105 protein-coding genes and 3 pseudogenes (1 of these 108 running past the window's edge) are annotated in these 113,399 nt (G+C 70.5%); 42 read left to right on the top strand and 66 right to left on the bottom strand.

Translation table 11 applies throughout. The features are described from left to right. Both pcaDC and ABD932_RS14550 read right to left on the bottom strand, forming a co-directional pair. Positions 1–268, bottom strand: the beginning of a protein-coding gene (gene pcaDC, locus ABD932_RS14555) for a bifunctional 3-oxoadipate enol-lactonase/4-carboxymuconolactone decarboxylase PcaDC (RefSeq protein ID WP_345012580.1). 1,034 nt of this gene lie to the left of the window's left edge; 268 of the gene's 1,302 nt are visible here — the first part of the coding sequence; it begins with the start codon at positions 266–268; its stop codon lies beyond the left edge, outside the window. 241 nt (positions 269–509) lie between these two features. Beyond that, the gene (locus tag ABD932_RS14550) at positions 510–971 is read right to left on the bottom strand and encodes a hypothetical protein (RefSeq protein WP_345012578.1); all 462 of its coding nucleotides are present in this window, start codon (positions 969–971) and stop codon (positions 510–512) included. 594 nt (positions 972–1,565) lie between these two features. Here ABD932_RS14550 and ABD932_RS14545 point away from each other — a divergent pair. Then, positions 1,566–1,985 (top strand): hypothetical protein, encoded by a 420-nt coding sequence (locus ABD932_RS14545; protein ID WP_345012576.1) that lies wholly within the window; start codon positions 1,566–1,568, stop codon positions 1,983–1,985. Here ABD932_RS14545 and ABD932_RS14540 read toward each other — a convergent pair. Then, positions 1,976–2,227 carry a hypothetical protein gene (locus ABD932_RS14540; protein ID WP_345012574.1) on the bottom strand — a complete coding sequence of 84 codons (252 nt, stop codon included), beginning with the start codon at positions 2,225–2,227 and terminating at the stop codon, positions 1,976–1,978. The genes ABD932_RS14545 and ABD932_RS14540 overlap by 10 nt on opposite strands. Positions 2,228–2,404: 177 nt before the next feature. Here ABD932_RS14540 and ABD932_RS14535 point away from each other — a divergent pair, with 177 nt between their 5' ends. Beyond that, the gene (locus tag ABD932_RS14535) at positions 2,405–3,421 is read left to right on the top strand and encodes a DNA-directed RNA polymerase subunit alpha (protein WP_345012572.1); all 1,017 of its coding nucleotides are present in this window, start codon (positions 2,405–2,407) and stop codon (positions 3,419–3,421) included. Positions 3,422–3,843: 422 nt separating this feature from the next. Here the strand turns inward: ABD932_RS14535 and ABD932_RS14530 are convergent, their stop codons facing one another. Continuing rightward, the gene (locus ABD932_RS14530; protein ID WP_345012570.1) at positions 3,844–5,097 is read right to left on the bottom strand and encodes a protein kinase domain-containing protein; all 1,254 of its coding nucleotides are present in this window, start codon (positions 5,095–5,097) and stop codon (positions 3,844–3,846) included. 886 nt (positions 5,098–5,983) lie between these two features. Here ABD932_RS14530 and ABD932_RS14525 point away from each other — a divergent pair. Continuing rightward, positions 5,984–6,337, top strand: coding sequence for a hypothetical protein (locus tag ABD932_RS14525; protein WP_345012568.1), 354 nt, complete (start codon positions 5,984–5,986; stop codon positions 6,335–6,337). Between the two features lie 841 nt (positions 6,338–7,178). Here ABD932_RS14525 and ABD932_RS14520 read toward each other — a convergent pair. Continuing rightward, the gene (locus ABD932_RS14520; protein WP_345014397.1) at positions 7,179–9,431 is read right to left on the bottom strand and encodes a peptidoglycan recognition protein family protein; all 2,253 of its coding nucleotides are present in this window, start codon (positions 9,429–9,431) and stop codon (positions 7,179–7,181) included. 463 nt (positions 9,432–9,894) lie between these two features. Further along, positions 9,895–10,104, bottom strand: a complete 210-nt coding sequence (locus tag ABD932_RS14515) for a hypothetical protein (RefSeq protein WP_345012566.1) — start codon at positions 10,102–10,104, stop codon at positions 9,895–9,897. Positions 10,105–10,853: 749 nt separating this feature from the next. On the opposite strand from ABD932_RS14515, the gene ABD932_RS14510 reads away from it, so the two are divergent. From ABD932_RS14510 to ABD932_RS14495, 4 genes are all read left to right on the top strand, one after another. Beyond that, the gene (locus ABD932_RS14510) at positions 10,854–12,968 is read left to right on the top strand and encodes a SpoIIE family protein phosphatase (RefSeq protein ID WP_345012564.1); all 2,115 of its coding nucleotides are present in this window, start codon (positions 10,854–10,856) and stop codon (positions 12,966–12,968) included. A 683-nt stretch (positions 12,969–13,651) separates the two neighbouring features. After that, positions 13,652–14,209: a hypothetical protein gene (locus ABD932_RS14505; RefSeq protein ID WP_345012562.1), complete on the top strand. Its 558-nt coding sequence runs from the start codon at positions 13,652–13,654 to the stop codon at positions 14,207–14,209. 74 nt (positions 14,210–14,283) lie between these two features. After that, on the top strand, positions 14,284–14,757 hold the full coding sequence (locus ABD932_RS14500; protein ID WP_345014395.1) for a hypothetical protein: 474 nt from the start codon (positions 14,284–14,286) through the stop codon (positions 14,755–14,757). 124 nt (positions 14,758–14,881) lie between these two features. Then, positions 14,882–15,037, top strand: a complete 156-nt coding sequence (locus ABD932_RS14495; RefSeq protein ID WP_199830112.1) for a DUF6131 family protein — start codon at positions 14,882–14,884, stop codon at positions 15,035–15,037. Between the two features lie 101 nt (positions 15,038–15,138). Here the strand turns inward: ABD932_RS14495 and ABD932_RS14490 are convergent. From ABD932_RS14490 to ABD932_RS14475, 4 genes and pseudogenes are all read right to left on the bottom strand, one after another. Further along, positions 15,139–15,225 (bottom strand): annotated as a pseudogene (locus ABD932_RS14490) (cold-shock protein); the annotation flags it as partial. 159 nt (positions 15,226–15,384) lie between these two features. Then, positions 15,385–15,912 (bottom strand): HAD family hydrolase, encoded by a 528-nt coding sequence (locus ABD932_RS14485; protein ID WP_345012559.1) that lies wholly within the window; start codon positions 15,910–15,912, stop codon positions 15,385–15,387. Between the two features lie 61 nt (positions 15,913–15,973). Further along, entirely contained in the window at positions 15,974–16,795 is an 822-nt protein-coding gene (locus ABD932_RS14480) for a DeoR/GlpR family DNA-binding transcription regulator (protein WP_345012557.1), read from the bottom strand. Positions 16,796–16,876: 81 nt separating this feature from the next. Then, entirely contained in the window at positions 16,877–17,101 is a 225-nt protein-coding gene (locus ABD932_RS14475) for an MDR/zinc-dependent alcohol dehydrogenase-like family protein (protein ID WP_345012555.1), read from the bottom strand. A gap of 161 nt (positions 17,102–17,262) precedes the next feature. Between ABD932_RS14475 and ABD932_RS14470 the strand changes: the two genes are divergently transcribed. Next, positions 17,263–18,126, top strand: a complete 864-nt coding sequence (locus ABD932_RS14470; protein WP_345012553.1) for a hypothetical protein — start codon at positions 17,263–17,265, stop codon at positions 18,124–18,126. A gap of 293 nt (positions 18,127–18,419) precedes the next feature. Here the strand turns inward: ABD932_RS14470 and ABD932_RS14465 are convergent, their stop codons facing one another. From ABD932_RS14465 to ABD932_RS14445, 5 genes are all read right to left on the bottom strand, one after another. Beyond that, positions 18,420–20,750, bottom strand: a complete 2,331-nt coding sequence (locus ABD932_RS14465) for an SWIM zinc finger family protein (RefSeq protein ID WP_345012551.1) — start codon at positions 20,748–20,750, stop codon at positions 18,420–18,422. After that, positions 20,747–23,587: an SNF2-related protein gene (locus ABD932_RS14460; RefSeq protein WP_345012549.1), complete on the bottom strand. Its 2,841-nt coding sequence runs from the start codon at positions 23,585–23,587 to the stop codon at positions 20,747–20,749. Before ABD932_RS14460 ends, ABD932_RS14465 begins: the two co-directional genes overlap by 4 nt. 110 nt (positions 23,588–23,697) lie before the next feature. After that, positions 23,698–24,279: a sugar kinase gene (locus ABD932_RS14455; protein WP_345014393.1), complete on the bottom strand. Its 582-nt coding sequence runs from the start codon at positions 24,277–24,279 to the stop codon at positions 23,698–23,700. Continuing rightward, entirely contained in the window at positions 24,276–25,424 is a 1,149-nt protein-coding gene (locus tag ABD932_RS14450) for an ROK family glucokinase (protein WP_345012547.1), read from the bottom strand. The genes ABD932_RS14455 and ABD932_RS14450 overlap by 4 nt, the downstream gene beginning before the upstream one ends. Before the next feature lie 141 nt (positions 25,425–25,565). After that, on the bottom strand, positions 25,566–26,303 hold the full coding sequence (locus ABD932_RS14445; protein ID WP_345014391.1) for a GntR family transcriptional regulator: 738 nt from the start codon (positions 26,301–26,303) through the stop codon (positions 25,566–25,568). Between the two features lie 129 nt (positions 26,304–26,432). Here ABD932_RS14445 and ABD932_RS14440 point away from each other — a divergent pair, with 129 nt between their 5' ends. After that, positions 26,433–27,455 carry a Gfo/Idh/MocA family protein gene (locus tag ABD932_RS14440; RefSeq protein WP_345012545.1) on the top strand — a complete coding sequence of 341 codons (1,023 nt, stop codon included), beginning with the start codon at positions 26,433–26,435 and terminating at the stop codon, positions 27,453–27,455. 33 nt (positions 27,456–27,488) lie between these two features. Here ABD932_RS14440 and ABD932_RS14435 read toward each other — a convergent pair whose 3' ends face one another. The 3 genes from ABD932_RS14435 to ABD932_RS14425 all read right to left on the bottom strand — a co-directional run bounded on the left by ABD932_RS14435 (position 27,489) and on the right by ABD932_RS14425 (position 30,821). Continuing rightward, positions 27,489–28,667 carry a cytochrome P450 family protein gene (locus tag ABD932_RS14435; RefSeq protein WP_345012543.1) on the bottom strand — a complete coding sequence of 393 codons (1,179 nt, stop codon included), beginning with the start codon at positions 28,665–28,667 and terminating at the stop codon, positions 27,489–27,491. A 44-nt stretch (positions 28,668–28,711) separates the two neighbouring features. Further along, positions 28,712–29,392: a response regulator transcription factor gene (locus ABD932_RS14430; protein ID WP_345012541.1), complete on the bottom strand. Its 681-nt coding sequence runs from the start codon at positions 29,390–29,392 to the stop codon at positions 28,712–28,714. A gap of 175 nt (positions 29,393–29,567) precedes the next feature. Further along, positions 29,568–30,821: a sensor histidine kinase gene (locus tag ABD932_RS14425; protein WP_425587462.1), complete on the bottom strand. Its 1,254-nt coding sequence runs from the start codon at positions 30,819–30,821 to the stop codon at positions 29,568–29,570. A gap of 169 nt (positions 30,822–30,990) precedes the next feature. Here ABD932_RS14425 and ABD932_RS14420 point away from each other — a divergent pair, with 169 nt between their 5' ends. Next, entirely contained in the window at positions 30,991–31,191 is a 201-nt protein-coding gene (locus ABD932_RS14420) for a hypothetical protein (RefSeq protein WP_345012537.1), read from the top strand. A gap of 62 nt (positions 31,192–31,253) precedes the next feature. On the opposite strand, the gene ABD932_RS14415 is transcribed toward ABD932_RS14420, so the two are convergent. Both ABD932_RS14415 and ABD932_RS14410 read right to left on the bottom strand, forming a co-directional pair. Then, positions 31,254–31,640 (bottom strand): guanyl-specific ribonuclease, encoded by a 387-nt coding sequence (locus ABD932_RS14415; RefSeq protein WP_345012535.1) that lies wholly within the window; start codon positions 31,638–31,640, stop codon positions 31,254–31,256. Between the two features lie 156 nt (positions 31,641–31,796). After that, positions 31,797–32,423: a dihydrofolate reductase family protein gene (locus tag ABD932_RS14410; protein WP_345012533.1), complete on the bottom strand. Its 627-nt coding sequence runs from the start codon at positions 32,421–32,423 to the stop codon at positions 31,797–31,799. A 168-nt stretch (positions 32,424–32,591) separates the two neighbouring features. On the opposite strand from ABD932_RS14410, the gene ABD932_RS14405 reads away from it, so the two are divergent. Beyond that, a complete protein-coding gene (locus ABD932_RS14405; RefSeq protein ID WP_345012531.1) occupies positions 32,592–33,359 on the top strand; it encodes an SDR family oxidoreductase in 768 nt (255 codons plus the stop codon). A gap of 166 nt (positions 33,360–33,525) precedes the next feature. On the opposite strand, the gene alc is transcribed toward ABD932_RS14405, so the two are convergent. Both alc and allB read right to left on the bottom strand, forming a co-directional pair. Continuing rightward, entirely contained in the window at positions 33,526–34,650 is a 1,125-nt protein-coding gene (alc, locus tag ABD932_RS14400; protein WP_345012529.1) for an allantoicase, read from the bottom strand. A 48-nt stretch (positions 34,651–34,698) separates the two neighbouring features. Next, positions 34,699–36,039 (bottom strand): allantoinase AllB, encoded by a 1,341-nt coding sequence (gene allB, locus ABD932_RS14395; protein ID WP_345012527.1) that lies wholly within the window; start codon positions 36,037–36,039, stop codon positions 34,699–34,701. Positions 36,040–36,288: 249 nt separating this feature from the next. Between allB and ABD932_RS14390 the strand changes: the two genes are divergently transcribed. After that, the gene (locus ABD932_RS14390; RefSeq protein WP_345012525.1) at positions 36,289–37,089 is read left to right on the top strand and encodes an IclR family transcriptional regulator; all 801 of its coding nucleotides are present in this window, start codon (positions 36,289–36,291) and stop codon (positions 37,087–37,089) included. A gap of 58 nt (positions 37,090–37,147) precedes the next feature. After that, the gene (locus tag ABD932_RS14385; protein ID WP_345012523.1) at positions 37,148–37,456 is read left to right on the top strand and encodes an antibiotic biosynthesis monooxygenase family protein; all 309 of its coding nucleotides are present in this window, start codon (positions 37,148–37,150) and stop codon (positions 37,454–37,456) included. 14 nt (positions 37,457–37,470) lie between these two features. Here the strand turns inward: ABD932_RS14385 and ABD932_RS14380 are convergent, their stop codons facing one another. After that, on the bottom strand, positions 37,471–37,758 hold the full coding sequence (locus ABD932_RS14380; protein WP_425587480.1) for a DUF5955 family protein: 288 nt from the start codon (positions 37,756–37,758) through the stop codon (positions 37,471–37,473). A gap of 213 nt (positions 37,759–37,971) precedes the next feature. Between ABD932_RS14380 and ABD932_RS14375 the strand changes: the two genes are divergently transcribed. Both ABD932_RS14375 and aceB read left to right on the top strand, forming a co-directional pair. Next, entirely contained in the window at positions 37,972–38,574 is a 603-nt protein-coding gene (locus tag ABD932_RS14375) for a nucleotidyltransferase family protein (protein ID WP_345012519.1), read from the top strand. A 209-nt stretch (positions 38,575–38,783) separates the two neighbouring features. Then, positions 38,784–40,406: a malate synthase A gene (gene aceB, locus ABD932_RS14370; RefSeq protein WP_345012517.1), complete on the top strand. Its 1,623-nt coding sequence runs from the start codon at positions 38,784–38,786 to the stop codon at positions 40,404–40,406. A 15-nt stretch (positions 40,407–40,421) separates the two neighbouring features. On the opposite strand, the gene ABD932_RS14365 is transcribed toward aceB, so the two are convergent. The 3 genes from ABD932_RS14365 to ABD932_RS14355 are packed head-to-tail and all read right to left on the bottom strand — an operon-like array spanning position 40,422 to position 43,104. After that, positions 40,422–40,700 (bottom strand): Rdx family protein, encoded by a 279-nt coding sequence (locus ABD932_RS14365; RefSeq protein ID WP_345012515.1) that lies wholly within the window; start codon positions 40,698–40,700, stop codon positions 40,422–40,424. After that, positions 40,697–41,611 carry a HipA family kinase gene (locus ABD932_RS14360; protein ID WP_345012513.1) on the bottom strand — a complete coding sequence of 305 codons (915 nt, stop codon included), beginning with the start codon at positions 41,609–41,611 and terminating at the stop codon, positions 40,697–40,699. Before ABD932_RS14360 ends, ABD932_RS14365 begins: the two co-directional genes overlap by 4 nt. 20 nt (positions 41,612–41,631) lie before the next feature. Further along, positions 41,632–43,104: an IucA/IucC family protein gene (locus ABD932_RS14355; RefSeq protein WP_425587461.1), complete on the bottom strand. Its 1,473-nt coding sequence runs from the start codon at positions 43,102–43,104 to the stop codon at positions 41,632–41,634. A 149-nt stretch (positions 43,105–43,253) separates the two neighbouring features. On the opposite strand from ABD932_RS14355, the gene ABD932_RS14350 reads away from it, so the two are divergent. From ABD932_RS14350 to ABD932_RS14340, 3 genes are read left to right on the top strand one after another with little or no spacing between them, the layout of a single operon-like run. After that, on the top strand, positions 43,254–44,768 hold the full coding sequence (locus ABD932_RS14350) for an IucA/IucC family protein (protein WP_345012509.1): 1,515 nt from the start codon (positions 43,254–43,256) through the stop codon (positions 44,766–44,768). A 43-nt stretch (positions 44,769–44,811) separates the two neighbouring features. Next, complete coding sequence (locus ABD932_RS14345; RefSeq protein WP_345012507.1) at positions 44,812–46,080, top strand: VWA domain-containing protein; 1,269 nt, start codon at positions 44,812–44,814, stop codon at positions 46,078–46,080. After that, positions 46,080–46,883 carry a hypothetical protein gene (locus ABD932_RS14340; RefSeq protein WP_345012505.1) on the top strand — a complete coding sequence of 268 codons (804 nt, stop codon included), beginning with the start codon at positions 46,080–46,082 and terminating at the stop codon, positions 46,881–46,883. The genes ABD932_RS14345 and ABD932_RS14340 overlap by 1 nt, the downstream gene beginning before the upstream one ends. Positions 46,884–46,943: 60 nt before the next feature. Here the strand turns inward: ABD932_RS14340 and ABD932_RS14335 are convergent, their stop codons facing one another. Continuing rightward, entirely contained in the window at positions 46,944–47,582 is a 639-nt protein-coding gene (locus tag ABD932_RS14335; protein WP_345012503.1) for a winged helix-turn-helix transcriptional regulator, read from the bottom strand. Positions 47,583–47,669: 87 nt separating this feature from the next. Between ABD932_RS14335 and ABD932_RS14330 the strand changes: the two genes are divergently transcribed. Then, a complete protein-coding gene (locus tag ABD932_RS14330; RefSeq protein ID WP_345012501.1) occupies positions 47,670–48,878 on the top strand; it encodes a pyridoxal phosphate-dependent aminotransferase in 1,209 nt (402 codons plus the stop codon). 40 nt (positions 48,879–48,918) lie between these two features. On the opposite strand, the gene ABD932_RS14325 is transcribed toward ABD932_RS14330, so the two are convergent. Beyond that, positions 48,919–53,517: a type I polyketide synthase gene (locus tag ABD932_RS14325; protein WP_345012499.1), complete on the bottom strand. Its 4,599-nt coding sequence runs from the start codon at positions 53,515–53,517 to the stop codon at positions 48,919–48,921. Beyond that, positions 53,510–55,795 (bottom strand): MMPL family transporter, encoded by a 2,286-nt coding sequence (locus ABD932_RS14320; protein ID WP_345012497.1) that lies wholly within the window; start codon positions 55,793–55,795, stop codon positions 53,510–53,512. The genes ABD932_RS14325 and ABD932_RS14320 overlap by 8 nt, the downstream gene beginning before the upstream one ends. A gap of 225 nt (positions 55,796–56,020) precedes the next feature. Here ABD932_RS14320 and ABD932_RS14315 point away from each other — a divergent pair, with 225 nt between their 5' ends. From ABD932_RS14315 to ABD932_RS14305, 3 genes are all read left to right on the top strand, one after another. Continuing rightward, positions 56,021–56,620, top strand: a complete 600-nt coding sequence (locus ABD932_RS14315; RefSeq protein WP_345012495.1) for a histidine phosphatase family protein — start codon at positions 56,021–56,023, stop codon at positions 56,618–56,620. Between the two features lie 74 nt (positions 56,621–56,694). Further along, on the top strand, positions 56,695–57,324 hold the full coding sequence (locus ABD932_RS14310; protein ID WP_345012493.1) for a hypothetical protein: 630 nt from the start codon (positions 56,695–56,697) through the stop codon (positions 57,322–57,324). Positions 57,325–57,375: 51 nt separating this feature from the next. After that, entirely contained in the window at positions 57,376–57,798 is a 423-nt protein-coding gene (locus ABD932_RS14305; protein ID WP_345012491.1) for an acyl-CoA thioesterase, read from the top strand. Between the two features lie 64 nt (positions 57,799–57,862). Here ABD932_RS14305 and ABD932_RS14300 read toward each other — a convergent pair whose 3' ends face one another. Continuing rightward, a complete protein-coding gene (locus ABD932_RS14300) occupies positions 57,863–58,258 on the bottom strand; it encodes a winged helix-turn-helix transcriptional regulator (RefSeq protein ID WP_345012489.1) in 396 nt (131 codons plus the stop codon). Positions 58,259–58,350: 92 nt separating this feature from the next. On the opposite strand from ABD932_RS14300, the gene ABD932_RS14295 reads away from it, so the two are divergent. The 3 genes from ABD932_RS14295 to ABD932_RS14285 all read left to right on the top strand — a co-directional run bounded on the left by ABD932_RS14295 (position 58,351) and on the right by ABD932_RS14285 (position 61,047). After that, a complete protein-coding gene (locus tag ABD932_RS14295; protein WP_345012487.1) occupies positions 58,351–59,787 on the top strand; it encodes an MFS transporter in 1,437 nt (478 codons plus the stop codon). A 73-nt stretch (positions 59,788–59,860) separates the two neighbouring features. Then, a complete protein-coding gene (locus tag ABD932_RS14290; RefSeq protein WP_345012485.1) occupies positions 59,861–60,310 on the top strand; it encodes a spore-associated protein in 450 nt (149 codons plus the stop codon). 134 nt (positions 60,311–60,444) lie between these two features. Then, complete coding sequence (locus ABD932_RS14285; protein WP_345012483.1) at positions 60,445–61,047, top strand: 3'-5' exoribonuclease domain-containing protein; 603 nt, start codon at positions 60,445–60,447, stop codon at positions 61,045–61,047. On the opposite strand, the gene ABD932_RS14280 is transcribed toward ABD932_RS14285, so the two are convergent. The 24 genes from ABD932_RS14280 to ABD932_RS14170 form a co-directional block, all read right to left on the bottom strand. Next, entirely contained in the window at positions 61,013–62,566 is a 1,554-nt protein-coding gene (locus ABD932_RS14280) for a nucleobase:cation symporter-2 family protein (protein WP_345012481.1), read from the bottom strand. The genes ABD932_RS14285 and ABD932_RS14280 overlap by 35 nt on opposite strands. A gap of 136 nt (positions 62,567–62,702) precedes the next feature. Continuing rightward, positions 62,703–64,079 (bottom strand): 8-oxoguanine deaminase, encoded by a 1,377-nt coding sequence (locus tag ABD932_RS14275; protein WP_345012479.1) that lies wholly within the window; start codon positions 64,077–64,079, stop codon positions 62,703–62,705. Positions 64,080–64,212: 133 nt separating this feature from the next. Next, positions 64,213–65,136: a factor-independent urate hydroxylase gene (gene pucL / locus ABD932_RS14270; RefSeq protein ID WP_345012477.1), complete on the bottom strand. Its 924-nt coding sequence runs from the start codon at positions 65,134–65,136 to the stop codon at positions 64,213–64,215. A 5-nt stretch (positions 65,137–65,141) separates the two neighbouring features. Next, positions 65,142–65,543: a hydroxyisourate hydrolase gene (gene uraH, locus ABD932_RS14265; RefSeq protein ID WP_345012475.1), complete on the bottom strand. Its 402-nt coding sequence runs from the start codon at positions 65,541–65,543 to the stop codon at positions 65,142–65,144. A 15-nt stretch (positions 65,544–65,558) separates the two neighbouring features. Further along, positions 65,559–66,068, bottom strand: coding sequence for a 2-oxo-4-hydroxy-4-carboxy-5-ureidoimidazoline decarboxylase (gene uraD, locus ABD932_RS14260; RefSeq protein WP_345012473.1), 510 nt, complete (start codon positions 66,066–66,068; stop codon positions 65,559–65,561). A gap of 149 nt (positions 66,069–66,217) precedes the next feature. Further along, the gene (locus ABD932_RS14255; protein ID WP_126396116.1) at positions 66,218–66,586 is read right to left on the bottom strand and encodes a helix-turn-helix domain-containing protein; all 369 of its coding nucleotides are present in this window, start codon (positions 66,584–66,586) and stop codon (positions 66,218–66,220) included. Then, complete coding sequence (locus tag ABD932_RS14250) at positions 66,583–66,834, bottom strand: YkoF family thiamine-binding protein (protein ID WP_126396115.1); 252 nt, start codon at positions 66,832–66,834, stop codon at positions 66,583–66,585. The genes ABD932_RS14255 and ABD932_RS14250 overlap by 4 nt, the downstream gene beginning before the upstream one ends. A gap of 474 nt (positions 66,835–67,308) precedes the next feature. Continuing rightward, positions 67,309–68,388 (bottom strand): hydrogenase expression/formation protein HypE, encoded by a 1,080-nt coding sequence (gene hypE / locus ABD932_RS14245; RefSeq protein WP_345012470.1) that lies wholly within the window; start codon positions 68,386–68,388, stop codon positions 67,309–67,311. Then, a complete protein-coding gene (gene hypD / locus ABD932_RS14240) occupies positions 68,381–69,511 on the bottom strand; it encodes a hydrogenase formation protein HypD (RefSeq protein ID WP_345012468.1) in 1,131 nt (376 codons plus the stop codon). The genes hypE and hypD overlap by 8 nt, the downstream gene beginning before the upstream one ends. After that, positions 69,508–69,858, bottom strand: a complete 351-nt coding sequence (locus ABD932_RS14235) for a HypC/HybG/HupF family hydrogenase formation chaperone (protein ID WP_345012466.1) — start codon at positions 69,856–69,858, stop codon at positions 69,508–69,510. The genes hypD and ABD932_RS14235 overlap by 4 nt, the downstream gene beginning before the upstream one ends. Before the next feature lie 32 nt (positions 69,859–69,890). Then, on the bottom strand, positions 69,891–72,251 hold the full coding sequence (gene hypF, locus ABD932_RS14230) for a carbamoyltransferase HypF (RefSeq protein WP_345012464.1): 2,361 nt from the start codon (positions 72,249–72,251) through the stop codon (positions 69,891–69,893). Then, positions 72,248–73,042 (bottom strand): hydrogenase nickel incorporation protein HypB, encoded by a 795-nt coding sequence (hypB, locus tag ABD932_RS14225; protein ID WP_345012462.1) that lies wholly within the window; start codon positions 73,040–73,042, stop codon positions 72,248–72,250. The genes hypF and hypB overlap by 4 nt, the downstream gene beginning before the upstream one ends. Before the next feature lie 3 nt (positions 73,043–73,045). Next, the gene (gene hypA / locus ABD932_RS14220; protein ID WP_345012460.1) at positions 73,046–73,444 is read right to left on the bottom strand and encodes a hydrogenase maturation nickel metallochaperone HypA; all 399 of its coding nucleotides are present in this window, start codon (positions 73,442–73,444) and stop codon (positions 73,046–73,048) included. Positions 73,445–73,598: 154 nt separating this feature from the next. Then, entirely contained in the window at positions 73,599–73,712 is a 114-nt protein-coding gene (locus tag ABD932_RS43980; protein ID WP_425587460.1) for a DUF6893 family small protein, read from the bottom strand. Positions 73,713–73,723: 11 nt separating this feature from the next. Continuing rightward, positions 73,724–74,251 carry a hydrogenase maturation protease gene (locus tag ABD932_RS14215; RefSeq protein WP_345012458.1) on the bottom strand — a complete coding sequence of 176 codons (528 nt, stop codon included), beginning with the start codon at positions 74,249–74,251 and terminating at the stop codon, positions 73,724–73,726. Beyond that, positions 74,248–75,663: a hypothetical protein gene (locus tag ABD932_RS14210; RefSeq protein WP_345012456.1), complete on the bottom strand. Its 1,416-nt coding sequence runs from the start codon at positions 75,661–75,663 to the stop codon at positions 74,248–74,250. The genes ABD932_RS14215 and ABD932_RS14210 overlap by 4 nt, the downstream gene beginning before the upstream one ends. Then, the gene (locus ABD932_RS14205; protein WP_345012454.1) at positions 75,660–76,343 is read right to left on the bottom strand and encodes a DUF6084 family protein; all 684 of its coding nucleotides are present in this window, start codon (positions 76,341–76,343) and stop codon (positions 75,660–75,662) included. The genes ABD932_RS14210 and ABD932_RS14205 overlap by 4 nt, the downstream gene beginning before the upstream one ends. Continuing rightward, the gene (locus tag ABD932_RS14200; RefSeq protein WP_345012452.1) at positions 76,340–76,969 is read right to left on the bottom strand and encodes a DUF5947 family protein; all 630 of its coding nucleotides are present in this window, start codon (positions 76,967–76,969) and stop codon (positions 76,340–76,342) included. The genes ABD932_RS14205 and ABD932_RS14200 overlap by 4 nt, the downstream gene beginning before the upstream one ends. Further along, positions 76,966–77,484, bottom strand: coding sequence for a hypothetical protein (locus ABD932_RS14195; RefSeq protein ID WP_345012450.1), 519 nt, complete (start codon positions 77,482–77,484; stop codon positions 76,966–76,968). The genes ABD932_RS14200 and ABD932_RS14195 overlap by 4 nt, the downstream gene beginning before the upstream one ends. Further along, a complete protein-coding gene (locus tag ABD932_RS14190; RefSeq protein WP_345012448.1) occupies positions 77,481–79,265 on the bottom strand; it encodes a nickel-dependent hydrogenase large subunit in 1,785 nt (594 codons plus the stop codon). The genes ABD932_RS14195 and ABD932_RS14190 overlap by 4 nt, the downstream gene beginning before the upstream one ends. 89 nt (positions 79,266–79,354) lie before the next feature. Next, positions 79,355–80,443, bottom strand: coding sequence for an NADH-quinone oxidoreductase subunit B family protein (locus ABD932_RS14185; protein ID WP_345012446.1), 1,089 nt, complete (start codon positions 80,441–80,443; stop codon positions 79,355–79,357). A 138-nt stretch (positions 80,444–80,581) separates the two neighbouring features. Next, positions 80,582–82,321 carry a hydrogenase maturation protein gene (locus ABD932_RS14180; RefSeq protein ID WP_345012444.1) on the bottom strand — a complete coding sequence of 580 codons (1,740 nt, stop codon included), beginning with the start codon at positions 82,319–82,321 and terminating at the stop codon, positions 80,582–80,584. 131 nt (positions 82,322–82,452) lie between these two features. Continuing rightward, on the bottom strand, positions 82,453–82,701 hold the full coding sequence (locus ABD932_RS14175; RefSeq protein WP_345012442.1) for a hypothetical protein: 249 nt from the start codon (positions 82,699–82,701) through the stop codon (positions 82,453–82,455). Further along, complete coding sequence (locus tag ABD932_RS14170; RefSeq protein WP_250086147.1) at positions 82,688–82,933, bottom strand: DUF6400 family protein; 246 nt, start codon at positions 82,931–82,933, stop codon at positions 82,688–82,690. Before ABD932_RS14170 ends, ABD932_RS14175 begins: the two co-directional genes overlap by 14 nt. A gap of 201 nt (positions 82,934–83,134) precedes the next feature. Here ABD932_RS14170 and ABD932_RS14165 point away from each other — a divergent pair, with 201 nt between their 5' ends. The 4 genes and pseudogenes from ABD932_RS14165 to ABD932_RS14150 form a co-directional block, all read left to right on the top strand. Beyond that, positions 83,135–83,992 (top strand): TIM barrel protein, encoded by an 858-nt coding sequence (locus ABD932_RS14165; protein WP_425587459.1) that lies wholly within the window; start codon positions 83,135–83,137, stop codon positions 83,990–83,992. Positions 83,993–84,136: 144 nt separating this feature from the next. Beyond that, positions 84,137–85,027: a 2-hydroxy-3-oxopropionate reductase gene (locus ABD932_RS14160; protein WP_345012437.1), complete on the top strand. Its 891-nt coding sequence runs from the start codon at positions 84,137–84,139 to the stop codon at positions 85,025–85,027. Positions 85,028–85,225: 198 nt separating this feature from the next. Beyond that, positions 85,226–86,683, top strand: coding sequence for a catalase (locus tag ABD932_RS14155; RefSeq protein WP_345012435.1), 1,458 nt, complete (start codon positions 85,226–85,228; stop codon positions 86,681–86,683). 379 nt (positions 86,684–87,062) lie between these two features. Further along, positions 87,063–87,329, top strand: a pseudogene (locus ABD932_RS14150) (hypothetical protein); the annotation flags it as partial. Between the two features lie 231 nt (positions 87,330–87,560). Here the strand turns inward: ABD932_RS14150 and gcl are convergent. Further along, a complete protein-coding gene (gene gcl / locus ABD932_RS14145) occupies positions 87,561–89,345 on the bottom strand; it encodes a glyoxylate carboligase (RefSeq protein WP_345012433.1) in 1,785 nt (594 codons plus the stop codon). A gap of 229 nt (positions 89,346–89,574) precedes the next feature. Between gcl and ABD932_RS14140 the strand changes: the two genes are divergently transcribed. Next, positions 89,575–90,258, top strand: coding sequence for a hypothetical protein (locus ABD932_RS14140; protein ID WP_345012431.1), 684 nt, complete (start codon positions 89,575–89,577; stop codon positions 90,256–90,258). Positions 90,259–90,299: 41 nt separating this feature from the next. Then, the gene (locus ABD932_RS14135) at positions 90,300–90,827 is read left to right on the top strand and encodes a GNAT family N-acetyltransferase (RefSeq protein ID WP_345012429.1); all 528 of its coding nucleotides are present in this window, start codon (positions 90,300–90,302) and stop codon (positions 90,825–90,827) included. On the opposite strand, the gene ABD932_RS14130 is transcribed toward ABD932_RS14135, so the two are convergent. Both ABD932_RS14130 and ABD932_RS14125 read right to left on the bottom strand, forming a co-directional pair. Next, on the bottom strand, positions 90,824–92,419 hold the full coding sequence (locus tag ABD932_RS14130) for an AMP-binding protein (protein WP_345012427.1): 1,596 nt from the start codon (positions 92,417–92,419) through the stop codon (positions 90,824–90,826). The two genes, ABD932_RS14135 and ABD932_RS14130, sit on opposite strands and share 4 nt — an antisense overlap. Further along, a complete protein-coding gene (locus tag ABD932_RS14125) occupies positions 92,416–94,086 on the bottom strand; it encodes an AMP-binding protein (RefSeq protein WP_345012425.1) in 1,671 nt (556 codons plus the stop codon). The genes ABD932_RS14130 and ABD932_RS14125 overlap by 4 nt, the downstream gene beginning before the upstream one ends. Positions 94,087–94,208: 122 nt before the next feature. On the opposite strand from ABD932_RS14125, the gene ABD932_RS14120 reads away from it, so the two are divergent. From ABD932_RS14120 to ABD932_RS14105, 4 genes are all read left to right on the top strand, one after another. Then, positions 94,209–95,042, top strand: a complete 834-nt coding sequence (locus ABD932_RS14120; RefSeq protein WP_345012423.1) for a helix-turn-helix transcriptional regulator — start codon at positions 94,209–94,211, stop codon at positions 95,040–95,042. Positions 95,043–95,279: 237 nt separating this feature from the next. Beyond that, on the top strand, positions 95,280–98,099 hold the full coding sequence (locus ABD932_RS14115; protein ID WP_345012421.1) for a helix-turn-helix transcriptional regulator: 2,820 nt from the start codon (positions 95,280–95,282) through the stop codon (positions 98,097–98,099). Positions 98,100–98,482: 383 nt separating this feature from the next. Next, positions 98,483–99,271: a S1 family peptidase gene (locus ABD932_RS14110; protein ID WP_126396089.1), complete on the top strand. Its 789-nt coding sequence runs from the start codon at positions 98,483–98,485 to the stop codon at positions 99,269–99,271. Positions 99,272–99,453: 182 nt separating this feature from the next. Further along, positions 99,454–100,101, top strand: coding sequence for a LysE family translocator (locus tag ABD932_RS14105; protein ID WP_345012418.1), 648 nt, complete (start codon positions 99,454–99,456; stop codon positions 100,099–100,101). 90 nt (positions 100,102–100,191) lie between these two features. Here the strand turns inward: ABD932_RS14105 and ABD932_RS14100 are convergent, their stop codons facing one another. Then, complete coding sequence (locus tag ABD932_RS14100) at positions 100,192–101,313, bottom strand: winged helix DNA-binding domain-containing protein (RefSeq protein ID WP_345012416.1); 1,122 nt, start codon at positions 101,311–101,313, stop codon at positions 100,192–100,194. Between the two features lie 159 nt (positions 101,314–101,472). On the opposite strand from ABD932_RS14100, the gene ABD932_RS14095 reads away from it, so the two are divergent. After that, entirely contained in the window at positions 101,473–102,630 is a 1,158-nt protein-coding gene (locus tag ABD932_RS14095; protein ID WP_345012414.1) for a magnesium and cobalt transport protein CorA, read from the top strand. Positions 102,631–103,096: 466 nt separating this feature from the next. On the opposite strand, the gene ABD932_RS14090 is transcribed toward ABD932_RS14095, so the two are convergent. The 4 genes from ABD932_RS14090 to ABD932_RS14075 form a co-directional block, all read right to left on the bottom strand. Next, positions 103,097–103,531, bottom strand: coding sequence for a hypothetical protein (locus ABD932_RS14090; RefSeq protein WP_345012413.1), 435 nt, complete (start codon positions 103,529–103,531; stop codon positions 103,097–103,099). Further along, positions 103,531–104,148, bottom strand: coding sequence for a hypothetical protein (locus ABD932_RS14085; RefSeq protein ID WP_345012411.1), 618 nt, complete (start codon positions 104,146–104,148; stop codon positions 103,531–103,533). The genes ABD932_RS14090 and ABD932_RS14085 overlap by 1 nt, the downstream gene beginning before the upstream one ends. A gap of 130 nt (positions 104,149–104,278) precedes the next feature. Next, positions 104,279–104,452, bottom strand: coding sequence for a CsbD family protein (locus ABD932_RS14080; RefSeq protein ID WP_345012409.1), 174 nt, complete (start codon positions 104,450–104,452; stop codon positions 104,279–104,281). Positions 104,453–104,532: 80 nt separating this feature from the next. Beyond that, positions 104,533–104,697 carry a hydrophobic protein gene (locus tag ABD932_RS14075; RefSeq protein WP_345012407.1) on the bottom strand — a complete coding sequence of 55 codons (165 nt, stop codon included), beginning with the start codon at positions 104,695–104,697 and terminating at the stop codon, positions 104,533–104,535. 709 nt (positions 104,698–105,406) lie between these two features. Here ABD932_RS14075 and ABD932_RS14070 point away from each other — a divergent pair. The 4 genes and pseudogenes from ABD932_RS14070 to ABD932_RS14055 all read left to right on the top strand — a co-directional run bounded on the left by ABD932_RS14070 (position 105,407) and on the right by ABD932_RS14055 (position 108,559). Continuing rightward, entirely contained in the window at positions 105,407–105,685 is a 279-nt protein-coding gene (locus ABD932_RS14070) for a hypothetical protein (RefSeq protein WP_345012405.1), read from the top strand. 84 nt (positions 105,686–105,769) lie between these two features. After that, a pseudogene (locus ABD932_RS14065) lies at positions 105,770–106,084 on the top strand (transposase); the annotation flags it as partial. Between the two features lie 74 nt (positions 106,085–106,158). Next, a complete protein-coding gene (locus ABD932_RS14060; protein ID WP_345012403.1) occupies positions 106,159–106,614 on the top strand; it encodes a hypothetical protein in 456 nt (151 codons plus the stop codon). A gap of 370 nt (positions 106,615–106,984) precedes the next feature. Then, entirely contained in the window at positions 106,985–108,559 is a 1,575-nt protein-coding gene (locus tag ABD932_RS14055) for an SIR2 family protein (RefSeq protein WP_345012401.1), read from the top strand. A gap of 302 nt (positions 108,560–108,861) precedes the next feature. Here the strand turns inward: ABD932_RS14055 and ABD932_RS14050 are convergent, their stop codons facing one another. Then, complete coding sequence (locus ABD932_RS14050) at positions 108,862–109,110, bottom strand: hypothetical protein (protein WP_345012399.1); 249 nt, start codon at positions 109,108–109,110, stop codon at positions 108,862–108,864. A 36-nt stretch (positions 109,111–109,146) separates the two neighbouring features. Then, the gene (locus tag ABD932_RS14045) at positions 109,147–109,389 is read right to left on the bottom strand and encodes a hypothetical protein (RefSeq protein ID WP_345012397.1); all 243 of its coding nucleotides are present in this window, start codon (positions 109,387–109,389) and stop codon (positions 109,147–109,149) included. 401 nt (positions 109,390–109,790) lie between these two features. Here ABD932_RS14045 and ABD932_RS14040 point away from each other — a divergent pair, with 401 nt between their 5' ends. Both ABD932_RS14040 and ABD932_RS14035 read left to right on the top strand, forming a co-directional pair. Further along, positions 109,791–110,471 carry a DUF488 family protein, N3 subclade gene (locus ABD932_RS14040; protein WP_345012395.1) on the top strand — a complete coding sequence of 227 codons (681 nt, stop codon included), beginning with the start codon at positions 109,791–109,793 and terminating at the stop codon, positions 110,469–110,471. Positions 110,472–110,558: 87 nt separating this feature from the next. Beyond that, complete coding sequence (locus ABD932_RS14035; protein WP_345012393.1) at positions 110,559–111,377, top strand: hypothetical protein; 819 nt, start codon at positions 110,559–110,561, stop codon at positions 111,375–111,377. 364 nt (positions 111,378–111,741) lie between these two features. Here ABD932_RS14035 and ABD932_RS14030 read toward each other — a convergent pair whose 3' ends face one another. After that, positions 111,742–112,776 (bottom strand): hypothetical protein, encoded by a 1,035-nt coding sequence (locus tag ABD932_RS14030; protein ID WP_345012391.1) that lies wholly within the window; start codon positions 112,774–112,776, stop codon positions 111,742–111,744. A gap of 295 nt (positions 112,777–113,071) precedes the next feature. Then, a partial coding sequence (locus ABD932_RS14025; protein WP_345012388.1) for a transposase family protein occupies positions 113,072–113,399 on the bottom strand: 328 nt, incomplete at its 5' end.

The following is a 113,399-nucleotide window of genomic DNA, read 5'->3' as shown; positions in this document are numbered from 1 at the left end:
CCGCGTAGCCGAAGCGCTGTACGCCGAGGCCGTCGAGGGTGGCGAGCAGCCGCTCGGCGAGATCGCCGACCGAACCCGCCGGATACGCGGGCGCGCCACCGTGTCCCGGCAGGTCGAACCGGAAGATGCGCCACTGCTGGGCCAGCTCCGGCACCTGCCGGTCCCACATGTGCCATGTGGTACCCAGGGAGGGACCCAAGATCAGGACTGGAGCTTCTTCTGGCCCGTCAAAGCGGTATTGCAGGGTGTTGGACGTACTCTCACTCACCCGACTCACGCTCCCACATCTCACGACTGCCCCTATGACCGGGGGTGTGAGGATCTACGACGAGAGGTGTGAGGATGTGGGCCGGATCAGGTGAAAGACCTCTCGGGGGACATAGCGTTTGCGGCACTGGAACGATCTCGCGCCGGGTTTCGCCCTCGGCGACACGACGCTCGTAGTACTCCCTGGTCCGGGGGTCGAAGCGTACCGGGGTCCGCACGATCCGGGTTGTCCCCGATCGTGATCAGCAGGGTGACGGCCGTGTCCGGGCCAATGCCACCACGGTCAGCAGCTGCGGGGCGTGGCGTTTCACGAGCCGGGCCCGCCGGCCTTCCAAGTCCTGGATCTGCTCGGTGAGCTGCCCGATCCGGTGGGCCGGCAGACACAGGGTGACGCGGGTGGCCTGCAGCACCGCGCCTGCTCCGTCCTCTTCGTCCTGGCTGTCGTCGCCGAGTCGTGCGCAGGTGCGCAAGAGTTCCGAATCGCGCCGGCGCCGGTCGGGCCGGTTCGCGTCGAACACTTCCACACCCTGGGTCAGCCGGTGGGGGGACAAGGCCGCCCCGAAGGAGCCCATCCCCTCCACCCCAGCACGCCGCACTGCGCCCAACCCCCGTGCCCACCGCAGTAGTTCGTGATATCCGGTCGCAGTGGCCGGGAACTCGTCGATACCGGTCACCGCCCCCTGCAAAGAGAGCACGGCAGCCACATGAGCGTCCCGGTGCGTGTCCACTCCGAGGACCACCTCCCCGGCAGGCCGGCGCCGACGGGTACCCGCGGTGGGGGACGTACTGCTCGGCGCGGTCGGCCGGGTGGCGGGTGTCCTGATTTCCGTCGCCGGGAGTGACCAGGCGCAGCAGGATCCGGCGTACCGCTTCGGCCTGCTCAGGTGTCAGGGCGTGCGTAGAGGTCTTCCGCGGTTCGGGCGAGCCGCAGCTGCTTACAGCGGCCGGCTCCGTCGCGCCGTTGTCGGCCACGGCCGACCTCGCCGAGGCGGGCGGTGGCAACTTGGACAGTCTCGGTGCTGTCGGCCTCGACACCGAGGTGGTCGAAGGGCGCGACGGAAGCGTCGAGATCTGGGGCAGGGAAGGCGAGTTGTACGCGGGACATCGCGTAGGGAGGTGGAACTTGGTGTGTGCGGCGATCAGGATCCAGATCCAGCGGTCCCCAGCCTCGGGGTGTGCAGTCGGGATGGTCCAGGGTGCACAGCCCGTGCGTGCAGACTTCTGACCTGCACTAGATCGATAAGGTGATGCGGCCCGCCGGGGCCGGCGCGGCCGCGTCTCTATCCAAGGAAGGCACGATGGATCCTCGCTTGAGGCTTCAAGACCTGGGTGCAGCAGCCATCACGCCGGCTCCCACCACTCCATCGGATCTTCTCGCCACCCTCGAAGTCAGCAACCCGCAGCCACTCGAGGACGCGACAGCGGCCTTGCGTGAGCACTACGACGACGTTGCGAAGATCTTCCTGTGCGACCAGAGCGGCGACATCGCACAGATCGACGCGACAACGGGAAATCGGATCGGCACGATCAACGCCGACACCGAGGCACGGTTGGCCCAGGCAGGCTTCCCGCCGGGTGGCCTCCCCGCCATGTCCCCTGAGATGCAAGAGCTGTCCTACGTCGGTCGCCTCAATGCCGCATTTGCCGCGGTTGCTCAGTACACCCTTGAGGACTGTCTCGCCGGTAGTTCATGGATCGGCGGCCTCGCTCAGCGGTGACGAGACACGCGAACGGCGAGGCCCCGCAGGCTGGTCGACCTCGGGGCCGCACAGGGCTTGCGGCCGATGAAGGCGAGCAGGCGAGTCTGGACGTCGGCGTCCAGTGGGATCTCCCCGATGCGCGGGTTCGACAGCAGCTTGTGTGCGGTGGCCGGATCGTCGAGGAGGGCCTGCACTCCATCGCCCAGGCGGCCCAACGGGTCATCGTCCACCGCCCCGCGCACGGCGCCGGACTCAGGCAAAGCAGAAACGGCCGTGGGGCGGCGGGCGGGACGGAGGGAGGCACGAAGCCTCCTCGCAGGGTTGGGGAGACCGGCGATTCCGCCGCCTGCGGAAACCGAATCGCCCGTATCGCCCGTATCCTTCGTGGTGTCAACGGCGTCACATAGCAGGCGCCAAACCACTGGAGGCAATACCTCGTGCTGATCGCTCAGCGTCCGTCACTGACCGAAGAGGTCGTCGACGAGTTCCGCTCCCGGTTCGTGATCGAGCCGCTGGAGCCAGGCTTCGGCTACACCCTCGGCAACTCTCTCCGCCGGACCCTCCTGTCCTCGATCCCGGGTGCGGCGGTCACGTCCATCCGCGTCGACGGCGTGCTGCACGAGTTCACCACCGTGCCGGGCGTCAAGGAGGACGTCACCGACCTGATCCTCAACATCAAGCAGCTGGTCGTGAGCAGCGAGCAGGACGAGCCGGTCGTGATGTACCTGCGCAAGCAGGGCCCGGGTCTGGTCACCGCCGCCGACATCGCGCCCCCTGCCGGTGTCGAGGTGCACAACCCCGACCTCGTCCTCGCCACGCTCAACGGCAAGGGCAAGCTGGAGATGGAGCTGACCGTCGAGCGCGGTCGCGGTTACGTCTCCGCCGTGCAGAACAAGCAGGTGGGCCAGGAGATCGGCCGTATCCCGGTCGACTCCATCTACTCGCCGGTTCTCAAGGTCACGTACAAGGTCGAGGCGACCCGTGTCGAGCAGCGCACCGACTTCGACAAACTGATCGTCGACATCGAGACCAAGCAGGCCATGCGCCCCCGTGACGCCATGGCCTCCGCAGGCAAGACGCTGGTCGAGCTGTTCGGCCTCGCCCGCGAGCTGAACATCGACGCCGAGGGCATCGACATGGGCCCGTCCCCCACGGACGCCGCCCTCGCCGCCGACCTCGCGCTGCCGATCGAGGAGCTGGAGCTCACGGTCCGCTCCTACAACTGCCTCAAGCGTGAGGGCGTCCACTCCGTGGGGGAGCTCCTGGCGCGTTCCGAGGCCGACCTCCTCGACATTCGCAACTTCGGTGCGAAGTCCATCGACGAGGTCAAGGCGAAGCTCGCCGGCATGGGCCTGGGCCTCAAGGACAGCCCGCCCGGATTCGACCCGACCGCCGCTGCCCTCGGCGCGGACGACAACGGGGACGCGGGTTTCGTGGAGACCGAGCAGTACTGAACGCTGCACTACGGCCGGGCACGGGGAGCCGGTGATGCGGAGACGGCATCACAGACGACCGCCCCCTCTTCTCTGAGAGGGGTGTTCGGCAGGCGTGCCGCGACGAACCCCGAATCACTCGATGTCACTCCGGTGTCACGCGCGCGGGCACGGTCAGCCAAGTCCCGGAGTCGGTTGCACGGTCGCGGTGCCGACGCCGCGACCGAGCGAGTCTGCGGCCGGGCGGGGAGGTTCTGACCTTCCAGTACAGCATTGTCCGGCCGCGGCCTCCTCCCTTCTCCTGGGGCGCGGTGGCGCCCGTGGTGTGCCGAGGTGGACCCGGGCCGGGTGCTGTGCTGTTTCCTGTGCAGTGTCGGTGGACCGCCGGAGCCGCCAGCCGAGGGCCGGTCGACCGGGTCTGCTTCGCGCGCCCCCGGCAGGGCTCAGTCGTCGTCGGAGTACCGTCCCTCGTCCTTCCCTCTGCCGTCCCTGCCTCTGCCGTCCATGCCCGGGCGCTCGTCGTGCTCTTCGTCATCATCCCCCCGCGCAGGCGGCGTCGTGGTGGGCGGAGCGGCAGACGGCGAGGTCGGGGTCGAAGCCCGGCCTGTGGGTGCTGCTGTGAGGGATACGGGGGTGGGGGGTGAGGGCGACGCCGGGGTGTCGTCGCCGGAATTCAGCGATGCTCCGAGAGCCGCAGCCGCAGTGAACACGGCGAGGCCGGTGCCGTAAAGAGCCGCCTTCGAGGCCGGCTTGCGGCGGCCGGGGGGACGGGAGTGCGCGGCGGTACGGGTCTCATGGGTGCGCGGGCGGGGGGCTGGAGGGGTGAGGACGGCGGGCATGGCGGCGGTGCCGTCCGCCACGGCCGGCCCCGGTGTCCCCTGCGGCGTGGCGAGCCAGTCGGCTGCCTGCTCGGCGGTGGGCCGGTCGGCTGGGTCCTTGGCGAGCAGGTGCAGGACGTGGTCGGAGAGCGGCTGCGGTATCTCGGGGCGCAGTCGGATCGGCGGCGGTGGAGTGGCGCTGACGTGCTGCTTCACCACGGTCAGCGAGGTGGCTCCCGTGAACGGAGGGCGTCCGGTGAGCAGTTCGTACAGCACGCAGCCGAGGGAGTAGAGGTCGGAGGCGGGCTGGGCGGAGCGGCCCAGAGCCCGTTCGGGAGCGAGGTAGTCGGCGGTGCCGAGGATCTTGCCCGTGACGGTCAGGGTGCTGGCGGCGTCGTCGGCGAAGCGCGCGATCCCGAAGTCGGCGATCTTCACCGTGCGGTCGGCGGCCAGCATCAGATTGGCGGGCTTGATGTCCCGGTGGATCACGCCCTGCTGGTGCGCCGCCGCGAGGCCGGCGGCCGCCTGGGCGGCGATGGCTACCGCCTCCGCCGGGGGCAAGGCGCCGCGCAGAGAGCGTTCCTGGGCCAGGCTCCAGCCGTCGACGAGTTCCATGACCAGGTAGAGCTGGTCATGATGCGAGCCGAAGTCGTACATACCTACGACGTTGGGGTGGTTCAACCGGGCCGCGGTCTGCGCCTCAAGGCGGAAGCGCTCGGCGTCCGCCGCCTCTTCGGCGCGCAGCAGTTTGACCGCGACCGGGCGCCCGAGGACCTGGTCGGAGGCCCGCCACACCTCGCCCATCGCGCCGCGTCCCAGCAGCTCCTGCAATTGATAGCGGTCCGCCAGCAGCCCCTGCACACCCACCCCGATCACCATGATCCTCTTTCGCTCACACGACCCGTTTGACACGGTTTGCGGTCATTCGGATTGCGGGCGCCCAGACTACTGCGCATTCACTCCCGGAACGGGTGTTGCATCCCAAGAGGTACGCATGGGGCAGGCAGACGCCGGGGGACGCACCTGCCTGCCCCTCATGCGCGACCACCCACTCGAAAAAAAGGGGGGCGAGTGGGCACCGCGGGACCCCTGGGTCCTGGGTCCACCCTCTACAGCGCACCGGAACATGAGGCCGTCACACCATCGTGTCGCCGGCTGCGCGATCGGCAGGGAGGGCCGGCGAGAGCACGGAGCGCCAGGAGCAGAGGCAAGCCCAGTCACGGGGGGAACCGGGCCTGCCTCTGCACATCGGCGCCTGCATACCTCCCCCCTGGAGGATGGGCGCCGTGACCCCGCCCGGGGTCACTCTCAACAGCGCACCGTGCGTCAGAGGCGTCACGGGTGGACGGAGATGACCACGAGATCAACACCCTCATGAAGGTGCACACTCGTCGCCGCCATGATTGGGTCACCACTCGTCCGCAGCCGAGCCGGGACCGCGGTGGTGCCGATCTCTCACGTCGGCTGCCGATGCCTGCGCGCCTGACGCCAGTCAGCCCCGGCGCGGGCGGACTTGAGCACCCTCAAGCTGAGGCGCCATCCGTGTCGACGGCGGGCTCCCGTTCCATCAGCAAATATGCCATTGCGCGCGAACATTTGGGCAAGTGCCTGAACAGGAAGCCATATTTGGGTCATCGGGAATGAGGGTGTAACACGGCAGCGCTTGCAGGGCGCAGGGGTAGGCAGAAGCGGGGCGACGAACCGGCTGCATTTCAGCGCCCGGGGCGAGCGTGCCGACACGACAACGCGTCAGATCGGATTTCTTGTGAGCAACATCGACCCGGCTCCCGGATACCAGCCGTACAACCAGCCCTCGGGCCCGGAGCGCTCCGTACGTCAGCAGGCCACCGCACGCCGCACGGCCCTGACGGTCTGCACGATCGCCGACATCGCGGCTGGCTTGCTCGGCCTGTGGATCCTTCTTTTCCTACTCGACGCGAACCGGGCGAATGTATTCGTCGAATTCGTGCACGGAACGGCGGACTTGCTGGCCTGGTGGTCGCAGGACATTTTCACGATGGACACGGAGGGGCTGCGCGTTCTCCTTAACTATGGCCTCCCGGCCGTCATCTATTTGCTGATCGGTCACGGCATCGCCGCAAGGCTCAACCGCGCCTGACAGCACGGCCGGCCTTCACAAAAGCCCGCCGTGAACAGCTGCAACCAGCACCTTCGCGCACACGGCCCCCGCCAGCGGATACGAACCCCATGCGGTGCCCTGCTGCGGCGCCTACGCCCCGGACATCGCTCCGCCCGGGCAGCCGACAGCCGCATTCGTGCGAACCCGGCGACCACGGACACCACACCGGCCGCAGTGGCCGCAGTGGCCGCAGTGGCCGCCCGGGAATCCTCGGCCTCCGACACATGGGATGACGGCCCCCTGCGAGAGGAGGAAGGCAACGCCGACTGGGACACGGCCGTTTGCGGCGCCTCCTCGCCCGACGTCGAGGGGGCACCCCTCGCACGCGAGGGGCGGGCGGCACGGCGTCGCCAACTGGTCCGCTGGAGGAAGAACAAGCGACGAGCGGCCCTCGCGATGGGCCCTGCGTACCCGGCGCCGGGACGACTGGCACCCGAAGACCCCGAAGCAGCGCTGGGCGCGCGGCGCAGCAGTCACCCTCGCGACGAGCACGCTGCTGGGCGGCATCGCCTTCGCCTCCATCGGCGTGGTGGACGACGGACGGCACAGCGCTCCCGAGGCCGGCAGCAGCCACAGCACCCGTCCCTCTGCACCACCGACGCCTGGGAAACAGGGCTCTCCCACCGCCGGGCCCCGTACGGCACCCACCACACCCTCCGCGGGCAAGGACAACGCCAAGCCGAGCGTCGAAGCCAAGCCGTCGAAGGGGCCCTCCACCTGGCCCTAGGGCGGCGCGCTGCTTCCTGGGCGGAGCGCGTGGCAGCCGCCGCGGTGGCTACGACCGGTTTGTGAAGGCCGCTGCCACCGCGTGCGGTTGGGGTTACTTGATGTAGACGAGACCGTCGGTGGTGATGGTGGGACGGCCGCTGGTGCCGACCACGACGATCTTGACGGTGTGCTTGGCGCTGCTGGACCAGGTCTTCGTCCAGATCGCCTGCCGGTAGAGGGTGGTGGAGGACTTCAGGTCGACGGTGCTGACCTTGACGCCGTCGACGTAGACGTATGCCTGGCCGGATGTGGTGGCACGGGAGACCACCCAGGCGGCGGAGCGGCCGGTGAAGGTCCAGGTGAGGCCGGCGCCCTTGGAGCCGCTGGAGTAGGACTTGCCGCCGAGGTAGCTGCTGGAGGAACGGGTGGTCCAGCTGCCGGACTTGGTGGCCGAGGTCTCCTGCAGGATCACCGGCGTGTAGGAGGCGGAGGCGGTGCGGTAGTTGCCGGCGTAGTCGTCGGCCCGCATCGACCAGGTCGTGGCGGTGCCGGACGTGGCGGTGCGGCTGGAGCTGGTGGTGGCCGGGCCGAAGGTGGCCGTGGTGGGGGCCAGCAGCTTCACGGAGCTCAGCGCGGTGTTGTCGGTGGCCTTCCAGCCGAGCGTGACCGGGACGGCGGTGGTGTTGACCGTGCCGGTGCGCAAGGTGAGCTTCGGGGTGGTGGTGAAGGTCGGTGCGGTCGTCTCCGCCACCACGTTCAACGCGGCGGTGGTCGTGGTCCTGCCCGATTGGTGTACGGCCCGTACGGCGATGGTGTGGCTGCCCAGGGCGAGGGTGGTCGCGGCGGAGGTGGCGGTGCCGGAGGTGGTGGCGACGGTCTTGCCGTCGACCAGCAGCTCGTACCTGGAGATGAGCGAGGCCGGCGTGGTGGCCGTCCAGCGCGCCGTGATGGCGCCCTTGGTGTAGTAGGTCGAGCCCGACACGGCCGTGCCGGCGACCGAGGTGACCTTCAGGCCCTGCACCGGGCCGGACGCCCACGTGCGGATGGTCGGCAGCTGGGCGTAGAGGGAGCCGCCGGGGCACTCGGTGTTGTAGCCGTCGCGGTGGCCGGAGATCCGCTGGAACGTGTACTTGCTGCCCGCGGTGAAACTGGTGCCGGCGTAGTTCTTCTGAGTCGCTCCCGCGGTGAGCTGGACGGTTCCCGCCGGGTCGGCACCGTACTGGCCGAGCTTCCAGGCCGCCACGCGAGCGACCGAGGCCAAAGCGGCGTCGGAGGCGGCGGTGGAGGTGTACTCACCCAGCACGGCTATGCCGGTGGACTCCCGGTTGAAGCCGTACGTGTGGGCGCCGAGCACCGGCAGGTCGACGCCGCCCTTGCGGCCCTCGAAGATCGTGCCGCACTTGTCGACCAGGAAGTTGTAGCCGATGTCGTTCCAGCCGTTGGTCTTCACGTGGTAGGCGTAGATGCCCCGCACGACCGACGCCGACTCGGCGCAGGAATAGTCGTTGCTCCCGGTGGTGTGGTGGACGAACACGGCCTTCACATCGGCGTTGTACTCCGACGGGTCGGGGCTGAGCGACTCGTCGGCGCCCCAATCCGCGCGCGAGGTGATCGGCGGTTCGGGAACGGTGGACGGCGGCGCGGAAGGCCCGGTGGCCGACGGGCTCGGCGAGATCGAGGGGGACGCGGACGCCGAGGCGGTGGGCGTGGCCGTGGTGTTGGTCGGTGCCGGAGATGTGGTGGTCGGAAGGTCCGTCGGAGGCGCGGTCGTGCCGTCGGTGGGTGTAGTGGAGTCGGTGGGTGTCGCGGAGTCGGTGGATGTGGCCGCCGGGCTGTTCTCCTCGGCGACGAACGCCGCGGGTTCGGTCGCCTTGGTCTCGGCGTCGGTCACCACGCCCGGGTCGACCAGGTTGACCTCGAGCCCCTTGGGCAGCGAGCCGGTGGTGCCGTCCTCGTGCACGACCTGGACCTGGACGCCGTCGGAGGGACCGACCCACAGCGGCTCGGACGCGCCGCGCATCCCGGCCTCCGGGTCCTCCGGCGGATCGATGTCCACTTCGAGATCCCGCCAGGCGCTCCACGCGTCGCTCTCCAGGCCACGGGTACGCACCTGCGCCGTGCCGTCGAGCCGCTTGACGGCCCCTGTCCAGGAGACGCCGACCAGCGAGAACTGCTCGGTGTCCGTACGCGGCAGTTCCCGCTTGCCGCCCGTGGTCCCCTTCAGCGCGAGGTCGTAGACCTTCACCGGCCGCTTGGCCCGGCCCGCCGCACCGGAGTCACCGGACGGGCTGGCGACCGCGTACGTCACCACGCCCCCTCCCCCCAGGACCACGGCGCCGAGCGTCAGCCACGCCCGTCGCTTCAGGCTCAGCGGTCTGTACGCATGCGACGTACGACGACTCACGACGTATCCACCCCACAGAAGGCCCACGAAGGCCGCAGAAGAAAGTCACGTGAGGCACACCCGTCACAGGGGTGGCCCACACGTTCAGCGCACCCCGGCCGACGAACATCACGGGCAAGCAGACTTCAGTGACACAGCTCACTGTGATGACCGCAGGCTTCACAGGGGGAAGTGCGGCAGTCGCGGTCCTGACGCCGAGCCGACGGGCGAGGGGTTTCAGTCCGGCGCCCGGCGGGGCGCACCGCACGTGGATGCTTGCAGAGGAAACGGGCACGCACGCGAAGCTCCCGGCAGAGACGGGTGATCTCGATCAAGATCCCGTTGCCGCCAGGAGCTTCACCTTTCCGTACCGCCTGCTTCCTGCAACTTCCCAACCACACCGTCCGGTTGGAAGGGAGTCACCGACCGGCGGTCGGGCTGTAGGTCAGAGGGAGGCGCTGACGCCGACGTGGTTGTACTGGCCGGCGGAGCCCAGGACCTCGTTCTTGACGGCGTCGAGCTGGGCCAGGACATCCGCGCTGCTGACCGCGGTGGGGCCGACGACGAGGCCGGCGTGCGGGTTCAGGCCGCCGGAGACGTCGGCGAGCTCGGCGTCGGACATCTCAACGGTCTCAACCTGGTGAGCGGAGTTCATGATGAAACTTCCCTTCGTATGGAGGATCCACAAGGGGGGCGGCCCCGCTGGGGACAGAGAGCGGGCCTCGGCCGCAGGTGTGCTACGCACCGTCCAGGGACTTTGCGCTGCTCCCGCGGTGCAGAGGATCAAAGCACGGAGCTCGCCGAGCAACCAATCAACCGAAGCACGCATCCAGGAAGTTGAACGAAAAGGCGACGCATCCGTGCAGCCCCGCATACGGTTTGGGGACAGCTTCTCCACAAGCCGCGCGGCACCCGGACCCGACCGGTGGTGCGACCACGCTTTCGAAACGGGACACTCCGCACCAACAGAGCCTCACGCGTCAGGCGCCCGTGCCGATCCCTCGCGCACCGTGACGCAGTTACGCAGTCGATGTGCAGGTTCGCTGAAGCCGGACTACCAGTCCACCTCGGACACCGACCGCTGTCGAGCGAGTGCAGACCGCATGCGTAGCTCAGGACGGCGTACGAAGAGCGCGACGACGTGCCCTGCGGCGGCGTGGCCGACAGCCGATTCGCCTTGCGATCAGCCGTCTTGCTGCGCGACGCAAAAGCCTGTCGGATGCTGTTGTATGCCCGGAAATCGACCCTTCTGTCCGGGCGGCGCGGTGGGGCATGGGGGGGGATGTGTTGTCCGGTGGTCCGGGGGACCATGGAAGCGAAGCGCCTGCAGACGAAGACAGGTCCCGCTCCAGCCTGGCCGGCAGATGGTCCATGTGACGTCGGCCGGCGAAAGGAGTGCCTGCCATGAGCGATGAACGGCCCCCCGCGGACCTCGGCCGGGCGGACGACCGCCGGCCGGAGGGCGAGCCGTCGCAGCCGAGCGGGTTGATGGATCTACTCGGCGTTGCGGCGGTGCTGCTGGACGCCGAGGGACGGGTGGCTCTGTGGAGCCCGCAGGCCGAGGAGCTCTACGGCTACACCGCTGAGGAGGCCCTCGGGCAGTACGGTGCACGGCTGCTCGTCCATGAAGAGCACTGGGACTGGGTGATCAAGACATTCGCCGACGTCATGGCGACCGGCCAGAGTTGGGCCGGCACGTTCCCCATCCGGTGCAAGGACGGCACCACACGGCTGGTGGAGCTGCGCAACATGCGGCTGCTGAACGACCGCGGCGACTTCTTCGCCCTGGGGCTGGGCACCGACTCCTCCACGCTGCGCGAGCTGGAGCGGGATGTCGCCCTGTCCACCCGGCTGATTGCCCAGTCCCCGATCGGGATCGCCTTCCTCGACACCGATCTGCGGTACGTCGCCGTCAACCCCGCTCTCGAGCGGATGCACGGCATTCCCGCGAAGGAGCACATCGGCCGCCACTACCGCGAGATCATGAAGGCCACGAAGTTCGAGGTACCAGAGGCCGCGATGCGGCAGGTCCTCACGACCGGGATACCCCTGGTCGACCAGTCCACCATCGTCGGCCGCACCCCGGCGGACCCGGGTCACCAGCACGCCTGGTCGATCTCGTTGTACCGGCTGGAGGACCCCCAGGGCCGCGTTCTCGGGGTGGCCGACATCGTGGTGAAGGTCACCGAGCGGTACCAGGCGGCCCTGGAGGCCACCGAGACGCGGCGCCGCCTGGCCCTGATCGCCGACGGCTCCGCCCGCATCGGCACCACACTGGAGATCGACCAGACCGCCCGGGAACTGGCCGACGTCACCGTTCCCGACTTCGCCGACCTGGTCGCCGTCGACGTACTCGATTCCGTCGTCGACCAGCACCGCCCCGCCACCGAAGACGGCCCGACGCTCTTCCGCGCCCTCGCGGTGAAGGCCGCCTACCCCACCGACGCCGTCCACGCCGCCGATCCGCCCGGCCACAGCACCGCCTACGACGCCGACCGCCTCGCCGCCCGGTGCGTGCGCACCGGGCAGCCCTTCCTGATCAGCCACGCCGACGGCAACGACCTGTCGCGCATCGCCCGCGACGAGCACGCCGCCACGCTGCTGGCCCGCGCCGGAGTGCACTCCTACATGGCGGTTCCGCTCATCGCACGCGGCACCGTCCTCGGCTTCCTGGGGCTGAGCCGGGCCCGTGATCCGCGGCCTTTCGACGAGGACGACCTCGCCATCGCCACTGAACTGGCCTTCCGCGCCGCGGTGTGCATCGACAACGCACGCACGCACCAGAGCGTGCGCAACGCCGCCGAGACCCTGCAGCGCAGCCTTCTCCCCGAGCACCCGCCCCGCCTGCCCGGCCTGCAGGTCGCCTCCCGCTACCTGCCCGCACAGGCCGCCTACGAGATCGGCGGCGACTGGTACGACGTCCTCCCGCTCGGCAGTGACAAGACCGCGCTCGTCGTGGGCGACGTCATGGGCAGCGGTATCGACGCCGCCGCCACCATGGGCCGCCTGCGCACCGCCACCACCGCCTTCGCCCGCCTGGACCTCGACCCCGCCCAGGTCCTGGAGCACCTCGACGCGATCACCTCCGGGCTGGAGCAGTACATCGCCACCTGCATCTACGCCGCCTACGATCCCCACCGCGGCGAGTGCCGCATCGCCAACGCAGGCCACCTGCCTCCCGTCCTCATCCGCCACGGCAGGCACCCCCGACTGCTCGAGCTGCCCACCGGCACTCCCCTCGGCGTCGGCGGTATCCCCTTCGAAACCACCACCGTGCGCTTCGCCGCCGGCGACCGGTTGGTCCTGTACACCGACGGGCTGGTCGAGACCCGCCACCAGCCCATAGACGAACGCATCGATGCCCTCCTCCGCCTCCTCGACGCACCCGACTCCCCATTGGAAGAGACCTGCGACCGGCTCCTTCATGACCTCCGGCACCCCGACAACCACGACGACGTGGCCCTGCTGATCGCCCGCGCACGGCGCAGCACGCCAGATCGGGCACACCGCCGCCGCTAGCCGCCCGGATGGGGGCGCCGTCTCCAGCAGTGCCCCGTTCGTCCGTTCACGTGGATGGCGGCGAAGTGGCCGCCCGAGCAGCAGGTGGCCGGGGTCTCGCGGGATCGTCACGATCGGCGCCTGTCAGGCGCGTGAGCGGGGGCGGCCGCCCGTCGGACTCCGGGAGGATGGGAATCCGCGCGCCCGCAGGCCGGCCGGCCCGTCCCCTGCAATGGTGCATGAGCCTTTCCCGGCGCACCGAGGGCCTGGCTCATGTCGTCACGCCAGGCCCTCCCGGCGCGCTGCGCGGTGCACAAGCGGTGCGGTGAATCGATGACGTGTCGACCACCCAACCGGAGTTGGCCTCGTCGACCGGGCATGAAGGTCTTCGGCAGGGGAGGAGAAACGTTCGCCCGCACCGTGGATGGTGCAACGAGGGCTGAAACGCGCGTCCGGCCGAGGCCGGCCTGTGATGGCAGCGAGGACGGTGACGGTCGCGCTGGCTACCCGCGCCTGGAGCGACACATGGCTCAACGAGGGCCACGCCGTCTCCTACCAGCCCCGTAAGGATCCGGCGGTACGCGTCACTCCTCACGCGTCCCCGATGCCCCGCTCCCGGCACCGGAAGGCGCCGTCTCCCTGGAGCACGACGAATAAACTAGACTAAATATGACATAACCGGCGCATATGAGGTGGTCGGAGCGATGTCAACTGGGACCCTACTAGCGATCATCATCCCCGTCGCGGTGGTGCTAGTGGTGCTTGCGGCGGGAGCCGTTCTCGTTCAGCGTCGCCGACACCTACGCGAGCGTTTTGGCCCGGAGTACGAACGCACGGTCGAAGACGCGGGCGGCCGGCTCAAGGCCGAGCGGGATCTGAGTGCACGCGAGAGGCGTCACGACGCGCTGGAGATCAGGCCACTACCGGGGAGCGTCCGGGACCGGTACACCCGGGACTGGGAGAACGTGCAGGGCGAATTCGTGGACCGCCCGGAGGATGCCGTGCAGGACGCGGACATTCTGGTGGCGTCCCTGATGCGCGAGCGCGGCTATCCGACCGAGGGCCTGGAGCAGCGGCTCAAGGACCTCTCGGTCGAGCATGGGCGCACCCTGGAGCACTACCGCGCCGCTCACGATGTCAACCAGCTCAGCATGAAGCACGAAGCGACCACCGAGCAGCTGCGGGGCGCCATGGTGCACTACCGCGCCCTGTTCGACGAGCTGCTCTCCGACGGCGGTCAGGCCCGGCACGCCCGGGCCTGACCCGTTTCGCACATGACCGCCCGGCCGCCACCGCAGGCCCCCGGCCTGGGGCAGTCCAGGTGTACGGAGTGAAGATGCGACGCGAATACATACCAGAGTCGGACGAGAGCGGTCTGTCCACCGAAGACATCGCCCAGCCCAGCAGCGGCCGGGACCTGGGTGAAAGTACCGAAGCCCGCCCCGAGACCCCAGCCTTCCCCGGCGAGGCCACCGCGACGGCGGGTGGTGGCGAAGCCGCAGCCCCTGCTGAGAAGGCCGCCACTCCGGCGGAGGAAGAGCCGCCCCAGCTCCTCACGACGGAGGACGAAGAAAGCTTCCGTGAGCGCTGGCAGAACATTCAGAACGAGTTCGTCGACGACCCCCGTGAAGCCGTGCACAAGGCCGACACACTCGTCGCGGACGTCATGCAGACACTGGCCGCGACGTTCGCCGACCACAAGAAGAACCTGGAAGAACAGTGGAACCAGGGCGAGGAGGTGAACACGGAAGATCTGCGCATGGCTCTGCGCAAGTACCGGTCGTTCTTCAACCGCCTGCTGACCACCTGAGCAACCGGCTCAGGCACCCGCAGCCGGAGGGATGCCAGCTCCTGCAGCAGTGAGAGCAAGAGCCGGGCGACGAAATGAGCAGCAAAAGCAGCGCACAGAGCGCAGGGAGGCTCAGGAGGCCACCATGATCATCCTCGGTATCATCCTGCTCGTCATCGGTCTCGTGGCGGGGATCGGCATCCTCTGGACGATCGGGATCATCCTGCTCGTCATCGGCGCGGTTCTGTTCCTCCTCGGGTCCGTCGGCCGCGCCGTCGGTGGCAGGCGGCACTACTGGTAGTCCCCGACCAGCGTCCATGAACGTGCTCCACAGCCTCGTACCGACGGAGCGCGCGACGCTACACGCCATCTCGCTGCGCGTGTTGGGGCTGACGATGGCTCCTTGAAGCCGGTGGCCTGAATGGCGGAGAAGTGGACGAACACGTCCGAGCCGCCGTCGTCTTGCGCGATGAAGCCGAAGCCACCCAGTTGTTTCTCGGCGCGCTTTTGCTGAAGGGGTACCGCGCCATCACGCGCCTGCGCAGATCAGGAAAAGGTGCGGTGCGCGAGTTACTCCGCCACAACCTCGGCCTCTGCGGCCTCGACTTCGTCGCGGAAGACGTCCGTCTGCGCACACCGCTGCCGCTGTCAGGCCACGAGCCGCAGCACGTCCGTCAGGCCGCGCTCGCCGGTGCGGTGTTCCGACGGGAGGATGTAGGTGCGCAGGCCGCAGGCGGCCGCGCCGCCGTCGCGGATCGGATTGTCGCCGACCATGAGCGTGGCGCGGGGGTCGGCGCCGAGGTCGGCGCAGGCTTTGAGGAACAGCTGCGGGTCGGGCTTTTCGTGGCCCTGCTCGTAGGAGATGACGCAGGTGTCGATCAAGGCGTCCAGCCCGTGGTGGGCGAGGTGGGTGCGCAGGTCCCAGGCGAAGTCGCTGACGATGCCGACGCGCAGGCCGCGTTCGCACAGGGCGCGCAGGACCGGTTCCGTGTCGGGGTAGGGGACCCAGGCGTCCGGTGCGGTGAGTTCCCGGTAGGCCGCCTCCTCCGCGCCGGGCTCGTCCAGCACGGCGAGACGGCCGCAGGCGGCGCCGACACGGCGCAGCCACGTTTCCAGGTCGAGCATCTGGAAGATCGTGTTGCTGAAGTCGAACAGCACGGCCTGGACCGGAGGCACGGGCGCGGCCGTCTCGGCGTCGCTGGGGCGGTAGACGCTCGGTGTTTCGAAAAGGGTGCGATCACTGGGAGGGCTCTTCGGGTTCGATCGTCGCAACCTCGACCGTCTCGACGGGGACTCCGAGGTCGCGTATCGCCGCGACCTCGGAGTTGGGGGTGGCGGTGTCGGTGACGACGGTGTGGTAGTCGGCCACGGTGCCGTAGGCGTACGTGGCGGTCTTGCCGAACTTCGAGTGGTCCACCAGCAGCAGCGCCTGCCCGGCGGAGGCGAGCATGGCCAGCTTCACCTCGACGTAGTCGCTCACCGGGTGGAAGAGGCGGCCCTCCAGGACCGCCGTGGCAGACATCAGGGCGAGGTCGGCCCGGATCCGGGACAGGGCGCGGGTGACAGTGGGGCCGGTGCAGGAGTTGAAGTCCGCGCGGTAGTGACCGCCCAGGAGGGTGACGGTCACCGCGGGCGCGGACCCGAGGCGCTGTGCGAGGCCGACGGAGTTGGTGACCACGTGGAGCTGCTCCAGCCGGGCCAGCGCGGGCACCAGGGGGAACAGAGTGGTCGAGTCCTCCATGAGCACCGTGCTGCCCGGCCTGATCCGGTCGGCGACGGCCGCACACAGCGCGTTCTTGGCCGCGAGGGCACTGTTCTCACGGAAGCGGGCGGCCGTCTCCATGGTGAGCGCGGGGAAGGCGACGGCCCGCCCGCGCTCCTTGCGCAGCAGATGTCGCCCTGCGAGGTCGTCGAGGTCCCGATGCATGGTCATCAGGCTGACGTCGAAGTGCCGGGCGAGGTCGTCGATGCGGGTCTCGCCGTGTTCGGCGACATACCGCAGCACGGCCTGACGCCGCTCCTCGACGGCCGCCTGTGACAGGCGCGTACGGGCGGGCACGGCGCCCCTCCTTCCCGGTCGCTCCGGTCTCGAAGTTTCCCACACGGGCCGGTGAAAGCCCGGCCCGTCCGACCCCCGGACCTATGGACTTTCCACCGTGACCAGCACCTTGACCTGCTGGGGATCGACGGATGCAGCGAACCAGCTCGATGGCCTGGGCCAGGACCGCTCACGCGCCATGCAGCCGAAGACCACGTCGACCGGACCGCCGAGCGCCGTGTGGGCCCGCTCGACAAGGTCGCCGGCGTCGGCGGGCAGGGCCGCGTCGGCGCCGAGACTCAGGGCGCGGTCCCGTTTGCCCTCCAACAGGTCGGTGACGGCATCTGCACATCACGTTCGACAGTGACGCCTGGGGAAACATCCGGTGACGATGTGGCGGGGCGCCACAACTGGCGAATGATCACAAGGGTCACACGGGTACCAATGGTCCCTGCGTCCCGAGGCGGAACATGAGGCACCGTCAGGCTTTGCTGGCCGCCGCAGCGTTGCTTCCGGCGACGCTGCTGACCGGCACCACCGCGTACGCCGTCGAGTCGCCGACGCCCTCGCTCACAGCCACGGCGACGCCCGCCTCCGGCTCGCCTTCCGCGTCCGCGTCGGAGCCCGCTCCGGAGTCCACGTCTCCGACCCAGTCCCCGTCCGTGGCCGTATCGGCGTCCGCGCCGCCGTCATTCGTTTGGGACGAGTGTGACGGCGACAATGAGGACCGGAGCCTGCGCCCCACGCTGTTCCTGCCCGAGGGCATCACGGCGGGCAGCGGCTGGCACGACTTCACCTTCAGGGTCGAGAACCTCACGGACACGGCCTTCGAGGACCTCGACATCTTCCTCGACAAGATCGCGTACTCCAGCGCGATCCTCGAGGGCTCGATGGACGACTCGCCCGAGGAGACCAGCGCCCACCTCGACGTTCAGCTCCAGAATCCCAAGACGCATGTCTGGGAGGGCGTCCCCTTCCTGGACTCGGACATATACGGGCGGATTGCCTGGACCGGAATCGCCCCACGAGAGACGCTGACGTTCGAACTCCGCCTGCGCATCGACGAGTCCATCCCCCTCTGGAGCAAGATCGATCCGGACGACCACACCGGGATCGGCCACTTCGTCGTGTTCGTCAAGCGCCCGGACGAGAACGGCGAGTGCACATGGTCTCGTGTCTCCGACTCGTACCTCATCCACGAGGCCGGCACGGACACCGGAGACGGAAACGCCTCCACACCGCCGAGCGACGCGCTCCCGCTGCTCGCCCTCGCGGGCGGCGTGGCCGTCGCGGTGTGCGGGGGCACGGTGTACGCGGTACGGCGCCGCAGGGCGGGTGAAGGCCGGCTCTGAAGGACCCGGCTCCACGACCGGCCTTGGCGGGACGGGCGACGCGCCGGGACCACAGGGAGCTGACCTGCATGTAACTCCCCGACGTGGACCACCTGGACCGTACGAGACGCGATCTACAACCTGTGCCACGTCGTCCCGAGCGAGGGGCCGAGGCCCACGCCGAGACCGCCGTCACCGACAGCGGTCCGCCCAGCCGGGAGCAGAACTGGGGCATCCGTGGGCCCGCCTGCATGCCGCCGGCAGTGGAGTGGCCCGCCGAGCGGCTCAAGTGGCGGCTTGCGCCACGGTCGTCGTCAGCCTTCCGGCGAGGTGCCCAGGCCCGTCAGGGCGCCGACCGGGTCGAGGTCGGGGGTGCCGTGGGGCCACCAGTCGTCGTGGCCCGGTTCCGACTCGTACGGGTACCAGAGGCCGTCGCGGCCCAGACGGAGTTGGACATGACCGCGGGGGTGGGTGAGGCGGTTGCGCCACGGTCGGAAGGCGGGGAGGTCTGCGGCGAGAAGGAGGGGGCGGGCCCGGTCGAAGCGGCCCGCGGGCGGGTCCCAGGGCTCTTCGAGTACGGCGAGACCCTCCAGGCCGCCCTGGCGCCACGCGGCGACCGCGCGGGCCAGCTCGGCCGGGGTGCGGTCGGCGGCGGAGGCGAGCGAGGAGTACAGGGCGCGGGTGGTGGCGGTGAGGCCGGAACCGGGCCGGGCGGCGGCGAGCCGCACCGCGTCCTGCCACAGGGTCAGTTCGGCGACCGGGTCCCGGCCGGTGCTCAGCAGGGCGTGGGCGCGGGCTGCGGCGTCGGTCGCCAACTGGTCCAGCGCGAAGGGGTCCGGGCCACCGGGTGCCGCCGGGTAGACCGGGGGCTGCTCCGGGTGCGCGGGGGCGGGCAACGGCGCCGGCAGGGGTGGGAGCCGGCGGTCCGGCGCGAGGGCGTCGGTGGCCCGCACGCCCGGGAGGGGCTCCGGTGCCCGCTCCTGTGCGGCGCGGGCGGCACGGGTGGCGTTGCGACGGGACAGGGCGTCGAGCAGCTCGCGTTCGCCTCGCCCGCGCAGCAGGAGCAGGACGAAGGGGTCGGCGTCCAGGAGGCGTGCGGTCTGGTAGCAGAGGGCGGCGGCGTGCTTGCAGGGATGGCCGCGGTCGGGGCAACTGCAGTGGGGGTCAAGGTCGCCGGGGCCCGGCAGCAGCGGCACGCCGCACTCGGCGAGGGAGTGGGGCATCTCCTTGTCGAGCAACGCGGCGATGTGTCCCGGCCTGTCGGCCGCCGCGTCAAGGAACCGCGCCCAGTCGTCGTCACCGAGCGTCCGCAGCCGCACCTGCACGCGGTACGGCCGCGGCCGGCTGCCCTGCACGTACGCCAGCACAAGCCCCGGCGTCACGGTGATGGCGTCGACATGCCCCTGCTCCGCGTAACCGCGTCCGCGGGCCAGGCGCTTGGGATCGAGGGCGCCCTCTTCCAGAGCGCTCACCCAGGCGTTGCCCCACCAGGTCGCGGCGAAGCGGGCATCGCCCTTGTCGGAGGCGCGGGGCGCGAAGGCGGGGAACGTACGGCGGAGTTCACCGTCGCGGCCGGGGGCGGCCATGGTGCGGGGGACCTGGGGAGCGGCAGGAGGGGGGAGTCCGGGGGACGTGCGGAAGACGGGGTGGTGTGCGGTGGTTCCTGTGGGGAGTTCTCCCTTGGGTGGGCCTGGATCGGTCCGCGGCAGGGACGTGGTGGGCTCCGAGGAAGGTGTGGCGGGCGCCGGAGTCGAGGGTGAGGGCGAGGCCGCGGTGGGGTCCGTCGGCTGGTTCGGCCGCTGTGCGGACGGTTCGGGCGCCGCCCCGTCCTCGCCGGAGGGCGAGTCCCAGGACGGCATCTGGAAGGCACCGGCGAGCAAACTCCGTACATCCCGGGCACGTCGGACCTCGGCACCCTCGCCCGCACCCCGGTCACCCCCGGAACCGGTCGGTGCGGTTCGGCGCGACCGTCGCGTGTCCTCGGCTCCCCTGTCAGCCGCCTCCGCCTGAGCCCGCCGCCTCTCCCCCAGGGCGGCGCGCAGCGCCTCACGGGCGACGTCCGCGGGACGCGCCCCTGGTCGGCCGGACGCGGGGTCGGCCCCCTCCGTCGGGGTCCCCTCGGTGGCACCGCCCCGTTCCGGATCGGGACCGGAGGCAGGGGCTACCGCACGCCGCAGCGCCGCACGGGCCGCATCACCCGGCCGGGCCGCGGGGTGGTCGTGCCTCTCCCGTACCGACTCCCCGCCGGCGGACGGCCTCTCTCCCGATTCCAAGCCCTCGAAGGCCGCGGACGCCTCGCGCTGCCCTGCGGAACTCACCGCCTCCGACGGCGAACTCTGACCCGCGGAGTCGTCGGACACGGGCCCATGCCCCCCGTTCCTCCCCGGCATCCCCTCCCGGCCCTCCCGCGCAGCCCGCAGCGCCCGGCGTGCCGCATCGGCCGGTCGGGGCTCGGCGTCCCCCTGTCCGCTCGGCTCGTCCGCGATCGGCTCGGAGTCCGTGGGCCGCTCGTCGGCGGACATCTGCGCCTCCCGCAGCTCAGCCTCTCCCGACTCCACCTCCCGCGACTCCACCTCCCGCAACTCCACCTCCCCCGTCCCCGACTCCCGGTCGCCCGAACTCCCCCACTCCCCCGCCCCGTTCATGACTCCCTCCGCAGCGACACGAGGTCGGACAGCTCACGGTCCGTCAGTTCAGTGAGGGCGGACTCGCCGGAGCCGAGGATGGCGTCGGCCAGCGCGCGCTTGGCCTCGAGCATCTCCGCGATACGGTCCTCGACCGTGCCCTCGGTGATGAGGCGGTGGACCTGGACGGGCTGGGTCTGGCCGATGCGGTAGGCGCGGTCGGTGGCCTGTTCCTCCACGGCCGGGTTCCACCAGCGGTCGAAGTGGACGACATGGCCCGCGCGGGTCAGGTTCAGGCCGGTGCCCGCCGCCTTCAGGGACAGGACAAGGACCGGTGTCGCGCCGCTCTGGAAGCGGTCCACCATCCGTTCGCGGTCCGGGACCGGCGTGCCGCCGTGCAGCAGGTCGACGGGGACCGCCCGGGCGGCGAGGTGGGAGGCGATCAGCCGGGCCATCCCCACGTACTGCGTGAAGACCAGCGCCGAGCCGTCCTCCGACAGCACGGTGTCCAGTAGCTCGTCCAGCAGCGTCAACTTGCCGGAGCGGGCGGCCAGTCGCTCGGTCGGCGTCGCCGCCTCCTCCTTCAGGTACAGCGCGGGGTGGTTGCAGATCTGCTTGAGGGACGTGAGGAGCTTCAGGACCAGGCCCCTGCGCGCGATCCCCTCCGACGTCTCGATCGCGAGCATCGACTCACGCACCACCGCCTCGTAGAGCGCCGCCTGTTCACGGGTGAGCGGGACCGGGTGGTCGGTCTCCGTCTTGGGCGGCAGTTCGGGCACGATGCCGGGGTCGGACTTCTTGCGGCGCAGCAGGAAGGGGCGGACCAGGGCTGCCAGCCGGGTCACCGCCTCCTCGTCCTCGCCGTTCTCCACCGCGCGCGCGTGCCGGGCGCGGAAGGACTTGAGGGGGCCGAGCAGACCAGGCGTCGTCCAGTCGAGCAGGGCCCACAGCTCGGAGAGGTTGTTCTCGACCGGTGTGCCGGTCAGCGCCACGCGCGCGGGTGTCGGGATCGTGCGCAGGGCCTTTGCCGTCGCCGAGTACGGGTTCTTGACGTGCTGGGCCTCGTCGGCGACGACCATGCCCCAGTCGTGCCGGGCCAGCGTCGCCGCCGTGGACCGCATCGTGCCGTACGTGGTGAGGACGAAGCCGCCGTCCAGGTCCTCCAGGGTGCGGTCCGGGCCGTGGAAGCGGCGGACGGGGACGCCGGGCGCGAAACGGGTGATCTCCCGTTGCCAGTTGCCGAGCAGGGAGGCCGGGCAGACCACCAGGGTCGGGGCCGTCCGGGCGCGCTTGAGGTGCAGGGCGATGACCGTGATCGTCTTGCCCAGTCCCATGTCGTCGGCCAGACAGCCGCCGAGCCCCAAGGACGTCATGAGGTCCAGCCAGGCCAGGCCCCGGAGTTGGTAGTCCCGCAAGGTGGCCCGCAGTCCCGGTGGCGGTTCGGCCGGCCGCACCCCCGCCGTCAGCCGGTCACGCAGGGCCGCCAGGGTGCCGACCGGTACCGCCTCGACCGTCTCGCCGTCGACCTCCGCGCTGCCGGTGAGGGCGACGGACAGCGCGTCGACCGGGTCGAGCAGGCCCAGTTCGCGCTTGCGGGCCTTGCGGACGAGGCCCGGATCGACGAGCACCCAGCGGTCCCGCAGCCGGACGACCGGGCGGTGCGCCTCGGCGAGTTCGTCCATCTCGGCATCGGTGAGCGGGTCGCCGCCGATCGCCAACTGCCAGCGGAACTGGAGCAGTTCCTCGCTCTCGAAGAAGCCGGTGCCGTCGGTCGCCGAGCCCGGCGCGGGCCGTACGACCGCGGCCGCGCTCAGGTCGTGGGCCAGGTCCCGGGGCCAGTGCACCGCCACCCCGGCCGCCGCGAGCCGCGTCGCGGCCACGCCCAGCAGGTCGCCCAACTCCTCGTCGGACAGGGCCAGCACGTCGGGCGCGTCCTGCTCGGACAGCCGGTCGAGCGGTGCCCACACCCGGGCCGCGCGCCGCACCGCCAGCGCCGCGTCCACGCGCGCGCGTGGCCCGAACGCCGCGTCCGCCCCGCCGGACCAGAGGGCTGCCGCGTCGGCCACCAGGGTGGGGTCGGCGAGGCTGTGCACCTGGACGATCGCCGCGCCGGCACGGCGTACGCCGTCACCGCTGTCGTCGAAGAGGTCGTAGGCCGACAGATCCAGTCGGAGCGAGATCCGCACGCCCGCGTCCATGCCCGCGGCGACTTCGGCCGCCCAGTCGTGTGCGTCGGGCAGGCGCTGTGCCTCGCGTGCGGCGAAGGGCCTCCCCGAGGTGTGGGGGGCGGCGGGGGTGCGGGGCAGGGTGTCCGCCACCGCGTCCAGGAAGGAGCGCATCAGCGCCTCCGGCTCGGGCAGCCGCAGCGGGCCCGGGCCGGTCAGGGGCACCGCGTGCCCTTCGTACGGCAGGGCCGCGGCGACCGCTCGCAGGTGTGCGATGTCGTCCGGGTCGAGGGGGCCGGCCCGCCAGGCGTCGTGGCCGGCCGGGGTCAGGCCGGGCAGCAGCCGGCCGCGCGCGGTGAGCCGCAGGGCGTGCAGCGCGGCCGCGCCCCAGCAGGCGGTGGCGGGGTGGGCGGCCGGATCGCGCCGGGCGCGCACGAGCAGCGGCAGCGCCTCGGCGAGCGGCAACGACAGCGCGGGGGTGGTCCTGCGGCGGACTCCGGCTCCATGGCGTCGTACGACAGTGAGTTCGGTGTCCTCGCCGGGCAGCGGGCCGCCCTCGGGGTCCCAGAAGGCCATCCGCCCCGCGCGCGGGAGGGGCGCGGGCAGGAAGACGGCCGCGAGCCGGACGGGGACGGTCTCCCCCGCACGCTCGGCCACCGCCGTGCCGCCGCTGTGCGCGGCCCTGTCGCTCATACGTCCTGTCACCTCCCGCCCATGAGTCGGATCAACCGTCTTCGACTCTACGGGCGGGGTCTGACAATCGGCCCCGGCGACCGGCTCGGACCGGGTGTCTCACGGTGTGATCAAGGGACCGTGCGCGAGACGACGTACACGAACGGATTCTCCGGGTCGGCCATGCTCACGACGACGTCGTGCGTGGGAGCCGGGTTCTTCTGGTGGTGGATGAGGCCGTACCAGGGGCCCGGGCTCGTGAAGTTCCAGCCGGTGATCTTCTGGTCGCGGGCGCTGATGGTGATCTCGTCCGGCTTCAGGTCGTCCCGGTCGAGGCCCATGGTCGCCAGGTAGGCGTCCAGGTTCTCGTCGGTGGTCGAGAACTGGACGTAGAGCCTGCTGGTCCGCCAGTTGTTCGTCTCGTAGTAGCCGACGTTGTACGACGGAACCGGGATCGTCACCTGGTAGATGCGGCGCTGGACCCTCGACGGCCAGTGCGGGGTGAGGCCGGTCGCCGAGTACTTCTCCTCCTTGTCCTTGCCGCTCTCGCGGCTCTGGTTGGCGGAGATGACGAGATAGCCGGCGGGTACGCCGATCAGCAGCACGATGATGAGCAGGGTGAGCGCCCTGCGGCGGATCATGTGGCGACGGTCCTCGGCCGGCTTCTGGGGCTCGTCCGGGGAGTCGGCCTGGCGGGGTACGGTCACGGTCAGGCCGGCCCCTGCGACGCACGGCGGGCCTCCGCGAACCGGGCGTAGCGCTCGTAGCGCTCGACCCGGCGCCGGTTGGCGCGGCGGAAGCGGCGGGCGACCAGGCGGGCCAGGTCGGCGGCGCCTACCATGCCGGCCTCGGGGCCCAGCTGGGCCCGGGTGATGCGGGCCTCGGGGCGGTAGCCGCGGCCGGTGAGGTGGCGCTTGAAGGCGTCGCGCGCGGGGCCGATCAGCAGGTCGTCGGCGGCCGAGACACCGCCGCCGATGACGAAGCAGGACGGGTCCAGGGCCGCCGCGAGGTTGGCGATGCCGACGCCGAGCCACTGGCCGATGTCCTGCAGCAGCTCGATGCACATGGCGTCGCCGTCACGGGCCAGCTCCGTGATCATCGGGCCGGTGATGTCGCCGATCTGGCCCTTGACGTGCTCGATGATCCCGTACGCCACCGGAGAGTCGGCGGCGGCCAGCTCCTTCGCCTCGCGCACCAGCGCGTTGCCGGAGCTGTACTGCTCCCAGCAGCCGCGGTTGCCGCACGCGCAGCGGTGCCCTCCGGGGACCACCTGCATGTGGCCGAACTCGCCGGCGACGCCGTACTTGCCGCGCTTGACCTGACCGTCCTCCAGGATCGCGCCGCCGATGCCGGTGCCCAGCGTGATCATGACGAGGTGGTCCTCGCCACGGCCGGCCCCGAAGCGCCACTCGGCCCAGGCGGCGGAGTTGGCGTCGTTGTCGACCAGGACGGGCACGGCGAGCCGGTCGGCGAGGCGGTCCCGAAGGGGCTCGTTGCGCCAGGACAGGTGGGGTGCGAACAGCACGCGGTTGCGGTCGGCGTCGACCCAGCCGGCCGCGCCGATGCCGACGGCGTGCACGTCGTGGCGGTCGGACAGGTCCAGGACCAGCTCGACGATGGTGTCCTCGACGACCTTCGGGCTCTTGGACTTGTCCGGCGTCTCCGTGCGGAGCTTCTCCAGGATGTTGCCGTCGGCGTCTACGACGCCCGCCATCACCTTGGTGCCACCGATGTCGATACCGACCGTCGGCACCCGGGGTGCGGTCAGGTGTGACCGGCGTTCCCGGGAGCCGACCGTTCGGAGCACGGGGGCTCGGCGGGAGCCGATGGGGGCCGTGAAGTCGCGGTAGGTGCTCATCAGGGCCGATTCTGCCGCACGCTCACGCTGGGTGCCGAACGGGGCGCCAAAGGGGGGCGCAGGTCACAGCACTTTGTCCGGACATTGCGACCAGCCGGGTTCCCTGACTCCCTCTCGGTCAGGACCGTACGGCAGCCGGGCTCATGACCGCACCAGCAACTGGAACTCGAACGAGTACCGCGTCGGCCGGTACGTGTGCGTGCCGTACTCCACCGCTCGGCCCGTGTCGTCGAACGTCACCCGCTGCATGGTGAGCAGCGGGGCGCCCTCCTCCTCCGCGAGGCGTTCGGCCTCGACGGCGCTGGCCGCGCGGGCGCCGATGGTCTGGCGGGCGCTGTGCAGGGTGATCCCGGCGGCACGCATCAGGCGGTAGAGGCCGGTGGCCTCCAGCTGCGCGGTGTCCAGGTCGATCAGGGCGGGCGGCAGGTAGTTGCACAGGTACGCCATCGGCTCGCCGTGCGCGAGGCGCAGCCGCTCGATCCGGTGCACGTCGCTGTCCTCGGCCACCCCGAGCGCGGCCGCGACCTCGGCGGACGCCGGGACGACGGTGTTGACGATCACCCTGGTCGCCGGGCGCTGACCGGCCGACTCCAGGTCGTCGTAGAGGCTGCTGAGCTCCAGCGGCCGCTTGACCTGGCTGTGCACGACCTGCGTCCCGACGCCTCGGCGGCGCACCAGCAGGCCCTTGTCGACGAGCGACTGGATGGCCTGGCGGACGGTCGGCCGGGACAGGCCGAGGCGGGCGGCAAGTTCGATCTCGTTGCCCAGCAGGCTGCCGGGGGTGAGCGCTCCGTGCTCGATCGCGGCCTCGAGCTGCTGGGACAGCTGGAAGTACAACGGCACCGGACTGCTCCGGTCCACACTGAGCTCGAGTTCCACGGTCGGGTCCACTTCTGGTTTCGGCACGGGCCGAGCGTAGCTCTACGCGTTGTTGACGGGAAGTAGTGTAGTTCGATTGTCCTGACATATGCATTGACAGGGTACGCATTGAACCCGCACTTTGTTTCCATGCGCATCGGGGTCATCGGTACGGGCCGCATCGGCACGATTCACGCCAACACGCTGAGCCGGCACCGCGACGTCGGCTCCCTGATCCTCACGGACGCGGACGCCGCGCGGGCCCAGGCGCTGGCGCAACGGCTGGGCGAGACGGCGGCGCCCGGGGTGGACGAGATCTTCAGGTGGGGCGTGGACGCTGTGGTGATCACCACAGCGACGTCTGCCCATGCCGAACTGATCGGTCGGGCAGCACGGGCGGGGCTTCCGGTGTTCTGCGAGAAGCCCATAGCGCTCGATCTGCCGGGCACGTTGCAGGCGATCGGGGAGGTGGAGACGGCCGGGACGATTCTCCAGATGGGCTTCCAGCGCCGCTTCGACCCGGGATACACGGGCGCGCGCGAGGCGGTGCGGTCCGGGCGGCTCGGGCGCCTGCACACGGTGCGCGCGCTGACCAGCGACCAGGCGCCGCCGCCGGTCTCCTGGCTGCCGCTGTCCGGCGGGCTGTACCGGGACACGCTGATCCACGACTTCGACGTGCTGCGCTGGGTGACAGGGCGCGAGGTCGTCGACGTGTACGCGGCCGGGTCGGACGCCGGGCCCGTGATGTTCCGCGAGGCCGGCGACGTCGACACGGCGGCGGTGGTGATCACGCTGGACGACAGCACGCTCGCCACGGCGACGGCGACGCGGCTGAACGGCGCCGGGTACGACGTACGCATGGAGCTGGCCGGAGAGTTGGACCAGATCGTGGTCGGCCTCGACGACCGTACGCCGATCGCGTCCACCGAGCCGACCGGGCCGCCCGCGGCGGACAAGCCGTGGTCGGGGTTCCTGGAGCGGTTCGGGCCTGCGTACGAGGCGGAGCTGAACGCGTTCGTGGAGGTGGTCCGCGGGGAGCGGGCCAACCCCTGCGACGGACGGGAGGCCTTGCAGGCGCTGCGGATCGCGGAGGCCTGCGAGGTCTCGCGGCGCGAGCGAAGACCGGTCGCACTCGTGGAACTTGCGGGCGGGGCTCAGGCTGCGGCTCTGTGAAGCCGGGACTCGAAGGCCCACGGGGCACAGCCGCTACCAGCGCACCGGCAGGCTTCGCACCCCCCGTATCAGCATGCCCGGCAGCCACTCCCCCGGCGGGCCGTCCGGCGCCAGGTCGGGAGCGCGCTCCAGCAGGGACCGTATCGCCGTGCGGGCCTCCAGACGGGCCAGGGGTGCGCCCAGGCAGTAGTGGATGCCGTGGCCGAAGGCGACGTGGCCTCGGGTCTCACGGCGGATGTCGAAGGCGTCGGGAGCGGCATAGCGGCTCCCGTCCCGGTTGGCCGCAGTGAGGCCGACCATCACCGGTTCGCCCTTCTCGACGGAGACGCCGGCGATCTCCAGCGGCTCGGCGGCATACCGGAAGGTCGCCGTCTCCACCGGGCCTTCGTGGCGCAGCATCTCCTCGACCGCGCCGTCGAGAAGGGTCATGTCGGCGCGCAGGGCGGCGAGTTGATCAGGGTGGGTGAGCAGAGCGTGCACGCCGCTGGTGATGAGGTTGACCGTGGTCTCGTGCCCGGCGATCAGCAGGATGAAGGCCATGCCCCGCAGTTCGTCCGGGGAGAGCCGGTCGCCGTCCTCGGCCGTGGTGCGGATCAGGTCGCTCAGCAGGTCACCGCTGGACCCGGTGCGCCTCTTGGCCTCGATCAGGTCGGTGAAGTAGGCGCCCAGGGCGACGAAGGCGTCGACCTCCTTGCCCGGGCTGGTGGGCGCGATCGCCTCGGTCGACCTTTCGCGGAACGCCACGCGGTCCATCTCGGGCACGCCGAGCAGTTCGCAGATGACAGTGAGCGGCAGCGGGTAGGCGAGAGCCTCCACGAGGTCGGCGCGGCCCCGCGGCAGCATTTCGTCGAGCAGGGCGTCGGTGATCTGCTGGATTCTCGGCCGTAGCTCCTCCACGCGGCGCATGGTGAAGGCACGCGAGATGAGCCCGCGCAGCCGGGTGTGCTGGGGCGGATCGGTGGCCAGCAGGTTCTTCCCGATCAGCTCCTCTTCGAGCGACTTGAAGCCGATCTTGGCGCCGTCTTTCGAGAGCCGCTGGTCGGCGAGAACCGCGCGCGCCTCCTCGTGCCCGACGACGAGCCACACCTCGGACTGCCAGTCGGGCAGCCGCACACGGTGCACCGGGCCCCGTTCCCGCAAGTGCGCGTACACCGGGTGCGGGTTCTCGCGAAACCCCTGGCCGAACTCCCCCAGGTCGATCACTTCTGCCATAGTGCTCCCCCTTCCACCACACCGACAACGCGCGGCAGCCCCGACTAGTGCCCGTCGCCCTCCAGTTCCTCCAGAAGTCCCGCGTCGTACGCCAACAGGGCGATCTGCACCCGGTTGTTGAGGTCGAGCTTGGCCAGGACGCGGGAGACATGGGTCTTGACGGTGGCGACGCTCATGAAGAGCTCCGCGGCGATCTCGGCGTTGGACAGTCCCCGGCCCACCACGACGGCGACTTCGCGCTCGCGGTCGTTGAGCGCGGCGAGCCGCTCACGCGCGCGCGTGCGGCGGGTGTCGGCGGCGGTGCCGGCCGCGTGGTCCATCAACTGGCGTGTCACGGTGGGCGACAGGACCGGGTCGCCGGCCGCCACGCGGCGCACGGCGTCGACGATCTCGGCGGGCGGGGTGTCCTTGAGCACGAACCCGGCGGCTCCGGCGCGCAGGGCGCGCAGCACCTGCTCGTCGGCGTGGAAGGTGGTCAGCAGCACGACCTGCGGGGCGTCCTTCCTGCCACGCAGCCGCTCGGTGGCCGTGAGCCCGTCGACCGACGGCATCCGGATGTCCATCAGGACCACGTCGGGGCGGGTGCGGTCGACCAGCGTCTCGACCTCGGCGCCGTCGGCCGCCTCACCGACGATCTCGATGTCGTCGGCGCCGCCCAGCATGAAGGACAGGCCGGCCCGGACCAACGGGTCGTCGTCGACGAGGAGGAGTCTGATCGCAGTCATGTGCCTTACGTAATCACGGTTGTACGGCGTGGAGGTGCCGGGACGGCGTGGAGCGTGCCCCTCGGGCACGAGCGGTGATCCCATGACGCACGCGCGCGTGGATGCGGAACTGACTGTCCCGCAACGGCCCCCACACAGGCGGCCTTCGGGCACCGCGCGGTCGGACCGCCCGGCATCACCCCCACGGCAGCCAGCCCCGCACTTCGAAGCCCCCGTCCGCGGCCGGCCCGTGCTCCAGCCGGCCGCCCGTCAGCGTGGCCCGCTCCGTCAGGCCGATCAGGCCCTGCCCGGAGCCGGGCACATGCGGAACCTCGCCCTCGGGCGCGGGATTGCGCACCGCCACGGACAGTCCCTCGCCCGGCGCGCCGGTCACCGTCACCGTCACCTCCGTGCCGGGAGCGTGCTTACGGGCATTGGTCAGGCCCTCCTGTGCGATGCGGTAGGCGGTGCGACCGACGGAGGCGGGCACGGCGGCCGGGTCGGTGACGCGCTGGTCGAGGGTGACCTTCATGCCCGCCTCGCGGGACTCCGTGACGAGCCCCTCCAGGGCTGCGAGGGTCGGTTGCGGGCGGCCCGCGTCGTCGCCCTCGCCCGTCCGCAGCACGCCGATGATCTCCCGCAGGTCCTGGAGGGCCTCGTGGGCGCTCTCCCGGATGACACCGGCCGCCCGCGCGATCTCCTCGCGAGGCGCGTCGGGCCGGAACTCCAGCGCGCCCGCGTGCACGCTGAGCAGGGTCAGCCGATGGGCGAGGACGTCGTGCATCTCCCGGGCGATGGCCTCACGGGCGAGCCGCTGCGCCTGCTCGGCACGCAGCCGCGCCTCCGTCTCGGCGCGCCGGGCACGGTCGCGCAGGCTCACCATGAGCTGCCGTTTGGACCGGGCGACCATGCCCCAGCCGACCACCGCCACGGTCAGCAGCGAGGCCAGGAAGACCGACCACAGGTACGACAGGTCGGGCTCGGGGCGGTACAGGAAGTACACCGGGTTCAGCACCGCGTACGCTCCGGCGACCCAGGCCACGTACCGGAAGGGCCGGTGCACGGCGAGGGTGAACAGGGCGATGAGGCTCGCGCCGCCCGCGGTGCTCGACACGAGGGCGAGCGGGACCATCGCGACGGCGAATCCGACCGGCCAGCGGCGCCGCAGCCACACCGCGGCGCAGGAGAGCGCGCCCACCAGCTGGTCGAAGGCGGCGTAGCCCGGCGGAAGGTCCTCGCTCTTCATCGTGTCCGCGGCGAGCAGCCCGATGAACACGGCCAGCAGGAAGCAGGTGAAGTCGACCACCCAGTCGCGGGCGGTGCGCCGGGGCCGCCCGGAACGCTCGGGGTCCGGGTCGAACTCCTTGATCAGAGCCGAGGGCAGCAGCCAGCGCCGCCCCGCGAACGCCTGCGGTGCGGACACCTGCTTGTCACCACTCACGGTCGACAAATCTACGCAGTACGGGGTCCCGGCGCGTCCGTACGGGCGTGATCGCCGACCAAAGTCGCGGCATCGGAGACCTTGGTCGCTGCGAGCCGCCCGGAACGTGGACTTCCGGCGGACATGGCTCGCCCCGCGGCCGATTGGCGTGGGGGGTCCGCGGGGCGAGAGTCATGGCATGAAGCAGTTGTTGGAGATCCTCGGATTCATCGCCCTGGTGCAGGGCGTCGCCGGCCTGGTGCACGAGTTCACCGACTGGGACTGGGGTCTCGTACAGCGGCTCGGCTTCCTCGACGGCTTCGAGATCTACGCGAGCGTCGCACTGCTCGTGCTGGCGTTCGCGCTGTTCGCGGCCGCCGGGAGCCGGAAGTCCGGCTGAGCTCGGACCGGACTTCCGGCCGATCGCGCCGTTCCTCGGCGTCGACCGTGACCTTCAGGGGCTCAGCAGCCGTAGTTGACCAGGTCGAACGACTCGTAGTGGTCGGCCGTGTAGTAGTCCTCCTGGTTCTCCTCACCGGTGACGATCCGGCGAGCGCCACGCGTGGAGGAACCAGGCGTGATGACCGTGTACTCGTGGTAGTACCCGGACGACTGGCTGGGCAGGATGCCTTCCCGGTTCTGGAAGACGGTGCCGTCCTGCGAGTACGGGTAGGGACCGCCCTGCTCGATCAGGTCGAGCGTGTCGTGCGCCTGGGAGGGCAGGTCGGTGTAGCAGATGCTGCCGACCGCGGCGGCCGCCGGGGTGGCGGTGACGGTGCCGCCGACGAGGAGGGCGGACAGGACGGCGGCCGCGGCGCCGATGCGGGTGATTCGTGGGGGGAATCTCATGGCTTCATGATGACGCGCGTAGACAGTGGCATGTCAATGTCAAGACCGGAGATTTTCCCGGCAAGTCCGATGAGTTTTCGGGAAGTTAACGTGCGCCCCGGCGTCCTCACGCGATCTCCATGAGGCGGTCGTGCGAGAACGCCGGCGAAGGGGTCGTCACGCGTTCTCGGGGAGCCCGAACGTGCCGTAGTCGGGGCGTCCGGCCAGGTCGTACGAGTGGATGGCGACGCCGGTGCTCGTCGTGAGGCCGCCGGTGTGCTCGAACTTGGTGGGCACGGCGCCCTCCGTGAACAGGCGGTGGCCCGCGCCGAGCACGACCGGGAACGTCAGCAGGTGGAGGGTGTCGACGAGGTCGTGGGCCAGCAGCGACCTGACGAGGGCGCCACTGCCGTGGACCTGGAGTTCGCCGTCGGTGCGCTCCTTCAGGGCGGTGACCTCCTTGGCGAGATCGCCGCTGATCACGGTGGTGCCGGCCCACTCGGGGTCCGTCAGCGTCGAGGAGGCGACGTACTTCGGGAGTGCGTTGAGCTTGGACGCGACCGGGTCGGCGGGGTCGGTCACCTTCGGCCAGAACGCCGCGAAGATGTCGTACGTACGGCGTCCGAGGAGGAAGGCGGCCGGGCGCCCGAAGACCTCGTTGATGAACTGGCCGAATTCGTCGTCGGCGTACGGAAAGACCCAGCCGCCGTGCTCGAAGCCGCCGCGGGTGTCCTCCTCCCGGCCGCCGGGTGCCTGGTAGACGCCGTCGAGCGTGACGAAGAGGGTCGAGACGAGCTTGCCCATGAGGAGTGCCTCTTTTCGGGGGTGCGGTCTGCTGTTCATCACCTCAGACCCCGTCGGCACCCGCAACTCATCGGTGCGTCGCGTGCACTTTCACCGGTGGTCGAGCTCCACGATCTCGGTGTCCGTTCACCGCCAGCACTTCGGTCCGCACGGCGCTGGGATGGACCCATGACAACCATCCATGAACCCACGACAGCCACTCACGGAACCCTGCACGGCAAGGTGGCTCTGGTCACCGGCGGCAGCCGGGGCATCGGCGCGGCGACGGCACTGCGGCTCGCGCGGGAAGGCGCGGACGTCGCTGTGACCTATGTGAACGGCAAGGAGTCGGCCGAGGAGCTCGTACGGGCCGTCGAAGCCCTCGGACGGCGGGGCGTGGCCCTGCGTGCGGACGCCGCCGACCCGCAGGAGGCGGCGAGCGCGGTGGGGCGTACGGCGGACGCCCTCGGGGGTCTGGACGTGCTGGTGAACAACGCCGGTGTCGGCGTGCTGGGCCCGCTGGAGGGGCTCTCGCTCACGGACGTGGACCGGGTCCTCGCCGTGAACGTCCGGGGCGTCTTCCTGGCCTCCCAGGCCGGGGCGGCCCGCATGGGCGCCGGAGGCCGGATCATCACCATCGGCACATGCATGTCCCAGCGGGTTCCGGGCCCCGGCGGCACGCTCTACGCCACCAGCAAGTCGGCCCTCATCGGCCTGACGAAGGCCCTGGCCCGCGAGTTGGGCCCGCGTGGGATCACGGCGAACATCGTCCACCCGGGGCCCATCGACACGGATCTGAACCCGGCCGACGGCCCTTTCGCGCCCGGCCAGGCGGCGATGACCGCCCTCGGCCGCTTCGGCACGGCCGACGAGGTGGCGTCCACGGTGGCGTACCTGGCCGGGGCGGACTACGTCACGGGGGCGGAGTTCTCGGTGGACGGGGGCCACGCGGCGTAGGCCTGCGGCGGTTGGGCCGGACCAGGGTGCGGGTGTGGTCCGGTGCCCGTCCCTGGGGGCTGCCGCCCCCAGAGCCCCGCTTCGGCCCCCGAAAGGGCCTCGCCCTCAAACGCCGGACGGGCTGCAATGCCGGGGCCGGCGTCTGAGGATGCGAGGGAGTCCGGGCTCAGCCGCCCAGCTCCTGATGCCGCGCCGCCAGCCCCGCCGCGCCCTGCTCCGTCAGGGAGCCGTGCAGGCGCAGTCGGGAGATGCCGCCGTCCGGGAAGATGTCCACGCGCGCGTGCGTGCCGACGGCGGGGGTCGGCAGGACGAAACGGTGGTTGGTGTCGGGCTGGAGTCGGGTGCGCGGGAGGATCTCCTGCCAGTCGCCGGCCCCGCTCTCATCGGCATCCTTCACCGAGACCGACGCCCAGCCCGCGCTGTTGCCCTTCAGGTACGCCGTGTCGATCTCGATCGCCCGGATCTGGGACTGCGCCGCCAGCCGGTAGCGGATCCAGTCGTTGCCCCGGTCGCGGCGTCGGCGCGTCTCCCAGCCGTCGTCCATCTTGCGGGAGCGGCCCGGCTGGATGGTGTTCGTGGCGGGCGAGTAGAAGAGGTTGGAGGCGTCCTCGGCCTGGCCGCCGTTCTCCAGCGCGACCACGTCGAAGGTGCCCAGCACCGACAGCCAGGCGGGGTCGGGTACGACCTCGCCGTACACACGCAGGCGCGCGATGCCGCCGTCGGGGTGCTGGTTGACCCGGAGGTGGGTGAAGCGCTGCTCCACGGCGATGGAGAAACCATTCGCCGCGTGGCCGCCGACCGGGGTGCGCGGCACGAGGGTCGTCCACTTCACGTCGTCCGCCAGCAGCTCCTCCGGCGACGGAGAGCCGGGTACCGACGTGCCCTCGATCGACACCGCCTGCGGGTAGTTGCCGCGGAAGTGGGCCGTGTCGACGACGATGCCGCGGATCACACCGGGCGCGCCCAGGCGCACCAGCGCCCAGTCGTGGTCCTCGGCCGTCGGCCACGGGTGCTCGGCGGAGGCACCGCGCCGCCGCCGGGTCTCCCAGCCGTCCATGATCTTGCCCTTGTGCCCGAAGTGCTCGGGGTCGAACTCGGCCCGCTCGGGCACCAGCAGGTTCTCGCGCTGGGCGAAGAACTCGTCGTTGGCGGCGATGACACCGGCGCCCAGCCGGCGGTCGGCGAGGTTGGCGTACTGGGTGAAGGGGAAGTCGGCGGTGCGGTAGTCCGCGTAGGGGTCGCCGCCGCCGTAGGGGTTCGAGTCGCCGGTGAAGCTGGGTATCGCCGTCACGGGGATGTGCCTTTCTGGAGTCGGCCGCTGCGGGTGCGGGAGAGACAGTCAGGGGGTGCGGGAGAGCAGCTGCCCCTTCGGCTCGGTGAACTCGCCGTCCGCGACGATGCGTTCGCCGCGCAGCCAGGTGGACTTCACCACGCCGTACAGGGTCTTGCCCGCATACGCCGTCACGCGGTTGCGGTGCTGGAGGGCGGCCGGGTCCACGGTGAACGTCTCGTCGGGCGCGAGGACGGCGAAGTCGGCGTCGCGGCCCGCCTCGATGGCGCCCTTGCGGTCGTCGAGACCCACGAGCTCGGCCGTCCGCGCGGACATCCAGCGGACCACGTCCTCCAGGCCGTGCCCGCGCTTGCGTGCCTCGGTCCACACCGCCGCCAGGCTCAGCTGGAGGCCGGAGATGCCGCCCCATGCGGTCGCGAAGTCGTCGGTCTTCAGGTCGGCCGTGGAGGGCGAGTGGTCGGTCACCACACAGTCGATGGTGCCGTCGGCCAGCGCCTGCCAGAGCAGGTCCTGGTTGGCGGACTCGCGGATCGGCGGGCAGCACTTGAACTCGCTGGCGCCGTCCGGGACTTCCTCGGCGGTCAGGGTGAGGTAGTGCGGGCAGGTCTCGACGGTGATCCGTACGCCGTCCCGCCTGGCCTCGGCGATCAGCGGCAGCGCGTCGCTCGACGACAGGTGCAGGACGTGCACGCGCGCGTGGAGGCGCTTGGCCTGGGCGATCAGCTGGGCGATCGCGGTGTCCTCCGCGTCGCGCGGGCGCGAGGCCAGGAAGTCGGCGTACTTGGGGCCGCCCTGCTGCGGGGCGGCGTCGAGATGGTGCGGGTCCTCGGCGTGCACGATCAGCAGGCCGCCGAAGGAGGCGATCTCGGCCAGGGACTGGGCGAGCTGGTCCTGGTTCAGGTGCGGGAACTCGTCCACGCCGGACGGCGACAGGAAGGCCTTGAAGCCGAAGACGCCGGACTCGTGCAGCGGGCGCAGGTCCTTGACGTTGTCGGGCAGGGCGCCGCCCCAGAAGCCGACGTCGATGTGCGCCTTGTCGGCGGCGACGTCCTGCTTGGTGCGGAGGTGGTCGACCGTCGTGGTGGGCGGGAGGGAGTTGAGCGGCATGTCGACGAGGGTGGTGATGCCGCCGGCCGCCGCGGCACGCGTGGCGGTCCAGAAGCCCTCCCAGTGGGTGCGGCCGGGGTCGTTGACGTGCACGTGCGTGTCGACCAGGCCGGGCAGCAGGACGTCGTCCCCGAGGTCCTCCAGTCGGGCGCCGGACGGGACTTCGGCGTCGTACGGCTGCACAGCCGTGATCTTTCCGCCGGCGACCGCGACCGAGGCGGCACGCGTCCCCTCGGGTGTGATGACGCGCGTCGAGCGCAGCACCAGTTCAGCGTCGGACACCCGGACCCCTCTCTGCCGCCGTTTACTTCCGCGTAACGGAATTCAACTTTCTGTTGAAGGAGTCTTCACTCCCGCTCTCGCGCCGTCAAGGGCACACTTCTCCACAGTGCACCCGACCCGCACTCTCTGGACGTTTCCACAAAGCGGAATTAGAATTCCAGCACGCAGAACGTAGCTACGTACAAGCGGGGAGTCAACCGACTGACGGGTAGGCTTCTGCCCTCCCACCGGTCCCGAAAGGAACGTGCCGTGCCGACGTCCAGCGCCAGCACCACCGACTCCGCCAGGTCAAACGCCAGTGGCGGTGTCCAGTCCCTCGAGCGCGCCTTCGACCTGCTCGAGCGGATGGCGGACGCGGGGGGCGAGGTCGGCCTGAGCGAACTGTCCGCGAGCAGCGGGCTGCCGCTGCCCACCATCCACCGCCTCATGCGGACCCTGGTCGCCTGCGGGTACGTCCGCCAGCAGCCCAACCGCCGCTACGCCCTCGGCCCGCGCCTGATCCGCCTCGGCGAGTCCGCCGCCCGCCTGCTGGGCACCTGGGCGCGGCCGTACCTCGCCCGATTGGTCGAGGAGACCGGCGAGACGGCGAACATGGCCCTGCTCGACGGCGACGAGATCGTGTACGTCGCCCAGGTGCCGTCCAAGCACTCGATGCGCATGTTCACCGAGGTCGGCCGGCGCGTGCTGCCGCACTCCACCGGCGTCGGCAAGGCGCTGCTCGCCGGGTTCCCGCCGGAGGAGGTGCGCGCGCTGCTGTCCCGTACCGGGATGCCCGCCGCCACGGAGAAGACGATCACCACGCCGGACGGCTTCCTCGCGGCCCTGGAGGACGTACGCCGCAACGGCTACGCGGTCGACGACAACGAGCAGGAGATCGGTGTCCGCTGCCTCGCGGTCTCGGTCCCCGACTCCCCCACCGCGGCCGCCATTTCGATCTCGGGCCCGGCGGGCCGCGTCACCGAGGCGGCGACGGACAAGATCGTGCCGGTGCTGCAGCAGGTGGCCGGGGAGCTGTCGGAGGCGCTGGCGAGCTCGAATCCGACGGCGTAGATCCGCGGGCGCGCCTACCCTGGGAGCAGGGGACCATCAGCACAGCGAGGTGGCCACCATGCTGCAGGAGAACAAGCACTGGTCCTCGGGGAAGTGGCAGGTCAAGGAGGGTAACGCCGACGAGTTCATCGAGCGCTGGCGGGAATTCCTCACCTGGACCAAGGGGGCGCACCAGGGGCTCCTGGGAGCCCGGCTGATCCGAGACCTCAAGAACCCGAACTCCTTCGTGTCCTTCGCCGCCTGGCAGGACCTCGACTCGATGCGCGCCTGGCAGGGTGACCCGGGGTTCAAGGAGCACTTCGACGCCGCCTACGTCCTCTGCGACGACATGCAGAGCAGCGGCTACGAGCTGGTCGTCGACATCTGAGCGCGGGCCACGGCTCAGGGGCGCGGCGGTTCCCCGAACAGGTCCACCGCGTCGCGTACGTCCGACAGGCCCCGGGACAACGCGCTGACCGACCCGATCGCGCCGGCGATCAGCAGCAATGACCTGCGCAGCCGCGGAATCTCCGGCGCCCTGTCGATCGTCATCGCGGCCAGCGCGGCGAGTTCGTCCTCGGCGATCATCCGGTCCGGGAACTCGGCCGGGTGCGCGGCGAGTTCGCGGCGCAGACGGGACACCGCCGTCCGCAGTTCCGCCACCCTCGGGTCCTCGTCGCTGCCCGTCACCGGCCTCTGCCCCAAGCTCCGCAACACAGCACTCCCCCCTCGCACGCCGTTGTGCGCCAGTAGTCCCGCTCCCCCACCGAGCACCCCTCGCGTCGGTCGGGCGCCGGGGACGCGGGTCAGTAAACGCCACCCGTTGCCGATGCGCCACCGCGCGGGCGGAAATTCAGTCGTTGGAAGTCGGGCGCTCGCGCAGGTGTCAGGTATGCAGGACGCATGACTGAGAAAGACGCGCCCCCGGTCGTCGGCCTGCTCCTCGCCGCCGGCGGTGGACGACGGCTCGGCGGGCGGCCCAAGGCACTGCTCCGACACCGCGGCCGACCTCTGATCGAGCACGCCGTCGGGGTGTTGCGCGCGGCCGGCTGCGCCCGCGTGCACGTCGTACTGGGCGCCCGGGCCGCCGCCGTACGGGAGCAGGCCGAGCTCGGCGGCTGCGTCCTGGTGGAGAACCCGGACTGGGCCGACGGGATGGGCTCCTCCCTGCGCGCCGGTCTCGACTCGCTCGCCGGCACAGGGGCGCGGGCGGCGCTCGTCTCACTCGTCGACCAGCCCGGCATCGGCCCCGAAGCGGTCGCCCGGGTGCTCGCCGCGTACGAGGGGGCGACGTCGCTCGTCTCGGCCGCCTACGACGGGGTGCGCGGCCATCCCGTGCTCTTCGGCGCCGCCCACTGGGCGGGCATCGCGGCGACCGCGACCGGCGACCGGGGAGCACGCGCCTATCTGAAGGAGCACGAGGAGGCGATCCGGCTCGTCGAGTGCGGGGACGTGGCGCTGCCCCACGACATCGACACGCAAGCCGATCTGAGCCACCTTGAGTGAACGTGGTGGCACTGAGCGCCACCTTTCCTCGACTCAGAGAATCTCGACATCAACAAACGATTGAACTTCCACCATGAGGAAACTAGTATCCACTGTTCAGAAGCGCCCGACCGCTCCACGGGCGCTCCCAGCCGTATCCGGGAAGACTGGCACCCGGTGCCAAAGCTCGTACGCAGTTCGCTTGTAGCTCGCTGAAGGAAGTGACGCTCATGTCCGCACCAGCGCCGTCCCCGCTGGCCATCGTCGACGCCGAGCCCCTGCCCCGGCAGGAGGAGGTCCTCACGGAGGCGGCCCTCGCCTTCGTGGCCGAGCTGCACCGCCGGTTCACGCCACGGCGTGACGAACTCCTCGCCCGCCGTGCGGAGCGCCGCGCCGAGATCGCCCGCACCTCCACACTCGACTTCCTCCCGGAGACCGCCGCGATCCGCGCGGACGACTCCTGGAAGGTGGGTCCCTGCCCGCCCGCGCTGCAGGACCGCCGGGTCGAGATCACCGGTCCCACCGACCGCAAGATGACCATCAACGCCCTCAACTCGGGTGCGAAGATCTGGCTCGCCGACTTCGAGGACGCCTCCGCGCCCACCTGGGAGAACGTCGTCCTGGGTCAGATCAACCTGGCCGACGCCTACACCCGCAACATCGACTTCACCGACCCGAAGAGCGGCAAGTCGTACGCGCTCAAGGCCGACGAGGAGCTCGCGACGGTCGTCATGCGTCCGCGCGGCTGGCACCTGAACGAGCGCCACCTCCAGATCGACGGCGAGCAGGTCCCCGGCGCCTTCGTCGACTTCGGCCTGTACTTCTTCCACAACGCCCAGCGCCTGATCGACCTCGGCAAGGGCCCGTACTTCTACCTCCCGAAGACGGAGTCGCACCTGGAGGCCCGCCTCTGGAACGACGTGTTCGTCTTCGCGCAGGACTACGTCGGCATCCCCCAGGGCACCGTCCGCGCGACCGTCCTGATCGAGACGATCACGGCGGCGTACGAGATGGAGGAGATCCTCTACGAACTGCGCGACCACGCCTCCGGGTTGAACGCCGGCCGCTGGGACTACCTGTTCTCCATCGTCAAGAACTTCCGTGACGGCGGCGCCAAGTTCGTCCTCCCGGACCGCAACGCGGTGACGATGACGGCCCCGTTCATGCGCGCGTACACGGAGCTGCTGGTCCGCACCTGCCACAAGCGCGGCGCGCACGCGATCGGCGGTATGGCGGCGTTCATCCCGTCCCGCCGGGACGCCGAGGTCAACAAGGTGGCCTTCGAGAAGGTCCGCGCCGACAAGGACCGCGAGGCCGGCGACGGCTTCGACGGCTCCTGGGTGGCCCATCCCGACCTGGTCCCGATCGCCATGGAGTCCTTCGACAAGGTCCTCGGCGAGAAGCCGAACCAGAAGGACCGCCTGCGCGAGGACGTCCACGTCGAGGCCGCCGACCTGATCGCCGTCGACTCCCTGGACGCCAAGCCGACCTACCCGGGCCTGGTCAACGCCGTCCAGGTCGGCATCCGCTACATCGAGGCCTGGCTGCGCGGCCTCGGCGCCGTCGCCATCTTCAACCTCATGGAGGACGCGGCCACCGCCGAGATCTCCCGCTCCCAGATCTGGCAGTGGATCAACGCGGGCGTCGAGTTCGAGAACGGCGAGCAGGCCACGCCGGAGCTGGCCCGCAAGGTCGCCGCCGAGGAACTGGCGAACATCCGCGCGGAGATCGGCGAGGAGGCCTTCGCGGCCGGCCACTGGCAGCAGGCCCACGACCTGCTCCTGGAGGTCTCCCTCGACGAGAACTACGCGGACTTCCTGACGCTGCCGGCGTACGAGCAGCTCAAGGGCTGACGTCCTTCAGCGGTTTCAGGAAGCAGGCTTGTCCGAGTGGCCCAGGGACTTTCCCGGGGCCACTCGGTCGCGTACGACCTGCTTGACCGCCGTGGGCTCCGGGAAGCCCTGCTCCTTGCGGTCCCAGACCACCTCGTCGTCGACGCGAACCACGAAGATCCCGCCCTTGCCGGGCTTGAGCGCGAGTTCCGTCAGCTCCGCCTCGAAGGTGGTGAGCAGCTCCTGCGCCAGCCAGGCCGCGCGGGGCAGCCAGCGGCACTGGGTGCAGTACTCGATCTCGACACGGCCACTCATCCGAGGTGCACCGACCAATCCTGTTCCGCGGCCGGCTTGCCGTGCAGGTCGGGCACCTGCTTCAGCCACTTCGGCCGGCCTTGCTGAGACTTCGCCGCCCGCAGGGCGTTCTCGGCGGCGAGTTCCTCCCGGGTGGGGAAGTCGGTGGGCAGCCAGGCGGAGGACGCTCGCACGCGTGCGTGGAGGTAGGCGACGTAGGCGTCGCGGACCTCGCCGGGGCTCATGAATCCAGGTTCGGCGCTCAGCCAGGCGTCCGGGACCTCCGCCACGATCGCCCTCAGCAGCGCCTCGGTGACCTTGGGCGCCAGCTCGGCGTCGGCCGCGCGCACATCGGGGGCGTAATGGCCGAGGGCGTGGTGACGGAAGTCGTACGCCTTCGCGGGGTCCGTGCCGTCCCAGCGATGGTGGAAGACGAGCGCGGCGCCGTGGTCGATGAGCCACAGACGCGGTGGGACGGTCCCCAGCGTGGGCCAGACCATCAGGTTGGAGCTGTGGACCGTACGGTCGACGTTCGCCGTCAACGCGTCCAGCCAGACGATCCGGCCCGCCTCCAGCGGGTCCACGCGGAAGTGCCGCGCGACCTCGGGGGTGAAGTCCTTCGCCCCCGGCAGGTAGTCCATGCCGAGGTTGATCCCCGCGCTGGACGCGTGCAGGTCGCGTACCTCCTGGTGCGGCTCGCTCTCGGCGATCGCGGGATCGAAGTGGACCAGGACCAGCTCGGGGAAGCGCAGGCCCAGCGCGCGGGCCAGCTCGCCGACGATCACCTCGGCGACCAGCGCCTTGCGGCCCTGCGCGGAGCCGGTGAACTTCACCACGTAGGTGCCCAGGTCGTCGGCCTCGACGACTCCGGGCACGGAGCCGCCGGACCGCAGCGGGGTCACGTATCGAACAGCAGTCACGTCGCGCAGCACAACGGCCAGGGTAATTCAGATCATGTACCGGCCAGCGGGTTCGGCAGGGGCCGGTAGCGGGCGTCGGCGCCGTCGGCGTTCGTCCAGCGCAGGAGCAGGTTCGTCTTGCCGGGGAGGGTGGGCGCGGTGAGCAGGCCGGCGATCTCGGGGAGGTCGTGCCGGGTGAGTTCGCGGCGTACGGCGGGCCAGGGATCCAGTCCCGGGTGCCGCTCGGCGATGGCCGCCGCGACCTCCCACAGATGATTCACGACCAGGGTGTACACCAGCCGCTCCCAGCCGGACTCACGGGACACGTCCTTCAGCAGCTTCACGCCCTCGGCGTCCCGGAACAGCGCCTGCACCGGGGTGCCGTCCGCGTCGACGGCGACCAGTGTGTTCTGCAGGTGTGCCTCGAGTACGACGCCGTGGTCGGCGAAGGCCGACAGCGCCGGCGGCACGACGGCGCGCAGATACGCCTCCCACCAGGCCGTACCGCCGAACGGGCTGCCTTCGAAGCCCTCGACGAGGCCCGCGGCGAGCAATGGAGTGGCGCCGGGCGCCAGGCGGTCGTGGAATCCGTCGCGCACGAGGACCGCCAGCTCCTCGAACGCGAAGTCGGCGGTGCGGTAGCCGCGGTCGGACAGCCAGGCGGCGGGGCCCGTGGCGAAAGCGCGGGCGGCTGCCGTATCCGTCCTGCGGAGGTTCAGCAGGTCATGGCGCCACAGCCGACGGATGTCGTTCGTGATGCGGACGTCCAGGCTGAACTTCAGGAACAGGTCGCGCTCGGGGGCGTACAGGGTGCGGATCGCGGCCGTCGGCCAGACGTCGAACCCGGTCGTGCCCAGCCGGATCAGCCGGCCGTCGGCGAAGGCGGGCGTCAGGTCGACGAGGTCGAGCTGCCAGGGGTGGGCGGGGAGGAGGCGGTACCCGGGCGGGGCCTCGCCGAGGGCGTCCAGGGCGGAGACGTCGCCCTCCTCGACGACCGCGTCCTCGCGCAGGCCGAGCAGCGTCAGGGGGAAGCGGGCGTGGGCCTCCGGGGCGTACGGCAGCCAGGCGGCGACCGGGCCGCCGCCGCGCGCCTTGGGCGCGGGGTGGTAGGGGTGGCCGGTGAGAAGGGACTGCTCGGAGCGGAGGTACGGGTCGTCCGGCGGCGTCGCACGCGCGCGTGCCGCGAGCAGCGCGGCCACCGCCTCCCGGCTGTCGATCATCTCGGCGGGCAGTTCGTGGTTGGACTGACCGGTGTGGCGGCGCAGTTCGTCGGCGACGAGCTTGACGATCTCCGGGTGCCCGATGCGCTGCCACGTGCCGCCCGTGTGCACCTCGGGCTCGGCGGGCCGCCGCTCGCCGCGCACCCGCAGCAGGCGGCCCGACGCGGGCAGCCGGTGGACCCGCCGCTCGCCGGACCCTCCGTGCGGCTCGGCCACCTCGCGCAGCAGGCAGTTGAGCAGGGGCGCGACCGCCAGGGCGTCGGCGTGTTCCGCGACGTCGGCGGCGGGTGGAGGGTTGAGGTGCACGCGATCCACTCGTTCTCTACGGTCCGTTCAGGACAGTCTCTACGGTCCGTTCACGACAGTCTCTACGGTCCGTTCAGGCGGGAAGACGATCAGTATGTCTGTCGTCGGTGCCTGCCCCGACGCCCTACTCGTACCCGAGGAGCCCGCCCGTGCACCGTCCGCCCAGCGCCGAGGCCGAGGTCGCCGCCGAACTGGCCGACGTACGCCCCGAACTCGCGTCGCGGTATGCCGCCGAGCTCCCCGGGGCACGGGCTGCCGTGCTGACCCGGCTGTGGCGGGCGCTCGCGTACGAGCCGCTGCCCTGGGTCGCACGCCGGGAGGCGGGCCGGGAGGGCCTCACCCTGCGTCTTTCCGACGGCCGCCGGCTGCACGGTCCGCACGCCGACCCGTTCGCCACCGCCGCGTACGTCACCGCCGTACGCCTCGACGAGACGTCGTACGACGATCCGGCCCGGCTGCTGACCGACCTCTCCGTACCGCACGGTACGGCCTTTGCCGCCGAACTCGGCCACAGCGTCGCCTCGTTGGCGCTGTCACGGGCGGGGCAGGATGCCCACTCGAAGGAGTGGCCCGGGCAGGACCGGGAGTGGGAGCAGCGGGTGGTCGACGGGCATCCGTTCCATCCCAACTGCCGTTCCCGGCCCGGCTTCTCGGTCGCCGAGCAACTGGCGTACGGGCCGGAGCACCGGGCGGTCGTCAGGCTGGGGCTGGTGCCGGCGCGGGCGGACGAGTGCCTGGTGACCGGCGGGTGGCCGGAGGGGATGCGGGACGGGGAGCGGCTGCTGATCCCGGTGCATCCGTGGCAGGCCGAGCATGTGCTCAAGCGTCCCTGCGATCCTCATGCCGACGGGATCGACGCCCACCCGCTGATGTCCCTGCGCACGCTCGCCCTCCCCGAAGGGCCGCACGTCAAGACCGCGTTGAGCGCCCGGCTGACGTCCTCGGTGCGGGACATCTCGGTGTACTCCGTCGGCCTGTCGGCCACGCTGTCGGACTTCGCGGAGACCCTGGCGGCCCGCCTCGAGGGGCTGCTGCACGTCACCCGCACGGTGGGGGCCGTCACGGCCAACTCCCCCGATCTGGCGGCCGTGTTGCGAGAGTCGCCGCAGGTGTACGCGGGGCCCGGCGAACGGGTCGTACCGGTGGCCGCGCTCGCCACCACCGAGCTGCCCGAATCCCCCGCGTGGCTGGCCGAGTTCACGCGTCTCGCGCTCACCGTGGGGCTGCGGCTGCTGGAGCTGGGCGTGGCGCTCGAAGCCCATGGCCAGAATCTGCTCGTGGTGCTGTCGCCGACCGGCTCCCCGGTGCGGCTGGTCTACCGCGACCTCGCCGACATCCGGGTCAGCCCGGCACGGCTGGCCCGGCACGGCATCGCGGTGCCGGAGCTGACCGGCCGGATCGTCACGGACGACGTGCCGGCCCTGCGCCGCAAGCTGTTCGGTTCGCTGACGGCGGGGGCGCTCGCAGGGACGGCGGGGTCGGGGGCGGCGTTGCGCGCGGCGCTGGGGGCGGTTGTACCGGAGCTGCCGGGCACCGTGGATCTGGCCGCGCTTCGCGAGGAGACGCTGCCCACGAAGGCGTTGACGCTGATGCGGCTGTCCCCCGGCACGCCCGGCGACCAGTGGGCACAGCTGCCCAATCCGCTGGTCACCGAGGTTTTCTGAGCTCGTTTTGAAGCAGGACACCTCTGATCAATAAGATCCGCCGATGATCACAAGAACACGGCTGGCGACCGGGGCCTGTGCCCTGCTCGCCGCGCTCGCGGCCGGGATGGCGTTCCCGGCCGGGGCGGTTGCCGATGAGACCAGTGCGACCGCGCCGAAGGTCGACCTCGTCCTCGATGTGAGCGGCTCGATGCGGGCCCGGGACATCGACGGCCAGTCGCGGATGGCCGCGGCGAAGCAGGCGTTCAACGAGGTGCTCGACGCGACGCCCGAGGAAGTCCAGCTCGGCATCCGCACGCTGGGCGCCGACTACCCGGGCGACGACCGCAGGACGGGCTGCAAGGACACCGCGCAGCTCTACCCGGTCGGCCCGCTGGACCGTACCGAGGCGAAGGCGGCGGTGGCGACCCTGGCACCCACCGGCTGGACGCCGATCGGCCCCGCGCTGCTGAAGGCCGCCGACGATCTCGACGGCGGCGAGGGCTCCAAGCGGATCGTGCTGATCAGCGACGGCGAGGACACCTGCGCCCCGCTCGACCCGTGCGAGGTGGCCCGGGAGATCGCCGCCAAGGGCATCGGCCTGACCATCGACACCCTCGGCCTGGTCCCGAACACCAAGATGCGCCGGCAGCTGAGCTGCATCGCCGAGGCGACCGGTGGGACGTTCACCTCGGTCGAGCACACCGAGGAACTCACCGACAAGGTCAACCAGTTGGTGGACCGGGCGGCCGACCCGGTGGTGACGCCGGTCGCGACGACGGGCGCGGACCAGTGCGCGAAGGCGCCCGAGCTGAAGTCCGGCCTGTACACCGACCGCGAGGAGTTCGGGCAGCAGCGCTGGTACCGCGTCAAGGTTCCGCACGGCTGGGAACTGCGCGCCTCGGTGAGCGTCTCGGCCGACCGGGCGGTGAACCCCTCGTACGGTGTGCTGCTGCGGGCGGTGACCGAGCGCGGCCGGGAGATCGTCCGCGGTGAGGCGGCGGGCAACGGCCGTACCGATGTGATCTCGACGGGCCTGCGCTACCCGAAGGCCGAACAGGAGGGCGCGGAGGGCGAGCTCGCGCCCGAGACCGTGTGTCTCCAGGTGACCCACTCCTTCTCGGCGGGCTCGGGTGTGCAGACCTCGCCCGGTCTGCCGCTGGAGCTGACGGTCGACGTCGTGGAGGGGCCGTCGCAGTCGAGCGACGTGGCCGCCTTCGGCCTCGGGCGCGGCTGGTGGCTGCTGGGCGCGCTGGTCCTCGTCGGCTTCCTCGCCGGGCTTGTCTGGGGCTGGGTGTCGCGCTGGCGGATCGCGGTCTGGAGGACCAACTGATGCGGATCACACGTGTGTTGAGCGCGGCTCTGCTGACGCTCGGGCTGGCCGCCGGCCCTGCCGCGGCCGACTCCTCGCCGTCCCCGAGCGCGTCGGAGGACAGTGGCGCGCCGACCGAGGCCGGCACCTCCTTCCGTACGGCGACCGAGATCGAACAGGGGCAGACGGCCACCGCGAGCGCCTCCACCGGCGACTACCTGTACTGGTCGTTCCCCGCGGACGCCGGGCAGCGCCCCACCGTCAAGGCCACGGTGAAGCTGCCGGACACGCACGCCGCCGAGGCCTGGCAGATCGACGTGTACGACGGTCTGCGGCGCCGCCAGTCCTGCCAGTCCGGGGCCCAGACGCGCACCGCCGCGGCGGACGCCGCCTCGGTCGAGCTGACCTGCGTGCTGCGCACCGTCCGGGCCTGGTCGGAGCCCTGGGCAAACGACCCGCTGCCAGGCACGTACTACCTCCGGCTGACGGCCGTGGACGTGCCCACCTCCGACCTCGGGCTGCCGGTCGACGCCGAGGTGCGGGTCGACTCCAAGGACATCGGCGGCGCGGCGGCGGTGGACGGGTCGCTGGCGGAACCGCTGGTGCCGGGGGCGGGGGCCATCTCCCAGGGCGACGAGGAGGAGTCGACGAAGGAGGCGCTTCTCGCGAGCCTCGAGCCCAGTGACGGCTGGTCCTCCGGCTGGTGGTCCGACCGGTGGGTGTGGACGGCGATCGGCGGCGTGCTGGCCGCGCTCGCGGGCATAGGCGGGTACGCGCTGACGCGCGGGCCGGGACGGCCGTCCCGGGTGCCGCCGGGAGCCTGACGGATCGTCAACCATGCAGAGAGCCCGCCGTGCGCATCCGCACGGCGGGCTTTCCGCTGCTCAGAGGGCGAGCAGGGCCTTGGCCACCGTGCCGTCACCGGTCACCGTGATCCGCCCGCCCCGCACGGCGTCGGCCACACTCAACTCCCCTCGCGCGACCGCTTCAGACGTCCCGGCGTCCAGGACCAGCCGCGCGTCCGGCTCCCCCGGAGCGGGCCCGTCGCCATAGACCGGCCCGTCCTCGGCGCCGACGTACAGATGGAAGTGCCCCTCCTCCAGCCGGACCTCGACGACCCCCTCCCCCGCCCCTCCTTCCGGCAGGGCTCGCAACAGCGGCAGCGCGAACCAGTGCGCGCGCACGGCGTCGGTGGGGCGCCGCTCGCCGAGCTCGGCCCGGCCCCACTCCCCCAGCGCCTGGAGTACCGGCAGCAACTCCCGCCCGCGCCGGGTGAGTTCGTACACGTACGCCGCTCCGGGCGGGGGCAGCTTGCGCCGGGTGGAGAGGCCGTCCCGTTCCATGTCCTTCAGCCGAGAGGCGAGTACGTCCGTGCTGACGCCCGGCAGATCGGCGTGCAGGTCGGTGTAGCGCCGCGGGCCGGCCAGCAGCTCCCGGACGATCAGCAGGGTCCAGCGGTCGCCGACGACGTCGAGCGCGCGGGCGGCGGAACAGTACTGGTCGTAGCTTCGGCGAGGTGACATGCGACGCAGTGTAGACAAGTTGTTGGACTTTCCAAGCCGGAACTTGGTAAAACCAAGCAACACACGAAACCGGAGGGGCGAGCGCGCATGGAGTTCCGGCAGTCGAGCAAGCTGAGCGAGGTCTGTTACGAGATCCGCGGCCCGGTGATCGAGCACGCGAACGCGCTGGAGGAGGCGGGCCACAGCGTCCTGCGCCTGAACACGGGCAACCCCGCGCTCTTCGGCTTCGAGGCGCCGGAGGAGATCCTCCAGGACATGATCCGGATGCTCCCCCAGGCGCACGGCTACACCGACTCGCGCGGCATCCTCTCCGCCCGCCGGGCCGTGGCCCAGCGCTACCAGACGCTCGGCCTGGAGGTCGGGGTCGACGACGTCTTCCTCGGCAACGGCGTGTCCGAGCTGGTCTCCATGGCCGTACAGGCGCTGATCGAGGACGGCGACGAGATCCTCATCCCGGCCCCGGACTTCCCGCTGTGGACGGCGGTGACGACCCTCGCCGGCGGCAAGGCGGTGCACTACCTCTGCGACGAGCAGGCCGACTGGTACCCCGACCTGGACGACATGGCGTCGAAGATCACGGACCGCACCAAGGCCGTGGTCATCATCAACCCGAACAACCCCACCGGCGCGGTCTACCCCAAGGAGATCATCGAGGGCATCCTCGACCTCGCCCGCCGCCACGGCCTGATGGTGTTCGCCGACGAGATCTACGACCAGATCCTGTACGACGACGCCGTGCACCACTCGGCCGCCGCCCTCGCCCCCGACCTGGTGGTCCTCACCTTCTGCGGCCTGTCGAAGACGTACCGGGTGGCGGGCTTCCGCTCCGGCTGGCTCGTCGTCACCGGCCCGAAGCAGCACGCGAAGGACTATCTGGAGGGCCTGACGATGCTGGCCTCCATGCGGCTGTGCGCCAACGCGCCCGCCCAGTACGCCATCCAGGCCGCCCTCGGCGGCCGCCAGTCGATCCGGGAGCTCACCACCCCCGGCGGCCGCCTCTACGAACAGCGCAACGTGGCCTGGGAGAAGCTCAACGAGATCCCCGGCGTCTCGTGCGTGAAGCCGAAGGGCTCGCTGTACGCGTTCCCGCGTCTCGACCCCAAGGTGTACAAGATCCACGACGACGAGAAGTTCGTCCTGGACCTGCTGCTGCGGGAGAAGATCCAGGTGGTCCAGGGCACGGGCTTCAACTGGCCGACCCCCGACCACTTCCGGATCCTGACCCTGCCGTACGCGGAGGACCTGGAGGCGGCGATCGGGCGGATCGGGCGGTTCCTGAGCGGGTACCGCCAATAGCGCGGTGCGAGGACGACGGCGCGGGGTGGGGTCGGGCGAGTCACGCGGCGCGGGCGACGCCGACGTCCCGCAGCTCCCGCTCCAACGCCCCCACGGTGAACCGGATCTGGTCGGGCGTGTGGTCGCAGGTGACGAAGAACCGTAGCCGGGCCAACTCCTCCGGGACAGCCGGGTGCAGGATCGGGTTGACGCTGACGCCCAGCCGGAAGAGCGCCCGGGACAGCCTCAGCGTGTGCTCCGAGTCCCCGACGACGCACGGCACGATCGGTGTGTCGTGGCTGTCCCCGGTGTCGATGCCCGCCTCGCGGGCCAGGCGCACGAACAGCGCGGAGTTCTCCCTCAGCCGCGCGAGCCGCTCCGGCTCGGCCCGCATCAGCCGCAGTGCGGCGAGGGAGGCGGCCGTGTTGGCGGGCGTCATGCCCGCGCTGTAGACGAAGCCCGGTGCGGTGTACCGGAGGTACTCGACGACGGTGCGGTTCGCGGCGACATACCCACCGCATCCGGCCAGCGCCTTGGACAGGGTGCCCATCCACAGGTCGACGTCCGCCCGCTCGACGCCGAAGTACTCGCCGACGCCGCGCCCGCCGGCTCCGAGCACCCCGATGCTGTGCGCCTCGTCGACCATCAGCAGCGCCCCGTGCCGGCGCTTGACCTCGATGAGGTCCGGCAGGGCGGCGATGTCGCCGTCCATGCTGTACACGCCCTCGACCACGACGAGCACCCGGCGGTACTGGTGGCGGACCCGGGCGAGGAGGTCGTCCAGGGCGGCGGCGTCGTTGTGCGGGAACGGGCGCCGGGTCGCGCCGGAGAGCCGGCAGCCCTGCAGGACGCTGTCGTGGGCGAGCGCGTCGTGGACGATCAGATCGCCCGGCCCGACGAGATGCCCGATCACGGTGACGTTGGTGGCGTGTCCGCTCACCATCGTGATGGCGTCATCAGTCCCGAGTGTGCGGGCGAGTTCGGTCTCCAGCCGCACATGGAGCGGACGGCTGCCGGACAGCAGCCGACTGGCGGACGCCGACGTGCCGCACCGTTCGACGGCCTCCTTGGCCGCCTCGCTCACCCGGGGGTGCGTGGCCAGGCCCAGGTAGTTGTAGCCGGAGAAGGAGATGAGCTCCCGGCCGTCGACGACCGTACGGTCCGTCATGCCGCCCTCGTGGACCAGGAAGTACGGGTTGGGCAGCTGGAGTCGGCCCAGTGTGTCCATGCGGTCCCGGTGTGCGGTGACCTCCGGGAAGCACTCGATGCGGGTCTGCTGCTCGGGGGGTGCGGGGGCCGCGGGGGCGGGGGCTGTGGGGGTGGGAGGTGTTACCGGTTCGGTCGTCTCGGCGGTGCCCGTGATCATCGCGACGATGCTTCCGACCGTCGGCCGGGCGCTTCCCTCGTCGACCGTCAGGGACGGCCACCGTCGCTTGAGCGACGCGAACAGGTCGGTCAACATCAGCGAATCGAAGCCGAGTTCCTCGACCAGCAGTTGGTCGCTGCGCAGATGGTCCACCGGGAACGCGCTGATGCGGGCGACCTGTTCGAACACGGCGTCCTCCGCCTCGGCACCGGGTTCGGCGCCCGGTGGGGTGCACGGCTCGGGGGACGGGGCGGGAACGGTGGCGGGAGCGTGATCGGGAACGGGAACGGGAACGGGAACGGGAGCAACGGACGCGGGCAGCGACTCGCTGAGGCGCCTGAGAGCCGACACCTGTTGCTGGATGAGGTCGAGCAGTTCGTACATGGGGTTCTCCTGGTTCGTCGGGTTCGACTGGTTCATCGGGCTCTCCTCGTTCATCGGGTTGCCGCGCGCGGGCTGCGGCTGCGGCTGCGATTGCCGCACCCAGTACGGCCGCGCCTCCAGCCGCGCCACCGGCAGGTCCAGCAGCCGGCGCTCGCGCTCCCGCACCAGGGCACGGGGGTCGACCGGAACGCCCAGGACCGCGAGCCGGCCAAGGGCCCGCAGGAACCCGTACGCGTCGTCCGGCGCCGTGCCGTCGGCGGCCACGGCGTACACGTCGCCTTGGCCGGCGAGGCTGCGGCGAACCGAGGTGAGGAGCGAACCGCCGCCCGCCACCTGGAGGAAGACGCGGGCGCCCGTGTCGTAGGCGCTGCGCACGGCGTCACCGAAGCGGACCGGCGCGGACGCGTGACGTGCCCACAGTTCGCGCAGCAGCTCGGGCTCGTCGCACACCGTCCCGCTCACCGCCGAGACGAAGGGCAGGCGGGGAGCGGCGAGGGGACGCCGTGCGAGGTCCGCACGCATGACGTCGTCGGCCCGCGTGAGCCGCGGGGAGTGAAAGGCGTTCGACACGTTCAGCGGGGCCGTCACGACGCCTGCCTCCGAGCAGACGCGTCGCAGCGTGCCGAGCCCCTCCTCGCTGCCGCTGACCACGATCTGCCGTGGCTGGTTGAAGCAGGCGAGCCAGACGTCGTCGATGTCCCGCACGAGCTCACGGCAGGTTTCCTCGTCGGTCTGCACGGCGAGCATCCCGCCGCGGGGCTCGGCCTCCGCCTCCCGGAGCACCGCGCCTCGGTGGGCCAGCAGCCGTACGGTCTCGTCGTCGGTGAGGACGCCGGCCGCCGCGGCCGCCGCGAACTCCCCGACGCTGTGGCCGAGTACGAGGTCGGGCGCGACACCGCACGCGGCCAGCAGCCGGGTGGCGGCTATCTGCACGGTGCCCAGCAGGGGCTGGCACACCTCCGTGCCGGACAGCCGCAGCCCGAGTTCCGTGTCCTCGTCGAGGCCGTCGGCCGTCCCGCCGTACAGCAGACCGGCGACGTCCACGCCGGCGGCCTGCCGGGCCACGGCGCCCAACCGGTCGACGGTCTGCCGGAACTCGGGGAACCGCTGGTGTAGGTCGCGCATCATGCCCGGCCGCTGACTGCCCTGGCCGGGATAGACGAGGGCGACGCGCCGCTCGGCGGGCGGCAGCGGAGCGTCGGCGGCGAAGGCACCGTCGCCGAGATCGCCCCGGGCGCCGTCGGCCAGCTGTCGACGGGCCCGCCGCAGCCGCTCGGTGAACTCGGCCGGGTCGGCGGCCACGATCGCGAGCCTGCTCGGCAGCGGCTCACGCCCGCCCAGGGTGTGGGCGACCGCCGCCATCGACGGCGCGGGTGTGTGCTCCAGGGTGTCGAGCAGCGCCCCGATGTGCTCCTGGAGCGTCTCCTGCCCGCCGGCCGAGATCAGGGCGAGGTGGGGCTCGGCCGCGGACCTGGTGCGGACCGGCCGTAGTACGGGGGCCGGTGCCGGGGCCTCCTGGAGGACCACGTGGACGTTCGTCCCGCCGAAGCCGAACGAGCTGACGGCCGCGCAGCGCGGGGCGTCGCTGTCCGGCCACGGCCGGGCGGTGTCGGCGACGCGCAGCCCCGCGGCGTCCAGCCCGAGATCCGGGTGGGGGCTGAAGTCCGGCTGCGGCACGACCGTACGGCGGTGCACGACCAGGGCCGTCTTGATCAGCCCGGCGATGCCGGCCGCGGACAGCGAGTGCCCGATGAGTGCCTTGCCCGAGGAGAGGTGGCAGGGGGCGGGATCCCCGTCCGCGTGCTCGGTCCGCAGCCGGCGCAGCGCTTCCACCTCGACGCGGTCGCCGACGGAGGTGCCCGTGCCGTGTGCCTCGATGAAGCCCACGGCGCAGGGCGGCACGCCCGCGTCGGTGTAGGCGCGGCGCATGGCCCGCAGCTGACCGTCGGCGGTGGGCACCAGGGGCCCGGGGGCGGTGCCGTCGTTCGCCGAACCGATGCCCTTGATGACGGCGTAGACACGGTCACCGGCGGCGAGTGCGTCCCGCAGCGGCCGTACGACGACGGCGCCGGCGCCCTCGCCGAGGACGAAGCCGTCGGCCCGCTCGTCGAACGGGCGGCACACCCCGCTGGCCGACAGCGCGCCCAGGCGGGAGAAACCGACGAGGCTGTCCGGGGTGAGGCTGAGGTAGACACCGCCGACGACGGCCGTCGTGCAGGACCCGCTGCGCAGGTGGAGTACGGCCTGGTCGAGGGCGATCAGGGCGCTGGAGCAGGCGGCGTCGACGGCGAAGCTGGGGCCGCCGAGGCCGAAGTGCCGGCTGACGGTGGCGGGCGCCATGTTGAGCAGGCTCCCCGGCAGGGCGAAGGTCTGGACGGGGCCGAGCTGCTCGGTGGCCCGGTCCTTCAGTGCCCGCAGGAGGCCGGGCTCGGCGGCGCCGCCGAGCGACCCGTCGGCGAGGGCGATGGCCCGTAGGCGGGCCGTCATGAGCTCCTTGTAGTCGGACACCGACAGGCCGAAGAAGACGCCGGTGTTCTCCCGATCGAAGCCGCCCCGGCCCATCCCGGCGTCGTCGAGGGCCTCGCGGGTCACGTCGAGCATCAGCCGGTGCTGCGGGTCCATGGCCTCGACGCGGCGTGGCGGCAGGCCGTAGTGCAGGGCGGCGAAGCGGTCCACCTCGTCCAGGAAGGCGACCTGGTCGGTGTAGGCGGAGTCGGCGGCGCGGCGGTCGGCGGGGGCGTGGAAGGTGTCGTGGTTCCAGCGGTCCTTGGGCACCGGGGCGAACCGCCGCTCTCCGTCGAGGAGGAGCTGCCAATAGGCCTGGCTGTCCCGGGCGCCGGGGAAGCGGCAGCCGAGTCCGACGATGGCGATGTCATGCAGGGCGGTGCCATTCACGGCGATGTCATTCATGGGGAGACCTGCTTTGGTTCGGGGGCCCGAGGCGGGCGGGCGGTATGGGAGGGGGTGTGGGAGAGGGGTTCGGGGGTGGCGGGGGCGGAGGGGGTCCGGGCGGGGGCGGGCGGGCCGGCGTCCTGCCTCCGAGGGCACGTGGCGCCCACCAGTTCAGGCGGCCGGCGAGCCGCATGAGCGCCGGTACGAGGACGCCGCGCACGAGGGTCGCGTCGAGGAGGACGCCGAAGCCCGCGCCGATTCCGAAGAACTGCAGCAGGGCCACCTCGGAGGTGCCGAAGCCCAGCAGGGTGAAGGCGAGCAGGGCGCCGGCGGCCGTGACGATGCCGCCGGTGCGGGCGACCCCGGTGACGATCGAGCCGGCGGTGTCCTGCCCGGCGTCGTGCGCCTCCTTGATGCGGGCCAGGACGAAGACCTCGTAGTCGACCGACAGCCCGAAGACGATGCAGAACAGCAGCACCGGCATGGTGGTGCTGAGCGGGCCGGGGGTGAAACCGAGCAGGGCCTGCAGGTGTCCGGTCTGGAAGATCCACACCATGGCGCCGAGGACCGCGGCGAGGCTCAGGAAGTTCAGCGTGATCGCCTTGAGCGGAAGGAGCAGGCTGCGGGAGAAGAGGAACAGCAGCACGAACGTTCCGGCGGTGATCATGGCGGCCGCCAGGGGCAGCCGCCGGGCGATCGTGTCCTTGGCATCGACGAGCACCGCACTGGGACCGCCGACGTGGATGTCGGTACCCGCGGGCGTGGGCGTCCTGCGGATGTCACGGACCAGCCGCTGGGCGGCGTCGGAGCGGGGGTCGGCCGACGGCACCACCGAGAGGATCGCCGGAGCGCCGGAACCGGACGCCACGAGGCCGCTCGCAGGGCTGCCGGGCGCGGTCACCCGCTCGCCGTCCCGCCACACTCCGGACGGCCCCGTGACCTCGGCCACGCCCGGCAGGGCAGACAGCCTCGGGGCGTAGTCGAGCGCGACCTCGGGCGTGGGGCTGGTGGTGAACACCGTGAGGGCGCCGGCGTTCCCGCCGCCGAACTCGCCGCGCACGAGGTCCCCGGCCTGCCTGCTGGACGCGCTCCGCGGCAGCGCCCGGTCGTCGGGGGTCGCGAACCCCGCGTGCGTGAACGGTGCCGCGAGCACCGCCAGCAGGGCCAGGACCGGCAGCGCGGCGAGCAGCGGACGGCGTACGACGATCCGGGCCAGCCGCTCCCAGAACCGCGAGGCGGAGCCGGCCCTGGCCCTGCGGCGCCACGGCACCGCCCACGCGTTCACGCGCCGGCCGAGCAGCACCAGCAGCGCCGGCAGGACCGTGGTGGCCGCCACCGCCGCGAGGACCACCACGGCGACGCCCGCGTAGGCGAAGGAGCGCAGGAAGTACGGCGGGAAGACCAGCAGGGTCGACAGCGCCGCGCAGACCGTCGCGGCGCTGAAGAAGACGGTGTGTCCCGCGGTGTTCACCGTCCGCCGGACGGCGTCGCGCGGCGGGTGTCCGGCGGTGAGCTCCTCCCGGAACCGGGAGACGATGAGCAGCCCGTAGTCGATGCCGAGGCCGAGGCCCAGCGCCGTGGTGAGGTTCAGCGCGAACACCGACACATCGGTGACGCTGCCGAGCAGGCTGAGGATCAGCAAGGTCCCGCCGATGGCCAGGACCCCGATCAGCAGGGGCAATGCCGCGGCCACCACACTGCCGAACACCAGGATCAGCAGCACGAGGGTGCCCGGCAGGACGACGGCCTCGGCCCGCTTCAGGTCGGAGGCGGTGATCTCCTGCATCTCCGCCTCGGCGAGCGCCGCCCCGCCCACGTGGACCGTCAGGGTGGACGGTCCGTCCGCAGGCCGGGCCGACAGGGTCTCGCGCACCTGCTCGGCGCGGGGGCCGAGTTGCTCCGCCTCGCCGTCGATGTGCGCGAGCAGCAGGGCCGAGCGGCCGTCCCGGCTGCGCAGCTCGGCCGCGCCGCCGCTCCAGTACGAGGACACGTCGCTCACATGCGGCTGGGCGGCGAGTCTCCGGGTCAGTTCCCGCCCGGCACTGCGGGCGGCGCCGCCGTCGACACCCTCGTGCGGGGCCCGCGCCACCACGACCAGGTTCGGCGCCGTCCCCCCGTACTCGGAGGTCATCCGGGCCGCGAAACTCGAGTCGGACGAGGGGTCGTCGTACCCCTGCGTCTTCAGGCGGCCCGTCGCTTCCGAGCCGACCGTCACCGCCAGGACGAGGAAGCCCAGCGCGGCGAGCAGGACCAGTCGGGGACGACGGGTCGCCACGGCACCCAGCCAGCGGTACATCCGTCCTCCTCTCCGGTTCGCGCCCCGCTCCGGCGGTCGCACGGGCGGATGTCTGCCACGGTCCCCCGCGCCCGGGGAGGCGCCCCAGCCCCGACTGTTCGTCACTTGACGGCAGGCAGGTCATCCGTTACGCGGCCGCTGGACGGCCGTCCGGCCCAGTCCGCCGGGCGGGCCGCCGGGTCGCTGTGGCAGGGTGCCGGGGAGGCGAGCTGGAAGGGTGCGCACGTGGCTGACCTCTTTCTCGTCCGGCACGGTGAGACCGAGTGGTCGCGGTCCGGGCGGCACACGGGATGGACGGACGTGCCCCTCACCGAGCACGGACGGGACGAGGCGCGCCGGCTGGTGCCGCTGATCCGCTCGCACCGGATCGCCTCCGCGTTCGTCAGCCCGCTGCAGCGGGCGCGGGAGACGGCCGAGCTGATCGGCCTGCACGACGGACGGGTCGACGCCGATCTGCGGGAGTGGGACTACGGCGGGTACGAGGGGATCACGACCGTCGAGATCCAGCACGAACGGCCGGGCTGGTTCCTGTTCACGGACGGGGTCGCGCCCGGGCCGCCCGACCATCCCGGGGAGAGCCCGGAGCAGGTCGGGGAGCGTGCCGACCGGGTGCTGGCCAGGGTGGATTCGGCAGCCGCCGCCCACGAGGGGGACGTGCTGCTCGTGGCGCACGGGCATTTCCTGCGGGTGCTCACGGCCCGGCGGCTCGGGCTGCCGGCGACGGACGGGGCGCTGTTCCAGCTGGCCACGGGGGCGCTGTGCCGGCTGGGCACGGAGCACGGGCGGCCGGTGATCGCCGAGTGGAATGTCAGACCCGGGTCGTAGCCTTCCCAGCAGACAGGGCGAGTGCCTGCCGAGGAGGTGGGGCGGGTGCCCGAGTGCCCGGGGAGGAGCACGCCGTGACGAGACCACCGACCGCGGCCCAGCGGCGTGTCATCGATGCCGCCGATCCCGTGACCGGCCGGGTCAGAGGCACGGAGGCGCAGCTCGCTGCGCTGGTGAAGCGAGGGCTCGCCTTCCGGCACCCGCGGCCGCCGCACGCTCACTTTCTGACGCCGGCGGGACATCGGATACGGGATGCGGAGCCGGCCCCGCCCGCGGAGTCCGCGGCTCCGGCGGCCGGCGGGGTGTTCGCGGCGCGGATCGGCGGTGAGGAGGACGCACCGGTTCCGGGCCCGGCCCGCGTCCGGGAGGTGCACAGCGCCTGGCAGGGACTGCTGGAGCTGCGCCGGATGACCAATCCGGACGGGGCGGTGGACCGGCCGTGCGCGTGGGAGCGGACGCATCTGGTGCCGGCCGCCGCGCTCGCCCTGGAGGCCGCCGGGCACCGTCCGGCCGAGCGGGACTCCGAGGAGGGGTACCGGGTGCGGGCCACTGCGCAGCCGGAGGCCGTCTCCGTGCACGAGCCGGACGGCGGGCGGCTGCGTGCCTGCGCGACCACACTGGAAGAGGCGGGCTGGCAGGTCGGCGAACACACCGAGCCGCGGACCAGAGCGCGCTATCTGCTGGCATCCCCGCGCCGGGCGTGATGGGCATGCCAAGATCGGTGCACAGAGCATCGAACATGAGAAGGGGAAACAGTGAGCGAGCCGTTCTCCGTCCGGGTCACCGTGCGCGGCTACGAGACCGATGTGCAGGGGCACGTCAACCAGAGCGTGTACATCAACTACGCGGAGCACGCCCGCTGGTCGTTGCTCCAGGCCGCGGGCATCACCCAGACGGGCCTCATAGGCAAGGGGGTGGGTCCCGTCGCCCTGGAGACGACCATCCGCTACAAGCGGGAGCTCCTCGCCGGTGACGAGGTCGACGTGACCTGCGCCTTCGAGTGGTCGGGCGGCAAGACCTTCCGCATTCTGCAGACCATGATCAAGGCGGACGGCACGGTGGCGGCCGAGCTCACGGCGGTCGGCGGCCTGCTGGACCTCAAGGAACGCAGGATGGTGGCCAACCCGCAGGACTACTTCAAGGAACTGGCCGCGGACCCGAGCCTGTTCGGGCTCTGATCAACATCTTTCAGAACAACGCCTTTCAGAACTCTGGTCACCGCCTGCCAGGCCTGGCCTCCGGTCACACTGACTCCGGTGCGTGCTCCTCGTCGTAGGCCGCGCGCGCCTCGGCGATGTAGACCCTGTTCCGCTCGGCCCAGTCGGTCAGGCGTTGCAGGGTCTCGTGCAACTCCCGTGCCACCGGCGTGAGTTCGTACTCCACCTTCGGCGGCACCGTCGGATGGACGGTGCGGGTGACGAGGCCGTCGCGCTCCAGATTGCGCAGGGTGAGGGTCAGCATCCGGCGGCTGATTCCCTCGATGCTGCGCTCCAACTCGGTGAAGCGGATGGGCCCGTGGGCGGCCGCGACGAGAATCTGGACGCTCCATTTTCCGGAGACCCTGTCAAGAACCTCGCGGACCGGGCACGCGTGCGCGTTCACTGCCTGGACGGTAACACCGGTGTTCCTCTGGGACATCGGACTGCCTCCTTATGCCGCTCTCCATGGTCACTCACGATGTACCCCGTTACAAGTCGTGCACCATTGGAGACCCCGGAGGCAGCGCCGCCATGACGGCCATCGTCGAGACCCCGACGCACACACCGCACCCGCCGCAGCGAACCCACTCCCGCTGGGCGTCCCTCGTCGTCCTGTGCGCGGGGACGCTGATGACGATCCTGGACGGCAACATCGTCACGGTCGCCATGCCGGCCATGCAGAGCGACCTCGGCTTTTCCGGGCCGGGCCTCGCCTGGGTCGTCAACGCCTATCTGATCCCCTTCGGCGGACTGCTCCTCCTCGTCGGCCGGCTCGGCGATCTGATCGGCCGCAAGCGGACGTTCACGGCGGGGCTCGCCGTGTTCACCGCGGCCTCCGTGCTGTGCGGGGTGGCGACCGGGCAGGGCGTGCTGATCGCGGCGCGCGCTTTGCAGGGCGTGGGCGGCGCGATGACCTCGGCCGTCGTGCTGGGCATGCTGGTCGCACTGTTCCCCGAGCCGCGCGAACAGGCCCGCGCCATCGCGGTGTTCAGCGCGGTCGGCGCGGCGGGCGGAGCGCTCGGGACCTTTCTGGGCGGGGCGCTGACCGAGCTCCTCGACTGGCACTGGATCTTCCTCATCAACCTGCCGATCGGCATCGCCGCGTGGCTCATGGCCATGCGGGTGCTGGAGCCGGACCGCGGCGCCGGGCTCGGCAAGGGCGCCGACTACCCGGGCGCGGCGCTGGTCACCGCCGCGCTGATGCTCACGGTGTACGCCATCGTCGGCGCGGGCGACCGCGACCTCACCACCACCCTGCTGCTGACGGCCCTGGCCCTCGCCCTGTTCGCGGCGTTCACCCTCCGCCAGGCGCGGGCCGCGCGTCCGCTGCTGCGGCTGCGCCTGTTCGGCTCCCGGCTGCTGAGCGGGGCCAACGCGGTGCAGATCCTGATGATCGCGACGATGTACGGCTTCCAGTTCATCGGCGCGCTCTACCTCCAACGGGTCCTCGGCTACGGCGAGCTGCTCACCGGCACGGCCTTCCTGCCGGCGCCGGTCGCCATCGGGGTGCTGATGCTGGGCCTGTCGGCGAGGACGGTCGGCCGCTTCGGCGCCTACCGGGTGCTGCTGGCCGGGCTGGCGCTCATCGTCGCGGGCATGGCCCTGCTGAGCCGCGCGCCGGTCGACGGCTCGTACGTCACGGACGTACTCCCGCCGCTGCTTCTGCTGGCCACCGGCTTCGCCGCCGCGATGCCCGCGCTGACCGGGCTCGCGATGGCGGGGGCGCGCGCGGAGGACGCGGGACTGGCGTCGGGACTCTTCAACACCACGCAGGTGGTGGGCGGTTCGCTGGGGCTGGCCGCACTGTCCGTCCTGGCGGCGAGCCGCACCGAGGGGCTGCTCGGCAGGGGCACGGAACTGGTGGCGGCCACGGCGGAGGGCTATCAACTGGCGTTCCGGGTGGCGACGGTGGTCGCGGTGGGGGCACTGGTGCTGGCGGCGGCGGTGCTGAGGGAGCGACAGAACTGAGCACAACCATTCGCATACCCCGCGGGTCACACCATGCAGGAGCAACCACCCGCAATGGCTACTAGGGGGAAATATGCGATTGATCCGTTCTGCACTGTCCGCCACCGCGTTAGCGGCCCTGACGGTGGGGACCACGGCCGCCCTCGCGGCGCCCGCCTCCGCCGCGCCCAACACCACCCCGCAGAAGGTCTGCGGAAGCGGCTACAAGACCGTCAACTCGGCGCCGGTCGGCTCGCTGGGCACCGTCTATCTGACGTACAACGCCTCCAACGGCGAGAACTGTGTGGCGACCATCCGCACCAACCCGGGCACCGTCCGGGAGATGTCCGCGTGGGTCTTCGTCCCCGACACCGAGGAAGGGGACGACGACTGGGGCCAGTACACGTCGTACGCCGGGCCGACCTACGTCTACGGCAAGGGCCACTGCGTCGACTGGGGCGGCCACATCAGCAACGTGTACGTGCAGGTGACGGGCTCCAACTGCGGCTCCCTGAAGGAGAACCGGGTCACCTACACCCGCTGACCCGGCACAGCGCCACGACTGTCGCCCTGGCGGGACTCCCGGAGTTCCGCCAGGGCGAACGCGTGTTGCCGGGAGAGGCCGGCGAGCGGAATTCGGATGCGGGAAGCCCCGGTCACCTGGGAAGCTCCGGCTCCATGGCCGCACGACGTATCAAACCCAGCCTCTACATCTCCGTCGACATCGAGGCGGACGGCCCGATCCCGGGGCCGTACTCCATGCTGAGCATGGGTGCGGCAGTCGCCGGGGTGCAGGACGCCGACGGGTTCATCCCGGCCGATCCCGAGCAGCGGACCTTCTACCGTGAACTCCGCCCGATCAGCGAGGAGTTCGTGCCCGAGGCGCTTACGGTGAGCGGCCTGGACCGGGAGCGGCTCCGCACCGAGGGCACCGAACCGGTCGCCGCGCTCACCAAGTTCAGCGCTTGGGTGCGCGAGGTGAGCGCGGGCGCCCAGCCGGTGATGACCGGCTATCCGGCGTCGTACGACTGGACCTTCCTGTACTGGTATCTGATCCGTTTCACCGGTGCGAGCCCCTTCGGGCACTCCGGCTGCCTGGACATGAAGACGCTGTACGCGACGAAGGCCGGGCTGCCGCTGCGGGCCGTGGCCAAGGGCACCATGCCCCGCGAACTGCTGTCGAGGCGCCGTCATACGCACCATGCGCTGGACGACGCCATCGAGCAGGCCGAGCTGTTCGCCAACCTCATGGCGTGGCCGGGGCCCGGGTCGCCCCGGTGATCTCCTCCCCTGCCTCCATCGGATGGGTCACGTCCTGGGCGTCGCGGTCCCTGCCCAGGTGGTTGAAGACGAGGTTCAGCGCCACCGCCGCGACGCACCCCGTCGAGATGCCCGAGTCCAGCACGATCCGCACCGTCTCCGGGAAGGCGTGGTAGAACTCCGGCGCCGTGATCGGGACGATGCCGACGGCCAGCGAGACGGCGACGATCAGGACGTTGTTGTCCTTCTCCAGGCCGGCCCGGACGAGGGTCTGGATGCCGCTGGCCGCCACCGAGCCGAAGAGGACCACGCCCGCGCCGCCGAGCACGGGGCGCGGTACGACCGCGATGAGCGACGCGGCCATCGGGCACAGGCCCATCAGCACCAGGAAGCCACCGCCCACGGCGACGACGTACCGGCTGCGGATCTTCGTCATCGCGACCAGGCCGATGTTCTGCGCGAAGGCGCTGCACATGAAGCCGTTGAACAGAGGGCTGATCGCCGAGCCGAGGGTGTCGGCGCGCAGGCCGGCCGCGATGGTCTTCTCGTCGGCCGGGCGCTCGACGATCTCGCCCAGCGCCAGCATGTCGGCGGTCGACTCGGTCATCGACACCACCATCACCACGCACAGCGAGATGATCGCGGCCAGCTGGAACTGCGGGGCGCCGAAGTGGAACGGGGTGGGGAAGCCGATGACGTCCGCGTCCGCCACCGGGCCGAAGTCCGTGACGCCGAACGGGATCGCGATCAGTGTGCCGATGACCAGGCCGAGCAGTACCGCGATCTGCTTGACGAAGCCCCGGGTGAAGCGGCGCAGGAGCAGGACGATCAGCAGAGTCCCGGCCGCCAGACCCAGGTTCGTCGCCGAACCGTAGTCCTTCGCCGCCGGGTTGGGGCCTTGAGCCCAGCCGAAGGCGACCGGCAGCAGTGAGATGCCGATCAGTGTGATGACCGTACCGGTCACGACCGGCGGGAAGAAGCGCACGGCCTTGCTGAAGAACGGGGCGGCGAGGAAGCCCAGGAGGCCGGCGACAATGACCGCGCCGAAGATGATCGGCAGCGCGTCGGACTTGTCCTCGGTGGAGGCGGCGATCGCGGTCATGGGGGCGACGCCGGCGAAGGTGACGCCGTTGACGAACGGCAGCCGGGCGCCGATCTTCCAGATCCCGAGGGTCTGGAGGAAGGTGGCGAGGCCCGCCGTGAAGAGGCAGGCACCGGTGAGGAAGGTCAGTTCGGTGGCGGACAGGCCTATGGCCGCGCCGACTATCAGGGGTGGGGCGACGACTCCCGCGTACATGGCGGCTACGTGCTGCAAGCCCGTGGTCGCCATTTTCAGGGCGGGGAGTTTCTCGTCAACGGGATGAGCGGACTGGGCGGACAATGCGGCTCTCCTCCGGTCGGTTGAACACGTCGGCTCTGACGTGGGTTCATGGAGGTGGTGCAAGTGGTCGTGCGGGACCGGGGACGGGCCCGTTCTGGGGGAAACGGAGACCGTTCCGGGGCGCGTGCGTCCAACACGCGCCCCGGCGACGGCCGCCATGGACCCCGCTCGGGTCCACGACTGCCGACCGGGAGCCGTCCCTCCCGGCCGGGGATCAAGTGCCGTACGGCGACACGGAGTTCGCGACGCTGAGTTCGCGATCCCGAGTCGGCGGTACGGCGTTGGCGATACGGCGTTACTGCGCGGCGATCCGCGCCAGCCGCTGTGCTTCCTCCCGCGTCGAGCGGGCGATCGCGTCCTCGTCGGCCGTGAGCAGCCGACCGTCCTCGACGATCTGGCGGCCGTTCACGAACGACGCCGTGACCGGCGCCGCCGCACCGAAGACCAGCGCGGTCACCGGGTCGGCGATGGAGGCGTGCGCGAGGGTGTCCAGCTTCCACAGCACGAAGTCGGCCAGCTTGCCCGGCTCGAGGGAGCCGATCTCCCGCGCGCGCCCGAGGACCTGGGCGCCGCCGTAGGTCCCGAGGCGCAGCGCCTGCCGGGCGTTCAGGGCGGCCTCGCGGTGGGCGCCGAGGCGGTTGATGAGCAGGGCGTTGCGCAGCTCGGTGTGGAGTTCGCCGGACTCGTTGGAGGCCGTGCCGTCGACGCCGAGGCCGACCGGGACACCGGCCGCGAGCATGTCGGGGACGCGGGCGATGCCGGCCGCGAGGCGGGCGTTGGAGGACGGGCAGTGCGCGACGCCCGTCTTCGTGCGGGCGAAGGCGGCGATGTCGGAGTCGTTCATGTGGACGCAGTGCGCCATCCACACGTCCTCGCCGAGCCAGCCGGTGGACTCGAAGTAGTCGGTCGGGCCCATGCCGAACAGCTCGTGGCAGAACTTCTCCTCCTCCACGGTCTCCGAACCGTGGGTGTGCATGCGCACGCCGAGGCGGCGGGCCAGCTCGGCACCCTGCTTGAGCAGCTCGGTGGAGATGGAGAAGGGGGAGCACGGGGCGACGGCGACCTGGGTCATCGCGTCGAAGGAGGCGTCGTGGTGCTGCTTGACGGTCTCCTCGGTGGCGGCCAGCGCACCTTCGAGCGTCTCGACGGCGAAGTCCGGCGGCAGCCCACCGTCCTTCTCGCTGCGGTCCATGGAGCCGCGGGCGAGGGTGAAGCGGACTCCCATGTCGCGGGCGGCGCCGATGATGGCGCCGGACAGGTCGCCGGAGTCCTTGGGGAAGACGTAGTGGTGATCCATGGCGGTGGTGACACCGCCACGGGCCATCATCGCCAGCGAGCCCTGCGCGGCCGAACGCACCATCCGCTCGTCGATGCGTGCCCAGGTCGGGTAGAGGGCGACGAGCCAGTTGAAGAGGTTGTGGTCCGTGGCCAGACCGCGGGTGATCCACTGGTAGAAGTGGTGGTGGGTGTTGACCAGGCCGGGGGTCACCAGGTGCCCGGTGGCGTCGATACGGCGTACGACGTTCTCCAGGCCCTCGGGCACCTTGCCCGCGCCGAGCGACTCGATGCGGTTGTCCGCGACGACGACATGACCCGTGGCGTACTCGGTGTCGTTCGCGTCCACTGTCGCGATCGAACAGTTCTCGATGACGATGCGCTGGGCTGCTGCCATGATTCGTCCCTTTTCCTGAGGGTGTGCTGAGTTGGAGAGGGCACGGCAGGACCCTGGGGGATTTGAGTGCCGCGGCCGGTGGGCTTTCACAGCCCGGCCCGCCGGCCGCGGGTGCCGAAATGGAGTTGCCTGCTTACAGGTTGGTGAGGTCCACCGGGATCTTCGGCTCACAGCCGTCCCGCAGGATGGTGGCCTCGATCAGGCCGTAGGGGCGGTCGGCGGCGTAGTACACCTCGTTGTCGTTCTTCAGCCCGAACGGCTCCAGGTCCACCAGGAAGTGGTGCTTGTTCGGGAGGGAGAAGCGGACCTCGTCGATCTCGCTGCGGTTGTTGATGATCCGCGAACCCATTTGGTACAGGGTCTGCTGCAGCGACAGCGAGTAGGTCTCGGCGAAGGCCTGGAGCATGTGCTTCTTCACCTGCTCGTAGGACTTCTCCCAGTTGGGCATCCGCTGCTCGTCGTCGGTCCAGTTGAACCGCCAGCGGCCCGAGACCTGGGTGGCCAGGATGCGGTCGTACGCCTCCTGGAGCGTCGTGTACTTGTCCTTGACGTAGCCCCAGAATTCGGAGTTGGTCGAGTTCATCACGATGAGGTCCTTGAGGCCGGAGATGACCTCCCACTTCTCACCGTCGTAGGTGATCTGCGTGACCCGGATCTCCTGGCCCTTGCGGACGAAGGAGTGCTTGACCTCGTCCGCGCCGATGAACTGGGAGTTGGCGTCGGAAGCGGCGATGCGCTCCCAGGCGTACTCCTCGATACGGATGCGGGCGACCTTGATCGGCTCCTGCGACGTCACGAAGTGGCGCGCGAGGTGGATGCCGAACTGCTCGGCCGACTCGATGCCGTACTCCTTGGCGAACGCGTACACCGTGTTCTTGGTGGTGTCGGTCGGCAGGCAGTTGGCGTTGGAGCCGGAGTAGTGGACCTCCTCCATGTCGCCGCTCAGCGCGACGGACACGTTCAGGTCCTTGATGTGATGGGTGGCGCCGTCCCGCGTGATCTTTACGACTCGGTTCTCGGCCTTGCCGTACTGGTTCTGTCCCAGGATCGTGGGCATGTCTGCTAGCTCCCTCGGTAAACGGAGTAGCCGAACGGGTTGAGCAGCAGCGGTACGTGGTAATGCTCCCCGGGCTTCACGGCGAAGGTGATCGCCACCTCGGGGAAGAACACGGCACCGCTGTCCCGATTCGCGGGGGCGTCCTGCTGCGCATCGGCTTGCTTCTTCTCGAACTTCAAGAAATACGCCTCGACCGCGAAGTCGAGCCGTACGTGTGTGGTCCCCTCCGGCAACGCCGGGAGGTCCTTGCACCGCCCGTCCGCGTCGGTCGCGGAGCCGCCGAGCGCCTGCCAGTCCGCCTCGCGGCCGCTGCGGGCCGCGAGCTGGATGGCGACGCCCTCGGCGGGGCGGCCGATGCTGGTGTCCAGGATGTGCGTGGACACGGAGGCGGTGGTGCTGGTGCTCATGGTCTGGCGTCCTCTTCAGTCGTCTTCGACGAGGCGGGCGAGCCGGATACGGTTGATCTTGCCCAGTTCGATGCGGACGATCTCCCGCTCCTGCTCCGGCGAGTTGCCGATCCGTTCCTTGACCGCGTCGCGCATCTGCTCGCCGGTCCGGCCGGTGGCGCAGATCAGGAAGACATGGCCGAACCGGTCCTGGTAGGCCAGGTTGAGTTCGAGCATCTCCGCTTTGAGTTCCTCGGAGGCGCCGGCCATACCGCGCTGCTCCCGGGCCGAGGTCGGGTCGCCCGGCTTGGGGCGGCCGATCGGCGGGTGCCCGGCCATGGCCTCGGCCAGGTCCTCGGCGGTCAGCTCGGCCGTGGCGGCGTCGCTGACGGCGTAGAGGTCGTCGGCGGTGGCGTAGGGGCGGGCGGCGAGCAGCCGCTTCACCCACGCCGTGGAGGCGCACGCCTCGTGGAGAGCGGCGTGGGCCACGTGCTCCTCCAGGGCGTTGAACCGGGCCAGACCCGGGGGCGTGGAATACGACGTCACGGGAGCCTCCGTGGCCGCGGAGGGCGGCCTTCGTGCTGAACGGGCGTGCCGATAGCTAACGCCCTACGACGACGAGACGTCAACACTTTGTTGAAAATTCGCGGTAACGAAACCGGGCGGGCCGCCCAGGCGTCCTCGGCCCGGTTGCCTCAGGCGTTCTTCTCCCGGTTGAGGTAGTTGTAGACCGTGAAGCGGCTGACCCCGAGCGCGCTCGCCACGGTCTCCACGCCGTGCCGCACGGAGAAGGCGCCGCGCGCCTCGAGTATGCGCACGACCTCCTGCTTGGCCTTGCGGTCCAGATCGGCCAGCGGCTTGCCCTTGCGGCGCTCCATGGCGGCCAGGATGTGGTCCAGGGAGTCGGCCAGCTGGGGCAGGCGTACGGCGAGGACGTCGGCGCCGTCCCAGGAGAGCACGACGTCCTCGGGGCCGGCCTCGTCCGGCGCGATTATCTCCCCGCCCATGGCGTCGACCAGCGGCTTCACGGCCGCGATGAAGGGTTCCTCGCCGGTGCCGGTCACTGCTCGCCCTCCCCGATCACATTGACCTGGAGGGAGATCCGGGTGGCGCCCGCCTCCAGGCTCTTGCGCAGCAGGGCGTCCAGGGCGGTGAGCACGGCGTCGGCACCGCCCTCCGCAGTGTTGCCGAACGGGCCGACATCCACCTCGTCGAGCTCGGCCGCCTCGATGACCTCGCGGGCCACCAGCGCGTGCGCGGGCGCCTCGTCGAGGTCGAAGGGTTCGGTGGTGAACTCCACTCTCAATCGCATGCTGCCCCCATGACACCCCTCTGACCTGCACTTCAGCCGGATTGCCCACCGCGAGGGCACATCAGGGCTCCACAGGAGGCACCGATCGACAGCACCAGGGCCACGATGCACCGCAGGCCGATCACTTTCACGGCGGCGGAGCCGGGTCGTCCGCCCAGCTGCGACTGTAGCCGACAGAGGACCCACCTGACGGGTTCGAGAGGCATCACTTGAGCACCGTTCCACGCCCCACTCGACGCCGCCCGCCGCGATGCCGCCCCGGTCCGCCGCTGCCCCGCCTGCCCGTGGCGGAGCCTGCGGGCGCCGCACCTCTCATCGAGAGAGCCGACCGCGAACCGACACCCGGCGGACGCGGGTGTCGCGGCACGCCCACGCACGCAACCGCTCAACCACACGCACGCCGAGCCCACCCTTGTCCGCCGCCGGAGGGCCGACCGCCCCGACCGCCGGCCACCCCGCCGCCCGACTCCCGTTTCAGCAGATCCGCGGCAGCTGCTCCCCGAGCGGCAGGTCGACCACGCGGGTCCCGCCCAGGCCGGTTCGGGCCACGAGCATGCCGGGGTGGGACTCCACGGCCTCGCCGATGATCGCGGCGTCCGCGCCCAGGGGGTGGGCCCGCATCGCCGCCAGGACGGCGTCGGCGTGCTCGCGTGGGACGAAGGCCACCAGCTTGCCCTCGTTGGCGATGTACATGGGGTCCAGGCCGAGGATGGCGCAGGCGTTGGCCACCGCGGGCGGGACGGGGACGTCGCGTTCCCGGATGACCACCCCCGCACCGGACGCCGCCGCGATCTCGTTGAGCGAGGCCGCGAGGCCGCCCCGGGTGGGGTCGCGCAGCACGTGCAGATCCGGGGTGACCGCGAGCATGGCCTCGACCAGGCCGCCGAGCGCCGCGCAGTCGCTCTCGATCTCGACACCGAACTCCAGGCCCTCGCGGACGCTCATGATCGCCACCCCGTGGACGCCGATGGCGCCGCTGACGATCACGACGTCGCCGGGGACGACCCGCTGCGGACGCAGGTCGACGCCCGCCGGGACGACACCGATGCCGGCCGTGTTGAGGTAGATCCCGTCGCCGTGCCCGGCCTCCACCACCTTCGTGTCCCCGGTCGCCACCTCCACCCCGGCGGTACGCGCGGCCGCGCCCAGCGCCTCGGCGACCCGGGTGACCGTGTCCAGCTCGACGCCCTCCTCCAGGATGAATCCGCAGGAGAGGTAGGCGGCCCGGGCCCCGCTCATGGCGAGGTCGTTGACCGTGCCGTTGACCGCCAGGTCGCCGATGCTGCCGCCGGGGAAGAACAGCGGCCGTACGACGTAGGAGTCCGTGGAGAACGCCAGCCGGGCTCCGCCCAGGGAGAGGACGGCCGCGTCGCCCATCTGCGAGAGCGTCTCGCCGCCGTACGACGGGGCGAAGATCTGCTGGACCAGTTCGGCGGAGAGGGCTCCGCCGCCGCCGTGGCCCATGACGACGCGGGGCCGGTCGCGCAGGGGGGCCGGGCACGTCCACCCTTCGACGTCCAGGGACGGGGCGGGGAGATCGGTCGTTTCAGACAACGGGGCTCGCCTCCCGGGCCTTCGCGGTGGCGGGCACGTCCAGCCGCCGGTACAGGTAGTACGCCGCGCAGGCGCCCTCGCTGGAGACCATCGTGGCGCCCAGCGGCGTACGAGGGGTGCACAGGGTGCCGAAGGCCTCGCACTCGTGCGGCTTGAGCAGGCCCTGCAGGACCTCCCCGCTGCGGCACTCCGCCGGCTCCTCGGTCCGGATCCCCTCGACGGAGAAGCGGTGCTCGGCGTCGTGGTCGCGGTACTTCGGCGACAGCCGCCAGCCGCTGTCGGGGATCACCCCGATGCCGCGCCAGGCACGGTCGGTGACCTCGAAGACGTCCTCCAGCATGGCCCGGGCGGCCGGGTTGCCCTCGGCCCGGACGGCGCGGGCGTAGGCGTTGTCGACGGTGTGCTCGCCGCGTTCCAGCTGCCGTACGGTCCGGCGCACGCCTTCGAGGATGTCGAGCGGCTCGAAGCCCGTCACGACGATCGGCACCCGGAAGCGTTCCGCCAGCTCCGGGTACTCCTCCACCCCCATCACGCTGCACACGTGCCCGGCCGCGAGGAAGCCCTGCACCCGGCAGCTCGGCGACGACATGATCGCCTCGATGGCGGGCGGGACGCGGACGTGGGAGACCAGCATGCTGAAGTTCCTGATGCCCAGTCTGCGGGCCTGATGGACCGTCATGGCGTTGGGCGGCGCGGTCGTCTCGAAGCCGATGCCGAAGAACACCACCTCGCGGTCGGGGTTCTGCTGCGCCACCCGCAGGGCGTCGAGCGGTGAGTAGACGACGCGTACGTCGCCGCCCTCGCCACGCACCTGGAACAGGTCCCTGCCGGTGCCCGGCACGCGCAGCATGTCGCCGAAGGAGCAGAAGATCACCTCCGGCCGGGAGGCGATCTCCAGCGCCTTGTCGATGACCTCCAGCGGGGTCACGCAGACGGGACAGCCCGGTCCGTGAATCAACTCGACCTTGTCCGGAAGGAGTTGGTCGAGGCCGTGCCGGATGATGCTGTGCGTCTGTCCTCCGCACACCTCCATCAGCGCCCACGGCCTGGTCACCGTGGCGTGGATGTCGTCGAGGAGCCGGCGGGCCAGCTCCGGGTCCTGGAACTCTTCGATGTACTTCACTGGCCACGCACCCCTTCCACCGGTTCTACCGGTTCCACCGGTTCCACCGGTTCCACCGGTTCCACCGGTTCCACGCCCGCCTCCGCGGCCGCCATCTCCCAGGCGTCGCCGAACTCCTCCTGGAGCATGCCGAGTTCGGCGAACAGCTCCAGCGTCTGCTTCGCCGACTCCTCGTCCAGCCGTTGCAGGGCGAACCCGACGTGCACGATGGCGTACTCGCCGACCTGGAGGTCCGGCAGGTACTCCAGGCACACCTCCTTGACCACGCCGCCGAAATCGACGCCGGCCATCCGGGTGCCGTCGCGTTCCTCGATGTTCAGCACTCTGCCGGGTACCGCCAGGCACATGGGCCTCTCCTCGCTGTGGGGTCGCGGGTCGCTCAGTCGTGGGTCGTCTTCCGGGCGGCCACCATCAGCTGGCCCAGCGCCAGGCCGCCGTCGTTGGGTGGCACCAGGCGGTGCCGCAGGACCGTGAAGCCGTCCTCGCGCAGGCCGGCCGAACAGGCCGAGGAGAGCAGCGTGTTGGCGAACACGCCGCCTGTGAGGGCCACCGTGTCCAGCCCGTGCCGCTCCCGCGCCCGCAGGCACATCCGGCGCACCAGTGCGGTCACGGCGCGGTGGAAACGGGCTGCCACCAGTTCCGGTTCGACGCCCGCCCGCAGGTCGGCGACGATCGCCGCGACGAGGGGCGCCGGGTCGGCCCGCACCGGGTCGCCGCCCCGGAGCTCGAAGGGGTACGCGGCGGTGTCCCCGGCGGGCGCGCGCAGCGCGGCGGCCTCCAGCTCCACGGCGGCCTGCGCCTCGTAGCCGGCCAGGTGGCAGACCCCGGCGAGCGAGGACACGGCGTCGAAGAGCCGGCCCATGCTGGAGGTGGGGACGCAGTTCAGGTCGCGCTCCAACTGCCTTTCCAGCAGCCGTAGTTCGTCCGGCGGGCAGGCGGCCGTACAGGCGAGGTCGGCGGACCGGGCGATCCCGGCCGCCCGCAGTTGGGCCAGCGCCATCCGGTACGGCCTGCGCACCGCCGTGTCACCGCCGGGCAGGGGGACGTACGCGAGATGCCCGAACCGAGTGAAGCCGTCGTAGTCGGCGAGCAGGAACTCCCCGCCCCACACGGCGCCGTCGTCGCCGTGGCCGGTGCCGTCGAAGGCGACGCCGATCACCGGCCGGGTGCCGTCCAGCCCGTGCTCGGCCATCGCGGCGGCGATGTGGGCGTGGTGGTGCTGGACGCGTACGACGGTCCGGCCGGCCGCGTTCCGGTCGGCCCACCCGGCGGAGCGGTAAGCGGGATGCCGGTCGCTCGCCAGGCTCTTCGGCCGTACGCCCGTGATGGACCCCAGCTGCTGCACGGCGCGTTCGAAGGCGCCCTGCGTTTCGAGGTCGTCCATGTCGCCGATGTGCGCCGACAGCCAGGCCTGCCGGCCCTCGCCGAGGCAGAAGGCGTTCTTCAGGTCGCCGCCGACGGCGAGGGCGGGGCGGACGGGCAGCGGGAGGGCGACCGGCAGCGGGGCGTAGCCGCGGGAGCGCCGGATCAGCAGCGGCTCTCCGTCGCAGACGCGGACCACGGAGTCGTCGCACGGCACGTGGATCGGCCGGTCGTGCGTGAGCCAGGCGTCGGCCAGGTGCGCGAGTCGCTCCAGGGCTTCGGCGTCGTCGGTGACGATGGGCTCGCCGGAGAGGTTGCCGCTGGTCATCACGAGCAGCCGGGGGCCGACCGGGTCGCCGGGCAGCCCGAGCAGGAGATGGTGCACGGGCGTGTACGGCAGCATCACGCCCAGGTCGGGGCTGCCGGGCGCGACGGCCTCGGCGGGTCGCGCCGCCCCCGCGGGGTACGACGGGTCCGGGCGTCGCCGCAGCAGGACGACGGGCCGGACGGCGCCTTCGAGCAGGCTCCGTTCCTCGGGGCCCAGCCGGACGAGGTGCTCGATCTCGCCCGCGCTCCTCGCCATGAGGGCGAACGGCTTGTCGCCCCGGGCCTTCCGGTGGCGCAGGAGACGGACGGCGGTGTCGTCGGTGGCGTCGCAGGCGAGGTGGTAGCCGCCGAGTCCCTTCACGGCGAGGATCGCGCCACGGGCGAGCAGGGCGCGGGCCTCGGCGACCGGGTCCTCCCCAGCGGCGCTCCCGGCCCCGGGGACGATCAGGCGCAGCCGGGGCCCGCAGGCAGGGCAGGCGACCGGCTGCGCGTGGAAGCGCCGGTCGGCCGGATCGCCGTACTCGCGGGCGCAGTCGGGGCACATCGGGAACCCGGCCATCGTGGTGTTCGCCCGGTCGTACGGCACGTCGGTGACGATGGTGAAGCGCGGCCCGCAGTGGGTGCAGTTGACGAAGGGGTGGCGGTGCCGCCGGTCGTCCGGGTCGGCCAGCTCGGCGAGGCAGTCGGCGCAGGTCGCCGTGTCCGGGGAGACCAGGGTGCGGGCCGGGCCGCCGGTGCGGGAGGCGAGGATGGTGAACGCCTCGCCTCCGGCGGCGGGCAACTCCAAGTGGTGGACGGACTCCACGCGGGCCAGCGGCGGTGCCTGGACCGCGAGCCGGTCGCAGAAGCGGGCCACGGCCGAGGCACTGCCCTCGACCTCGGCGACGACGCCCTCCGGCGTGTTGGTCACGTGCCCGACCAGGGCGAGTTCGGTGGCGAGGCCGTACACGTACGGCCGGAAGCCGACGCCCTGCACCACGCCCCGCACGACCACCCGACGGCGGCTCGGCGGGTCGGCGGCGACGGCGGCGGACTGTGCCGGAGCGCTCACGAGCGAGGGGCGGCCGGGGCGACGGCGTCGGCCGCGTCCGTGTGTACGTGGGGGTGGCCGGCGTCCGCGGCGCCCGTGTGCGCGTGCGTGTGACCGGCGTCCGGCCGGCGGGCCATGACCGGTGTGTGCAGGGGCGCGCCCTCGGCCGCGGCGAGCGCGCGGTCGAGCAGTGCGCCGGTGCCCTTCCCCCGGCGTGCCGAGGTCAGGACCACCTCCACGCCCGGGTTGACCCGCTCCACGTTCGCGCGGAACGCGCGCTCGTCGAACTCCACCGCCTCGGCGATGTCGGTCTTGGTGACCACGACCAGATGGGCCAGGCCGAAGGCGGTGGGGTACTTCAGCGGCTTGTCCTCGCCCTCGGTCACGGAGGCGAGGACGACCCTCAGGGTCTCCCCCAGGTCGTAGGAGGCGGGGCAGACCAGGTTGCCGACGTTCTCCACGAACAGCAGCCGGGTGTCGTCGGGCAGCCATCCGTCCAGGTGCCCGGCGAGCATCGCCGCCTCCAGATGGCACAGCCCGTCGGTGAGCACCTGCTTGACCGGAGCTCCGGAACGCGCGAGCCGCGTCGCGTCGTTCTCGGTGGCGAGGTCGGCGGTGAGCGCCGCGACGGACACGGACCGCTCCCGGGCCCGCAGCAGTTCGCCTTCCAGCAGCGCGGTCTTGCCGCTGCCGGGGCTGGACAGCAGGTTGACGACCGTGGTGCCCCGGGCGTGGAGGTGGGTGCGCAGGAGGTGGGCGGTCGCGTCGTTCTTCGCGAGCACGGCCTGCTGCAGGTCGACGACACGGCACATGGTTCAGCACTCCTCGGCGATCGGTTCAGGGGTGGCCGCGTGTGTGGGGTCGCCACCCTCCCACCGCACGTCGGCGATCCGCAGCTCCCGGCCCGAGATCAGCTCGACGTCGGCCCCTCGGCACTCCGGGCAGGCCAGGCGGGGCGGCATGCCGACGGCCCATTCGTGCGCGCAGGGCGTGCAGCGGGCCCGTGCGGGCACCGGTTCGGTGACCAGTTCGGCGCCTTCCAGCAGGGTTCCGGCGCAGGCGAGTTCGAAGCAGAAGGCGAGGGAGTCGGGTACGACACCGGCCAGTTCGCCCACCCTGAGCCGTACCGAACGCACCGCGGTGACGTCCGGGGTCTGTGCGGCGGCGGTTTCCACCTGGTCGATCACGGCCAGCGCGACGGACATCTCGTGCATGGGTCCTCGTCCTCCCGGGGCCGGCCTTCATTAGAGGCGAGCGCCCCGGGCGGTCGGGCCCGGCACGCCGTGGCCGGGCCCTCGGGTACGCCGTTCGACGCAAGGGGCGGGACACCGCCGGCAGTCGCCCGGCGGGGTCCCACCGAGGGCGGGTTCACATCCGGCGGATCCGGAGATAGCGCCGGAGGTCGGGAAGCACCTGTGTGGCGACAGCGGCCGCGGCGACCAGGGCGGCGCCCGCGGCGCCGGCAGCGATGATCTTCTTCATCCCGTCTCTCCTCATGTCGAAGCCTCGGCGGCCGGGGCCTGTGCCCAGGCCGACGGTCCGCTCTCCAGCACCTCTTCGATCAGCCGAACGGCCTGGGGAACGGCGTCGGACACCGGCGGGCTGAGTCCCATGCCCTCGTCGGTCGAGGCCGGTTCGCAGCCGACGATCAGGACGCGCCGCGGCGGTTGTCCGCCGGTGCCGGCGCAGAGGGTGTCCAGCAGCACCAGGACGGTGTCGGGCGTCATGCGGTGGCCGTCGATCGCGGGAGCGGCACCGTCGTTGTCGTCGCCGCCGGGACCGTCGTACTCGATGACGTACAGCGTGCCGGGGGCCTCGCCGCGGGCCGTGGCGTCGACGAGGACGAGGGTGTCGTAGCCGTCGAGGAGCTGGTAGGCGAGGTGCACGCCGCGTACGCCGATGTCGACGACCTCGACGTGTGCGGGCAGGGGCCGTTCGGACAGCCGGCGTGCGGTCTCCACGCCGAAGCCGTCGTCCCGCAGGAAGATGTTGCCGATGCCGGCCACGAGTGTCCGTGTCATCGAGGATCCTCCAGTGGTACGACTTCGTCCGGCTGGAAGTACAGGTAGCGGCCCTGCTCGCGTCGGATGTCGGCGCCGGGGTCGCCGTCGACGGTCACGGCGAGGTGCACCGTGCCGTCGACGTCGTGCAGCACCGCCTCGACGGTCGCGGTGCTGCCCTGGAGGAACAGGTCCTGTGCGTCGGTGTGCCGCAGACCGGGGCGCAGTTCGACGCAGCTGCCCTTGCCGACCGGGCGGCCGTCGACCATGACCCGGTCGTGCTCCGGGTCGAAGCCCGCGTCGCTCGCCGGGTCCCACCAGGGCGTGTGGGGGCGTTGCACTCCGAACTCGTCGGGGAATCCGGCGGACTCCCCGGTGACTTCCCGCAGGCCGCGCACCGCGCCGTGCAGGCGTTCCAGCACCTCGGCCGGCATCGAGTCCGCGAGGTCGATGACCGCGGCGGCCCGTGCGTCGGTGCCGCGGGCCTCGCGTTTCTCCTCGTCGGTGAGGGCGGCGGTGCGCAGGGCGAGGATCTCGTCGATCTCGGTGGCGTCGTAGAGGGCACCCAGGCTTTCGGGGGCGATGGCCGGGTGGTCCTCCAGGATGATCGGTGAGGAGAGCACGAGGTCCGCGCGGCCGGGTTCGCCGGCGAGGACGGGCCAGGTGTGCAGGTTGCGGCAGGCGGCGACGGCGGCCTTCGCCCACTCGGGGGGATCGGTCATCGACAGGAACGAGCCGGCGTCGAGGGCCATGAGGAGGTGGGTGGCGACCAGGGAGTGCGGCAGCGCCGCGTCCCGGTCGGCCGCGCTGTCCTCGGGAGGCGCCCACGGGGTGGTGTTCTCGACGACGGCGGTGAGCCGCATCGTCCGGTAGGGGCCGTCGAGTTCGCGGGCGGAGAGCCGCACCATCCCGCTGACCTCGGCGCTGCGCCGGACCAGTCGGCCCACGGTCCGGCCTGCCGCGTCCAGGACGGGCTCGGTGTCCTCGGCGGCCGGCTTCCGGAAGGGGAGTTCGACCCCGTCCCCCAGCAGTTGTCCGACCGGCGCGACCAACTCGACGCGTTCTTCGGCTCCTTCGTCCCAGGGCACCAGCACCCGGTCGTCGAGGTGGAGTTCGGGCACGGTCTCGAAGTCGCCGTCGGGCAGGGCGCGTTGCACGGTGCGGCGCCGGGGGCGCAGGAAGCGGACCTCGACCGCGAGGGTCGCGCCCTGCTTCGGTTCCATCAGGCATTCCGTGTGCTGGAAGTCGTGCTCCTCGCAGTCGGCGCCCCAGGCGGGCGGCACCAGCACTCCGAACTGCCAGCGCAGCCGGTTCTTGGCGGCCGAGGCGCGGTACGGGTAGAGCACGTAGCCCTCGAAGAGCACGGCGTCGGCCACCTGCCTGGCGAGGGCGAGGCGCTCCTCGGTCTCGGGGGCGAACGCGGGGGCGGTCACGGATCGGTCCTTCCGATGGTGGCGGTGAGCGCGCGCAGCGGGTCGTTGTCCGGCGGGGCGGCCGTGTCGAGCAGCGCCTTCAGCGTCGCCTCCCAGGAGGGCAGCGCGTGCCGGGAGCGGTAGGCGAGGAGGGCGTCCATCGTGTCGCGGGGCAGCCGGATCCAGCCGCAGCCGGGGAAGTGCTGCTCGATGGCCTCCCGCCAGGTGGCGACCGGCATCCTGAAGGCCGCCTCGCGGTCCCACGGCACGGGCTCCACCTGGAAGCCGCCGCTTCCGGTGAACGCCGTGCCGGAGAACAGCATCAGCAGCGGGACCTCTCCGTCGGTGAGGGCGTCCAGGTAGCGGGCCGCGGCGATGTCCGTGTCGTAGGTGCAGGGCACGACGAGGTCGGCCTCGGTCTCGCCGGTGAACGCGGAGACCATCAGCGGGACCTGCGCGAACTGCACGGGCTGGAGCGTGGCGCCCCAGCGGGAGCGCTCGCCGAAGAGGTCCGTGATCCCGTCGGCCTCGTTACGGCCGTAGCCGCGGCGGGCGGGTTCGATGCGGATCTGGCAGCGCAGCGCGAGGGCGTGCACGGGGGTGTCGCCGGACGCGGTGACGCGCAGCCGGAAGACGAGGGTGGGTCCGGCGGCGTACCGGTCGGCGCGGACGCCGGTGCAGGCGAACGAGAAGTCGGTCACGGCCGTTCCGCCTCGTCCAGGGGCCGGGCGCGGCGCAGGACGTCCGCGAAGAAGGCGTCCAGGGCGGCCCGGGCCTCGGCGCCGCCGTCGAAGCCCTGCCACAACAGGCGCATCCGGCCGACGAGTTCGTAGCAGACGTCGATCGGAACGAGGTGGCACTCGACCTGGCCGTCGGTGCGGCGCAGCAGGAGCGCCTCGACGTCGGGTTCGAGGAGTGCGGCGAGCCGGCTGCCGCCGAGGACCTCGGTCCAGGTGTCCGGTTCGAGTTCGCTCTCGGTGGCGCCGGCCGGGCTGGGGTAGAGGGCGACCAGCCGGTCGAGCGCCGCGTTGCGGAAGAAGAAGGCGACGCCGACGGGGATCCGCAGCGCCTCCCACGCCCGTTCGTCGAGGCGGTGGCCGGGGTCGGTGAGGTAGCGGGCCGGGACCGCGCGGAAGCGTCCCGCGGCAGCCCCCGGCCGTTCCATGAGCACCGCGCAGGCGGTGCAGACGCAGACGAGGGCGCGCTTCTCGGTGTCGACCATGTGGCGGTGGTCCTCGGGCACCACGACCGCGCACAGCTCGCACCGCTCGGGCTGCGGCGGTCGCTCGGTGAGGAACCTCCGCAGGCCGACCGTGGCCGCGGTCACCGGGTCTTCGTCCCGATCTGCAACAGGGCCGGCGCCGACTCCACCTCGACGGCCCTGACCTCCGGTACGAAGCAGGCGAGCGCCGCCTGAGCGGCCTCGCGGGCACCCGCGCCGGAGCCACAGCCGCAGCCGCCGCCCGCCGCGGCCGCCCGCAGCGTCAGGGTGCCGCTGTCCTCGTCGAAGCCCACGACGTCCAGGTCGTGCTCGCGCACGCTGTCGAGGGCCCGGCCGATCCGGGTGTCGCGGTCCTCGGGGTGCAGGTCGTGCAGGACGAGCAGACTCGCGACGAGTTCGTCGCCGAGGAGCCGTGCCAGCGGGTCGCCGGGCGCGGCCGACAGCAGGTGGAGGGCGCGGGCCAGTCCGGAGCCGTAGAAGTCCATGAGGGACCGGACGAGTTCCTCGGCCGCGGCGGCGACGGCCGGGTCGCCGCTCGCGGTCAGCCGGTCGAGCACCTCCTCGACCCGGCGGCCGGTCTCCTCCGCGGACACCGGCCGCGCCGTCGTCGTCGCGCTCATCCGCCCAGTCCGCTCAGGCCGGTGGGCATGTGCAGGCTCTTCACCGTCTTGCCGCCGCCGACGTACATGTGGACGCCGCAGGGCAGACAGGGGTCGAAGCTGCGGACGGTGCGCATGATGTCGATGCCCTTGAAGTTCTCCGGGGAGTTCTCCTCGAAGATCGGGGTGTTCTGCACGGCGTCCTCGTACGGGCCGGGGGTGCCGTAGGAGTCGCGGACGCTGGCGTTCCAGGGGGTCGGCGGGTAGGGGTGGTAGTTGGCGATCTTGCCGTCGCGGATCACCATGTGGTGGGAGAGGACGCCGCGGACGGCCTCGGTGAAGCCGCAGCCGATGCTCTCGTCCGGGACCTCGAACTTCTCCCAGGTCTGCGTGCGTCCGGCCCGGACCTCCTCCAGGCCCATCTCCGCGCAGTGCAGGGCGACCGCGGCGGCGTACGCCTGGAAGTAGGTGCGCGCGCGGTTGCGTTCGAGCGCGTTGCTCCACTGCGGGATCTTCCACTCGAAGGTGGTCTCGGGCTTGGTCATCGTGCGGGGCAGGTTGATGACCACGCTGTGGCCGGTGGCCTTGACGTACCCGATGTCGACGAGGCCGGACAGGGCGGTGGACCACAGGCGGGCGATGGGGCCACCGCCGGTGTCCAGGGCGAGGTGGTCCTTGCCGTCGAACCAGCGCGGGGACATCACCCAGCTGTACTTGTCGTCGAAGTCCCGCTTCTGCGGGGCGGGGATGGTGTGCTGGTTCCACGGGTGGCGGGGGTCCACCGGGTTGCCGAGCGGGTCCTGGGTGACGAACTGCTCCTGGCCCTGCCAGTCCTCGTAGTAGGAGCTGCCGAGCAGGATGCGGATGCCGAGGTTGATCTCGGTGAGGTCGTTGGTGACGAGCTTGCCGTCGACGATGATGCCGGGCGTGACGAACATGCGCCGGCCCCAGTTCGTCATGTTGGCGTAGGTGAAGTCGCAGTACTCGGGGTCGTTGAGCGCGCCCCAGCACCCGAGCAGGACACGGCGGCGGCCGACCTCCTCGTAGCCGGGCAGGGCCTCGTAGAAGAAGTCGAACAGGTCGTCGTGCAGGGGCACGACCCGCTTCATGAACTCCACGTACCGCATCAGACGGCTCATGTAGTCCGTGAAGAGCTGCACGGAGGCGACCGTGCCGACGCCGCCCGGGTAGAGCGTGGAGGGGTGCACATGGCGGCCCTCCATGAGGCAGAACATCTCCCGGGTGTAGCGGCTGACCTGGAGGGCCTCGCGGTAGAACTCGCCCTCCAGCGGGTTCAGCGAGCGCATGATGTCGGCGATCGTGCGGTAGCCGTGCTCCGCGGCGTGCGGGGCCTCGGTGCGCTCGGCGAGTTCGAGGACGCCGGGGTTGGTCTCCTTGACCATCTTCTCGCAGTAGTCGACCCCGACCAGGTTCTCCTGGAAGATGTTGTGGTCGAACATGTACTCGGCGGACTCGCCGAGGTTGATGATCCACTCACCGAGGTGCGGGGGCTTCACGCCGTACGCCATGTTCTGCGTGTACACCGAGCAGGTGGCGTGGTTGTCGCCGCAGATCCCGCAGATGCGGCTGGTGATGAAGTGGGCGTCGCGCGGGTCCTTGCCGCGCATGAAGACGCTGTAGCCGCGGAAGACCGACGAGGTGCTGTAGCACTCCGCGACCCGCTTCTGCTTGAAGTCGATCTTCGTGTGGATGCCCAGGCTGCCGACGATCCGGGTGATCGGGTCCCAGGACATCTCCACCAGGCCGCTGCCGTCGCCGGCCGCCTTCGTCCTCGCTGCCATCGTCTTTTGCCGTGCCCTTCGTCGTGCGGGAGGTTCAGGTTGTGTGCCGGGGGTGCGCGAAGCAGTGGCGGATCAGGGGTGGCGGGGCGTCACCAGGGCGGCCGGTAGCCGGTGGTGATGCGCTCTCCGGTACGGCGCCACTTGGGCTCCTTGTCCACCGTGCGGGCCGTGATCGTCCGCAGTCTGCGGACCACGGCGCCGTAGACGCTGCTGCCCGTGCTGGACACCTTGGCGCCGGGGGGTTCGTCCATGAACGGCATGAACTTGTCGGGGAAGCCGGGCATGGTGCAGGCGATGCAGATGCCGCCGACGTTCGGGCAGCCGCCGATGCCGTTCATCCAGCCGCGCTTGGGCACGTTGCACTTCACCACCGGGCCCCAACAGCCGATCTTGACCAGGCACTTCGGCGAGTCGTACGACTCCGCGAACTCGCCCTGCTCGTAGTAGCCGGCCCGGTCGCAGCCCTCGTGCACGGTGGCCCCGAACAGCCAGGTCGGACGCAGCTTGTCGTCCAGCGGGATCATCGGGGCGGCGCCGGTCGCCTGGTAGAGCAGGTAAGTGAGCGTCTCGGCGAAGTTGTCGGGCTGGATCGGACAGCCGGGGACGCAGACGATGGGGATGCCGGCCTGGGACTTCCAGTCCCAGCCGAGATAGTCCGGTACGCCCATCGCGCCGGTCGGGTTGCCGGCCATCGCGTGGATGCCGCCGTACGTGGCACAGGTGCCGATGGCGACCACGGCCAGGGCCTTCGGTGCGAGCCGGTCGATCCACTCGCTGGTGGTGATGGGCTGGCCGGTCTCCGGGTTGTCCCCGAAGCCGCACCAGTAGCCCTCGGGCTTGATCGCCTCGTTGGGGACGGACCCCTCGACGACCAGCACGAACGGGTCGATCTCGCCCCGCTCGCCCTTGAAGAACCACTCGATGAACGTGTCCGAGCCGCCGACCGGACCGCACTCGAAGTCGATGAGCGGCCAGTGGACGGCGACCTTCGGCAGGCCCGGCAGCGCGCCGAGGACGATCTCCTCGATGCTCGGCTGCATGGCCGCCGTCAACGCGACCGAGTCGCCGTCGCAGCTCAGACCCGCGTTGATCCAGAGGATGTGGATCGTGGGTGTCTCGTCGGCGGGCGTGCCCGTGGTGCGCGCAGCGCCGACCGTGTCCGGCGTCGCCTCAGTCATGAGACCGCCTCCCGGGGAGGTAAGGGATGAAGGCCTGCATTTCGGACCCTCGGATTCTTCGTATCAGCCGTTCGGTGGGGGTGAAACGCGACCGTGGGCCATTCCGGTGACAGCGGCGGCAGTGGTGGTAGAGCCGGTTTACGCAACCGGGGGCGGAGCGAGGTGCGGCGGGGTGCACGGGGGCCGCCGCTTGTGGACGAACGCGCGGCGCAGGGCGTGGTACGGGGCGTCCGGATCGTCGAAGGTGCGGCGCATGCGGGCCAGCTCCTGCTCACGGAAGACGGCGAGGGGTGTAGCGGCCTCCAGCCGGTCCAGCTCCGCCTTCTTCGCGGCGATCCGGGACGCCGTCGCGGGCAGCGCCGCGAGCCGCGCCGCCAGGGCGCCGGCCTCGTGCGCGAACTCGCCCGGACCGCAGTCGATCACCCGGTCGGCCAGCCCGAGCCGCAGGGCGCCGGCCGAGCTCACGGGCAGTGCCTCCCGCATCAGCCGCTCGGCCACGGCCTGCCCGACCCTGCGGGGCAGCGTGTACGTCCAGTACTCCGAGCCGTACAGCCCCATCAGGCGGTAGTGGGGGTTCAGTACGGCCCCGGAGCGGCACCAGACCTCGTCGGCGGCCAGGGCGAGCATCACCCCGCCCGCCGCGGCGTTGCCCGCGACGGCCGAGATCACGAGCCGGTCCGTGGTGGTCAGGATCGCCTCGACGAGGTCGTCGATGGCGTTGATGTTCGCCCAGGACTCGGCGCCGGGATCGGCGGCGGCCTCGATGACGCCCAGATGGATCCCGTTGGAGAAGAAGTCCCGCTGCCCGCCCAGCACCAGCACCGAGGTGGGTCGGGCGCATGCCTCCCGGTAGGCGTCCAGGAGGCGCCGGCACTGCTCGGTGCTCATGGCTCCACCCGGGAAGGAGAACGAGAGGAAGCCGACGCTGCCCTCCTCCCGGTAGCGGATGTCCGTCCAGGTGGACTCCCCCGCGTCGGGCAGCAGGGGCGGTGCGTGCTCGGGCAGGGGCGGCAGCCGGTCGCCCAGGGCCCGCACGGCGGGGAGCTTGAACGTGGGCGGCTGCCCGGGCAGGCGTCGGGGCCGCAGTTCGGGGATCCACACGGCGCCGTCCGTGGTGGCCCGGCAGATCGCCCCGGCCCGGGTGGCCAGGAGCTCGCCCGGGCGGCCGCGCAGCGCGCTCTCGGGGTGGCCGCCGTGCAGGTACCACTCGCCGCCGAGCAGCACGTCCAGGACACCGGGCTGCGAGTCCGCCGCCCGCAGCTTGCGGACGACGGTCTCCATGGGGTCCACGGCCCAGTCGATCCGCCGCACGCTCTGGTCGAGGTACGGCCGGACACGCAAGGGCGTGCCCGCCAGGCCCGCCTCGTCCTGCTTGCACGGGACATGGGATCCGCTCGCGAAGCGCTCCACGGCGAGCAGGACGGCCGCGAGCGCGGCGTCGGCGACCTCGCCCCGGTACAGGTCGCTCTTGGCCACCGGAGGAACCCGGTACACATCACCCTTGACCACAGACGGAACCCGGCACAGCACGGAGGCCCACACGTCGCCCGCGTCCATCTCCGCGTCGGCCTGCAAAACCGTGACGCCCCACCGGTCGGCGCCCTCGTGGATCGCCCAGTCCAGGGAGGAGGGTCCCCGGTCGCCCACCGGCCCCGGATGGACGACGAGGCAGGTGTGTGCCGCCCACACCTCCTCGGGGATCGCCGTCTTCAGCATCGGCGCCACGACGAGCTGCGGTGCGTGCCGCCGCACGGCGTCCGCCAACGAACCGTCCGGCAGGGCGAGCTCCACCGCCACCCGGTGGCCGCGGTCGCGCAGCTCCGCATGGACACGCTGGGTGAGGCTGTTGAACGCGCTGGCCACGAGCAGGATCTGCACGGCTGCCTCCGGGCGGACGGACGGCGGCCGGGGATGACCGCCGACCGCGATCTTCGGTCAGGTCGGCTTGCCGTCCGTGGTGACAGACGGTGAGGTCATCCGAAAAGCGGGGGGCGATCCGCCGACCGGCCTCACCAGGCGCCGGTCATGCGCTGCCAGATGGAGCGGGTGGCACCGAAACCCGTCTCGTGCGTCCACACATGGGTGCACGAAGGGCACTGCAGGTGCAGCAGGCTACCCGTGTTGGAGAGCAGGTAGCGCCAGTGCTCGGAGCAGGTGCGGGCCTGCTCGCAGTCGCCGCACCCGCGATGGTCGTTGCAGTTCGGGCAGGCCACCCACGCGCGGCGGCCGATGTCCGCCTGCGGGTCACGGGGCAGCATGCCCGTCCCCCCGCGGCGGGAGCACACCGGCCGAGACCAGCTCGTCGTACACGCGCTGCTGCTCCGCGTCGAGGCCGGAGTACAGCAGCTCGTACGCCTCCTCCTCACCGCGCAGCGCCTCGCCGGGGTCCCAGTCGGGGCCGAGGGCGTCCAGGACGTGAGCCCGCCGGAGCATTTCGTGTGCGCTCAGGTCGACGGCGAACTCGACCGGAGCGGGGCCGTGGGAGGACATGCGATCGAACGTAGGTAAGCCTTCCTGGCCGCGGCAAGGGCGGGTGGGGGAAGTCACAGCAGGTCGGCGATCGCCCCGCACGACCCCCGTGCCCTCTTGACAAGCCACGACACACGGCGGCAATCTTCCAGTAAGCAGAAAACAACTTCCGCAATGCGGAATCAATACGATCTCTCGACACGGAAGGGAGCGCGGACCCAGATGCCGGGTTTTGAATTGGGCACAGCCGCAGACCAGCGCTTCAACGTCAACCTGTCGATCCTCTTCACGGAACTCCCGCTCCTGGAGCGCCCCGCGGCCGCCGCCGCGGCCGGCTTCACCGCGGTCGAGCTGTGGTGGCCCTGGGTCGACTCCCCCACCCCCGAGCAGTCCGAGCTCGACGCCCTGAAGAAGGCGATCGAGGACGCGGGCGTCCAGCTCACCGGGCTGAACTTCTACGCGGGTCAGCTGCCGGGCCCCGACCGGGGAGCCCTGTCGCTCCCGGGCGAGGAGTCGGAGCGGTTCCGCGCCAACATCGACGTGGCCGCCGACTTCGCCCAGTCGCTGGGCACCAAGGCGCTCAACGCCCTGTACGGCAACCGCGTCGAGGGCGTGGACCCGGCGGAGCAGGACGCGCTGGCACTGGAGAACCTGGTGCTCGCGGCCCGGGCCGCCGACCGCATCGGCGCGATCCTGCTGATCGAGGCCCTGAACAAGCCCGAGTCGCCGCTGTACCCGCTGGTGTCGGCGCCGGCCGCCGTCGGCATCGTCGACAAGGTCAACGAGGCGACGGGGCTGGACAACGCCCGCTTCCTCATGGACCTCTACCACCTGTCCATGAACGGCGAGGACCTGCCGTCGGTGATCGAGCGCTACACCTCGAAGACCGGCCATGTGCAGATCGCCGACAACCCGGGCCGCGGCGCTCCGGGCACGGGGGCGCTGCCGCTGGCCGAGCTGTTGGGCCAACTGCAGAAGGCGGGCTACGAGGGCTGGGTCGGCCTGGAGTACAAGCCGGGCGACCGCCCGAGCGCGGAGGCCTTCGGCTGGCTGCCGGTGGAGCTGCGCGCCGCGCGCTGATACGGCCGCCCCTGGGGGCTGCCGCCCCCAGGCCCCCGCTTCGGCCCCGAAAGGGCCTCGTCCTCAAACGCCGGACGGGCTGCATACCGCTGACCGGCACCAATTCGTAGACGTACCAAAGCAGTTCAGAGAGGTACCCCCATCATGAGCACCCTCCCCAAGATCGCCTGGATAGGCCTCGGCATCATGGGCTCCCCCATGTCCGAGAACCTGATCAAGGCGGGTTACCAGGTCACCGGCTTCACCCTGGAGCAGGACAAGCTGGACCGGCTCGCCGCCGCGGGCGGCACCGTCGCCGGCTCGATCGCCGAGGCCGTCAAGGACGCCGACGTCGTCATCACGATGGTGCCGGCCTCCCCGCAGGTCGAGGCCATCTCCTACGGCCCCGACGGCATCCTGGAGAACGCCAGGTCCGGCGCGCTGCTGATCGACATGTCCTCGATCACCCCGCAGACCTCGGTCGACCTGGCCAAGGCGGCCAAGGACAAGGGCATCCGCGTCCTGGACGCGCCCGTGTCCGGTGGTGAGGCCGGTGCCATCGAGGCCGTGCTGTCGATCATGGTCGGTGGCGAGCAGGCCGACTTCGACGCCGCGAAGCCGATCCTCGAGGCGCTCGGCAAGACCATCGTGCTGTGCGGTCCGCACGGCTCGGGTCAGACCGTGAAGGCGGCCAACCAGCTGATCGTCGCCGTGAACATCCAGGCGTGCGCCGAGGCCGTGGTCTTCCTGGAGAAGTCCGGCGTGGACCTCCAGGCGGCGCTCGACGTCCTCAACGGCGGCCTGGCGGGCTCGACCGTGCTGACGCGGAAGAAGGACAACTTCCTGAACCGGGACTTCAAGCCCGGCTTCCGCATCGACCTGCACCACAAGGACATGGGCATCGTCACGGACGCCGCCCGCAATGTCGGCGCCGCGCTGCCGGTCGGCGCCGTGGTGGCCCAGCTGGTCGCGTCCCTGCGTGCGCAGGGCGACGGCGGCCTCGACCACTCGGCCCTGCTGCGGGCCGTGGAGCGCCTCTCCGGCGCCCAGGTCTGAGCCAGGCCTGCCCCCAGACTTCCGGGCCGCGGCGCCGCTGACACTTGTCCTGTCGCGCCCAGGCGTCGCCGCGGCCCGGAATCATCTTCAACAAATCGTCGAGTTGGCTTCAACAAACTGTTGACGTCCAGATCGCCCCCTCTTAGGCTCCACAAAGCGGAAACAGTTTTCCGCTGACACCCGCACGGAAGGTCCACGATGTCGAAGCGCGTGCTCACCACCGAGTCCGGCGCCCCGGTCGCCGACAACCAGAACTCCGCCTCCGCCGGCGTCGGCGGCCCGCTCCTGCTCCAGGACCAGCACCTGCTGGAGAAGCTGGCCCGCTTCAACCGTGAGCGCATTCCGGAGCGCGTGGTGCACGCCCGGGGCTCCGGGGCGTACGGCCACTTCGAGGTGACCGACGACGTCACCGGCTTCACCCACGCCGACTTCCTCAGCGCGGTCGGCAAGCGGACCGAGGTGTTCCTGCGCTTCTCGACCGTGGCCGACAGCCTCGGCGGCGCGGACGCGGTCCGTGACCCGCGCGGTTTCGCTGTCAAGTTCTATACGGCGGAGGGCAATTACGACCTCGTCGGCAACAACACCCCGGTGTTCTTCATCAAGGACCCGATCAAGTTCCCCGACTTCATCCACTCGCAGAAGCGCGACCCGTTCACCGGCCGCCAGGAGCCGGACAACGTCTGGGACTTCTGGGCGCACGCCCCCGAGGCCACGCACCAGGTGACCTGGCTGATGGGCGACCGCGGCATCCCGGCGTCGTACCGCCACATGAACGGCTACGGCTCGCACACCTACCAGTGGACGAACGCCGACGGCGAGGCCTTCTTCGTCAAGTACCACTTCAAGACGAACCAGGGCGTGCGCTGCCTGAGCGCCGAGCAGGGCGCCGAGCTCGCGGGCAAGGACCCCAACTCCCACCAGACGGACCTGCTCCAGGCCATCGAGCGGGGCGTGCACCCGTCCTGGACGCTCTACGTCCAGCTCATGCCGGCGGCCGAGGCGGCCGACTACCGCTTCAACCCCTTCGACCTGACCAAGGTCTGGCCGCACAAGGACTACCCGCTGCAGCGCGTGGGCCGCCTGGTCCTGGACCGCAACCCGGACAACGTCTTCGCCGAGGTCGAGCAGGCCGCGTTCTCCCCGAACAACTTCGTGCCGGGCATCGGCCCCTCGCCGGACAAGATGCTGCAGGGCCGCCTGTTCGCCTACGCGGACGCGCACCGCTACCGCCTGGGCGTCAACCACACCCTGCTGGCCGTCAACGCCCCGAAGGCGACGACCGCGCAGAACTACGGCCGCGACGGCTTCATGGCCACCAACTCCCAGGGCCGCGCCGCGAAGAACTACGAGCCCAACTCCTACGACGGCCCGGTCGAGACCGGCCGCCCCCTGTCGGCCCCCCTCGCGGTGACCGGCCACACGGGCACCCACGTGGCGCCCCTGCACACCAAGGACGACGACTTCTTCCAGGCCGGCGAGCTGTACCGCCTGATGTCCGCCGAGGAGAAGTCCCGCCTGATCGCCAACATCGCCGGTGGCCTCTCGCAGGTCTCCCGCGACGACGTGATCGAGAAGAACCTGGCCCACTTCCACGCCGCCGACCCGGAGTACGGCAAGCGTGTGGAGGAGGCGGTCCGCGCCCTGCGCGAGGACTGAACCCCCTGACTGCGTCCGCTTCCTGACGGGAGGTCAGGATTCGGACGCATCGCCTGCGCCACACACCGATCGACCCGGATGAGGGGTGGTCGCTCGGAGACCGGCGCGGGCAACGCGAGGACCGCGGCGGCGTGCGAGCCAGTGCGGTGGTGAAGGTCCCGGCCTCCTTCTCGACCTGAGGGAAGGAGCCCCCGGTTCCATCGCTGCCGCCGCGGTCCCAAGCCCTCCCCCGAAGACCCCGTCCGGCGGCGCGAATGTCCTGTCGCGCCCAGCCTCGCACCGTCGGACGGCCACAACCGAATACCTCACCGGCTGAAGAGCGCCGGGTACGGACGGTCCCGTACCCGGCGCTCTTCGGCGTCCGGGGGGCCGCAAGGAGATGGCGCTGCTCGTCCTCGACGAGTCGGCCGAGTCCACCCTCGTCGCGTCCCTGACGGAGCATCCGTGGGACGTGGTGGTCGTCGGCGGCGGTATCCGCAGGACAGAGCAGTCGCTTCCGCTCTTCGAGCAGAACGTGAACCTGATCCGGCGCCATGCCCCGCAGGCCGCGGTCGCGTTCAACACCGGCGGCGGAGACAGCGTCGAGGCCGCGCAGCGCCGGCTCCGATCTCCGCGCGTCCCGGGCCGCGTACGCCATCGGTCGTAGACCGGCTACGGAACCCTCAGATCAACCTCTGAACCCACGCCAGGAGGCTTCAACCACCCCCCGTGGTGGGCACATTCTCGTCACGTGGGACCCGCCGACACGGGGGCGGCGGGTTCCGCGAACGGGGAGCACCACGACGGGGGAAGCACCACAACGGGGGACACCAAAGGGGCGGCCCAACCTCTCGGTTGGACCGCCCCTCGCTGTCGGGAGGCGTCAGGCCCTGCCCCGTCAGACCTTCAGCGTCTTGAGCGACGTCGGCGCGTGGCCCGGCTCCGTCGCGATCTCCTCGAACTCGACGACGTTGCTGATGTCGTTCGTGGTCGACATGGAGATGTTGGTGACACGCTCCAGAATCGCCTCGACGACCACCGGGACCCGGTACTCCTGCGCGAGCTTCTTCGCCTGCTCGAAGGCGGCGCCGAGCTCTGCCGGGTCGGTCACCCGGATCGCCTTGCAGCCGAGGCCCTCGGCGACCTTGACGTGGTCGACGCCGTAGACGCCCAGCTCGGGCGAGTTGATGTTCTCGAACTCCAGCTTGACCTGGAAGTCGATGTCGAACGCCCGCTGCGCCTGGCGGATCAGGCCCAGGTAGGAGTTGTTCACGAGGACATGGACGTACGGGATCCTGTGCTGCGCCCCGACCGCCAGCTCCTCGATCATGAACTGGAAGTCGTAGTCGCCGGACAGGGCGACGACCTGGGCCTCCGGGTCGGCCTTGGCGACGCCCAGCGCGGCCGGGATCGTCCAGCCCAGCGGGCCCGCCTGGCCGCAGTTGATCCAGTGCCGCGGCTTGAAGACGTGCAGCATCTGGGCGCCGGCGATCTGCGAGAGGCCGATGGTGGAGACGTACCGGGTCTCCGGACCGAAGGCCTTGTTCATCTCCTCGTACACGCGCTGCGGCTTGATCGGGATGTCGTCGAAGTGCGTACGGCGCTGGAGAGTCGCCTTCCTCTCCTGCGCTGAGGCCGCCCACGCGGAGCGGTCGGGCAGCTTGCCCTCCGCCTTCAGCTCCTTGGCCACCTCGACGAAGAGCTCCAGCGCGGCCTTGGCGTCGGAGGCGATGCCGTAGTCCGGGGCGAAGATCTTGCCGATCTGGGTGGGCTCGACGTCGACGTGCACGAACTTCCGCCCGGCCGTGTAGACGTCCAGCTTGCCGGTGTGGCGGTTGGCCCAGCGGTTGCCGATGCCGAGGACGAAGTCGGACTCCAGGAAGGTCGCGTTGCCGTAGCGGTGCGAGGTCTGCAGGCCCACCATGCCGGCGTTCAGCTCGTGGTCGTCGGGCAGCAGGCCCCAGCCCATCAGGGTCGGGACGACCGGGGTGCCGGTCAACTCGGCGAACTCGACTAGGAGTTCGGCGGCGTCGGCGTTGATGACACCGCCGCCGGCCACGATCAGGGGGCGCTCGGACGCGTTCAGCATCCCGATCGCCTTCTCGATCTGGGCGCGGCTCGCGGCGGGCTTGTAGACCGGGAGCGGCTCGTACGTCTCCGGGTCGAACTCGATCTCCGTGAGCTGGACGTCGATCGGCAGGTCGATGAGGACCGGGCCGGGACGGCCGGAGCGCATCAGGTGGAAGGCCTGCTGGAAGACGCCGGGGACCTGCGCGGCCTCCAGGACGGTCACCGCCATTTTCGTGACCGGCTTGGCGATCGAGGCGATGTCGACGGCCTGGAAGTCCTCTTTGTGGATCACGGCGGTCGGCGCCTGGCCGGTGATGCACAGGATCGGGATGGAGTCACCGATCGCGGAGTACAGGCCGGTGATCATGTCGGTGCCTGCGGGGCCGGACGTGCCGATGCAGACGCCGATGTTGCCGGGGTGCGTACGGGTGTAGCCCTCGGCCATGTGCGAAGCGCCCTCCACATGGCGGGCGAGGGTGTGCTGGATGCCGCCGGAGGCCTTGAGCGCCGCGTAGAAGGGGTTGATCGCCGCGCCCGGCACGCCGAACGCGTTGCTGACGCCCTCGCGCTTGAGGATCTCGACTGCCGCTCGGGCAGCGGTCATACGAGCCATTGGTTACTCCTGCTTCGGCTGTCGGATTCGCACTCCCGTCGCGCCCCGCGGTGAGCAATTCCGTGACGATGACAATCCCGCGAGCGTTATTCCGTATCGCGGAAACTGTTTTCTACTATCTGGAAGCAATGTAGGTGTGCCGGTGAAGACCGTCAAGGGGCGGACAACCAGGCGGGTCCTGGAGGACGATGGGAGCGCTGTCCCGATGCGAGGTCGTCCTGGAGTGGCCATGTCCGAGAGCGTGTCGGTGCGCTGCCCGGCCTGCCGGCGCGAGCATCTCTACGAGGCGCCCGCCTATCCCTGCGCGTGCGGGGCGCCCGTCTCGGCGCCACTCGACCCGGACGGGATCGCGTCGGCCGTCACCCGGCGCGCCTGGGACGACGAATGGATCAGCGTGCGCTGTACGGCGTGCGGCCGGGACGGCGAGTGGCCGCGTCCGGAGCTGGGCTGCTCCTGCGGGACGGTACTGCTCGTCCCGGTGGCGCGGACGGCCACGGACGACGCAACGCGGCGGAAGGAGCCCGCCGCGCGCCGCGCCTTCCAGCCCGTCACGATCCGCACCGCGCGCGACGCGGTCACGGCGGCCGCCGTCTATCTGCGCTGGCTCGGCTACCGGGACATCCGCCGCGCCGACCAGCGGCCGCCGACCGGCATCGGCATCGCCGCCCACGGCCTGCTCGCCCAGGTCGACCCGACCGTGAGCCCGGCCTCGCTGCGGGACGTGGAGTGCCTGTGGCTGACGGCCATGACGGAGTCCGCGACCTGCGTCTACTTCTCCCTCGCCGGCTACGCCCCCGACGCCCGCACCCGCGCCGACACCCTGGGCGTCCCCCTGTTCGTCCTGGACCTCACCGGCACCCCGCAGCCGGTCAACAGCCTCGCCGACGAACTGGACGCGACGGGCGCCCGGTAATCCGCTCGCGCCCCCTGCGGTCCTCGACGGACACTCGGCACATGCGCATCCGCCCCGCCGCGCCGGACGAGCTCCCGGCCCTCCAGGACATCGAACGCGCGGCGGGCGCCGCCTTCCGCGACCTCGGCATGGCGGCGATCGCCGACGACGACCCGCCCGCCCTGGACGTCCTGGAGAGCTACCGCCGGGCGGGTCGCGCCTGGGTCGCCTGCGCCGACGGCGACCGGCCCATGGCCTACCTGATCTGCGAGCCCGTCGACGGCGCCCTCCACATCGAGCAGGTCTCGGTACACCCGGACGCCGCCCGCCGCGGCGTGGGCCGCACCCTCCTCGCGCACGCCGCCGACCGCGCCCGCGCCGAGGGCCTGACCGGCCTCACCCTGACCACCTTCACCGAGGTCCCGTGGAACGCCCCGTACTACGCACGGCTGGGCTTCCGAACCCTCGAGGAGACCGAGCTCACCCCCGGACTACGGAAGATCCGCTCCCACGAGGCGGAGCTCGGCCTCGACCAGTGGCCCCGGGCCTGCATGCGCCGCGACCAGAGCCTGTCCGGCGGACAGACCTAGCCGCCCGTGGCGTACCGCTCCCGCAGCTCGATCTTCCGCACCTTCCCGGACACCGTCATCGGGAACGAGTCGAGGATGCGCAGGCCGCTCGGGACCTTGTAGTGCGCCAGTCGCCCGTCGCAGAAGGCCCGCAGCTCCTCCAGCGTCAGCGGGTCACCCGGATCGCGCGGGATGACGCACGCCAGCACCTCCTCGCCGTACCGCTCGTGCGGGACCCCGACGACCTGGACGTCCGCGATCTTCGGGTGCGCGTACAGGAACTCCTCGATCTCGCGCGGGTAGATGTTCTCGCCGCCCCGGATGATCATGTCCTTGATGCGGCCGACGATCTCGACGTAGCCGTCCTCCCGCATCGTCGCGAGGTCACCGGTGTGCATCCAGCGGCCGGAGTCGACGGCCTCGGCGGTCTTCTCGGGCTCGTTCCAGTAGCCGAGCATCACGCTGTAGCCGCGGGTGCACAGCTCGCCCGCCGTGCCGCGCGGCACGGTCACCCCGGTCGCCGGGTCGACGATCTTCACCTCGATGTGCGGCAGCACTCGGCCGACCGTGCCGGTGCGGTGTTCCAGGTCGTCCTCGCGCCGGGTCTGGGTGGAGACGGGCGAGGTCTCCGTCATGCCGTAGCAGATGGACACCTCGGCCATGTTCATCTCGCTGACCACCCGCTTCATCACCTCCACCGGGCAGGGCGAGCCCGCCATGATGCCGGTGCGCAGGGAGGAGAGGTCGTACGTCGCGAAGTCCGGGTGGTTCAGCTCCGCGATGAACATGGTCGGGACGCCGTAGAGCGACGTGCAGCGCTCCTGCTGGACGGCCTCCAGCGTGGCCTTCGGGTCGAAGGAGGGGGCCGGGATGACCATACAGGCACCGTGTGAGGTCGCCGCCAAATTGCCCATCACCATCCCGAAACAGTGGTAAAAGGGCACGGGAATGCACACCCGGTCCTGCTCGCTGTAGGCGATCATCTCGCCCACGAAGTAGCCGTTGTTGAGGATGTTGTGGTGGGAGAGGGTGGCCCCTTTGGGGAAGCCCGTCGTGCCCGACGTGTACTGGATGTTGATCGGGTCGTCGCAGGACAGAGCCTCGTACGGGACAGGGATCCCCCGCGCGATCAGCGCCTCCCAGCTCGGGTCCCCGATGTACACGGTCTCCCGCAACTGCGGGCACCTGCCCCGCACTTGCTCGACCATCGCCCGGTAGTCGCTCGTCTTGTGGCTGAGGGAGGCGAACAGCAGCGAGATGCCGGCCTGGTTGAGGACGTACTCGACCTCGTGGGTGCGGTAGGCCGGGTTGATGTTCACCATGATCGCGCCGATGCGGGCGGTGGCGTACTGCACGAGAACCCACTCGGGGCAGTTCACCGCCCAGATGCCCACCCGGTCGCCCTTGCCGACCCCGCTCGCGAGCAGCGCGTACGCCAGCTCGTCGACGTCGGCGGCGAACCGGGCGTAGGTCCAGCGCCTTCCGGACGGAACGTCGACCAGCGCCTCCCGGTCCGGCCACGCGGCCACGGCCCGGTCCAGGTTGGCCCCGATCGTGTCCCCGAGCAGGACGGTCCCACTCGTGCCGTGCGTGTACGACAGCTGTGCGGTCACCGGAAGTCCTCCTCGCGGTACTCGGCGTCCGAGCCCGCCGCCGTCGCCTCGCGCAGCTCGATGCGCCGGATCTTGCCGGAGACGGTCTTGGGTAGCGGGGCGAACTCCAGGCGGCGCACGCGCTTGTACGGCGCCAGGACCTCCCGCGAGTGCTCGAAGAGCACCTTGGCCGTGTCGGGACCCGGCTCCCAGCCCTCCGCCAGGACGACGTACGCCTTCGGCACCGCGAGCCGCAGCTCGTCCGGCGCGGGCACGACGGCCGCCTCGGCCACCGCCTCGTGCTCCAGCAGGGCGCTCTCCAGCTCGAAGGGGCTGATCTTGTAGTCCGACGCCTTGAAGACGTCGTCGGCCCGCCCCACGTAGGTGATGTATCCGTCGGCGTCCCGGGAGCCGATGTCGCCGGTCCGGTAGTAGCCGCCGGCCATCGCCTCCGCCGTACGGTCGGCGTCGCCGTGGTAGCCGGTCATCACGCCGACGGGGCGGGTGGCCAGGTCCAGCGCGATCTCGCCCTCCGCGGCGCCGGGCGCGCCGGAGACCGGGTCGAGGAGTTCGACGCGGAAGCCGGGGCTGGGGCGGCCCATGGAGCCGGTCTTCAGGGGCTGGCCGGGGCTGTTGGAGACCTGGACGGAGGTCTCGGTCTGCCCGAAGCCGTCCCGGATGGTCACGCCCCAGGCCCGCCGGACCTGCTCGATGACCTCGGGATTCAGGGGCTCTCCTGCTGCCACGACTTCCCGCGGCGGGGTGCGCAGCGCGCTCAGGTCGGCCTGGATGAGCATGCGCCATACGGTCGGCGGCGCGCAGAAGGTGGTGACGCCCGCGCGGTCCATCTCCGCCATCAGCCGGGCCGCGTCGAAGCGCGTGTAGTTGTGGATGAAGACGGTCGCCTCCGCGTTCCACGGCGCGAAGAGGTTGGACCAGGCGTGCTTGGCCCAGCCGGGCGAGGAGATGTTCAGGTGCACGTCGCCAGGCTGGAGGCCGATCCAGTACATGGTGGCCAGGTGCCCGATCGGGTACGAGGTGTGGGTGTGCTCGACCAGCTTGGGGCGGGCGGTGGTGCCGGAGGTGAAGTAGAGCATCAGCGGGTCGTCGGACGCGGTCGGCCCGTCGGGGGTGAACTCGGCGGGCGCCGCGTACGCGTCCTCGTACGTCTGCCAGCCCGCCCGCTCCCCGCCGACGACGATGCGCGTGTAGCGGCCGGGCACCTCGTCGAACTTTCCGGTGTCCTCGGCCCGCACGAGCACATGCCGGACGCGTCCGCGCTCCACCCGGTCGCGCAGGTCGGCCGGGCCGAGCAGCGGGGTGGCCGGGATGACGACGGCGCGCAGCTTCATGGCGGCGAGGGCGGTCTCCCACAGCTCGGCCTGGTTGCCGAGCATGACGAGGACGCGGTCCTCGGCCCGCACGCCCCGCGCCCGCAGCCAGCCCGCGACGCGGTCGGAGCGCTCGGCCATCTCGGCGAAGGACAGCCGGACCTCGCTGCCGTCCTCCTCGACGATGTGCAGCGCGGGGCGGTCGTTCCCCGCGGCGATCACGTCGAACCAGTCGAGCGCCCAGTTGAAACGGTCCGGCCGGGGCCAGACGAAGCCCGCGTAGGCCGTGGCGTAGTCCTCGCGGTGGTCAAGCAGGAAGTCCCGCGCGCTGCGGAACGACTCCGTCCCCGTGGTCATCTGTCCTCCTAGATACCGGACCTTGCCGGGCGGCTCTCTGCCATCGTGTAATCCGTGACGTGGGTCTCACTACCCCCGAACGGGGGTGTGCGCTCCGGAAACAGCGGTGAAAGGGCGGGAGCGTGTCAGTGAACGCGGCCGGATCGGTGGAGATAAGGAGCGCGCTGGTGCGCCTGCGCCGCTCGACCGGCCTCCCGGTCGCGTTCGGCGGCCTGGTCGAGGCCGGGCACCGGCGGATGCGCATCAGCGAACTGAGCGGCACGGCCACCGACTCCCTGAGCAGACTCGCGGTGACCGCCGGAAACGGCCTGGGTGGCAAGGCCGTCGCTCTCGCCCGACCCTGCGCGGTCACGGACTACTCGGCCTCACGGCAGATCACCCACGAGTACGACGCCGCCGTCGCCACGGAGGGGCTGTGCTCGGTGGTGGCGGTCCCGGTCGTCGTACGCCGCCGGGTGCGCGGTGTCCTGTACGGCGCCCTGCGCACGGCCCAGCCGCTGGGCGACCGCACGCTGACGGCGGCCGTGGACGCGGCGCGGGACGTGGAGCAGGCGCTGGTGGTGCGGGACGCGGCGCGCGGGCTGCTGGAGGAGACGGCGCGTCCGCAGACGGTGCCGTCCGACCGGGGCGCCACGTGGGAGCAGGTCCGCGAGGCCCACACCGCGCTGCGGGCGCTGGCCCCGCGCATCGGCGACCCCGCCCTGCGCGCGGAGCTCCTCGCCGCCTGCGGCCTGCTGACGGACGGGCCCCAGCGCAGCGACGTGCAGCTGGCGCCCCGAGAACTGGACGTGCTGGCATGTGTGGCCGCCGGCGCGACGAACGCGGCCACGGCCGAGCGGCTGGGGCTGCGGGCGGAGACGGTCAAGGGCTATCTGCGCTCGGCCATGCGCAAACTGGGCACGCACACCCGCGGTGAGACCGTGGCCGCGGCACGCCGGGCGGGGCTGCTGCCGTAGGGCCGCCGGGCCGTACGCCTGCTGATGCTCAGGGGCCGCAGTCGCCCGCCGCCGATAGGCGCAGGGCCGCAGGTGGCCCGCCCTCCGGCCGCCCGGCTCCGACGAGCAACATTCATTCACCCGAGCCTTGAATTTCTCCATGCTCCCCCGTTGTTATTTGCCTCACCATGTCTTCGGTCCGAATTTCAAAGATCCGTTGCCTAATATTGGCCCGAACACGACACACGGAGGGGAGCGGTGACCGTGCGACGGGACTTCAAGGAGCCTGCCAGCTGCCGCCCCGACCAGGTCATCGGCAGGGAGGAGCTGTTCAGCGCGGCGCGTGAGCAGCTCGGACGGGGCGGCAGCGTGCTGCTTCACGGGCCTGCCGGAATTGGGAAGTCGACCGTTCTGCGGGCATTGGCCGCGGATTACGGCGGGGCGGCACGCACCGTGTTGCGCTGCTCGCCCACCGAGTCCGAATCCCATCTGCCCTTCCTGGCCCTCGCCGACCTCCTCGGCCTGGTCCTCGACGAGGTGTCCGACCGGCTCCCCGCCGCCCAGCTCACCGCCCTGGAGTCGGCACTCACCGGCCGCGGCGAGTCCACCCTCCAGCGCGACGGCCTCGCCCTGCGCCTGGCCGTGCTGTCCGCCCTGCGCGCCCTCGCCGACACCGGTCCCGTCCTCGTCGTCGCCGACGACCTCCAGTGGCTCGACCCGGCCAGCGCCGAACTCCTCGGCTTCGCCGCCCGCCGCCTCGGGGACACCCCGGTGCGGATGCTGTGCGCGGTGCGGACCGATGGCCAGGAGTACGACCGCCATCTACGCGCGTCCCCACCGGACACCCTCGCCGTACGGCTGGGCCCCCTCTCCCGCGCCCAGATGTCCGTCCTGCTGGACCACCGCGGCTTCACCGGCCTGCCCAGATCCACGGTCCGAGACATCCACCGCACCAGTGGCGGCAACGCCCTGTTCGCCCTCGAACTGGGCCGCGCCCTCGCCGAGAACCCCACCCCGCCCCGCCCCGGCGAACCCCTGCCCGTGCCCACCTCGCTGCGTGCCCTGGTGCTGAACCGCCTGGAGATGCTGTCGGAGGAGGCCCGCCGCACCCTCCTGGTCGCGAGCGCCGGCGCCCGCCCCACCCTTGCCCTGCTGCACGCGGCCGGCCGTGACAACGCCGAGGCGGAGACCGCCCAGGCCGCCGGGCTCGGACTGCTGGCGACCGAGCCCGAGGGTCCCGCCGTACGGTTCGCGCACCCGATGATCTCCGCCGCGCTCTACGCGGAGGCGCCCGCACAGGAGCGCCGGGCCGCGCACGCCGCGCTGTCCACGGCCGCCTCGGACCCCATCGAACGCGCCCGGCACCTGGCCCTCGCCACCACCGGCACCGACGCGGAGGTCGCCGCCCGCCTGGCCGAGGCCGCCACCCAGGCCCGGGACCGCGGAGCACCGTCGGTCGCCGCCCAGCTCTGCCTGCTCGCCGCCCGGCACACCCCGGCGGACGGTGACCCGAGCCCGGAGGCCCTGCGGCTGCAGGCCGTCGAGGACGCGATCACCGCGGGCGAGCTGGACCTCGCCCGGGACATCGCCCGCGAGGTGCTCGCCCGTACGACCGTGCCCGCGGAGCGGGTACGGGCCTGGATCGCCGTGATCGACACGGCGGGCCATGCGATGAACGAGGTCGACGCGATCTTCCCGCAGGCACTGGCCGACGCGGGCGACGACCCGCAGCTGCTCGCCCTGGTCCACTACCAACTGACCTGGCGCGCCCTGCTCGTGAAGGGCGACTTCGACGAGGCGCGGGAGGAGGCCGCGTACTCGGCGGAGCTGGCCGCGCGGGCGGGCGACCGGTACACGGAGCTCATGGCGCTCGCCTTCCGGGCCCAGATCGAGACCCTCATGGGCCACCCGGACGCCCCCGCGACCATCCGGCGTGCGCTGCAGGAGCCCCAGGACCCGAGGGTGGCCTGCCATCACAACGGGGCCGGGTACTCCCGCTTCCGCTGGCTGGTCATGAGCGACCAGCTGCCCGAGGCGCGTGCGGCGGTCACCGCGCTGCTGCGCGAGGTGCGCCGGCACGGGTGGGTGGAGAGCGAGGTGCACTTCCTGCGCGGGATCGCCGAGACCGAGCTGCACTCCGGCCACTGCGGGCGCGCCCTCGACCTGGCCCGCGAGAGCCTGCGGCTGGCCCGCGACACCGGGATCGGCGAGGTGGCCTCCGCGGTGCTCACCTCGCTCGCCGAGGCCGCGGGCGGGGAGGTGGACCGGGCCCTCGCGCTCGCACGGGAAGCGGTGGAGCACGCCGAGGAGGACGGCGACCAGATGTACGTCTCCCGCGCCCTGACCGCCCTCGGCCACGCCCAGCTGGTGGCGGGGGACACACAGGCGGCGGTGCGTTCGCTGCGCCGGGTGCGCGAGGTGGAGCAGGGCCTCGGCATCACCGACCCGGCGCGCGGCCGCTGGCACGGCGACCTCGCCGAGGCCCTGGTGCGCAGCGGCGAGTTCGCGGAGGCCCAGGACGTCATCGACGTCACGCGCGAGCAGGCGCTGCGGCTGGACCGCGGGAGCGTGCTGGCCGTCCTCGACCGCGCCGAGGCGCTGATCCGCGCGGCACGGGGCGAACAGGACGCGGCGATGGCCCAGTTGACCTCGGCACAGGACCGGCTCGGCAAGCTGGGCTACGGCCTGGAGGAGGCCCGGGCGGCGTTCGCCCTGGCCCAGCTGCGCACGGGCGCGCCAGGACCGACGTCGTACGACGAGGCGGCCCGGCTGTTCCGCCGCTGCCGGGCGCTGCCCTGGCTGCGGCAGGTCGAGGCGGCCGCCGAGGCACGCCCCGCGGAGGCGGCCCCCACCCCCGCCCCCGCGCCGGACGGCCTGGACGGGCTGGACGGGCTCGCCTCGATGGAGCGTCAGGTCGCCGCGCTCGTCATGGAGGGCGCGACCAACCGCGAGATCGCCGCACGCCTGTTCATCAGCGTCAAAACGGTCGAAGCGACACTTACCCGGGTCTATCGCAAGTTGGGGATCCGATCTCGGGTCGACATCGTCAGACTCGCGGCGGGACGTCGTAGGACCTGATTTTCGGGACGCCGGGATACGTGCGTTCAGGACACCGGGCGAGGCGCGTTCGGGACGCCGGGCGAGGTGCGTACGGGACGCCGGGCGAGGCGCGTACGGGACACTGGGCTCCGCGCATTCGAGGCGCCGGGCGAGGCGCGTTCGGCACACCGTGAGGCGTAGGTTCACCCGTCCTTGTCGGTCAGCGCGGGTTTATCCGGCACGACCGAGGGTTTTCCCTGCCCAACTCCCTTAGGGGGTTCCCTCATTGGGAAGGGGAACTTCCGGGACCTACCTTGTGGATGTGCCGCTCGCCGGGCACACGGAGGTCGGTCCCGCGGCCCCCGTGCACAACCCCCCACACCCGCGCGACCCCCCACCGGCAATCCCCAATGAGGAGACTCATGTTCGGGCTCACCCGTGCCAGAAAGACCGCCGTCGTCACGGCGACCGCTGCCGCCGCCGCGGCCGCACTGCTCAGCGCCCCCACCGCTGAGGCCGCCGACTCGCGCATCGTGGGCGGCACGACGACAACGGCGTCCGCATACCCGTTCATGATGCAGATCACGGACGCCTCGCAGAGCCAGTTCTGCGGTGGCACGCTCGTCTCCGCGACCAAGGTCGTGACCGCCGCGCACTGTCTGGTCGACGAGACCACCAGCAGCGTCCGCGTCGTCGGCGGCCGCACCTACCGCAACGGCACGAACGGCACGGTCAGCCGGGTCAGCGACATCTGGATCCACCCCGACTACACGACCGCCACCGAGGGCAACGACGTGGCCGTGCTGACCCTCTCGACCTCGATGCCGTACACGACGGCCTCGTACGTCGACTCCTCGGACACGGGCGTGTACGCGGCCGGCACCACCGCCCGCATCGTCGGCTGGGGCACCACCTCCTCGGGCGGCAGCTCCTCCAACCAGCTGCGCACGGCGACGGTGCCGACCGTCTCCGACTCCAGCTGCCGCAGCTCGTACGGTTCGGACTTCATCCAGTCCGACATGGTTTGCGCCGGATACACCTCCGGCGGCGTTGACACCTGCCAGGGCGACAGCGGCGGTCCCCTGCTCATCGGGGGCGTCCTGGCAGGGATAGTTTCCTGGGGCGAGGGCTGCGCCCAGGCCGGTTACCCGGGTGTCTACACCCGGCTGACCACCTTCTCGGACGAGGTGACCGAACAGGTCCAGTCGTAGCCGGGATCGGCGCCCAGAAGGTCTCCTGAGCACACCTCAGGTGAATGACCAGGGGGCGTTGCGGGCCTCCACGAGCGGCCCGCAACGCCCCCTATCCATGTTCAGCACCCCTTGCCGGTCACCGTTCTATGTCGGTTGTCAGTGGCACCTGTTTGAATGGCTGCCGGATGGGGGTGATGGGCATGGTGTCCGCAGACCGTCTGCTCGCCTTCGCGGCGATGTCGGTGTTGGTGATCGTGATTCCGGGGCCGAGCGTCCTGTTCGTCATCGGCCGCGCCCTGGCGCACGGCCGTCGCACCGCCGTGGCGACCGCCCTCGGCAATGTCTTCGGCTCGTATCTGCTGGTGGTCGCGGTCGCGGTGGGGATCGGCTCGCTGGTGGAGCGGTCCGTGGCGATCTATCTGGCGGTGAAGCTGGCCGGCGCGGCCTACCTGGTCTACCTGGGCGTGCAGGCGTTCCGGCACCGCAAGGAACTGAAGGCGGCGGCAATACAGGCCCGGCCGCCGGGGCCGGCCCGCGGTGATCTCCGTACGGTCCTCGACGGCGCCCTCGTCGGTGTCACCAACCCCAAGGGCGTGGTGTTCTTCGCTGCCGTACTCCCCCAGTTCGTGGACCACTCGGCGGGCCATGTCCCGCTGCAGATGCTCCTGTTGGGCCTGGTCCCGATCACCATCGGCCTGGTCACGGACACCCTGTGGGGCCTGACCGCGTCGGCGGCCCGCTCCTGGTTCGCCCGCTCCGACCGCAGACTGTCGCTGATAGGCGGCGCGGGCGGGTGCACGATGATCGGGCTCGGCGTGACGGTCGCGGTGACGGGGCGGGCGGAGTGACCGACTGCCTGATGGCAGGGTCTCCGGGGCGGGACGACTGCCAGCGAATGCTGGGGCGGGCGCACTGATGGCAGGCACCAACAGCAGGGGCTAGGGGATGACAGTCCCGAACCGGATGTCGTACGGCGTCTGCGGATGCAGGACCTGCAGCATCCGCTCCCCCTCCTCGGTCACCTCCGCGCGCTGCCCCTTGGTGAGCTCGGTGAACTCCTCGATGACGAGGGCGTCGTCGAGGATCCGCCACACGCCGACGAGGAAGCCGTCGACGAGGAGCGGGCAGTAGACCGTGTTCACCTGCCAGGTGCGGCCGCGGTTCGCGGGCGGGATCACGCGGGTGCGGTCGGCATGGGAGAGGAGGAGGTTGTCGAACTCGGGCAGGAAGCGGGGCGGGGCCGGGGTGTCCGGGTCCGGGCGCGGGGCGTCCGGGAGGTCGAAGAGTTCGACGCCCTTCTCGTCCCGGAAGGTGACCAGCTCGGGGCGGAGCCGTTCGAAGGCCTCGCGCATCCGGGTCAGACCGGACCAGGTCTGCATGTCCTTCACCGAGGCCGGCCCGAAAGCGGCCAGATAGCGCAGGACCGTGGCGTCGGCTGATGCGGCCGGCTCGGCGGGGCGGCCCAGCCAGTGCTCGGCGGTGGTGAGGGCGACCTGGGCGCTGCGGCCCCACATGCCGCGCGGGGTGACCTGGACGAGAGGAAGTTTGCAGCGGGCGGCGACGGCCAGGGACTGCGGGTCGGCGTCGGGCCACTCGCCGCCGAGGGCCTCGCGGAGCTGCTTCATGGTGCGGGGCTCGGCCTCGACGAGGTCGCGGGCGAGCAGGGCGAGCCGGTCCAGGTCGACGCCGACGAGACCTTTGCGGAAGTAGTTGATCTCCCGGTCCCGGGCGGGCTGCACCAGCGGGCGCAGGGTGAGGCTGTCGGCGGCGGTGTGCAGATGGATCGTGGAGCGCATGGTGACGATGCGCACGGCCGCGCGGTCGGCGAGCAGCCCCGACAGTTCCTCGGGCGTGAAGCCGTCGAGGCGGGCGGCCAGCGCGTAGTACGGCGGCTTGACCTCCTGGGCCTGGAGGCCTACCAGGTGCTCCACGGCGGCGAGGGCGGAGAGCGGGGAGCGGCGCAGGAGCAGCTGCCGGTCGAGGGTGGCGCGGTTGAGGGCGCGGGTGCTGAGCACAGAGCCCGCTGCGGCCGTCGTCTTCTTGGTGCTGCGCTTCGTCATACCGGGCACGCTAGCGAGAGTTGCGGACAGCTTCCGTCCGCAACTGTCGCGGAATCCAGACGCGGAATCCAGAGAGGGGCCCGCCCCGCCCATGCGATTCGCCCCGTATATCCTGCTCCGAGATCACATACTCGTCGTCCCGACCGGGAGGCAGCCGCGATGTCCGAGCGACGCGCCCGCCCCGCCTCGAAGAACCCCATGAAGTCCGCCTGGCGCCGAGCCCTCACTCCCCCGTCGCCACCGGAGCAGCCGCCGGCACCTCCGGCCCGCTCCGCGACCCCCGACTCCTCCGAGGTGGCGAGCGTCGTGCAGGCGGCGCTGTACCGGGACGGCGTGCGCGTGTCCTCGCCCGCCACCCTCGCCGAGACCTACCGCGAGCTGCGCGACCAGCCGTCCGGCATGGCATGGATCGGCCTGGCCCGCCCCACGGAGGCGGAGCTCCTCTCCCTGGCCGCAGAGTTCGACCTGCACCCCCTCGCGGTGGAGGACGCGATGGAGGCACACCAGCGGCCCAAGCTGGAGCGCTACGGCGACACGCTCTTCGTGGTCCTGCGCGCGGCCCGCTATCTCGACGCGCCCGAGGAGGTCGACTTCGGCGAGCTCCATGTGTTCGTCGGCCCCGACTTCGTGATCACGGTCCGCCATGGCGCGGCCCCCGATCTGTCGGCGGTGCGCCGGCGCATGGAGGAGACGCCTGAGCTGCTCAAACTCGGCCCGGAGGCGGTGCTCTACGCGATACTGGACGCGGTCGTCGACGGCTACGAGCCGGTGGTGGTGGGCGTCCAGAACGACATCGACGAGATCGAGACCGAGGTCTTCCGCGGCGACCCCGAGGTCTCCCGCCGCATCTACGAACTCTCCCGCGAAATGGTCGAGTTCCAGCGCGCCACCCGCCCGCTGGTCGGCATGCTGCACGGTTTGATGGCGGGCTTCTCCAAGTACGGCACGGACGAGGAACTCCAGCGCTACCTCCGCGACGTGGCCGACCACGTCACCCACACCAGCGAGCGCGTCGACGGCTTCCGCCAGGCCCTCACGGAGATCCTCACGGTCAACGCGACGCTGGTCACCCAGCAGCAGAACGCGGAGATGCGGGCGCTGGCGGAGGCGGGGTTCGAGCAGAACGAGGAGATCAAGAAGATCTCGTCTTGGGCGGCCATTCTGTTCGCGCCGACGCTGGTCGGGACGATCTACGGGATGAACTTCAAGCACATGCCGGAGTTGCACTGGGTGCTCGGATACCCCTTTGCCATCACCCTGATGGGGATTGTTTGTACCAGTTTGTACGTCATCTTCAAGCGGCGGGACTGGCTCTGAGTAATCACCGTGGAGGGCTGCCGTCCTGAGTATGTGCAGCTCCGATCGCAGGCGTGGATGACGCGTTCGAGGCCGCTGGGGAGTGTCTGGGGAGAATGAGCCGCGCACCGTTCGGGGCGCCTCCTGCGATCGTAGGCGTTGGCATGCGAAAGCCCCGCCCACTGCGATGGTGGCTCGGAGCGCCGACCGTCACGGACCGTAGCCGCCTTCCGGGCCGCAGTTCGTCAGGCGGCACGCCGCACAGTCCGAGGCCAGGGCGGTCCTCGGACCGCCGAGCGAAGCAGGCCGAGTGGGCGCAAGGCGGCACGAGTGATGCCGGTCGTGCCGAACGCCGTTGCCGACCGTGACTGTGATTCCGGCGAGCCGTGGGATCCCCCTGGTTCCAGAACACGGCCGCCGCGGTCCGACCGGCGTGGTGTTCGCCGGTCGGACCGCGGCGGCCGTGCTTCCCGCGGAGGCGACGGGATCAGTGACCGGCAGACGCTGACATGTACAGCAGCCGATCGGTGATCTCCCGATACCGCGTGAGCGCGAGCCGTAGTTCCTCGGTCTGCACATCGGTGTCCGGGGCCTGCCAACCTGAGCGCAGGACGCGCCGTCGTTCCGCGAGGGCGTCGGTGAACTGGGTGGCGACCTCGTCGAAGACTGCGTCGGCCTCTTCCACCGCCTGGAGCGGGTTGTCGACGAAGGTGGTCAGGGCCTGCTGGAGGCGCAGGGTCAGCTTGTCCCGGTCACTCTGCGGGATCAGGTCCGGGCCGGGCTCGCGATCGGGGCCGTCGGTGCTGGTGCCGGGCTCACGTGGTGCGTGAGCGGATTCGGTGCGGGGTCCCTGCGGGGCGAGCTGTGTCGGATCCGGGCTCCCAGGCTGGGGTCGCGGTGTGTGTGCGGCGTCGTGGGACATCAGGTGCTACTTCCCTTCGCGTTGCGTCGGGTCAGTGGCCATGGCGCGTGGCCTTGGCCATCAGGGGCGGAGGGCCGGGGCGGGTCGGCCGGCTGTTCGGTGACCAGCGCCTCGAAGAGACTTCGGGCTTCGACCATGGCCTCCCGCATTTCCTCGGTGCCGCTCTGGCCGCGGGCCGCCGCGTGCATGCTGCGGTAGCCCTGGACGTAGTGGGCGTGATGGACGGAGAGGGCGGCGATCTGCTCCTCGAACCGCTCGCCGTCGGGGAAGCCGCGATCCCTTGCCAGGCGCGCCAGCAGTGCGTCCGCCTCGGTGACGGCCTGCTGAGGTGATGCGACGAACTGCTCCTGGACGGCGGCCCATCGCGTCACATAGCGCTCGCGGGCCGCGGGCGACAGCGGCTGCTCCGTGAGGGAGCCGTGCTCCTTCACACGCGCGCCGAGTTCCTGTTCGGCGGCCCTGGTGTCGCCGTCGTGGTCGGCGACTGTGCGGGCGTACTCGGGGCCGAAGCGGCGCTTCAGTCCCTGCCCGCCACTGCCCCGGGCTCGTCCACGTCCGGTGTAGAGGAGGATGGCCAGGACGATGACGATCACGGCGGTGATCACGACGGTGAGCATGGCTGCCTTCTTTGGCTCTCGGTTCGCGCGTTGGTCTGCTTCATTGCCGTCAATTCCTGTCGGCTGATCGGGCGTTCGGGCCTGCCGGGTGGTCTCCACGCGACGTGGGCACCACCCGGGGCGTTTGTGGTCACGGCCTGAAGGCGTCTTTGGCCTTGTCGCCGGACTGCTTCAGGGTTCCGACGACCCGGTCGGTCCTGCCTTCGCGCTGCAGTCGCCTGTTTCGGGTGGTCCGGCCGATGCGCTCGGTGATCCGGCCCTTGAGTGCCTGTGTCTTGTGCCTGATGGTCTGTCCGACGCTCATGGTCGGCCCCCTGCTGAGTGGGTTCCCGCGTGATCGCCGTACAGGCCGCTCCCGCGGGCAGGATCGAGGTCCGGAACGGACTACCTGCGGCTGTACCGGCCCCTGCCACCGCCGCGCCCGCGCATCGCGAAGCCGACGATCCAGACGACCAGCAGTACGGCGGCGACCCACCACAGGATCTGCATCGTGAAGCCGAACCCGAACACCACCAGGATCAGCAGAAAGAGAAGGATCCACAGAATCATTGCCGGGCCTCCAGATCGCGGGGATTTCCTTGATTCCGCGGGGTCCGGGCGAAGCGGGAAGGTGGAATGCGTCGCCGAGTGATCCGGAGAGGCATAGCCCTACGCCGTGCTGTCAGTCAACGCCCGGCAACCTTCCTTGTCAACGCGGTGTCGACACTGAGGAGTTCTGGGAGCCGGCTGGGGCCGCCGGGGGGAACGGAGGCTCGGCGGGGGCTTCGGCCGGCTCGGTCCGCGGCGTCGGCAGGATGTGGTCCTCCCACCAGGACAAGGCCATCACGGTGGCGAGCAGGACGAAGGGGGTCGAGGCGGGAACGATCAGCGCGTACATGTGTATCGCCTGTCGGTGGTACTTGCGACACGGCGGACAGCGGATGGGCGGTGCCCGCATGGGGCGCATCGAGGCCGCGCCGGGATCGCGTGGCGACGGCGGGTGCGGAAGCGGCCCGTTGGGGGCGGGGCAGGTTCCGGCACTGATGCACGAGGTGCGCCCTCGAAGGAGCGCGAGAGGTGATCGACGCTGCCGGGGACTCGGGCCGTACCGCACACGCTAGCCCTCGCCGCACTCCCTGGACAGATGTCAAGTGGCCATCCGGTCCCGGCGGAGCACGCTGACGTGGGTCGCTATCCGCAACCTCCAGGGAGGGCTACGCTGTTCGTACAGGCCCCAGCCCCCGGCAGTAATGCTTTGTTCCGCTCCGGGAGGCCCGCCGTGTTCGTTCTGCTTCTCATCCTGATCGTGGTCTTGTTCGGCCTCGGCTTCATCAACCCCCTCTGGTGGGGGGCCGCAGCCGTATTGGTCTTCGGCGCCACCCGGCACGGCCGCGATCGCGGGGGAGGGTGGATCCGTGACGACGGTTCCGATCTCGGGGACTACCGGGACTACGAGAACCGCCGGGATCGTCAGGACCGCTGGAACCGTCGCTACAGCCGCCGACACCGGGCGCGCTGGAGGCGCGAGGACCATCGGGACCATGAACGCCGCGGGTGACCGATGAAGTTGCCCGACATCCAGAGAATCCGGGGCGGCTTCAACCACACCGGACACGTGGAATTCGTGGAGAGGTAGATGCCATACACCGACGCCGGCCACCTGGCCTCAGCAGCCGGGCTGGTTCCCGTCCCACGCGACTCCGGCCGCCGCACGGGCAACATGCACCGGCCCAAGCGATACAGCCGCCGCCTCCGCAGGGTCTTCTATCTATCCGCGCAGACCAGCATCATCGGCGACGGCCCCAACCGGGAGTACTACCTCAGAAAACGCAGCGAGGGATGCAAACACGTTCAGGCCTTCATCGCCCTCGCGCGGCGACGGACCAGCGTGCTGTGGGCTCTGCTACGCGACAACAGGGCCTTCGCCCCCATACCGCCCACCACGCAGGCGGCTTGACTCAAGCGTTGAATCTCCGCCGACCTCGTCACGGACGATTAAAGTCACGTCGTGCCACCGTTAACGGGAGCCCAATGATCAAGATTGAATATCGCCAGACTGGCCCGTATGTGGACCAAGGCCAGGAGCACCAGGAAGAAGTAGACCTCGCCTCGGCCAGCCGTGCTGACCTGCGCTGGTACTACTTCCTGTCCGACCTTACGTTCACGATCGACGAGGCCGAGCTGACCCCGCCGTGGTCGTGGACACCCGTGTTCGACTTCCTGTGGTCGATGAAGGGTGCACTCGAACACTTGGAGCGGGGCGAACACACGACGATCGGCTTCACCGAGAACGCCGAGCTGATCAGCTTCGTCCCGGAAGGCGAGAAGGTTCGAGTCTCGTGCACGTACACAGCGGCAGAAGCGGTCTGTGAACGCGTTGATCTCAGGACCGCCTGGCTGGCCTTTCGAGAGGCCGTGCTGACGCAGCTCAGCGTCAAGTATCCGAGGCTCGCGGCTAACCCAGTGTTCGCAGAGCTCCAGCTCTGAAAGTGTCTGGCTGAGGCGGCCCGGGCAGCTTACGCCGGGTCGACGCCACACCGGCAGCATGGTTGAGGCCGGTGGGGGTGCAGCGAGGCACACGCGCGCCTGATCGGTCAGCGTGCCCCGCCGTCGTGGCTGACTTTCGTCGGCTGAGGCACAACCAACCGACCTCCGAGACGAGGTGCCGCCCGCTCTGATGAGGGCGCCCCCACGGCCTTGACTCGGTCATTGAAACTCCAGCCCAAAGCCGCTCCGCCGACCTACTCGGGATCGCGGCCAGACGTGCGCTTACAACATCCAGACGATCAGTTCCAAGACCTGAGCAGCTGGACAGACCCGCCGTCAAATGAGTGTCGCTCGGCGTACAGTGCGTCACATGACCGTAGTACGCGCCAAGTTGGCCGCCCACTTGCACCGGCTCACAACGCCGTTTCTGTTCGTCGGTTCGGGCCTCTCTCGACGCTACATCGGCACAGAAGACTGGGAGGGCCTGCTCCGTCGGTTCGCAAGCCTCACCCCTCGCCCCTATGAATTCTACAAAACCAGTGCTGAAGGACATCTTCCCACCGTTGCATCAAAAATTGCGGAGGTATTTCACGAAATCTGGTGGGAGAAAGAAGAATTTTCAAAAAGCCGGAGAGACTGGTCCTCTTCACTTCAGGGCGTCGAATCAGCCCTGAAGGTGGAAATCGCCAAACATCTCTCAAACATGCCGCCCCTCGACGCCCTGGCAGCGCCACTAAACACCGAGATTGACCTCCTCAAGCGAGCAGTAGTCGACGGCATCATTACCACGAACTATGATCCACTACTAGAAACCATCTTCTCTGATTTCCACACCTTTACAGGGCAAGACGACTTGCTGTTCTCCACTTCCCAAGGAATCGGAGAGATCTACAAGATTCACGGCAGCTACTCCGTTCCCGACAGCCTTGTTTTGACCGCCAAAGATTATGCCAATTTTGAAGAGAGAAACGCTTACCTCGCAGCCAAGCTGATGACGATCTTCGTTGAGCATCCGGTGATCTTTCTGGGGTACTCTCTTGGAGATCAGAATGTCACGATGATCTTGCAGTCAATCGCTAAGTGCTTGACACAAGATAACATTGAGAACCTGAGAGACCGCCTAATCTTTGTTCAGTGGGAACCGGGCGCTGAGCCTTCAGTTGATCCCTACACGATCATGATGGACGATTACCCTCTCTCTGTTCTTAGAGTGACGGTTAATGACTTCGTGGACGTCTTCACGGTCCTCTCAGAATTGAAGAGGTCATTTCCGGCGAAGCTGTTGCGTCGACTCAAGGAGCAAGTCTACGACCTCGTCCTTGGCGACGATCCACACAACCGGCTCGTCGTTGCAGACATCGACGACAAGGCGAAAAATGACGACATTGAAGTGGTGTTCGGCGTCGGAATTCACGCCAAGATTGGGACGCAGGGATACGTCGGACTCAAGAGATGGGACATCATCGAGGACGTCGTGGATGGAAAGTCCGAATTCGACGCGGGCGCCATAGTCACTCAGGTACTTCCGGGCCTACTGAAGGGCTCGGGGAACCTTCCCGTCTACAAGTACCTCGCAGAGTACGACGCACTGGACGAGGCCGGCGACGTGAAGACTGACCTCGGAATCGATCCGAGAATCCTGACCATGGCTGAAAAAAGCAAGGGCGGTATCTCCACCGGCGAATGGCATAAGAAAAACTCTGCCCGCTTCCTAGAGGGAGTCCTCGGCATCGCAGACCTTCTAGAGAAGAAGGGCGTGGATGGAGTCGTGAATTACGGGGTTTACCTTAACCCTGAAATCGTGTCGATCGATGAACTGCGCAGCTTTTTGGAAACGCATAAGCACTTGAAGGATGAGACGTGGGAAGCCACGCAATACGTCAAGCTTACTTGCTTTCTTGATTGGCTCTCATATGGACGCCGAAACCAAAAGCAACCGGACTAGCGCTAATGGTACCAATGTTCAGGTGCCCGTCCGCGTCAACGACCCTTTGAAGTAGACATATGCCTCGAAAAGGTCGCACAATGCCAGGGCGCTACGTCTGGCTACCGCACCATGCGGTCCAAGCATGCATTCGCCTATCCGAGCGACACACCCAGGCTTTCAAAGAGGCACGTCATTTCATAATTGACGTAGTTGCTTTCCTTGCCATTATGGCAAACCCGCCAGCCGGGTTACGGCGAACTCGTCAAGACGTGCTGGATGGCCTGACCATGGTCACCGAACTGAAAGTCCTTGTTGAATCATCAGAGGAGCAGCCGCTGCGCGAGGCGAGGCGGCGAGGGATCCCTTTCAAGGACATAGCCGACTCGATGGCCATGAGCAGCAGGCAGGCAGCCGAACAGCGCTTCATCCGAATCGTTGGCGGCCGAGGAAAAGCCGAGCAGGAGCACATGAATCGGCGCCGCAAGAAGCGCCTCGGATACGTCATAGACGCACAGCACCGACACGAGAACCACAGGGAAAACCTCCTGCTCATGTTCCGTCACCTTCAACTTGAGCGCGATCTACCTGAGGAACTGGCGGAGGATTCAGATCTCTAGGAGCATCTCCCCTTTTTCCAGAAATTTGCCGTAGCGCGAGGAGACCGCCTGAGATTGCTGTGATCTGCTCAGGAGAACAAACTGCGAGCAGAAAATCAGCAAGCAGATTTGAACGAAGAGGCCGAGGTCTAAGCTGCGCACCAACTGAGCTATCCGCGCACGCCCGGCATTGAATGTCGGAAGCATTTCACCCCCGTTGGCAGATAAATGAAGCACCGACGCATTAATCATGCCAATACCCCTTCAGCCTCTTACGGATCAAGAGAAAATTATCCTGCTCTATAGGCGGACACGTCAGTCAGCCTCGCAGGTAGACGCCCCCGTAACGGCTGGGCGGTCAACGATTAATTGACTAGGTGCTCATCCTCTGCGCAAGAAGGCACTGCTATGGGACGTCTAGGTCTCTGCTGCGCGATGCCCGGAGGGAACCGTCGACGTGACCGGGCGAGGCGAGAGGCGCACCGGCCCAGGGCCGAAGGAGTCACCCAAGTTGCCTCGGGGTGAAGAGGCCGTGCCTCAAAACCGCCATCTTGACAATGAACTACCAGGTCAGGGCCCTCGCGAATCCTGCCCTGTAACTGACCAGGAGCACACGATGCCCAGCCGCCTCAAAGCCCATTAGGATCACGACCATGGCAGGCCATCACTCAGCGCGTCCCAATAACCACGCATGTGCCCTCGCCCAGCGGGTTCGAGCGTTGCGGGAGGCCCGCGGGTGGACGCGGGAGCGGCTCGCCAAGGAGGCTTGCATCGCCGTCGGAACGCTGGCCCGTCTGGAGAGCGAGGGAGCGATTCAGCCAAGCTTCTTCACCGTTGGAGCGGTTGCCGAGGCTCTTGCGGTCTCCCTCGACGAGCTCTTCCGGGAGAGCAAGGTGACTCCCGGCCTCTGGTCCGCTGGGTACGAAGGCCGAGACATCGACTCCTTCGTGACCTCGCTCCGCGACAGTCGTATCGAGGTCGTGGCGGACGTACGGCTTACGCCGATCAGCCGCAAGAAGGGCTTCAGCAAGACCCGCCTCGGGGAAGCACTTGCCGAGGCCGGCATCGAATACACGCACCTACGGAGCCTGGGAAATCCCAAGGACAACCGGGCACCGTTCTGGGACGGCCGCCTCGACGTGGGCCGGGCCCGGTTTCGTGGAGTGCTGCGGTCCGAGGACGCACAGACCGATCTTGAGCGTCTCGCGGAGCATGCCCGGCAGTCCCGGGTCGCGGTGCTGTGCTTCGAGAAGGACGAGAGCCGCTGCCACCGGAAGATCGTTCTGGACATGGTCCGCAAGCGGGCCGCGGTGCCTGTAACTCCCCTGGCCTGACTTCATCCCTTATCTCCGTACGCGCCCTTGCCGGTGCCGCATGCCTCTTTTCCAATCGGATCGGGAGATTCACTGGAGGGGGCAACCATGGGATCGGGAAAGTGGCAGCGGGCACGGATCATGATCACGGTCAAGACCTATCCGGAACTGTCGACGAAGTACCACGAGACGAGTTGCGTGGCTGGCGTACGGCTCGACCAGGGGGCACCCCAGCATGTGCGGCTCTTCCCGGTTCCCTTTCGGTTGCTGAGCGAAGAAAGCCAGTTCGCCAAGTACTCGATCGTCGAGGTCGACGTGCAGCGGCACCATGGGGACCGCCGCCCCGAGAGCTTGCGCCCTAATCTGCAGTCTCTCAAGGTCATCGAGCGTCTCGGCACGGCGGACGGCTGGCGCGAACGCTTTTCGCATGTTCGACCCCTCGTGGCGCCGTCCCTGTGCTCCATAAGGCGGGACCAGGAAACGCGGGGTACGTCGCTCGGCGTCTTCCGCCCAGCGGAGTTCAATGGCTTCCGCTTCGCTCCTGCCGAGCCCTGGCCTGCTTCTAAGGCGGCCCTAGCAGATCAGTTGGATCTACTTGCCCAGGACCTTCGCCAACTGGAATGGGTGCCGCTTGAGTTCCGGTACAGCTTCCGATGTGCGGATCAGGTGTGCGGTGGTCACGACATGGGGCTGAGGGACTGGGAGGCGGGCGAGTCGTACCGTAAATTCCTTCGTCAGTACGGGAAGGACGACGTGGAGGAGAAGCTGCGCGAGCGCTGGTTCGACCGGATGGTCACTCCGGAGAAGGCCGTGCACTGCTTCGTCGGAAACGTCGCGGCCCGTCCCAAGACTTTTCTGCTGCTGGGCCTCTTCTATCCGCGACGGGATGTCGTCGAGAACTTCCAGGAGAGTCTGTTCGACCTGTGACGGTGCATGCCGGGCTGTCGGTCCCAGCTCTGCAGTGATTTGCTCCAGATCCACCACGAAACCATCGTGCCAGCGAGCCCACGCGGCTGCGCCGTTCTGACATCCACGAGTGACATCAACGGCTCGGGACGTCAGCAATCCTAGGCGGTCGGGCATCGCCAGGACGGCCGGGCGGCTCCCCAGCGGTACCGGGGAGTGATCGAACTCCTAAGGCGATTGTCAGCCCACCTGGCCGGCTCGAACGGGCTCGCCCTCCACAACAGGCCAGCGCTGCGAGTCTGCAGCTATCGCACCACGGTCACTGGCGAGACGTGACAACGCCCCCAATACGCGCGAGTTCGCTGGTGGAGCGCGGCCGTGGGTATCAGTCCCGGGCCTGCGTGAACCTGCGCCGACGAGCCGCCCCAGCCGTACTAGGCTCCGGTGTCTCAAGAGCCGTGGGCACCGCAGCTGGCGGACCGATCACAGCACGACGACGTCGCGACAGGAAGCGCAGCGGTCGTAGCCAGCGGTGGCGGGACCAGCCTGAGCCGTTGCGGAGTTCGGCATAGCGCACCACCGCGTCTGGGCTCTGAGTGCGGATCCACATCGGTCTGCCGACCATGATGCGCTCAGCTCCCGCCGATTCGCCCTCAAGGCGCCACCGGGCAGGGTCGAGCACGACATCGGTGTAGATCTCGGCGAAGAATTCGCAGTCGCCGGCGTGGCCGATGGTGAAGCCGCGTGTCTCTGGTCTGCCCACATGCTCGCCGCTGGTGCTTGAGAAACCCTGGTCCAGGGCGATCTTCAAGGCCTCCACGGATCGCGCTTGCTCGTCGTCCCACTGGGAAGTGTTCTGCGTCCCCCGGCTTCGCAGGAGCTCCTCGATTGCCGGCGCCGCCGAGGACGTCCAGCCGTTGTCGAAGCCGTCGCTAGGCCCGAAGCCGCGGAGATTGTCCTTGCTACCGAAGAGGCAGAGATCGACCCGCCGACCGTTCGCGCTGCGAAGTTGGACATGCATGACAACGCCGCCCTGGGCGTGCCACGCAGCGAACTCCGCGAATTCGACCTTGCCAACACCTGTGATGTAGGAAGCTGGGGGCTCCGTGTCGAGATCTTCAACGGCGGCGGTACCGATGTGCCGCTTAACCCTGCGCGCCTCCTCAAACCGGTTCCGGGTGACGCGCGCCTGTTGCCCAAAGCTACTCTGGAGACCGGGCACGGACAGGCCAACTGTCCAGGTCCTTCGCCCCGCGAGTTCGATTCCGTTCTCCTCGGCAACCCGTTGGATCGCCCGGTCGGACCAGTAGACATACCTGCCGACCTCGCTACCGCTGGACACCATCCGACCTTGCCTTCCGTTCATCACATCTGCAGGGCGCAGACGCTCATGCTGGCACCCCAGGCGCGTGGACTTCACGAGAACAGCAGCTTCGTCCCCCGGCAGTCCCGCCTTCGCTCTTCAGACTCCACGACCAGACCACGAAGGTCGGGCCTGGGGAAGCCAATTGGGAGAACCGCACCGCCTGGCAGCGGAACCGGATGGTCAAGGCAGGGCTTCTCAAGCCGTACGAACGGCACGGTGATCCCTGTGCACTCACCGGGGCAGAGTGGGCAGCTCACCATGCTCTTGCATCCGTTCAGAGACGAACTCGAAGCTGAGGCTGCGGGGCTAGGTCACCAGCCCTACCCATCGCGGGGATAAGTGAGCTCTTTCAGCGTTGGCGCTCCAGGGTGAGGACGGCGGCGGCGATTGACGTCATTCGATTCGGGCTGCACCGGGCTCTGCGGAAGATCCGCCATGACTTCAGTCGTGCGATGCCACGCTCGACCGGTGCCCGTGCCGCAGACAGCGCACGGTTAACGGTCTGTTGGGTGGGTGTGAGGTCACGGCCCGGCGGGCGTCTGAGGGCCGTCGTCACCCATGAGCCGGCTCCCATATAGGCACGGTCGGCGAGCACCGGGACGCCCTGGCGCTCACAGATCCGGATGATCCGGTGGGTGCGGGCCGCGGTGAGGTCGTGCGCACGGCCGGGCAGTGCG

Origin of the sequence: Streptomyces shaanxiensis, assembly GCF_039537145.1 — a bacterium.
GTDB lineage: Bacteria > Actinomycetota > Actinomycetes > Streptomycetales > Streptomycetaceae > Streptomyces > Streptomyces shaanxiensis.
The sequence above is the reverse complement of the archived record's forward strand: the minus strand, read 5'-3'. Positions and strand labels throughout refer to the sequence as shown.

Bases quoted from the DNA above. Each gene is read 5' to 3' on its own strand.
- ABD932_RS14385 (WP_345012523.1), top strand. From the start codon at position 37,148: ATGCTGCAGGAGAACAAGCACTGGTCCTCGGGGAAGTGGCAGGTCAAG.
- ABD932_RS14325 (WP_345012499.1), bottom strand. From the start codon at position 53,517: ATGAATGACATCGCCGTGAATGGCACCGCCCTGCATGACATCGCCATC.
- gcl (WP_345012433.1), bottom strand. From the start codon at position 89,345: ATGGCTCGTATGACCGCTGCCCGAGCGGCAGTCGAGATCCTCAAGCGC.
- ABD932_RS14140 (WP_345012431.1), top strand. From the start codon at position 89,575: ATGTCCGAGAGCGTGTCGGTGCGCTGCCCGGCCTGCCGGCGCGAGCAT.
- ABD932_RS14035 (WP_345012393.1), top strand. From the start codon at position 110,559: ATGGGATCGGGAAAGTGGCAGCGGGCACGGATCATGATCACGGTCAAG.
- ABD932_RS14250 (WP_126396115.1), bottom strand. From the start codon at position 66,834: ATGCGATTGAGAGTGGAGTTCACCACCGAACCCTTCGACCTCGACGAG.
- ABD932_RS14195 (WP_345012450.1), bottom strand. From the start codon at position 77,484: ATGAGCGCGACGACGACGGCGCGGCCGGTGTCCGCGGAGGAGACCGGC.
- ABD932_RS43980 (WP_425587460.1), bottom strand. From the start codon at position 73,712: ATGAAGAAGATCATCGCTGCCGGCGCCGCGGGCGCCGCCCTGGTCGCC.
- ABD932_RS14100 (WP_345012416.1), bottom strand. From the start codon at position 101,313: ATGACGAAGCGCAGCACCAAGAAGACGACGGCCGCAGCGGGCTCTGTG.
- ABD932_RS14500 (WP_345014395.1), top strand. From the start codon at position 14,284: ATGCGACGCGAATACATACCAGAGTCGGACGAGAGCGGTCTGTCCACC.
- ABD932_RS14285 (WP_345012483.1), top strand. From the start codon at position 60,445: ATGGCCGCACGACGTATCAAACCCAGCCTCTACATCTCCGTCGACATC.
- ABD932_RS14135 (WP_345012429.1), top strand. From the start codon at position 90,300: ATGCGCATCCGCCCCGCCGCGCCGGACGAGCTCCCGGCCCTCCAGGAC.
- ABD932_RS14155 (WP_345012435.1), top strand. From the start codon at position 85,226: ATGTCGAAGCGCGTGCTCACCACCGAGTCCGGCGCCCCGGTCGCCGAC.
- ABD932_RS14275 (WP_345012479.1), bottom strand. From the start codon at position 64,079: ATGGCAGCAGCCCAGCGCATCGTCATCGAGAACTGTTCGATCGCGACA.
- ABD932_RS14165 (WP_425587459.1), top strand. From the start codon at position 83,135: ATGCCGGGTTTTGAATTGGGCACAGCCGCAGACCAGCGCTTCAACGTC.
- ABD932_RS14190 (WP_345012448.1), bottom strand. From the start codon at position 79,265: ATGGCAGCGAGGACGAAGGCGGCCGGCGACGGCAGCGGCCTGGTGGAG.
- ABD932_RS14105 (WP_345012418.1), top strand. From the start codon at position 99,454: ATGGTGTCCGCAGACCGTCTGCTCGCCTTCGCGGCGATGTCGGTGTTG.
- ABD932_RS14320 (WP_345012497.1), bottom strand. From the start codon at position 55,795: ATGTACCGCTGGCTGGGTGCCGTGGCGACCCGTCGTCCCCGACTGGTC.
- ABD932_RS14185 (WP_345012446.1), bottom strand. From the start codon at position 80,443: ATGACTGAGGCGACGCCGGACACGGTCGGCGCTGCGCGCACCACGGGC.
- ABD932_RS14530 (WP_345012570.1), bottom strand. From the start codon at position 5,097: ATGGTGATCGGGGTGGGTGTGCAGGGGCTGCTGGCGGACCGCTATCAA.
- ABD932_RS14335 (WP_345012503.1), bottom strand. From the start codon at position 47,582: ATGTCACCTCGCCGAAGCTACGACCAGTACTGTTCCGCCGCCCGCGCG.
- ABD932_RS14365 (WP_345012515.1), bottom strand. From the start codon at position 40,700: ATGAGTGGCCGTGTCGAGATCGAGTACTGCACCCAGTGCCGCTGGCTG.
- ABD932_RS14075 (WP_345012407.1), bottom strand. From the start codon at position 104,697: ATGATTCTGTGGATCCTTCTCTTTCTGCTGATCCTGGTGGTGTTCGGG.
- ABD932_RS14340 (WP_345012505.1), top strand. From the start codon at position 46,080: ATGCGGATCACACGTGTGTTGAGCGCGGCTCTGCTGACGCTCGGGCTG.
- ABD932_RS14460 (WP_345012549.1), bottom strand. From the start codon at position 23,587: ATGAGCGACAGGGCCGCGCACAGCGGCGGCACGGCGGTGGCCGAGCGT.
- ABD932_RS14435 (WP_345012543.1), bottom strand. From the start codon at position 28,667: ATGGCAGAAGTGATCGACCTGGGGGAGTTCGGCCAGGGGTTTCGCGAG.
- ABD932_RS14160 (WP_345012437.1), top strand. From the start codon at position 84,137: ATGAGCACCCTCCCCAAGATCGCCTGGATAGGCCTCGGCATCATGGGC.
- aceB (WP_345012517.1), top strand. From the start codon at position 38,784: ATGTCCGCACCAGCGCCGTCCCCGCTGGCCATCGTCGACGCCGAGCCC.
- ABD932_RS14330 (WP_345012501.1), top strand. From the start codon at position 47,670: ATGGAGTTCCGGCAGTCGAGCAAGCTGAGCGAGGTCTGTTACGAGATC.
- ABD932_RS14175 (WP_345012442.1), bottom strand. From the start codon at position 82,701: ATGCTGCCCCGTGACCCGCAGGCGGACATCGGCCGCCGCGCGTGGGTG.
- ABD932_RS14215 (WP_345012458.1), bottom strand. From the start codon at position 74,251: ATGACACGGACACTCGTGGCCGGCATCGGCAACATCTTCCTGCGGGAC.
- ABD932_RS14410 (WP_345012533.1), bottom strand. From the start codon at position 32,423: ATGGGCAAGCTCGTCTCGACCCTCTTCGTCACGCTCGACGGCGTCTAC.
- ABD932_RS14420 (WP_345012537.1), top strand. From the start codon at position 30,991: ATGAAGCAGTTGTTGGAGATCCTCGGATTCATCGCCCTGGTGCAGGGC.
- ABD932_RS14510 (WP_345012564.1), top strand. From the start codon at position 10,854: ATGAGCGATGAACGGCCCCCCGCGGACCTCGGCCGGGCGGACGACCGC.
- ABD932_RS14450 (WP_345012547.1), bottom strand. From the start codon at position 25,424: ATGAGCACCTACCGCGACTTCACGGCCCCCATCGGCTCCCGCCGAGCC.
- ABD932_RS14045 (WP_345012397.1), bottom strand. From the start codon at position 109,389: ATGATTAATGCGTCGGTGCTTCATTTATCTGCCAACGGGGGTGAAATG.
- ABD932_RS14545 (WP_345012576.1), top strand. From the start codon at position 1,566: ATGGATCCTCGCTTGAGGCTTCAAGACCTGGGTGCAGCAGCCATCACG.
- uraH (WP_345012475.1), bottom strand. From the start codon at position 65,543: ATGAGCACCAGCACCACCGCCTCCGTGTCCACGCACATCCTGGACACC.
- ABD932_RS14495 (WP_199830112.1), top strand. From the start codon at position 14,882: ATGATCATCCTCGGTATCATCCTGCTCGTCATCGGTCTCGTGGCGGGG.
- ABD932_RS14090 (WP_345012413.1), bottom strand. From the start codon at position 103,531: ATGTCCCACGACGCCGCACACACACCGCGACCCCAGCCTGGGAGCCCG.
- ABD932_RS14235 (WP_345012466.1), bottom strand. From the start codon at position 69,858: ATGTGCCTGGCGGTACCCGGCAGAGTGCTGAACATCGAGGAACGCGAC.
- ABD932_RS14515 (WP_345012566.1), bottom strand. From the start codon at position 10,104: ATGAACTCCGCTCACCAGGTTGAGACCGTTGAGATGTCCGACGCCGAG.
- ABD932_RS14110 (WP_126396089.1), top strand. From the start codon at position 98,483: ATGTTCGGGCTCACCCGTGCCAGAAAGACCGCCGTCGTCACGGCGACC.
- ABD932_RS14055 (WP_345012401.1), top strand. From the start codon at position 106,985: ATGACCGTAGTACGCGCCAAGTTGGCCGCCCACTTGCACCGGCTCACA.
- ABD932_RS14080 (WP_345012409.1), bottom strand. From the start codon at position 104,452: ATGAGCGTCGGACAGACCATCAGGCACAAGACACAGGCACTCAAGGGC.
- ABD932_RS14280 (WP_345012481.1), bottom strand. From the start codon at position 62,566: ATGGCGGCCGTCGCCGGGGCGCGTGTTGGACGCACGCGCCCCGGAACG.
- ABD932_RS14415 (WP_345012535.1), bottom strand. From the start codon at position 31,640: ATGAGATTCCCCCCACGAATCACCCGCATCGGCGCCGCGGCCGCCGTC.
- ABD932_RS14095 (WP_345012414.1), top strand. From the start codon at position 101,473: ATGTCCGAGCGACGCGCCCGCCCCGCCTCGAAGAACCCCATGAAGTCC.
- ABD932_RS14465 (WP_345012551.1), bottom strand. From the start codon at position 20,750: ATGAACGGGGCGGGGGAGTGGGGGAGTTCGGGCGACCGGGAGTCGGGG.
- pucL (WP_345012477.1), bottom strand. From the start codon at position 65,136: ATGCCCACGATCCTGGGACAGAACCAGTACGGCAAGGCCGAGAACCGA.
- ABD932_RS14375 (WP_345012519.1), top strand. From the start codon at position 37,972: ATGACTGAGAAAGACGCGCCCCCGGTCGTCGGCCTGCTCCTCGCCGCC.
- hypA (WP_345012460.1), bottom strand. From the start codon at position 73,444: ATGCACGAGATGTCCGTCGCGCTGGCCGTGATCGACCAGGTGGAAACC.
- ABD932_RS14040 (WP_345012395.1), top strand. From the start codon at position 109,791: ATGGCAGGCCATCACTCAGCGCGTCCCAATAACCACGCATGTGCCCTC.
- ABD932_RS14060 (WP_345012403.1), top strand. From the start codon at position 106,159: ATGATCAAGATTGAATATCGCCAGACTGGCCCGTATGTGGACCAAGGC.
- ABD932_RS14440 (WP_345012545.1), top strand. From the start codon at position 26,433: ATGCGCATCGGGGTCATCGGTACGGGCCGCATCGGCACGATTCACGCC.
- ABD932_RS14085 (WP_345012411.1), bottom strand. From the start codon at position 104,148: ATGCTCACCGTCGTGATCACCGCCGTGATCGTCATCGTCCTGGCCATC.
- ABD932_RS14170 (WP_250086147.1), bottom strand. From the start codon at position 82,933: ATGTCCTCCCACGGCCCCGCTCCGGTCGAGTTCGCCGTCGACCTGAGC.
- ABD932_RS14505 (WP_345012562.1), top strand. From the start codon at position 13,652: ATGTCAACTGGGACCCTACTAGCGATCATCATCCCCGTCGCGGTGGTG.
- ABD932_RS14295 (WP_345012487.1), top strand. From the start codon at position 58,351: ATGACGGCCATCGTCGAGACCCCGACGCACACACCGCACCCGCCGCAG.
- ABD932_RS14405 (WP_345012531.1), top strand. From the start codon at position 32,592: ATGACAACCATCCATGAACCCACGACAGCCACTCACGGAACCCTGCAC.
- ABD932_RS14290 (WP_345012485.1), top strand. From the start codon at position 59,861: ATGCGATTGATCCGTTCTGCACTGTCCGCCACCGCGTTAGCGGCCCTG.
- ABD932_RS14430 (WP_345012541.1), bottom strand. From the start codon at position 29,392: ATGACTGCGATCAGACTCCTCCTCGTCGACGACGACCCGTTGGTCCGG.
- ABD932_RS14345 (WP_345012507.1), top strand. From the start codon at position 44,812: ATGATCACAAGAACACGGCTGGCGACCGGGGCCTGTGCCCTGCTCGCC.
- ABD932_RS14300 (WP_345012489.1), bottom strand. From the start codon at position 58,258: ATGTCCCAGAGGAACACCGGTGTTACCGTCCAGGCAGTGAACGCGCAC.
- ABD932_RS14125 (WP_345012425.1), bottom strand. From the start codon at position 94,086: ATGACCACGGGGACGGAGTCGTTCCGCAGCGCGCGGGACTTCCTGCTT.
- hypB (WP_345012462.1), bottom strand. From the start codon at position 73,042: ATGTGCCGTGTCGTCGACCTGCAGCAGGCCGTGCTCGCGAAGAACGAC.